The sequence below is a fragment of the Pseudomonas tensinigenes genome (assembly GCF_014268445.2).
Classification (GTDB): domain Bacteria; phylum Pseudomonadota; class Gammaproteobacteria; order Pseudomonadales; family Pseudomonadaceae; genus Aquipseudomonas; species Aquipseudomonas tensinigenes.
Map to the genome: position 1 here is coordinate 362501 of NZ_CP077089.1, position 115343 is coordinate 477843.

Annotated in this window: 80 protein-coding genes, 1 tRNA gene and 3 rRNA genes (2 of these 84 running past the window's edge); 56 read left to right on the forward strand and 28 right to left on the reverse strand. The window is 59.9% G+C overall.

Annotated elements, in window-relative coordinates:
- From HU718_RS01670 to rrf (HU718_RS01680), 3 genes are all read left to right on the forward strand, one after another.
- Positions 1–2232: ribosomal RNA gene (locus HU718_RS01670) — 23S ribosomal RNA — on the forward strand (it extends 662 nt beyond the left edge of the window).
- Between the two features lie 171 nt (positions 2233–2403).
- Positions 2404–2519: ribosomal RNA gene (rrf, locus tag HU718_RS01675) — 5S ribosomal RNA — on the forward strand.
- 105 nt (positions 2520–2624) lie between these two features.
- Positions 2625–2740 (forward strand): 5S ribosomal RNA (rrf, locus tag HU718_RS01680).
- A gap of 71 nt (positions 2741–2811) precedes the next feature.
- On the opposite strand, the gene HU718_RS01685 is transcribed toward rrf (HU718_RS01680), so the two are convergent.
- The 4 genes from HU718_RS01685 to HU718_RS01700 form a co-directional block, all read right to left on the reverse strand.
- Entirely contained in the window at positions 2812–3990 is a 1179-nt protein-coding gene (locus HU718_RS01685) for a PepSY-associated TM helix domain-containing protein (RefSeq protein ID WP_150811804.1), read from the reverse strand.
- Positions 3991–4068: 78 nt separating this feature from the next.
- On the reverse strand, positions 4069–6573 hold the full coding sequence (locus HU718_RS01690) for a TonB-dependent siderophore receptor (protein ID WP_186616246.1): 2505 nt from the start codon (positions 6571–6573) through the stop codon (positions 4069–4071).
- Between the two features lie 86 nt (positions 6574–6659).
- On the reverse strand, positions 6660–7661 hold the full coding sequence (locus HU718_RS01695) for a FecR domain-containing protein (RefSeq protein ID WP_150708996.1): 1002 nt from the start codon (positions 7659–7661) through the stop codon (positions 6660–6662).
- Positions 7661–8161: a sigma-70 family RNA polymerase sigma factor gene (locus HU718_RS01700; protein WP_150731122.1), complete on the reverse strand. Its 501-nt coding sequence runs from the start codon at positions 8159–8161 to the stop codon at positions 7661–7663. The genes HU718_RS01695 and HU718_RS01700 overlap by 1 nt, the downstream gene beginning before the upstream one ends.
- Positions 8162–8465: 304 nt before the next feature.
- On the opposite strand from HU718_RS01700, the gene HU718_RS01705 reads away from it, so the two are divergent.
- A complete protein-coding gene (locus HU718_RS01705; protein ID WP_077570036.1) occupies positions 8466–10346 on the forward strand; it encodes a methyl-accepting chemotaxis protein in 1881 nt (626 codons plus the stop codon).
- 152 nt (positions 10347–10498) lie between these two features.
- Here HU718_RS01705 and HU718_RS01710 read toward each other — a convergent pair whose 3' ends face one another.
- The 5 genes from HU718_RS01710 to HU718_RS01730 all read right to left on the reverse strand — a co-directional run bounded on the left by HU718_RS01710 (position 10499) and on the right by HU718_RS01730 (position 17553).
- Positions 10499–10966, reverse strand: a complete 468-nt coding sequence (locus HU718_RS01710) for an SRPBCC family protein (RefSeq protein ID WP_186616247.1) — start codon at positions 10964–10966, stop codon at positions 10499–10501.
- A gap of 22 nt (positions 10967–10988) precedes the next feature.
- On the reverse strand, positions 10989–14381 hold the full coding sequence (locus HU718_RS01715) for a non-ribosomal peptide synthetase (protein WP_186616248.1): 3393 nt from the start codon (positions 14379–14381) through the stop codon (positions 10989–10991).
- Between the two features lie 13 nt (positions 14382–14394).
- Positions 14395–15324: a diiron oxygenase gene (locus HU718_RS01720; RefSeq protein ID WP_186616249.1), complete on the reverse strand. Its 930-nt coding sequence runs from the start codon at positions 15322–15324 to the stop codon at positions 14395–14397.
- Positions 15321–16097 (reverse strand): DUF3050 domain-containing protein, encoded by a 777-nt coding sequence (locus HU718_RS01725; RefSeq protein WP_095122346.1) that lies wholly within the window; start codon positions 16095–16097, stop codon positions 15321–15323. The genes HU718_RS01720 and HU718_RS01725 overlap by 4 nt, the downstream gene beginning before the upstream one ends.
- 745 nt (positions 16098–16842) lie before the next feature.
- Positions 16843–17553, reverse strand: a complete 711-nt coding sequence (locus HU718_RS01730) for a GntR family transcriptional regulator (RefSeq protein WP_102899668.1) — start codon at positions 17551–17553, stop codon at positions 16843–16845.
- 197 nt (positions 17554–17750) lie between these two features.
- Here HU718_RS01730 and lapG point away from each other — a divergent pair, with 197 nt between their 5' ends.
- Both lapG and lapD read left to right on the forward strand, forming a co-directional pair.
- On the forward strand, positions 17751–18443 hold the full coding sequence (gene lapG / locus HU718_RS01735; RefSeq protein ID WP_095122342.1) for a cysteine protease LapG: 693 nt from the start codon (positions 17751–17753) through the stop codon (positions 18441–18443).
- A 14-nt stretch (positions 18444–18457) separates the two neighbouring features.
- Positions 18458–20404 (forward strand): cyclic di-GMP receptor LapD, encoded by a 1947-nt coding sequence (lapD, locus tag HU718_RS01740; RefSeq protein ID WP_186616250.1) that lies wholly within the window; start codon positions 18458–18460, stop codon positions 20402–20404.
- Between the two features lie 127 nt (positions 20405–20531).
- Here lapD and HU718_RS01745 read toward each other — a convergent pair whose 3' ends face one another.
- Both HU718_RS01745 and HU718_RS01750 read right to left on the reverse strand, forming a co-directional pair.
- Entirely contained in the window at positions 20532–20870 is a 339-nt protein-coding gene (locus tag HU718_RS01745; protein WP_007918987.1) for a hypothetical protein, read from the reverse strand.
- A gap of 149 nt (positions 20871–21019) precedes the next feature.
- Entirely contained in the window at positions 21020–38158 is a 17139-nt protein-coding gene (locus HU718_RS01750; RefSeq protein ID WP_186616251.1) for an immunoglobulin-like domain-containing protein, read from the reverse strand.
- Between the two features lie 359 nt (positions 38159–38517).
- On the opposite strand from HU718_RS01750, the gene HU718_RS01755 reads away from it, so the two are divergent.
- The 11 genes from HU718_RS01755 (at position 38518) to HU718_RS01805 (ending at position 53629) form a co-directional block, all read left to right on the forward strand.
- Positions 38518–39867 (forward strand): TolC family outer membrane protein, encoded by a 1350-nt coding sequence (locus HU718_RS01755; protein ID WP_095122337.1) that lies wholly within the window; start codon positions 38518–38520, stop codon positions 39865–39867.
- Between the two features lie 34 nt (positions 39868–39901).
- Entirely contained in the window at positions 39902–42058 is a 2157-nt protein-coding gene (locus tag HU718_RS01760; RefSeq protein ID WP_186616252.1) for a type I secretion system permease/ATPase, read from the forward strand.
- A complete protein-coding gene (locus tag HU718_RS01765) occupies positions 42048–43415 on the forward strand; it encodes an HlyD family type I secretion periplasmic adaptor subunit (RefSeq protein WP_007918311.1) in 1368 nt (455 codons plus the stop codon). Before HU718_RS01760 ends, HU718_RS01765 begins: the two co-directional genes overlap by 11 nt.
- A 361-nt stretch (positions 43416–43776) precedes the next feature.
- Positions 43777–44673 (forward strand): TauD/TfdA dioxygenase family protein, encoded by an 897-nt coding sequence (locus HU718_RS01770; protein ID WP_186616253.1) that lies wholly within the window; start codon positions 43777–43779, stop codon positions 44671–44673.
- Positions 44674–44695: 22 nt separating this feature from the next.
- A complete protein-coding gene (locus tag HU718_RS01775; RefSeq protein ID WP_007918315.1) occupies positions 44696–45556 on the forward strand; it encodes an ABC transporter ATP-binding protein in 861 nt (286 codons plus the stop codon).
- Between the two features lie 19 nt (positions 45557–45575).
- Positions 45576–46442: an ABC transporter permease gene (locus tag HU718_RS01780; protein ID WP_186616254.1), complete on the forward strand. Its 867-nt coding sequence runs from the start codon at positions 45576–45578 to the stop codon at positions 46440–46442.
- 202 nt (positions 46443–46644) lie between these two features.
- The gene (locus tag HU718_RS01785; protein WP_025113444.1) at positions 46645–47562 is read left to right on the forward strand and encodes a LysR family transcriptional regulator; all 918 of its coding nucleotides are present in this window, start codon (positions 46645–46647) and stop codon (positions 47560–47562) included.
- A gap of 190 nt (positions 47563–47752) precedes the next feature.
- Positions 47753–49291, forward strand: a complete 1539-nt coding sequence (locus tag HU718_RS01790; protein WP_186616255.1) for an MFS transporter — start codon at positions 47753–47755, stop codon at positions 49289–49291.
- Between the two features lie 27 nt (positions 49292–49318).
- Entirely contained in the window at positions 49319–50389 is a 1071-nt protein-coding gene (locus tag HU718_RS01795; RefSeq protein ID WP_186616256.1) for an HlyD family secretion protein, read from the forward strand.
- The gene (locus HU718_RS01800; RefSeq protein WP_225936833.1) at positions 50386–51993 is read left to right on the forward strand and encodes an efflux transporter outer membrane subunit; all 1608 of its coding nucleotides are present in this window, start codon (positions 50386–50388) and stop codon (positions 51991–51993) included. Before HU718_RS01795 ends, HU718_RS01800 begins: the two co-directional genes overlap by 4 nt.
- 55 nt (positions 51994–52048) lie before the next feature.
- Positions 52049–53629 (forward strand): glycosyltransferase family 39 protein, encoded by a 1581-nt coding sequence (locus HU718_RS01805; protein WP_186616257.1) that lies wholly within the window; start codon positions 52049–52051, stop codon positions 53627–53629.
- 45 nt (positions 53630–53674) lie between these two features.
- Here the strand turns inward: HU718_RS01805 and HU718_RS01810 are convergent, their stop codons facing one another.
- Together HU718_RS01810 and HU718_RS01815 are read right to left on the reverse strand one after the other, a co-directional pair.
- Positions 53675–54433 (reverse strand): slipin family protein, encoded by a 759-nt coding sequence (locus HU718_RS01810; RefSeq protein WP_077570069.1) that lies wholly within the window; start codon positions 54431–54433, stop codon positions 53675–53677.
- Positions 54434–54435: 2 nt separating this feature from the next.
- Complete coding sequence (locus HU718_RS01815; protein ID WP_186616258.1) at positions 54436–54966, reverse strand: NfeD family protein; 531 nt, start codon at positions 54964–54966, stop codon at positions 54436–54438.
- A 174-nt stretch (positions 54967–55140) separates the two neighbouring features.
- Here HU718_RS01815 and HU718_RS01820 point away from each other — a divergent pair, with 174 nt between their 5' ends.
- From HU718_RS01820 to pgaD, 14 genes are all read left to right on the forward strand, one after another.
- On the forward strand, positions 55141–55602 hold the full coding sequence (locus tag HU718_RS01820) for an aminoacyl-tRNA deacylase (protein ID WP_038367331.1): 462 nt from the start codon (positions 55141–55143) through the stop codon (positions 55600–55602).
- 128 nt (positions 55603–55730) lie between these two features.
- A complete protein-coding gene (locus tag HU718_RS01825; RefSeq protein WP_186616259.1) occupies positions 55731–55976 on the forward strand; it encodes a DUF2789 domain-containing protein in 246 nt (81 codons plus the stop codon).
- 86 nt (positions 55977–56062) lie between these two features.
- Entirely contained in the window at positions 56063–57553 is a 1491-nt protein-coding gene (locus HU718_RS01830; protein ID WP_127925374.1) for a Fic family protein, read from the forward strand.
- A 117-nt stretch (positions 57554–57670) separates the two neighbouring features.
- Positions 57671–58099: a MarR family winged helix-turn-helix transcriptional regulator gene (locus HU718_RS01835; protein ID WP_127925375.1), complete on the forward strand. Its 429-nt coding sequence runs from the start codon at positions 57671–57673 to the stop codon at positions 58097–58099.
- Positions 58096–60159 (forward strand): FUSC family protein, encoded by a 2064-nt coding sequence (locus HU718_RS01840; protein ID WP_186616260.1) that lies wholly within the window; start codon positions 58096–58098, stop codon positions 60157–60159. Before HU718_RS01835 ends, HU718_RS01840 begins: the two co-directional genes overlap by 4 nt.
- Positions 60156–60365 (forward strand): DUF1656 domain-containing protein, encoded by a 210-nt coding sequence (locus HU718_RS01845; RefSeq protein ID WP_007917703.1) that lies wholly within the window; start codon positions 60156–60158, stop codon positions 60363–60365. The genes HU718_RS01840 and HU718_RS01845 overlap by 4 nt, the downstream gene beginning before the upstream one ends.
- Complete coding sequence (locus tag HU718_RS01850) at positions 60362–61264, forward strand: efflux RND transporter periplasmic adaptor subunit (protein WP_186616261.1); 903 nt, start codon at positions 60362–60364, stop codon at positions 61262–61264. Before HU718_RS01845 ends, HU718_RS01850 begins: the two co-directional genes overlap by 4 nt.
- Complete coding sequence (locus tag HU718_RS01855; RefSeq protein WP_186616262.1) at positions 61261–62703, forward strand: efflux transporter outer membrane subunit; 1443 nt, start codon at positions 61261–61263, stop codon at positions 62701–62703. Before HU718_RS01850 ends, HU718_RS01855 begins: the two co-directional genes overlap by 4 nt.
- Positions 62704–62796: 93 nt before the next feature.
- Positions 62797–63432, forward strand: a complete 636-nt coding sequence (locus HU718_RS01860; RefSeq protein ID WP_016987623.1) for a hypothetical protein — start codon at positions 62797–62799, stop codon at positions 63430–63432.
- A gap of 292 nt (positions 63433–63724) precedes the next feature.
- On the forward strand, positions 63725–65230 hold the full coding sequence (locus HU718_RS01865) for a YdgA family protein (protein ID WP_186616263.1): 1506 nt from the start codon (positions 63725–63727) through the stop codon (positions 65228–65230).
- A 250-nt stretch (positions 65231–65480) separates the two neighbouring features.
- Positions 65481–67961, forward strand: a complete 2481-nt coding sequence (gene pgaA, locus HU718_RS01870) for a poly-beta-1,6 N-acetyl-D-glucosamine export porin PgaA (RefSeq protein ID WP_186616264.1) — start codon at positions 65481–65483, stop codon at positions 67959–67961.
- Positions 67962–67973: 12 nt separating this feature from the next.
- The gene (gene pgaB, locus HU718_RS01875) at positions 67974–69971 is read left to right on the forward strand and encodes a poly-beta-1,6-N-acetyl-D-glucosamine N-deacetylase PgaB (protein ID WP_186616265.1); all 1998 of its coding nucleotides are present in this window, start codon (positions 67974–67976) and stop codon (positions 69969–69971) included.
- 1 nt (position 69972) lies between these two features.
- Complete coding sequence (gene pgaC / locus HU718_RS01880; protein ID WP_150708645.1) at positions 69973–71328, forward strand: poly-beta-1,6-N-acetyl-D-glucosamine synthase; 1356 nt, start codon at positions 69973–69975, stop codon at positions 71326–71328.
- Positions 71325–71855, forward strand: a complete 531-nt coding sequence (gene pgaD, locus HU718_RS01885; RefSeq protein WP_186616266.1) for a poly-beta-1,6-N-acetyl-D-glucosamine biosynthesis protein PgaD — start codon at positions 71325–71327, stop codon at positions 71853–71855. The genes pgaC and pgaD overlap by 4 nt, the downstream gene beginning before the upstream one ends.
- Before the next feature lie 110 nt (positions 71856–71965).
- Here pgaD and HU718_RS01890 read toward each other — a convergent pair whose 3' ends face one another.
- Positions 71966–73489 carry an FAD-dependent oxidoreductase gene (locus HU718_RS01890; RefSeq protein ID WP_186616267.1) on the reverse strand — a complete coding sequence of 508 codons (1524 nt, stop codon included), beginning with the start codon at positions 73487–73489 and terminating at the stop codon, positions 71966–71968.
- Between the two features lie 139 nt (positions 73490–73628).
- Here HU718_RS01890 and HU718_RS01895 point away from each other — a divergent pair, with 139 nt between their 5' ends.
- From HU718_RS01895 to HU718_RS01915, 5 genes are all read left to right on the forward strand, one after another.
- Positions 73629–74189: a YbhB/YbcL family Raf kinase inhibitor-like protein gene (locus tag HU718_RS01895; RefSeq protein WP_095047045.1), complete on the forward strand. Its 561-nt coding sequence runs from the start codon at positions 73629–73631 to the stop codon at positions 74187–74189.
- A gap of 87 nt (positions 74190–74276) precedes the next feature.
- Positions 74277–75956, forward strand: coding sequence for a vWA domain-containing protein (locus HU718_RS01900; RefSeq protein ID WP_186616268.1), 1680 nt, complete (start codon positions 74277–74279; stop codon positions 75954–75956).
- 30 nt (positions 75957–75986) lie between these two features.
- The gene (locus HU718_RS01905) at positions 75987–76568 is read left to right on the forward strand and encodes an RNA polymerase sigma factor (protein ID WP_186616288.1); all 582 of its coding nucleotides are present in this window, start codon (positions 75987–75989) and stop codon (positions 76566–76568) included.
- The gene (locus HU718_RS01910; protein ID WP_186616269.1) at positions 76565–77161 is read left to right on the forward strand and encodes a hypothetical protein; all 597 of its coding nucleotides are present in this window, start codon (positions 76565–76567) and stop codon (positions 77159–77161) included. The genes HU718_RS01905 and HU718_RS01910 overlap by 4 nt, the downstream gene beginning before the upstream one ends.
- A 20-nt stretch (positions 77162–77181) precedes the next feature.
- Positions 77182–77448 (forward strand): hypothetical protein, encoded by a 267-nt coding sequence (locus tag HU718_RS01915; protein ID WP_189684066.1) that lies wholly within the window; start codon positions 77182–77184, stop codon positions 77446–77448.
- Between the two features lie 77 nt (positions 77449–77525).
- Here HU718_RS01915 and HU718_RS01920 read toward each other — a convergent pair.
- Positions 77526–77602, reverse strand: a tRNA-Arg gene (locus HU718_RS01920).
- A 442-nt stretch (positions 77603–78044) separates the two neighbouring features.
- On the opposite strand from HU718_RS01920, the gene gabD reads away from it, so the two are divergent.
- The 3 genes from gabD to HU718_RS01935 all read left to right on the forward strand — a co-directional run bounded on the left by gabD (position 78045) and on the right by HU718_RS01935 (position 82299).
- The gene (gene gabD, locus HU718_RS01925) at positions 78045–79487 is read left to right on the forward strand and encodes an NADP-dependent succinate-semialdehyde dehydrogenase (RefSeq protein ID WP_122661186.1); all 1443 of its coding nucleotides are present in this window, start codon (positions 78045–78047) and stop codon (positions 79485–79487) included.
- A 185-nt stretch (positions 79488–79672) separates the two neighbouring features.
- Complete coding sequence (gabT, locus tag HU718_RS01930) at positions 79673–80950, forward strand: 4-aminobutyrate--2-oxoglutarate transaminase (protein ID WP_007917687.1); 1278 nt, start codon at positions 79673–79675, stop codon at positions 80948–80950.
- A gap of 137 nt (positions 80951–81087) precedes the next feature.
- Positions 81088–82299 (forward strand): response regulator, encoded by a 1212-nt coding sequence (locus tag HU718_RS01935; protein WP_150708639.1) that lies wholly within the window; start codon positions 81088–81090, stop codon positions 82297–82299.
- Between the two features lie 142 nt (positions 82300–82441).
- Here HU718_RS01935 and HU718_RS01940 read toward each other — a convergent pair whose 3' ends face one another.
- Positions 82442–83431: a GGDEF domain-containing protein gene (locus HU718_RS01940; protein ID WP_186616270.1), complete on the reverse strand. Its 990-nt coding sequence runs from the start codon at positions 83429–83431 to the stop codon at positions 82442–82444.
- A 143-nt stretch (positions 83432–83574) separates the two neighbouring features.
- Positions 83575–84759, reverse strand: a complete 1185-nt coding sequence (desA, locus tag HU718_RS01945) for a delta-9 fatty acid desaturase DesA (RefSeq protein ID WP_186616271.1) — start codon at positions 84757–84759, stop codon at positions 83575–83577.
- A gap of 146 nt (positions 84760–84905) precedes the next feature.
- Here desA and dibA point away from each other — a divergent pair, with 146 nt between their 5' ends.
- From dibA to HU718_RS01975, 6 genes are all read left to right on the forward strand, one after another.
- Positions 84906–86825, forward strand: a complete 1920-nt coding sequence (gene dibA, locus HU718_RS01950) for a phosphodiesterase DibA (RefSeq protein WP_186616272.1) — start codon at positions 84906–84908, stop codon at positions 86823–86825.
- Positions 86826–87062: 237 nt separating this feature from the next.
- Positions 87063–87245 (forward strand): sulfur starvation response protein OscA, encoded by a 183-nt coding sequence (gene oscA, locus HU718_RS01955; RefSeq protein ID WP_007917682.1) that lies wholly within the window; start codon positions 87063–87065, stop codon positions 87243–87245.
- Between the two features lie 146 nt (positions 87246–87391).
- Positions 87392–88405 carry a sulfate ABC transporter substrate-binding protein gene (locus tag HU718_RS01960; RefSeq protein WP_038367242.1) on the forward strand — a complete coding sequence of 338 codons (1014 nt, stop codon included), beginning with the start codon at positions 87392–87394 and terminating at the stop codon, positions 88403–88405.
- Between the two features lie 173 nt (positions 88406–88578).
- Positions 88579–89397 (forward strand): sulfate ABC transporter permease subunit CysT, encoded by an 819-nt coding sequence (gene cysT / locus HU718_RS01965; protein WP_038367238.1) that lies wholly within the window; start codon positions 88579–88581, stop codon positions 89395–89397.
- Between the two features lie 13 nt (positions 89398–89410).
- Positions 89411–90283 carry a sulfate ABC transporter permease subunit CysW gene (gene cysW, locus HU718_RS01970; protein WP_038367233.1) on the forward strand — a complete coding sequence of 291 codons (873 nt, stop codon included), beginning with the start codon at positions 89411–89413 and terminating at the stop codon, positions 90281–90283.
- 3 nt (positions 90284–90286) lie between these two features.
- Positions 90287–91276 (forward strand): sulfate/molybdate ABC transporter ATP-binding protein, encoded by a 990-nt coding sequence (locus tag HU718_RS01975; RefSeq protein WP_007963490.1) that lies wholly within the window; start codon positions 90287–90289, stop codon positions 91274–91276.
- Positions 91277–91398: 122 nt separating this feature from the next.
- On the opposite strand, the gene HU718_RS01980 is transcribed toward HU718_RS01975, so the two are convergent.
- The gene (locus HU718_RS01980; protein WP_186616273.1) at positions 91399–91923 is read right to left on the reverse strand and encodes an Mpo1 family 2-hydroxy fatty acid dioxygenase; all 525 of its coding nucleotides are present in this window, start codon (positions 91921–91923) and stop codon (positions 91399–91401) included.
- Positions 91924–92007: 84 nt separating this feature from the next.
- Between HU718_RS01980 and HU718_RS01985 the strand changes: the two genes are divergently transcribed.
- Positions 92008–92685 carry a Crp/Fnr family transcriptional regulator gene (locus HU718_RS01985; RefSeq protein WP_186616274.1) on the forward strand — a complete coding sequence of 226 codons (678 nt, stop codon included), beginning with the start codon at positions 92008–92010 and terminating at the stop codon, positions 92683–92685.
- A gap of 125 nt (positions 92686–92810) precedes the next feature.
- Here HU718_RS01985 and uraH read toward each other — a convergent pair whose 3' ends face one another.
- Both uraH and HU718_RS01995 read right to left on the reverse strand, forming a co-directional pair.
- Complete coding sequence (gene uraH / locus HU718_RS01990) at positions 92811–93221, reverse strand: hydroxyisourate hydrolase (RefSeq protein ID WP_186616275.1); 411 nt, start codon at positions 93219–93221, stop codon at positions 92811–92813.
- 12 nt (positions 93222–93233) lie between these two features.
- Positions 93234–93719: a GlcG/HbpS family heme-binding protein gene (locus tag HU718_RS01995; RefSeq protein ID WP_186616276.1), complete on the reverse strand. Its 486-nt coding sequence runs from the start codon at positions 93717–93719 to the stop codon at positions 93234–93236.
- Positions 93720–93854: 135 nt separating this feature from the next.
- Between HU718_RS01995 and HU718_RS02000 the strand changes: the two genes are divergently transcribed.
- Both HU718_RS02000 and HU718_RS02005 read left to right on the forward strand, forming a co-directional pair.
- Positions 93855–94535 (forward strand): heavy metal response regulator transcription factor, encoded by a 681-nt coding sequence (locus HU718_RS02000; RefSeq protein ID WP_038367211.1) that lies wholly within the window; start codon positions 93855–93857, stop codon positions 94533–94535.
- Positions 94525–95910, forward strand: a complete 1386-nt coding sequence (locus tag HU718_RS02005; protein ID WP_186616277.1) for a heavy metal sensor histidine kinase — start codon at positions 94525–94527, stop codon at positions 95908–95910. Before HU718_RS02000 ends, HU718_RS02005 begins: the two co-directional genes overlap by 11 nt.
- A 108-nt stretch (positions 95911–96018) precedes the next feature.
- Here HU718_RS02005 and HU718_RS02010 read toward each other — a convergent pair whose 3' ends face one another.
- Positions 96019–97023 (reverse strand): AraC family transcriptional regulator, encoded by a 1005-nt coding sequence (locus HU718_RS02010; RefSeq protein ID WP_095122279.1) that lies wholly within the window; start codon positions 97021–97023, stop codon positions 96019–96021.
- Between the two features lie 100 nt (positions 97024–97123).
- On the opposite strand from HU718_RS02010, the gene HU718_RS02015 reads away from it, so the two are divergent.
- Positions 97124–98194: a fatty acid desaturase gene (locus HU718_RS02015; RefSeq protein WP_186616278.1), complete on the forward strand. Its 1071-nt coding sequence runs from the start codon at positions 97124–97126 to the stop codon at positions 98192–98194.
- Positions 98195–98393: 199 nt separating this feature from the next.
- On the opposite strand, the gene HU718_RS02020 is transcribed toward HU718_RS02015, so the two are convergent.
- From HU718_RS02020 to HU718_RS02030, 3 genes are read right to left on the reverse strand one after another with little or no spacing between them, the layout of a single operon-like run.
- Positions 98394–100004, reverse strand: a complete 1611-nt coding sequence (locus tag HU718_RS02020) for an arylsulfatase (protein WP_186616279.1) — start codon at positions 100002–100004, stop codon at positions 98394–98396.
- Positions 100005–100018: 14 nt separating this feature from the next.
- Positions 100019–100834, reverse strand: a complete 816-nt coding sequence (locus tag HU718_RS02025) for an ABC transporter ATP-binding protein (protein ID WP_095122272.1) — start codon at positions 100832–100834, stop codon at positions 100019–100021.
- Complete coding sequence (locus HU718_RS02030; protein ID WP_186616280.1) at positions 100831–102429, reverse strand: ABC transporter permease; 1599 nt, start codon at positions 102427–102429, stop codon at positions 100831–100833. The genes HU718_RS02025 and HU718_RS02030 overlap by 4 nt, the downstream gene beginning before the upstream one ends.
- A gap of 395 nt (positions 102430–102824) precedes the next feature.
- Here HU718_RS02030 and HU718_RS02035 point away from each other — a divergent pair, with 395 nt between their 5' ends.
- A complete protein-coding gene (locus HU718_RS02035; RefSeq protein ID WP_102899633.1) occupies positions 102825–103838 on the forward strand; it encodes an ABC transporter substrate-binding protein in 1014 nt (337 codons plus the stop codon).
- Positions 103839–103960: 122 nt separating this feature from the next.
- Here the strand turns inward: HU718_RS02035 and HU718_RS02040 are convergent, their stop codons facing one another.
- On the reverse strand, positions 103961–104881 hold the full coding sequence (locus tag HU718_RS02040; RefSeq protein ID WP_186616281.1) for a LysR family transcriptional regulator: 921 nt from the start codon (positions 104879–104881) through the stop codon (positions 103961–103963).
- Between the two features lie 181 nt (positions 104882–105062).
- Between HU718_RS02040 and HU718_RS02045 the strand changes: the two genes are divergently transcribed.
- Entirely contained in the window at positions 105063–105971 is a 909-nt protein-coding gene (locus tag HU718_RS02045) for a TauD/TfdA dioxygenase family protein (RefSeq protein WP_186616282.1), read from the forward strand.
- A gap of 198 nt (positions 105972–106169) precedes the next feature.
- On the opposite strand, the gene HU718_RS02050 is transcribed toward HU718_RS02045, so the two are convergent.
- Both HU718_RS02050 and HU718_RS02055 read right to left on the reverse strand, forming a co-directional pair.
- The gene (locus tag HU718_RS02050) at positions 106170–107786 is read right to left on the reverse strand and encodes an alkaline phosphatase family protein (RefSeq protein WP_186616283.1); all 1617 of its coding nucleotides are present in this window, start codon (positions 107784–107786) and stop codon (positions 106170–106172) included.
- A gap of 215 nt (positions 107787–108001) precedes the next feature.
- Positions 108002–108946, reverse strand: coding sequence for a LysR family transcriptional regulator (locus tag HU718_RS02055; RefSeq protein WP_186616284.1), 945 nt, complete (start codon positions 108944–108946; stop codon positions 108002–108004).
- A gap of 165 nt (positions 108947–109111) precedes the next feature.
- Between HU718_RS02055 and HU718_RS02060 the strand changes: the two genes are divergently transcribed.
- The 3 genes from HU718_RS02060 to HU718_RS02070 all read left to right on the forward strand — a co-directional run bounded on the left by HU718_RS02060 (position 109112) and on the right by HU718_RS02070 (position 113355).
- Positions 109112–111472: a TonB-dependent receptor gene (locus tag HU718_RS02060; protein ID WP_186616285.1), complete on the forward strand. Its 2361-nt coding sequence runs from the start codon at positions 109112–109114 to the stop codon at positions 111470–111472.
- A gap of 23 nt (positions 111473–111495) precedes the next feature.
- Positions 111496–112839: an aryl-sulfate sulfotransferase gene (locus HU718_RS02065; protein WP_186616286.1), complete on the forward strand. Its 1344-nt coding sequence runs from the start codon at positions 111496–111498 to the stop codon at positions 112837–112839.
- A 189-nt stretch (positions 112840–113028) separates the two neighbouring features.
- Complete coding sequence (locus tag HU718_RS02070; RefSeq protein ID WP_034151843.1) at positions 113029–113355, forward strand: hypothetical protein; 327 nt, start codon at positions 113029–113031, stop codon at positions 113353–113355.
- 91 nt (positions 113356–113446) lie between these two features.
- On the opposite strand, the gene HU718_RS02075 is transcribed toward HU718_RS02070, so the two are convergent.
- Positions 113447–113758, reverse strand: coding sequence for a hypothetical protein (locus tag HU718_RS02075; protein WP_146232755.1), 312 nt, complete (start codon positions 113756–113758; stop codon positions 113447–113449).
- Positions 113759–114115: 357 nt separating this feature from the next.
- On the opposite strand from HU718_RS02075, the gene HU718_RS02080 reads away from it, so the two are divergent.
- Both HU718_RS02080 and HU718_RS02085 read left to right on the forward strand, forming a co-directional pair.
- Entirely contained in the window at positions 114116–114925 is an 810-nt protein-coding gene (locus HU718_RS02080) for an energy transducer TonB (RefSeq protein WP_186616287.1), read from the forward strand.
- Positions 114926–114970: 45 nt separating this feature from the next.
- Positions 114971–115343 carry the 5' portion of a MotA/TolQ/ExbB proton channel family protein gene (locus tag HU718_RS02085; protein WP_134176178.1) on the forward strand. The gene runs 353 nt beyond the window's last position, so only the first 373 of its 726 coding nucleotides appear in the window; its start codon is at positions 114971–114973; the stop codon falls past the right edge of the window.

A 115343-nucleotide genomic window follows, 5' to 3' on the forward strand; every position in this document is an offset into this window, starting at 1 on the left:
CCGAAACCGGGCGATCTATCCATGGGCAGGTTGAAGGTTGGGTAACACTAACTGGAGGACCGAACCGACTACCGTTGAAAAGTTAGCGGATGACCTGTGGATCGGAGTGAAAGGCTAATCAAGCTCGGAGATAGCTGGTTCTCCTCGAAAGCTATTTAGGTAGCGCCTCATGTATCACTGTAGGGGGTAGAGCACTGTTTCGGCTAGGGGGTCATCCCGACTTACCAAACCGATGCAAACTCCGAATACCTACAAGTGCCGAGCATGGGAGACACACGGCGGGTGCTAACGTCCGTCGTGAAAAGGGAAACAACCCAGACCGTCAGCTAAGGTCCCAAAGTTATGGTTAAGTGGGAAACGATGTGGGAAGGCTTAGACAGCTAGGAGGTTGGCTTAGAAGCAGCCACCCTTTAAAGAAAGCGTAATAGCTCACTAGTCGAGTCGGCCTGCGCGGAAGATGTAACGGGGCTCAAACCATACACCGAAGCTACGGGTATCACCTTCGGGTGATGCGGTAGAGGAGCGTTCTGTAAGCCTGTGAAGGTGAGTTGAGAAGCTTGCTGGAGGTATCAGAAGTGCGAATGCTGACATGAGTAACGACAATGGGTGTGAAAAACACCCACGCCGAAAGACCAAGGTTTCCTGCGCAACGTTAATCGACGCAGGGTTAGTCGGTCCCTAAGGCGAGGCTGAAAAGCGTAGTCGATGGAAAACAGGTTAATATTCCTGTACTTCTGGTTATTGCGATGGAGGGACGGAGAAGGCTAGGCCAGCTTGGCGTTGGTTGTCCAAGTTTAAGGTGGTAGGCTGAGATCTTAGGTAAATCCGGGATCTTAAGGCCGAGAGCTGATGACGAGTTACCCTTTGGGTGACGAAGTGGTTGATGCCATGCTTCCAAGAAAAGCTTCTAAGCTTCAGGTAACCAGGAACCGTACCCCAAACCGACACAGGTGGTTGGGTAGAGAATACCAAGGCGCTTGAGAGAACTCGGGTGAAGGAACTAGGCAAAATGGCACCGTAACTTCGGGAGAAGGTGCGCCGGTGAGGGTGAAGGACTTGCTCCGTAAGCTCATGCCGGTCGAAGATACCAGGCCGCTGCGACTGTTTATTAAAAACACAGCACTCTGCAAACACGAAAGTGGACGTATAGGGTGTGACGCCTGCCCGGTGCCGGAAGGTTAATTGATGGGGTTAGCTAACGCGAAGCTCTTGATCGAAGCCCCGGTAAACGGCGGCCGTAACTATAACGGTCCTAAGGTAGCGAAATTCCTTGTCGGGTAAGTTCCGACCTGCACGAATGGCGTAACGATGGCGGCGCTGTCTCCACCCGAGACTCAGTGAAATTGAAATCGCTGTGAAGATGCAGTGTATCCGCGGCTAGACGGAAAGACCCCGTGAACCTTTACTATAGCTTTGCACTGGACTTTGAATTTGCTTGTGTAGGATAGGTGGGAGGCTTTGAAGCGTGGACGCCAGTTCGCGTGGAGCCATCCTTGAAATACCACCCTGGCAACTTTGAGGTTCTAACTCAGGTCCGTTATCCGGATCGAGGACAGTGTATGGTGGGTAGTTTGACTGGGGCGGTCTCCTCCTAAAGAGTAACGGAGGAGTACGAAGGTGCGCTCAGACCGGTCGGAAATCGGTCGTAGAGTATAAAGGCAAAAGCGCGCTTGACTGCGAGACAGACACGTCGAGCAGGTACGAAAGTAGGTCTTAGTGATCCGGTGGTTCTGTATGGAAGGGCCATCGCTCAACGGATAAAAGGTACTCCGGGGATAACAGGCTGATACCGCCCAAGAGTTCATATCGACGGCGGTGTTTGGCACCTCGATGTCGGCTCATCACATCCTGGGGCTGAAGCCGGTCCCAAGGGTATGGCTGTTCGCCATTTAAAGTGGTACGCGAGCTGGGTTTAGAACGTCGTGAGACAGTTCGGTCCCTATCTGCCGTGGACGTTTGAGATTTGAGAGGGGCTGCTCCTAGTACGAGAGGACCGGAGTGGACGAACCTCTGGTGTTCCGGTTGTCACGCCAGTGGCATTGCCGGGTAGCTATGTTCGGGAAAGATAACCGCTGAAAGCATCTAAGCGGGAAACTTGCCTCAAGATGAGATCTCACTGGAACCTTGAGTTCCCTGAAGGGCCGTCGAAGACTACGACGTTGATAGGTTGGGTGTGTAAGCGCTGTGAGGCGTTGAGCTAACCAATACTAATTGCCCGTGAGGCTTGACCATATAACACCCAAGCAATTTGCTGACCTGAAAAGGCACCAGATTGCGGTGTGTGAAGACGAAACGAACCGAAAGTTCGACTGCACTTAAAAAAGCAGCACAAAACACCGAAAGCCATCACTTACCCAATTTGCTGAAGCGAGGCCACTTGGCCACGACTCAGTACCCGAATTTCTTGACGACCATAGAGCGTTGGAACCACCTGATCCCATCCCGAACTCAGCAGTGAAACGATGCATCGCCGATGGTAGTGTGGGGTTTCCCCATGTGAGAGTAGGTCATCGTCAAGATTAAATTCCGAAACCCCAATTGCGAAAGCAGTTGGGGTTTTGTTTTAGTAGAAACATCCGTTTTTGCTGGCTTGTTACCGTGTTGACGGGCCAGATACAGAATTTCTTGACGACCATAGAGCGTTGGAACCACCTGATCCCATCCCGAACTCAGAAGTGAAACGATGCATCGCCGATGGTAGTGTGGGGTTTCCCCATGTGAGAGTAGGTCATCGTCAAGATTGAATTCCGAAACCCCTGTCTGCTAACGCAGACAGGGGTTTTGTCATTTCAGGGCCTGCAAAACCAATGATCAAACAGCTTTACGTACTTTGCTGATACGTCGAGCCTGCCATTTGCGCCACCAGATGTAGACGCCAGTCCCCGATAAGCCTGCAATCAAAATACCTAGCAACGCGATCATTACCTGACCTGTAACTCCAATGATCCGTCCTCCATGTATCGGTAGCTGCAACCGATAAAACTGCTCTCCCAGCGTCCCCTGTCCTGCAATCTCCTGCCCTAACAAGCGCCCGTCCGTACCATGAAAGAACAACCAGGATTTGCCATGGGCTTCGGTGTCGTGCTGTCCAAATCCTGCGCCGTAGAAGTTGTACTCAAAGCTGTAATACAACTCCCCGATTGCCGCCGTCAGTCCTAACCTTTTCCCCTCCTGCAACGCCCTCTCATATGCCTTTTGATAGCTCAATTTCGTCACCCCCAACTCTGAGGTGGGCATTCGCCCTCTGGCTTCGTAGACGCTCGGCTCAATTGGCGAAAACAACGACACCGCAGGCTTGAACACCTGACTCGGCAAGTTCATGGCCACGCTGCTGACGGCGATTGGCAGCAGCAACAACCACAACCACAATCCTCCTGCGCGATGCAGGTCGAAATTCAGCCGATAGGCATGCCCACCCTTCACTTTCCAGGCTTTCGACCACTTCTTCCAGAACGGCTTTCCTCGCGGCAATGTCAGCCATAGCGCAACGAAGCAATCGATCACCCAGGCAATCGCAACCAACCCCATCAGCAATAATCCCCAGTTACCCGGCAATGTCAGGTTGTAATGAAACTCGAGAATGAAAGGGACAAAGTTCTCCCGCTGAAAACAGCACTCACCCCAGTACCGCTGACCCTTTTGTTCAGCACTCACCGGGTCCAGATAAAACACCTGATTACGTTCATCGAACGGCTTGCCGGTTGACGGATCATTACGCGGTACCATTGCAAGCAACGCAGTGTGTCCAGCTTCACTCGGGTACTCCATGTACCAGACTTGCAACTTCGGATGTGCAGATTGCACCGCATCAACCAACTCGCCCGGTGGCAGGCGCGAACCCTGTGCAGACGCCGCGTAAAACTGCGGATTCAACCATTCATCCAACTCATGATTGAACGCGAGAATGCTCCCGGTCACGCCGGCGAGTAGCAAGAAAATTGCGGTGGCCAAGCCGATATAGCGGTGCAACAACACCAGAAACGCGCGCATGAGAATTTCCCCATAGAAACGACAAAGCCAGCCCCTGAACATTCAGGGGCTGGCTTTTTTATGCACAGGACAAAAGGCTTAGAACTGGTAGCTGACCGTCGCCGCGACGTTGCGCTCTTCGCCCATGTAGCAGAAGTTCAGACTGGCGCAGGAGGCGACGTAGGACTCGTTGGTCAGATTGTTCGCATTCAGACGCACATCAACGCCCTTCAAGCCAACTTTGCCCAAGTCATAACCAATCGAGGCATCGAATAATGTGTAGGAGGGCACCTTCAGGGTGTTTTCCGCATCCGCCCAACTGTAGCCGACATAACGCATGCCGCCGCCGAGTCGCAGACCATCGAGTGCCGCGCTGTCGAACTTGTAGTCCGCCCACAACGACGCCATATGACGTGGCGCCTGCGTTGGTGAGTTGCCCTTGTTCTCGATCACGTCGGTCGGGGTGCTCAACGTACTGACCATCGACTTCGAGTATTCGATATCAGTGAAGGTGTAGCTGCCGAGGACTTTGAGGTTATCGGTCAACTGCATGTGCGCTTCCAGCTCAAGACCTTGGGAGCGCACAGCACCGACCGCGCGATAGAAGTTTTCCTGCGGCAGTTTGGTTGCCAGGTTTTCCTGATCGATGCGGAACAGCGACGCGGTGAACAGGTTGTCAGTACCCGGTGGCTGATACTTCAAGCCGACTTCCCATTGTGTTCCGTCGGTAGGAGCCAGCGGGTTACCGGCGCTGTCGGCGTAGGAGTTAGGGTTAAACGATTCGGAGTAGCTGATGTAGGGCGCCAAACCGTTATCGAACAGGTACAGCGCGCCGGCACGGCCGGTGAGTTTGGTGCGGCGATCATTGATCTCTGTGCCAACCGGACGTCCGGCCTCAGCGATACGGTTTTCGTCCGACGTCTCGACCCAGTCCTGACGCAAGCCCAGCGAGAAACGCCATTTGTCCATCTCGATCAGGTCTTGCAGATAAACCCCGGTCTGTTCCAGACGGCGCAGGTAACTGGTCTCGCCATACATGTCGATCGCCGAATTGCCGTACACCGGATCGAACGCATTGATCGCTGCAAGACCGCCGCTGGTCCAGTCGACCACGGTTTTACGCCGCTGATAATCCGCGCCCATCAGCACAGTGTGTTTGGTCGCGCCGGTGAAAAATTCAGCCTGGAGCATGTTATCGACGATAAACGCATGCAGACGCTCATCTCCGCCGGTGTAGTAGCGGTTCAGCTCGTTGCTGGTCGGCGAGGTCCAGCCATAGGCGTAGACCTGATCCATGTTCACTTTGGAGTCGAGGTAGCGGAAGTTCTGCCGTGCGGTGAAGATATCGTTGAAGCGATGTTCGAATTGATAACCGAACGATTGCTGATCACGCGAGTAACCATCGATGCCCGGCTCACCTTCGAAGAAGTGTGGCGAGATGCGGTTGCCATTGCGCTGATGGATCGTGCCTTCGGCCGGCACTCCGCCGTGGTAGCCACCGTCCGGATCGTGTTGCAGATAAGCCTGCAGGGTCAGCGAAGTGTCTTCACTGAAATCGATACTCAGCGTTGGTGCCAGGGCGAAGCGCTTTTCCTTGTTGTGGTCGAACTGTGTGTCGGACTGATCCGTTAAGCCGGTCAGACGATAGGCAATACGCTTGTCGTCATCGACTGGACCGCTGAAGTCAAAACCGACCCCGCGCTGACCTTGTGTGCCGACCGTCGCTTGAACCTGGTGGTAAGCCTCGTACAGCGGTTTCTTGCTGGTCAGCGCCACCAGACCACCTGGCGAACTGCGACCGTACAGCACCGACGAGGGTCCCTTGAGAATGTCCACGCGCTCAAGGAAATATGGGTCGACTTGCATGGTGCTGTAAGTGCCGCTGTCGCCCATCGACTTGAGGCCGTCAAGGTAGATGTTGTCCACCGAGCCGTCGTTGAAGCCGCGCATTGCCACGTAGTCATAGCGATGAGTCGCGCCGTACGGATTGGTCAGCACGCCCGGGGTGTAGCGCATCGCTTGCGAGACAGTCTGCGAACCCTGATCGTCCATTTGCTCGCGAGTGACTACAGACAGGCTTTGCGAAGTTTCCAGCAACGCGGTACTGGTCTTGGTGGCGATCTGGCTGTGAGTGGCGTTGTAGCCATCCATGCTGCCCAATGCGTTGCCGAGGGCGAAGCCTTTAATGTCGGTGGTCGGCAGGGCCAGTGCTTCGGTTTCAGCGAGCGGACGCAGGACGTAGCTGCTGCCGTCCTGGCTGACCGCATCCAGACCCGAACCGCCGAGCAAATGGCTCAGCGCCTGATCGGTCGAGTACTCACCCTGTACACCTGGCGATTGCAGTCCCTGAGTTTGCTGCGGCGTCATCGACAACGTGATGCCAGCCTGACGGGCAAACTGATTCAGCGCCTCACCGAGAGGGCCCGCAGCAACGCTGTAGCGGTGGTTGACTTCACTGCCAGCGGGAGTCGCCGCCATGCTTATAGCAGGCATCACAACAACGCCCAGTGCCGTCGAAAACAGCGCAGCCCTGATGGCGTGGTGCAGCAGTCCCGATTCGGCAGTGAAATTCGGAGAGTTCTTACAGGTGGCGCGGACAGTCATTGTAGGTTTCCGTAGGCAGTCGCGAAGGCTGAGTTGAAGTGCTTACTGACCAAGCCGGACTTGCTGCAAAAACCCGCCAAAAAATTTCAGACCGCACGTTCCAGGGTCACCCACCAACGCGTGCGATAGCGCAATTGCACCGGCAACGTCTGCGGCAGAATCGCCAGCAGTTTGTCGGTGTCTTCCAGACGGAATACGCCGGACAGACGCAGCTCCGCCACTTGCGGCGCACAGTTCAGGAAGCCCTGCCGATAACGCGCGACTTCCGCGAGAAAGTCGCCCAGACGCATATTGCGTGTGACGATCAAGCCATCGATCCAGGCGCCAGCATCCATGTCCAGCGTCGGGGCCGGGCGTACCTGATGGCGGTCGATCAGATAACTCTGCCCGGCGAGTGCTTCTACCGAAGTGCCGCCGGAGTGGATGGCCACCTGGCCCTGGGTGACGCTGAGCCGTGTGCAATCATTGTCCTGACGCAGGATGAATCGGGCATGGACCGGCTCATAAGTGCCGTGACGGTTTTGTACCCGCAGCGGCCGATCAGTCGGCGCGCCCTCGTCGGCGCCACCACACGTGACGATGACTTCACCGCGAGTCAGCTTGATCAGGCGCTGTTGCGCCGTGTAATCCAGATCCACCGCGCTGGCAGTGTTCAACTCGATCCGGGTACCGTCCGGCAACTGGAAGCCGCGCCGCTCGCCCGTCGCGGTGGCGTAATCGGCACTCCATTGCTGCCACGCGGCATTGTCCTTGGCCAGCCAGGCGGCGGAACCCATCAGCAATGCGCCAGACAATAGCTTCAACGCCTGTCGCCGGCCCAAACCCTGCGCACTGTTTTCAAGGGTGTTGAACGCCACTTGCGCACCGGGTACTGCGCGCAGGTTGTTGCTCAGTTCGGCTTGCAGCGACTGCACCCGCTGCCAGGCCAATTCATGTTCATGGTGTTCGGCGCGCCACTGTTCACACTGGCGGTTCAGACGCGGATTACCGTGATTGTTGCGCAGTCGCAACAGCCAGTGAATGGCCTGCTTGACCACCTGTTGCTGCGGCTCGGTGCGGCGGCTCAGAGAAAGATTATCCACAGGCATCAGCTTTCGTACCGCAACACATAGCAGTGATACAGCGCATCGGCGACATAACGTTCAACCGAACGTAACGACAGGCCCATCTGTTCGGCGATCTGCTTGTGGGTCAACCCTTCGCACTGCGCCAACAGAAACGCCTGACGCACTTTCGGCTTCAGTCCTTCAAGCATCCGCGCAATGCTCTCCAGCAGTTCGATCACCAGCGCCCGGGCTTCGGCACTCGGTGTGTCGGCTTCGGGTAAATGGGCGATGGTTTCCAGATAGGCGCGTTCGATTTCTTCGCGGCGCCAATGATCGATCACCAGCCCACGCGCAATCGTGCGCAGGAAGGCGCGAGGCGCTTTGAGTTCGAGACGTTCGGTGCGTTGCAGCAGGCGGACGAAGGTGTCCTGAGCCAGATCGGCTGCATCCGCCGCATTGCCCAGCCGTGCACGCAGCCAAGCGTTAAGCCAGCCGTGATGACTACTGTAAAGCGCCTGTACTGCAAACTCAGGTGAGGACATGAACGCGAACGTCACAAATGATAATTACTCGCATTGTCATCAAGGGTTATGAAATTTGCAACTGTCACTCGAGCATTGCCCCTAAAAAACATACCGGCGAACGCTCTGGCACGCCGTTCGGCGGGAATCCTTCAGAAATGCCATCCATTTCCCGCTCAGCCCTAAGATTTCTCCGACACGTGCCGACAGACTGGTGAGACATGCGTGCACCAAAGTAGAGCAGCCTGAAGAACGCTGCCTGCGCTGTACATGGAATGTTGCATCCGGAACGCATCCCCACTTTTCGCATAAGAAGTCCCATGAAATGAATCTCAAGTTCAGCCATAAAATCCTGTTGGCCGCCTCGGGCGTCGTGGTCCTGGCGTTCGCGCTGTTCACCCTCTACAACGATTATCTGCAGCGAAACACCATTCGCCAGAACCTCCAGTCCTCTGTGCAGCAGGCCGGTGATCTGACCGCCAGCAGCGTGCAGAACTGGATGAGCGGGCGGATTCTGGTGCTGGAAAACCTCGCGCAGAACGTTGCCCATCAGGGTAAGGACGCGGACTTCCCGGGTCTGGTCGATCAACCAGCGTTCACTTCGAACTTCCAGTTCACCTACGTCGGTCAGGCCAACGGTGTGTTCACCCAGCGCCCTGACGCGAAGATGCCGGACGGCTATGACCCGCGTCAGCGTCCTTGGTACAAGCAAGCGGTTGTCGCCGACAAAACCATGCTGACGCCGCCGTACATGGCCGCTGTCGGTGGCCTGGTAGTGACCATCGCCATGCCGGTGAAAAAGAACGGCGAGCTGCTCGGTGTGGTCGGTGGTGACCTGAGCCTGGAAACCCTGGTGAAGATCATCAACTCGGTGGACTTCGGTGGCCTCGGCCATGCGTTTCTGGTCAGCGCCGACGGTCAGGTGATCGTCAGCCCGGACAAAGACCAGGTCATGAAAAACCTGAAAGACATCTATCCGAACACCAGCGTACGCATCGAGAAGGGCAACCAGAACGTCGTGCTCAATGGCCAGGAACGCATTCTGTCGTTCACCCCGGTCAGCGACCTGCCGAATGCGCAGTGGTACATCGGTCTGTCGATCGATCGCGACAAGGCCTACGCTGCACTCAGCCAATTCCGCACCTCGGCACTGATCGCCATGTTTGTCGCCGTGGCCGCGATTGCCTTGCTGCTGAGCCTGTTGATCAATGTGTTGATGCGTCCGCTGACCACCATGGGCCGTGCGATGCAGGACATCGCTCAGGGCGAGGGCGACCTGACCCGTCGTCTGGTGGTCGAGAGCAAAGACGAGTTCGGTGAATTGGGCAGCGCGTTCAACCAGTTCGTTGAACGAATTCATGCGTCGATTTCCGAAGTGTCGTCGGCAACCCGTCATGTGCATGACTTGTCGCAACGGGTGATGGCGTCGTCCAACGCCTCGATCGTCGGCTCCGATGAACAAAGCGCGCGCACCAACAGCGTGGCTGCCGCGATCAACGAGTTGGGCGCCGCCACTCAGGAAATCGCCCGCAACGCCGCCGATGCTTCGCAACACGCCAGCGGCGCCAGCGAGCAGGCCGATGACGGGCGTCAGGTGGTCGAGCAGACGATCCTGGCGATGACCGAGTTGTCGCAGAAGATCAGCTTGTCGTGCACGCAGATCGAAACCCTGAACGCCAGCACCGACAACATCGGCCACATCCTCGATGTGATCAAAGGCATCTCGCAGCAGACCAACCTGTTGGCGCTCAACGCCGCGATTGAAGCGGCGCGTGCCGGTGAAGCCGGACGTGGTTTTGCGGTGGTGGCGGATGAGGTGCGTAACCTCGCCCATCGCACCCAGGAGTCGGCGGAAGAGATCCACAAGATGATTACCTCGCTGCAGATCGGTTCGCGTGAAGCGGTGACTACGATGAACGCCAGTCAGGCGTCCAGCGAGCAGAGCGTGGAAGTGGCCAACCAGGCCGGTTTGCGTCTGGTCAGCGTGACTCAGCGCATCGGTGAAATCGACGGGATGAACCAGTCGGTGGCAGCGGCGACCGAAGAGCAGACCGCCGTGGTGGAAACCCTCAACGTCGATGTTAACCAGATCAACCTGCTGAACCAGCAGAGCGTGGCCAACCTCAATGAAACGTTGAAGGATTGTGATGCGTTGTCGCAGCAGGCCAATCGCCTGAAGCAATTGGTCGACAGCTTCAAAATCTGATTTTTCAGATTGCAGACCGCGTTATCGTTCTTCGCGAGCAGGCTCGCTCCCACAGGATTTTTGGTTGAACACAACATGTGTGAACACCCGATACCCTGTGGGAGCGAGCCTGCTCGCGAAAGCGGTGGTGCAATCACCGCAAAGCCGAAGCCTTAAACAAACAGCCTCAGCACATTCCCCATCGCATCATCCGCAAACCCCTGCACAAACTCCTTGAACCCCGGCAACGCCTCTTCACCCCCCGAAGCAGGCTCGGCAATGATCGTCCACGTCGCCCGAGACTTACCCGCGCCCAGCGATTCGACATTCATCGCCGCCCACAGATTCGCCACCCCCAACGTGTTGTAAATCGTCGTCCAGGTCATGCTCCGCGTGTGCTCATCGCGGGAGTTGAGTTGTTCAACCACCACGTTGCCATCCTTGAAGCATTTCTTGCGCAGCGAGGACACGCCTTCGCCGATTGTTTCGATGTGCGACAGCGCCGGAATGAAACGGTCGAATCCGCCGAAATCGCCGACCACCGCCCAGACCTGCGTCGCGTCTGCCGGCACTTCTACCGAAGACACAACGTGGCAGCCATGCGGGTTTTTGATCAGGGTGTCCGGTTGCAAATTGCTCATGGTGTTGCTCCTTTTTGATGGATCAGATGAAGTTGATTTCTTTCAGGTAGTCGCAGCCACGACGCAGCAGCGCCGGGGATTTCTGTGGGTAATGCGCGCCCATCTGCTGGACGCCGGCTTCAGCGTTGGCGTGGCCGATCAGGGAGATGTCGCCGATGTCTTCCTCAAAGCCGTTGAGGTAGAAGCCGAGCACGCCGAACAGCGCGTTGTCGGCGTCAACCCGGCCCAGTTGCTGTTGCCAGTCAGCGACGCTGACCAACGCGAACTCGCTGCCGGTTTCGCGGAACGAAGCAACGTAGGCGTCCCAGCTCAATGGTTCGGGGTTATGCAGGTTGAACACCGCACGTTCCGGCGAATAACGGCTGGCGTGGAAGGCAATGAAACGGGCGAGAAAGTCCACTGGCATCAGGTCGAAATTCAGCGCGAAGGCTGGTACCTGGCCGAGCTGGATCGAGCCTTTGAGCATCAGCATCAAGCGGTTTTTGTGCGGCTGACAAACGCCGCTCAAGCTGTTGAAACTGATGTTGCCGGGGCGATACAGATTGACCCGTACGCCGCGTTCCCGCGCTCGTTCGAGGATGCGCTCGCCGACCCATTTCGACAGGTTGTAGCCGTTGCGAATGTAGATCGGTGGCGTCAGCGCGGCGGGCAGTTCCAGCACCCGTCCCGCATCATCGACCGTGCTTGAAGCCGACAGCGTCGAGACGAAGTTGAAGACCTTTTTGCTCCGCCCTTCGCACAGCCGCAGCAGCGCGAAAATCGGCTCGACGTTGTCCGCCGCCAGCGACTCGTAATCGAGGACGTGATTGACGTTGGCGGCGTTGTGCACCAGCGCGCCGAACTCGCGATCCAGGCGTTGATAGTCCTCGTCGTTCAAGCCCAGTTGCGGACGGGTAATGTCTGCCGCGTAAACGCGCACCCGGCTCAGATCCAGATGCTCCAGACGGTTTTCCCGCAGTGACTCGGCAAAGCGTTGCGCCGCCGTTTGCCCGCCGCCATCGCGCACCAGACACGCGACTTCGCTGGCGCCCCAGCCGAGCAGCGCTTCGACGATGTGCACGCCAACAAAGCTGTTGGCGCCGGTGACGATGACCTTGTGCACATCGCCCATGCGGCTGATCGGCAGCGGTTCGATTTCCAGCGCACGCTCGGCGTCGGCCATGGCTTGGACGCTGAGCACCGCGCTGTCATCGGTGCCGCGCACCAGCGTGGCGAGTTTGATGATGGTCGGCAGTTCGATGAAGCGATTGATCGAAATGCTGCGACCGAATTCCTCACGCAAACGCAGCAACATGCGCGACAGCAGGATCGAGTGGCCACCGAGATTGAAGAAGCTTTCGTCGGTGGATATATCGCTGTTAGGCAGCTCCAGCAACTCTGCCCAAATTTCCAGCAGCAGTGCTTCATCAGCATTCGCCGGCAGGCATTTCGGCTCGCTGTCTTGCACGCTCACCGGCAGTTGCAGCAGCGCTTTGCGGTCGACCTTGCCGTTGCTGGCGAAAGGCATGTTCGGCAGTTCGGTCCACGCCACGGGTTGCATGTAGTCGGGCAGAAACTGCCGGGCGTGGGCCTTCAGCGCTTCGCGCGCGGTGTCCGATTGCGGCTGGGCGAGGAACGCCAGAATCCGTCGCTGACTGTCGATCACCACTGCGATTTGCCGGTACAACTGGCTCTCGCGCAGGCAGCGTTCGATCTCTTCCGGTTCGACCCGGAAACCGCGGATCTTCACCTGATTGTCGCGCCGTCCACACAGCTCGATACCGTGCTCGCCCCACCTGGCCATGTCGCCGCTGCGGTAGGCGCGCAACGTTTGGCCGTCCGGTAATTGCAGGGTCAGATAACGTTCGGCAGTCTGCTGAGGGTTGTTGAGATAACCGAGGCAGACACCGGGACCAACGATGAACAATTCGCCGACGGTGTTCTGCAGCACCGGTTGCAAATCGTCATCGAGAATCAGCACCTGACTGTTGGCGATTGGCGCACCGAGGCTGCGGTTGCTGTCACCCGGTGTGAGCTGGCGTGCGGTAATCAGCACCGTGGCTTCGGTCGGTCCGTAAAGGTTGTGCAGCGTGCCCTGACGGGTCAGTTGCTCGATGACGAATGGCTCGCAGACATCGCCGCCGGTCATCACTTGCACACCCTCCAACTGCTCCAGCGGCAGGATGCTCAACAGCGCTGGCGGCAGGAATGCGTGGGTCAGTTGCCGGCGGCGGATCAGCGCGACCAGTTGCAGCGGATCGCGCCGTTGCGTGTCGTCGGGCACCACCAATTCGGCGCCTTCGAGCAGGGTCGGGAAGATGTCGATCAGTGATGAGTCGAAGCTCAGCGATGAGAACTGCAAGACCCGACTTTCTGTCTGCAACTGCACGTAATCGGCGTACCACGCGGTGAAGTGCGCGAGGTTGGCCTGACTGAGCAGCACACCTTTTGGATGGCCAGTGGTGCCTGAGGTGTAAAGCGCCATGCACGGCGCATCGAGCTCTGGGCGTTGGCACATCAGCGGTTGGCTCAGATCCGCGTCTGCGCTGGTGATGTGACTGACATCCAGCCCCGCCATGGTTTCGCCAAGCGGATGCTCGCCATCATGCAGCAACAACAACGCGCCCGAGTTTTGCAGTATGTATTGCTGGCGCTGCAACGGATGACTCGGCTCCAGCGGCAAATACACCGCGCCGCTGCCGAGGATCGCCAGAATCGAGGCGAACAGCGCCGGGCTTTTCGGCAGGCAGATGCCCACCACCCACGGTTGCGGATGTTGCTCGAGCAAGGGCTGCAAACGCTGCTGGATCGCGCGACCGTGGGCGTGCAATTGCCGATAGCTGATCGACTGTTCGGCGAGGTGCAGTGCAGGTCGTTCGGCGTGGAGGATCAGGCTTTGTTGCAGACGCTCGATCACCGGGAGCTGCGCCTGCTTCAACAGCGCCGGATTGGCCGTGTCATTGAGGCGATGGACGTAAGCCAGGCTGTCGAGAAACAGCAGGTTTTCCATCCGCTCGAAATCCGGTGCCGGCACAGATCCGGCCTGCAGAAGATAATCCGCATCGCGGGAGAAGCGGCTGACCAGCAACGCCACTTCGTCCACCACCTGGGTCAGCACCCTTTGCCGCAGAGCTTGACCGTTGCCGGACGGCTCATCGCCGATCGGTACACGAATGATCAGTGACGAGCCGAGGAAGCACAGCAGATCGAGTGTCGGTAAACCCGCCGCGCTTTGCGCACCGACCCCCAAACGCAGATGCAGGTGCGGGATGGCGCAGAAGTCGCCAGCGCCAATGAAGCCATCGTCGATGATCAAATCCACCGTCGATGCCGCAACGCCGCTGCGCTGCAATGAGTGACCATGTTGTTCGAGTTCCTGCGCCAGGTCGGTCATGGCCTGGCTGGCGCCAATCAGCAAAATGTCGAGACGTTTCATGTCGGCCTCCTCATCAAACCAGGTAATCGCGCAAGGCGTGCTGCACGCACGGCGTGTCGAGCAGCGAGCTGTTGTGGAAGAACTTGACGATGTTGCCCACCAGCGGATGGTGGCGATTGATCGGGAACGCGAGCCCGGTCATTTCATCCCTGAGCGAACGGCGCGTGGTCTCGCTGACCGGCAGTGTGTCGATCAGGCGCAGGTCGAAGGCTTTCTGAATATCGTTGGTCAGGTAATGGCCGATGAACACCGGCAGAATCTGCGCGATGGTTTCGCGATCCGCCGCGCTGGCGGTGTGCCAATAGATGCGCACCATTCGCGCCCAGAAACTCGAATGGCGACCCTCATCGAGCAAGTGATCGGCCATCAGGCCTTTGATCGATGGCTTGACCGAGTCGTCGCGGGCGAACGCGGCGACATCGCCGGTCACGGTGTTTTCGGCGATGGCCACGCAGATCAGTTCCACCGCGCTGCGCAGGTGCTCCGGTGCCAGCGCTACAGCCGCAGGAATCGCCCGGCTCAGTTCGATTTCATCGGGCAACTGAATGGGTTCGATGCCAGTCATCGCTACCGTTTGCTGCATGAAATCCATCGCCACCAAGGCGTGGTAATCCTCGTCGACCACCACGGTCATCGCGTCGTAACGACAGGCAAACGGGAAGGCCACGGCGAAGCGATTCTTGGCGATGCTGCGCGCAGTCTTGTCGACGATCTCGGTCTCGAAAATCACCACGTCGTTGATGAATTTGTACAGCGTCTGCACCAAGGCGAAATCTCGCTGCTGCGGGCACTCGCGCAGGAAGGTTTCGCTGAGCACCAGTGGCTGGCGGCTGAGCGGATAGATCAGCCGCTCGTCGTCTTCGAGCACGCGCCGCGGGCGGGTGCGGATGGTCGCGCGGTTCTCCCAGGCGTCGGCAAAGGATTGATAGTCGGTGGCGTTCATTGGGCCACCTCCGCCAACGGTTCGCGCATGCTCAGGCGCAGGCCGTCCCACAGGGCGATACGGCTCTCCACGGCGGCGATGGCGCTGGCGTAGACCTCGGCCTCGCGCTGCGGATCGCCGTCGACCAGACGCTCGAGCAGGTGTTCTGCCGCCGGGCCGTGATCTTCGGAGTCGACCTCGATGTGCCGTTCCAGGTAGTAGCGAAAGGTCGGCGCCTGTTCGATGCCGATGCCCCAGTCGTCAAGAATGCGCTGGAACATGGTCGGGATTACGCTCTCGCGACCATGTAGAAATGCTGCCGCCACGCTGTGTCCCGGTGCATGCAGGGCGGTGCGCAAGGTGTCACGGACAAACTGCGCGGCGGCCGGATCAACCTCGACGCTTTGCAGCGCGATGTCATAGCTCACGCCTTCCTGTTGCAGGGCGACAAAGCGCTCTACGGCGGTGGTACTCGCGCCGATTTCGCGCATCGCATCCAGGTACAGCTCGAAATGGCTGTAATGCCCTTCGGTCAGGCGATCATCCGACTCTTCACCCAAAACGATCTCGTTGATCAACCGGGCGGCGTGAGGATCACGCGGCGGCAGCCACGGCAAACGCGTGCAGGTCAGTTCCTGCTGCAGGCGTTTGGTCAGCGACATGAAATCCCAAACGGCAAACACGTGGGTTTCCATAAAGCGACGCAAGACCGATAACGAAGTGATCTCGGAAAAGATCGGGTGAATACTAAGTTCGGCTTTCTTCAGGGCGAGTTGGTTCTTGGTGGGCATCATGATGTCCTTTATCGTTGATATGTAATGGAACTGCTCGGGTAACTGCGCAATCTGTAAAACTACGGCTTACTTGTTTTCTGTCGGCGGACGACAGCCTTCCTTCCTGATGGGTAAGTGCGGACCGGTATATCTGTGACATGGCTTCATGTCTGCCCATAAGGCGCTGCTGTTGTACCGCAGGCATTGGGTGGGTGCCGAGGTGAAGGGTGAAGTTCAAACTTGGCGAGGAAAAACTAATACGCCGACAAAGTATTTAACAAGTACATTTTTAATTATTTTAAGTTTGTTGTTTTTTGAAGTTGAGTAGTTCCGATAAAACTTTTTGCTGAAGTTTTATTTGGGCGTAGTTGCTCCTTTCGGCGAATAACGGCCAAAATTGATCGACAAGAGTGAATGCCTCACTCGAAGCAACTTTCCAGTAATAAGAGTTGAATGATTTAAAAGGGCGGAAGTTGGCCGTGACCCCGCGCCATGACTTCCTTTTTCCCGTGGCAAGGCTCCTTCCGTAGGTTCCTGGTGCGGGGACTGCGCCGTCAGGGCGGCGCGTCGCCCGTTCTTTATGGGGTTGGCCGTTCAAGAGTGCGGGTAAATGAGCGCCACGGCTATTACCGATTCGTCATCGGCACGGTGCAAATTTTGAGCTGAGCGGCGCAGGGAGGTTAGAGCGGGCAGGCGGATCCGCCCACCCGAGGGCTGGCAGATCGCTTGGGGATTTGTAAGAGAGTGATTCGCGGAGGGTGCGCGCTCAGCGCGCGGCTTTGCGGCTTTGTGCGGCGGGGGTCGCGAGATAGCGGGTAATCACCTCGACGCCCCGATTAAGGTGCTGCTCGAGGAGTTTGATTGACAGTTCAACGTCACGATCCTGCACGGCTTGCAGCATTGCCCGGTGATCGTCCTGGGACAATTTGCCCAGGCCCATGGCCTCAAGGTTGAAGCGCAGAAAACGTTCTTCTTCGTTGAGTCCGTCTTCGACCAGTCGCAGCAAGCGTTGGTTGGGCGCCTTGCTGTACAGGGCCATGTGGAACAAACGGTTGAGCCGGCCGATTTCCGTGTAGTCGTGTTGCGCCTCCAGTTCTTCGATGTAACCGGCGGCGCGAGTGTGATCGGCAGCGGTCAGCAACGGAATCGACTGGCGCATGGCTTCGGACTCGAGGAGGATGCGCAGCTCGTAGGTTTCGGTCGCATCGCCCTGAATCAACGGCGCAACCACCGCACCTTTGTGCGCGGTAACGCTGAGCAGTTCCTGGGCTTCGAGCTGGCGCAACGCTTCGCGCACCGGCATGCGGCTGACGCCGAACAGATCGGCCAGATCCTGCTGGCGCAGCGCCGTGCCGCAGGGCAGACGACCATCGAGGATTGCCGAACGCAGGGTTTCTTCGATCACCGACCGGGCCAGATGCGCAGGAATCGGTCCATCGACTTTAATGCTGTGCAGCGGTTTGGGCTTCTGTGTCACGACTACGCACCCTGTATGTCGGCCTGATTTGGATCCAAATGACACTAGTGATTGCTCTACAGGTTGTCAAACCTTGTAAAACATCGTGGTGCCCAATGAAGTTTAGCGCGCCGAGGATGATCTCATGGTGCCATTGTTTTTTGCCGGGCTAAGCTTCACCATCAAACGCTTTCCTCCCTGCCCTCTGGAAACCTGTTGTGGCGGTATGTTTCGCGATCCCCCGGACACTGCGCTGGCTAGGCTGCGCACTGCTGCTGGCCGGCGTCATGCTGGGCGGTCTGCATGCCGATTGGGATTTTTCCACGATCAGCCGCAAAGCCACGGCTCTCTATGGGCCACTGGGTGCCGGGCAGCAGCGCATCGATGCCTGGCAGAATCTGTTGGCTACACAGAAACAAGTCAACGAGATGGAAAAGCTCAAAGTAGTGAACCTGTTTTTCAACAAACAGGTGCGCTACGTCGAGGACATCGATCTGTGGCACGAAGTCGATTACTGGGAAACGCCCATCGAGGCGCTGTGGAAAGGCGCCGGCGACTGCGAAGACTATGCGATCGCCAAGTATTTCAGCCTGCGCCACCTCGGGGTTTCCAGTGACAAGCTGCGCATCACCTATGTCAAAGCGTTGCGCCAGAACCGCGCGCACATGGTCCTGACTTACTATGCCACCCCCGATGCCATGCCGCTGGTGCTCGACAGCCTGATCGACCCGATCCAGCCGGCGTCGCAGCGAACCGATTTGCTGCCGGTCTACTCTTTCAATGCGGAAGGGTTGTACCTGCCGGGCGCCAAGGGCAACAAGAAGGTCGGTGATACCAAACGCCTGTCACGCTGGCAGGATGTGTTGAAGAAAATGCAGGCCGAAGGTTTCCCGGTCGAGACGACTAACTAGGAGCACGCGCTCAGATGTCTTTGTTCAAACAGCTGTTGATCGCTATCTGTCTGTTCCTGGTGGTCGCCTTCACCGGCAGCTTCATGGTCAGCCTGGAAAGCTCGCGTACCCAGTACGTCAACCAGTTGCGTTCCCACGCCCAGGACGCCGCGACCGCGTTGGCCTTGTCGCTGACGCCGAATATCGACGACCCGGCGATGGTCGAGTTGCTGGTCAGCTCGATTTTCGACAGCGGTTACTACGCGAGCATCCGCGTGGTCGATCTGAAGACCGACCAGACGATTGTTGAGCGCAACGGCATTCCGGCCGTCACTAATGTGCCGGACTGGTTCGTCAAGCTGATCGGCCTGGAACCGGCCGGTGGCGATGCGCTGGTCAGCCGTGGCTGGGAACAGGCAGCGCGGGTCGAAGTGGTCAGCCATCCGATGTTTGCCGTGGCCAAGCTGTGGCAGAGCGCGTTGGGCAGCCTTGGCTGGCTGCTGATCTGCGGTGCGATCAGTGCCGTCCTCGGTGCGCTGCTGCTGCGCCGGCAGTTGAAGCCACTGGATTACATGGTCAAGCAATCCCACGCCATCGCCCGCCGCGAATTCCTCAGCCTGCCGGATCTGCCGCGCACGCCTGAGTTGCGCCGTGTGGTGCAGGCGATGAACCAGATGGTCGAGAAGCTCAAAGCGCTGTTTCAGGAGCAGGCCGAGCGCAGTGAAAAACTGCGGGCCGAGTCTTATCAGGACAACCTGACGGGGTTGGCCAACCGGCGTTATTTCGAGATGCAGTTGAACAATCGCGTGAGCAACCCGGAGCAGGCCAGCTCCGGTTATCTGCTGCTGTTGCGGGTCAAGGATCTGGCCGGGCTCAACCAGCGTCTCGGTGGCCAGCGCACCGATGAACTGCTGAAAGCAGTTGGCGAACAATTGTCCCGCGAATGCGCCAAGTACCCGGAAACCCAGAATCTCGTCACCCGTATTCGTGGCGGCGAATTTGCAGTGCTGGCGCCGGGGCTGGTTCGTGAAGAAGCGCTGCAACTGGCGCAGAACCTCGACAATGCCTTGAGCAGTCTGCATGCCACCGGCGCGACCGACGTCGCGGCTGTGGCGTCGATCGGCCTGGCGCCGTTCACCCACGGCGATTCGCCGCAACAGGTGCTGACACTTGGCGATCAGGCGCTGGCGCAAGCCGAAGGGCAGGGCGAGCAGAACTGGGCCTGCATCGATCAGAGCCTGACGGCGGATGTCGGCGACGATCACCATGCCTGGCATCGCTTGCTCGATCAGGCCTTGAGTCAGCAGCGTTTCGAGCTGTATTTCCAGCCGGTGGTGGCTGCCGACGACACGCAACTGGTGCTGCATTACAAAGTGCTCTCGCGCTTGCTCGATGATCAGGGCCAGACTATTCCGGCCGGGCGCTTCCTGCCGTGGCTGGAGCGCTTTGGCTGGACCGCGCGGCTGGATCGCCTGATGCTTGAGCGCGTGCTGGAGCAGATGAAAGAGCATGAAGATTCGCTGGCGCTGAACCTGTCTTCGGCGACCTTGGCGGATCCGCAGGCGTTGAACAAAGTCTTCGAGATTTTGCGCGCGCATTCCAACCTCGGCGAGCGCCTGACCCTGGAAATCGGTGAGGAGCAATTACCGGAGCAGGCGGTGCTGGAACAGTTGACCCGGCGCCTGCGCGAACTCGGCTTCTCGCTGAGCCTGCAACGCTTTGGTGGGCGCTTCAGCATGATCGGCAACCTGGCGCGGCTGGGGCTGGCGTACCTGAAGATCGATGGCAGTTACATTCGCGCGATTGACCAGGAGAGTGACAAGCGGCTGTTCATCGAGGCGATCCAGCGTGCGGCGCACAGCATCGATCTGCCGCTGATTGCCGAGCGGGTCGAGACAGAGGGGGAGTTGTCGGTGATTCGTGAGATGGGTTTGTATGGGGTTCAGGGGCAGTTGTTGGGTGAACCGAAGCCTTGGCGCTAACTCTTTAAAGTCGAGTCGTCAGTGGCGCTGCTTTCGCGAGCAGGCTCGCTCCCACATTTGGAATGCATTCCCCTGTGGGAGCGAGCCTGCTCGCGAAGAGGCCTGAACAGCCGATGAAAATCCTGGATCAGATCAACCCGCCCTCATCCTCATCAATCAACTGACTCAACCCGCCCAATGCTTCCCGCGCCTGTGTCCGGTCCATCAACTTGGCCTGAGCCGCCGGTGGCAGGTCGGTGACGCGGATCACGCCTTTCTGGGTCAGCACCTGAATCAGGTCGTCGAGTACCCGAATCATTTCGAAGTCGCTCTGCTTGAGCTGTTTCAGGCTGGTTTCCACCACTTCGTTGGCGAACCAGGCCTGGATTTCATGGCTGTCGGCCGGCAGGGTTTCCGTGGCCTCGGCGTAGGCCGCGGCTTCCACGCGAATCAACAGACCTTGCGCATCGCGTTGCACGTAAAACATTGAGCATCCCTCAGAAATGAACCAGCGTCATGCTGTCAGCAGCATAGCCAACTGCGCGCGAGTATGCGGGGCGGCGGCGCAATCGTCACCGGTCCGGTCAGCACAAACGTGACGGCCACACCAGAAGGGCGGCCGTTTTTGTTCACGTATCAGCTGTTGTTGTGGTCGACCTTGATGGTCGGATCGCTGCCGGCAATCAGGTTGTGAATGTTGGCACTCGACCAGTTGTTGCCTTCCAGTTTGATCGTCACATCCGGGGTTGCCGCAGCGGCGTCGCCCGAATTGAACTTGCCTGCCGAGCTGACTTGCAGTGACGACGTGCCGTCGACCGTGGTGATCTTCAGGAAGTTATCGATGGTGCTACCGGTCTCGCCCTGCAACAAATCACGCAGGTCGATGCGGTCGCCTTCGCTGGCCTTGAAGTCCTTGATCACGTCGTTGCCGGTGTCGCCCGCCTTCCAGACGAAGGTGTCGGCACCCGAACCACCGATCAGGATGTCGTTGCCCTGACCGCCGATCAGCGTGTCGTTGCCGGTGCCGCCGAGGAGGATGTCATTGCCTTTGCCGCCATCGAGCCAGTCGTTGCCGCCCGAGCCGAAGAGGATGTCATTGCCCGCGCCACCCAACAGCGTGTCGTTACCGTCGTGCGCGCCGGAGACATCGAACGCCTGATAGTGCTCGGTGATGTATTGGTGCACGTTGCTGGTGGTGACCTTGCTGACGTCAACCCCGGTTTCCTTGGCCACGAACGCCTGCATCGCCTGATAACCCTCACCGGCAATGCCGTTGAAGCTCACCAGGTCGCCGAACAGGATGTCATTGCCGTCGCCACCGCTGACGGTGTCGTTGCCCGGCATCGTCGCTTCGGTGTGGCCGATGATCGAGTTGGCCAGATCCTTCGGATCGATGTTGGTCTGCGGCGTTTTATCCGAATCGTAAGGCTTCAGATCGTTGAGGCTGACATCGTTGTTCAGTCCGATAGCCTCGACGTTCGACAGACCGCTGAGCAAGGCAAAGCCACTGGTCGAGTTACTGGTCGTTGACGAGTTGGTGCTGTTACCGGTACCCGCCAGACTCGACAACTCATAAGTGCCGTCGCCCTGAGCGTGGATGGTGCCCAGATTAGAGCTGCTCCAGCCCCACCACGAATTGTAGGTTTGCAGGGTTACGGTGCCGGCGCTGTTGATCGTCAACGCATGGGTATTGTCGATATAAGTGCTGAAGGTATCGCCCGGCTTGTAGTTGCTGGTTTTCACCACATCGTCGAGCTTCACGTTGCCGTACAGCGTCGGGTTGGTCTGCTCGCCGCTCTGGTAGTAGGTCGGCTGGCCGTCGGTGATGAAGTACGTGAGGTTCTTCGCCCCGGTGTTGGCCACCGCGTCAGCGCTCTGGAACCAGTTGGCCGTGGTCTTGAACACGTCCTCGTAGTTGGTGCCGCCGCCGGAGGCCATCGAGTCCAGTACCGCTTTGAGTTGCGTCAGTGCGTTCGGGTCGTTGAGGTTCACCGACACCGACTTGTTGACCTGGGTATCGAAGTCGACGAGGAAGATGTTCACCGTGCCCGAATTGCTGCCGCCCAGGCTCTGCTTGAGGCTGTTGAACACCGAGGTCAGCGAGTCTTTGGCCGCGTTGAGCGACGACGCGCTCATGCTGCCGGAGCTGTCGACCATGAACGCGATGTTGTAGTTGGTGCCCGGCACCACGGTCAGGCCACCGATGTCGGCGACGATGATGTCGTTGCCATCGGTGCCGGTGACAGTATCGTCGCCCGAGGTTGCCACAACAGCGTTGTAGACCGCCGGCACCACGGTGACCGGAATGGTCGCGGTGCTGCTCGCCGAACCGCCGACCATTTCGGTGGAGGTCGAGGTCACGGTCAGGTTGAACTGGCCGTTGTAGTACGGCGGAGGGGTCACGGTCAGGCTGCCGAGGTTCCAGCCGGTGACGTTGGCGTCGCCGCTGCTGGCGGTGACGGTGAAGGTATGCCCCGCGCCATCGCTGAGCACCGAGCCGACCGGCGCGCCGCTGATCTTCACGCTCAGGGTTTCCGAGCCGTCGGTGTCAGTCAGCGCGGTGGTGATTGCCGACAGTTTCACCGTGGTGCCTTCGGCGCCGGTGTTGAGTTTGTAGCCGTCGTAATAGCCTTCGCCGTTAGTGCCGTGCAGATCGGAGACGGTCACGCCCGAGTTCACCAGATCCTTCACGCCGGTGTAGATCGGTACGCCGGCGCTGCTCAGGTCGATCGGCGTACTGCCGTTGACCGACAGATTGACGTCGTAGCTGCCCGGGCCGCTCTGGTTGTGGTGGTAGATGTCCAGGGTGTAGTAGCCGCTGGTGGTCGGGGTGAACGAACCGTTGAGGTTGCCGCCCACGCCCCACGTGGTCGATGCCACATTCTTGCCACCAATGGTGACCAACAGGCTGTCATCGCCGATGCCGCTGAAGGTGTAGGTCTTGCCGGCTTCCAGATAGATCAGGCCCGAGGTCTTCGACGCTGTGCCGGCGGTCACGCTGCCGTCGGACTGCACGTTGTTCACATTGGTGCTGGTGTTCGGAGTGCCAGCGCCGTCGATGACGTTTTTCAACGTGGTCGAATCCGCGCCATTGCCGTTGGTGCCCAGACCCGCCAGGCCGGTCCAGACTTCCTTGATCAGGCCGGTGGACTTCACGCTGTTGTCGGCGACGCTCACGGTCGGTGCATCCGCCACCGGAGTAATGTCGATCTTCACGGTGCCGGTATTGCCCAGCAACTGGCCGTCGGTTGGCTGGAACTTGATTTGCGCGTAGTCAGCCTGGTTGTTGCCCAGACCTGTGCCACCGTAACCGTTGACGCCCGACTCGTTGGCATCCGGCAGGAAGCGCAGCTTGCCGGCGTCGATGTCAGCCTTGCTGAAGGTCTGGTTGTTGGCGACGTCTTTCCAGGTCGAACCGTCCAGATACTGCAGTTTGCCTTCGCCCGGCAGTTGGGTGATTTTGATGCCGAGGCTGCTGGCCGGGCTGTCGACGTCGGTCACGCCGAAGGTTGACCAGCCGAGCACCAGCGGGGTGTCTTCGGTACCGGTGACATTGCTCGGTGCAGCCACCGGAGCGTCGTTGACCGCTACCACGTTGACCGTGGTGGTCGCGGTGTTGGAGTAGTTGCCGCCATCGGTCACGGTCACGGTGATGATCCGTGGCACGGTGCTCGGGTTTTCACTGCCGTTGGTGAAGCTGATGTTCTTGATGGCCTGCATGTAGTCGGCCAGTGTCGCGTTGCCCGACAGCGTCAGGGTCACGGTGCCGTTGGTGCTGTTGGCATTGATGGTGATGCCGTTGACGCTGTTGCCCAGATTCAGCGCATCGCCGTCCTGACGGTTGGTCAGAACCACAGTGGCACCGGTGAGCATGGTGCTGTCCGGGTCGGTGATGCTGATGTCGGTGTCGGCAATCGACACGCCCGCGCCCGGGGTGTTTTCGGTGAAGGTCACCTTGTAGTCGGCACCGGTGGCGCCGCTGGAGTTGTTGGCATCCAGGTCGAGCACCGGCGGCGCATCGTTGTCGATGATCGACGTGCTGACGCTGCCGTTGGTGCTGCTGACCGCAAGGTTCTCGAAGTTGCCGCCAGTGGCGGAATCGATCTTGACCACGAAGTTCTCGGTGCCTTCGGTGATCTTGTCATCGATGGTGGCGACATTGAACTGCGCGCTGCTCGCACCTGCCGGGATCTTCACGGTGTAAACGCCAGTGAAGTCCGAGCCGTCGGCGGCGGTACCGCTGTAGACGATTTTCAGGGTCACTTCGGTTTGTGCCGGGTGGTTCAGGCTGACCGTGTAGCTGGCGGTCTGGCCTTCGGTCACCGAGCTGCTGCCGGTGATGCTGACGGTGGTGGTGTCGACGGTGTCAGTGACGCTGGTCACAGCTGGCGTGGTGTTGGTCACGAGGTTTTCGAAGCCGCCGCCATTGGTGCCGGTGATGGTCGCCTGCACGGTGCCGGCGTCTTTGTAGACGTCGTCAGCCGGTGCAGGAACAGTCACGGTGCCAGTGGTTTTGCCAGCGTCGATGGTGATTACCGAACCGTTGCTGAGGGTCACGGTCACTGGCGAGCCAGCGGCGTTGGTCAGGGTCGCGGTGTAGGTGATCTGGCCACCTTCAGCCACGGTGCCGGTCGCGGACAGCGTCAGGTTGGTGGTGTCGACGGTGTCGGTCACGGTGGTGCTGACCGGGGTCTTGTCGGCCACCAGATTTTCGTAGTTGCCGCCCGTTACGTTGGTAATCGAGTTGGTCAGCGGTGCGTGACCAGTCAACGCATCGTTTGGTGCGGCGGTGGTCACGGTGCCAGTGGTTTTGCCGATGTCGATGGTGATGGTCTGACCGTTGGCCAGGGTCACGACAACCGGCGAGCCGGTCACGGCTGCACCGACAGTGGCGGTGTAGACAACGTTGCCGCCTTCAGCCGCAGAGCCGGTCGCGGTCAGCTTCACGGTGGTGGTGTCGATGGTGTCAGTCACACTGGTCACGGCCGGAGCCGTGCTGGTGACCAGGTTTTCGAAGCTGCCACCGGTGGCGGTTTTGATCGTTGCCTGGACGTTGCCGGCGTCTTTGTAGACGTCATCGGCTGGGGCTGGAACGGTCACGGTGCCGGTGGTTTTGCCGGCGTCGATGGTGATCACGGCGCCGTTGGACAGGGTGACGGTCACTGGCGAGCCAGCGGCGTTGGTCAATGTCGCGGTGTAAACAATCGAGCCGCCTTCGGCCACGGTGCCGGTCGCGGACAGCGACAGGTTGGTGGTGTCGACGGTGTCAGTGACGTTGGTCGAAACCGGCGTCTTGTCGGCAACGAGGTTTTCGTAATTGCCGCCCGTGACGTTGGTGATCGAGTTGGTCAGCGGCGCGTGGCCAGTCAACGCATCGTTCGGAGCGGTGGTGGTGACGGTGCCAGTGGTCTGGCCGACGCCGATGGTGATGGTCTGACCGTTCGACAGGGTCACGACAACCGGCGAGCCGGTAACCGGTGCGCCTACGGTAGCGGTATAGACGACGTTGCCGCCTTCAGCCGCCGACTCAGTGGCGGTCAGCTTCACAGTGGTGGTGTCGATCGTGTCGGTGACGCTGGTCACGGCCGGAGTCGTACTCGGCACCAGGTTTTCGAAGTTGCCACCGGTAGCGTTGCTGATCGTCGCCTGCACGTTGCCGGCGTCTTTGTAGACGTCGTCGGCTGGCGCTGGAACGGTCACGGTGCCAGTGGTTTTACCGGCGTCGATGGTGATCACGGCGCCGTTCGACAGGGTTACGGTCACTGGCGAACCAGCGGCGTTGGTCAGCGTAGCGGTGTAAACAATCGAACCGCCTTCAGCCACAGAACCGGTCGCACTGAGCGACAGGTTGGTGGTGTCGACGGTGTCAGTCACGTTGGTGCTGACCGGGGTTTTGTCGGCCACGAGGTTCTCGTAGTTGCCGCCCGTCACGTTGGTGATCGAGTTGGTCAGTGGCGCCTGACCGGTCAGCGCATCGTTCGGTGCGGTAGTGGTCGCAGTCCCCGTAGTCTGGCCAACACCAATGGTGATGGTCTGGCCGTTGGCCAGGGTCACGACAACCGGCGAACCGGTGACTGGCGCGCCGACAGTCGCGGTGTAGACAACGTTGCCGCCCTCGGCTGCAGTTGTGGTTGCAGTGAGTTTTACGGTGCTGGTGTCGATCGTGTCGGTAACGCTGGTCACGGCTGGAGTCGTGCTCGGCACGAGGTTTTCGAAGTTGCCACCGGTGGCGGTGCTGATCGTCGCCTGCACGGTACCGGCGTCTTTGTAGACGTCATCGGCTGGCGCTGGAACGGTTACGGTGCCGGTGGTCTTGCCAGCGTCGATGGTGATCACGGCGCCGTTGCTCAGCGTCACGGTGACTGGCGAGCCAGCGGCGTTGGTCAAGGTCGCGGTGTAAACAATCGAACCGCCTTCAGCCACCGAGCCAGTCGCGCTCAGCGACAGATTGGTGGTGTCGACAGTGTCGGTCACGTTGGTGCTGACCGGGGTTTTGTCGGCCACGAGGTTTTCGAAGTTACCGCCGGTCACGTCGGTGATCGCGTTGGTCAGCGGTGCGTGACCGGTCAATACGTCGTTTGGCGCGGTAGTGGTCGCGGTACCGGTGGTCTGGCCAACACCAATGGTGATGGTCTGACCGTTCGACAGGGTTACCACGACTGGCGAACCGGTTACTGGCGCGCCGACGGTTGCGGTGTAGACGACATTGCCGCCCTCAGCGGCAGTGGCAGTCGCGGTCAGTTTCACCGTGGTGGTGTCGATGGTATCGGTAACGCTGGTGATAGCCGGCGTCGTGCTTGGTACCAGATTTTCGAAGTTGCCACCGGTGGCGGTACTGATCGTCGCTTGCACGGTGCCGGCGTCTTTGTAGACGTCGTCGGCCGGTGCCGGAACGGTCACGGTGCCAGTGGTTTTGCCGGCGTCGATGGTGATCACGGCGCCGTTGGACAGGGTTACGGTCACTGGCGAGCCAGCGGCGTTGGTCAAGGTTGCGGTGTAGACGATCGAGCCACCTTCAGCCACCGAGCCAGTCGCGCTCAGCGACAGATTGGTGGTGTCGACAGTGTCGGTCACGTTGGTGCTGACCGGGGTTTTGTCGGCCACGAGGTTTTCGTAGTTACCGCCCGTGACGTTGGTGATCGCGTTGGTCAGCGGCGCGTGACCGGTCAATGCATCGTTTGGCGCTGCGGTGGTTGCGGTGCCCGTGGTCTGGCCTACACCGATGGTGATGGTTTGACCGTTGGCCAACGTCACGACAACTGGCGAGCCGGTTACCGGTGCGCCGACGGTTGCGGTGTAGACGACGTTGCCGCCTTCAGCCGCCGACTCGGTGGCCGACAGTTTCACGGTGGTGGTGTCGATGGTGTCGGTGACGCTGGTCACGGCCGGCGTTGTGCTCGGCACCAGATTTTCGAAGTTGCCACCGGTGGCGGTGCTGATCGTGGCCTGCACGGTGCCGGCGTCTTTGTAGACGTCGTCGGCTGGTGCTGGAACGGTCACGGTGCCGGTGGTTTTGCCGGCTTCGATGGTGATCACCGCACCGTTGCTCAGCGTCACGGTCACTGGTGAACCGGCGGCATTGGTCAGGGTCGCGGTGTAGACGATCGAGCCACCTTCAGCAACCGAACCCGTCGCGCTCAGCGACAGGTTGGTGGTGTCGACGGTGTCGGTCACGTTGGTGCTGACCGGGGTCTTGTCGGCCACCAGGTTCTCGAAGTTGCCACCTGTCACGTTGGTGATCGCGTTGGTCAGCGGAGCGTGGCCGGTCAATGCGTCATTCGGCGCAGTGGCGGTCGCCGTGCCGGTGGTCTGGCCGACGCCGATGGTGATCGTCTGACCGTTGGCCAGGGTTACGACGACAGGCGAGCCAGTGACGGCTGCGCCAACAGTGGCGGTGTAGGTGACGGTGCCACCTTCAGCTGCTGACTCGGTGGCGGTCAGTTTGACGGTGGTGGTGTCGATGGTGTCGGTGACGTTGGTGACGGCTGGAACAGTGCTCGGAACCAGGTTCTCGAAGTTGCCGCCGGTCGCGGTCGAAATGGTTGCTTCGACTTTACCTGCATCTTTGTAAACGTCATCCGCCGGCGCTGCGACGGTCACGGTGCCGGTGGTTTTGCCCGCTTCGATGGTGATTACAGCGCCGTTCGACAGGGTCACGGTGACCGGCGAGCCAGCCGCGTTGGTCAGCGTCGCGGTGTAGACGATCGAGCCCCCTTCAGCAACCGAACCCGTCGCGCTCAGCGACAGGTTGGTGGTGTCGACGGTATCGGTGACCGTGGTCGAAACCGGGGTCTTGTCGGCCACGAGGTTTTCGTAATTGCCGCCAGTAACGCCGGTGATCGAGTTGGTCAGTGGCGCCTGACCGGTCAGTGCATCGTTCGGTGCAGTGATGGTCACGGTACCGGTGGTTTTGCCGACTTCGATGGTGATGTTCTGGCCGTTGGCCAGGGTCACCACGACTGGCGAGCCGGTCACTGGAGCGCCCACAGTGGCGGTGTAAGTGACGGTGCCGCCTTCAGCGACCGACGTATCAGCCGTCAGTTTGACGGTCGAGGTGTCGATGGTGTCGGTGACTTCGGTCACGGCCGGAACGGTGCTCGGCACCAGGTTTTCGAAGTTGCCACCGGTAGCGGTGGAGATCGTTGCTTCGACTTTGCCGGCGTCTTTGTAGACGTCATCTGCCGGAGCTGGAACGGTCACGGTGCCGGTGGTTTTGCCGGCTTCGATGGTGATCACCGCACCGTTGCTCAGCGTCACGGTCACTGGTGAACCGGCGGCATTGGTCAGGGTCGCGGTGTAGACGATCGAGCCACCTTCAGCAACCGAACCCGTCGCGCTCAGCGACAGGTTGGTGGTGTCGACGGTATCGGTGACGTTAGTCGAAACCGGAGACTTGTCAGCCACCAGATTCTCGTAGTTACCGCCGCTCACGTTAGTGATCGCGTTGGTCAGCGGAGCGTGACCGGTCAGCGCATCGTTCGGTGCGGTGAAGGTGACGGTGCCGGTGGTTTTGCCAACTTCGATGGTGATGTTCTGGCCGTTGGCCAAAGTCACGGTGACCGGCGAACCGGTGACTGGAGCGCCGACAGTGGCGGTGTAAGTGACGGTGCCGCCTTCAGCGACCGACGTATCAGCCGTCAGTTTGACGGTCGAGGTGTCGATGGTGTCAGTCACTTCGGTCACGGCCGGAACAGTGCTCGGCACCAGGTTTTCGAAGTTGCCACCGGTAGCGGTGGAGATCGTCGCTTCAACCTTGCCCGCGTCTTTGTAGACGTCATCGGCCGGGGCTGGAACGGTCACGGTGCCAGTGGTTTTGCCGGCTTCGATGGTAATCACCGCGCCGTTCGACAGGGTCACGGTCACTGGCGAGCCAGCCGCGTTGGTCAATGTGGCGGTGTAGGTGATCGAGCCGCCCTCAGCCACAGAACCGGTCGCGCTTAGCGACAGGTTAGTGGTGTCGACGGTGTCGGTCACGGTGGTGCTGACCGGGGTCTTGTCGGCCACGAGATTTTCGTAGTTGCCACCAGTGACACCGGTGATCGCGTTGGTGATCGGCGCGTGGCCGGTCAGCGCATCGTTCGGTGCGATGAAGGTTACGGTGCCGGTGGTTTTACCGACTTCGATGGTGATGTTCTGACCATTGGCCAGGGTTACGGTGACCGGCGAACCGGTTACCGGAGCGCCAACAGTGGCGGTGTAAGTAACCATGCCGCCTTCAGCCACGGAAGTGTCGGCTGTCAATTTGACGGTCGAGGTGTCGATGGTATCGGTGACTTCGGTTACGGCCGGCACAGTGCTCGGCACCAGGTTTTCGAAGTTGCCGCCAGTTGCGGTGGAGATCGTCGCTTCGACTTTGCCCGCGTCTTTGTAGACGTCGTCTGCTGGTGCAGGAACAGTCACGGTCCCGGTGGTTTTACCAGCTTCGATGGTGATTACCGCACCATTCGACAGGGTCACGGTGACCGGGCTGCCAGCTGCATTGGTCAGCGTCGCGGTGTAGATGATCGAACCACCTTCCGCAACGGTGCCGGTCGCCGTCAGCGACAGGTCAGTGGTGTCGACAGTGTCGGTGACATTGGTCGAAACCGGGGTCTTGTCCGCCACCAGGTTTTCGAAGTTGCCGCCGCTCACCTCGGTGATCGCATTGGTGATCGGCGCGTGACCGCTCAATGCATCGTTCGGCGCGATGGTGGTCGCGGTGCCGGTGGTCTGGCCGACGCCGATGGTGATGGTCTGACCGTTAGCGAGGGTCACGACCACAGGCGAACCGGTCACTGGCGCGCCGACGGTTGCGGTGTAAGTCACGCTGCCGCCCTCAGCCGCCGACTCGGTCGCGGTGAGTTTGACGCTGGTGGTGTCGATGGTGTCGGTAACGTTGGTCACCGCTGGCACGGTGCTAGGCACCAGGTTCTCGAAGTTACCGCCGGTTGCATCCTTGATCGTCACTTCGACTTTGCCAGCGTCTTTGTAGACGTCATCGGCAGGCGCTGGAACGGTCACGGTGCCGGTGGTTTTGCCCGCTTCGATGGTGATCACCGAACCGTTCGACAGGGCCACGGTTACAGGGGTGCCGGCCGGGTTGGTCAGGGTCGCGGTGTAAACGATCGAGCCGCCTTCAGCCACCGAATCGGTCGCGGTCAGGTTCAGGTTAGTGGTGTCGGTGGTGTCCGATACCGCGGTGTCGGCGGACTTGCCGTCGACCGCGAGTTTTTCGTAATTGCCGCCAGTGGCGCCATCGATGGTCACGCTCAGCGAGCTGCCGCCGGCCAATGGGCTGTTCGGTGCAACGAAGTTCACCGAGCCGGTGGTTTCACCGACAGCGATGGTAATGGTCTGGCCGTTGGACAGGGTCACGACAACCGGCGAGCCAGTCACTGGCGCGGTCACGGTCGCGGTGTAGACCACGGTTTCGCCTTCGGCGACGTTCGCCGTGGCAGTCAGTGACACGGTGGAGGTGTCGATGGTGTCGTTGACGGTGGTGACGGCCGGGGCAGTGCTGGTGACGAGGTTTTCGAAGTCGCCACCGGTCGCGCCTTTGATGGTCGCTTCAACGGTGCCGGCGTCTTTGTAGACGTCGTCTTTCGGTGCGTCGACGGTCACGGTGCCGGAAGTTTTGCCGGCCTCGATGGTGATCACCGAACCGTTGCTCAGGGTTACGGTGACCGGACTGCCAGCGGCGTTGGTCAGCGTCGCGGTGTAGGTAATCTGGCCGCCTTCGTTCACCGAGCCGGTGGCGCTCAGCGACAGGTTGGTGGTGTCGACAGTGTCAGTGACGGTGGTGCTGACCGGGGTTTTGTCGGCCACGAGGTTTTCGTAATTGCCGCCGGAAACATTCGTGATCGCGTTGGTCAGCGGTGCATGGCCAGTCAGCGCATCATTCGGTGCGGTCGTGGTCACGGTGCCGGTGGTTTTACCCACTTCGATGGTGATGTTCTGACCGTTGGCCAGGGTCACCACAACTGGCGAGCCAGTGACTGGCGCACCGACCGTGGCGGTGTAGGTGACGGTGCCACCTTCAGCTGCCGACTCGGTGGCGGTCAGTTTGACCGTCGAAGTGTCGATGGTGTCGGTAACGTCAGTAACTGCTGGCGTGGTGCTCGGAACGAGGTTCTCGAAGTTGCCGCCGGTGGCGTCCTTGATGGTCACTTCGACTTTGCCAGCGTCTTTGTAAACGTCATCGGCTGGCGCAGGAACCGTCACGGTGCCGGTGGTTTTGCCCGCTTCGATGGTGATCACCGAACCGTTCGACAGGGCCACGGTGACCGGGGTACCGGCCGGGTTGGTCAGGGTCGCGGTGTAAACAATCGAACCGCCTTCAGCCACGGTGCCAGTCGCGGTCAGCGACAGGTTGGTGGTGTCGACAGTGTCAGTAACGTTGGTTGAAACCGGTGTCTTGTCGGCTACCAGATTCTCGTAGTTACCGCCGCTCACATCAGTGATCGCATTGGTCAGCGGGGTGTGGCCGTTCAACGCATCGTTCGGCGCAGTGGTGGTCACGGTGCCAGTGGTTTTACCCACTTCGATGGTGATGTTCTGACCGTTGGCCAGGGTCACCACAACTGGCGAGCCAGTGACTGGCGCACCGACCGTGGCGGTGTAGGTGACGGTGCCACCTTCAGCCGCTGACTCGGTGGCGGTCAGTTTGACGGTGGTAGTGTCGACGGTATCAGTGACTTCGGTCACGGCCGGGACAGTGCTCGGTACCAGATTCTCGAAGTCGCCGCCGGTGGCGTCCTTGATGGTGACTTCGACTTTGCCGGCGTCTTTGTAGACGTCATCGGCTGGCGCAGCGACAGTCACGGTGCCGGTGGTTTTACCGGCCTCGATGGTAATGACCGAGCCGTTCGACAGGGTCACAGTCACCGGCGAGCCAGCCGGGTTGGTCAGCGTCGCGGTGTAGATGATCGAACCGCCCTCGGCGACCGAGTTGGTGGCGCTGAGCGACAGGTCAGTGGTGTCGACGGTGTCAGTGACCGTAGTCGAAACCGGGGTCTTGTCAGCCACCAGGTTTTCGTAGTTGCCGCCGCTCACACCCGTGATCGAATTACCCAGCGACGCCTGACCGGTCAACGCATCGTTCGGCGCGGTGAAGGTCACGGTGCCAGTGGTCTTGCCGACTTCGATGGTGATGCTCTGACCATTGGCCAGGGTCACCACGACCGGCGAACCGGTGACCGGCGCGCCGACAGTGGCGGTATAGGTGACAGTGCCACCTTCAGCCACAGTGGTGTCGGCCGTCAGCTTCACGGTCGAGGTGTCGATGGTGTCAGTCACTTCGGTCACGGCCGGGACAGTGCTCGGCACCAGATTTTCGAAGTTGCCGCCAGTCGCATCCTTGATGGTGACTTCGACTTTGCCTGAGTCTTTATAGACATCATCGGCAGGCGCCGGAACGGTCACGGTGCCGGTGGTCTTGCCCGCCTCGATGGTGATCACCGAGCCGTTGCTCAGGGTCACGGTCACCGGCGTGCCAGCGGCATTGGTCAGGGTCGCGGTGTAGGTGATCTGGCCGCCTTCAGCCACAGTTCCCGTCGCGCTCAGCGACAGGTTGGTGGTATCAGTGGTGTCGGTGACGGTGGTGCTGACCGGGGTTTTGTCAGCCACGAGGTTTTCGTAATTGCCGCCGGAAACGTCGGTGATCGCATTGATCAACGGTGCATGGCCAGTCAGCGCATCGTTCGGTGCGGTGGTGGTCACGGTGCCGGTGGTTTTGCCGACTTCGATGGTGATGTTCTGGCCGTTGGCCAAGGTCACGACGACAGGCGAACCGGTGACTGGCGCGCCCACGGTTGCGGTGTAGGTAACGGTGCCACCTTCAGCCGTCGACTCGGTAGCGGTCAGTTTGACCGTCGAGGTGTCGATGGTGTCAGTGACGTCGGTTACGGCTGGGGTGGTGCTCGGAACGAGGTTCTCGAAGTTGCCGCCAGTGGCATCCTTGATGGTCACTTCGACCTTGCCGGCGTCTTTGTAGACGTCATCGGCCGGAGCTGGAACGGAGACAGTGCCGGTGGTTTTGCCGGCTTCAATGGTGATCACCGAACCGTTGCTCAACGTCACGGTCACTGGCGTGCCAGCCGGATTGGTCAGCGTCGCGGTGTAAACGATCGACCCGCCTTCCGCCACGGTGCCGGTCGCAGTCAGCGACAGGTTGGTGGTGTCGACGGTGTCAGTAACAGTGGTCGAAACCGGGGTTTTGTCGGCGACCAGATTTTCGTAGTTACCACCGCTCACCTCAGTGATCGCATTGGTGATCGGCGCGTGGCCGGTCAATGCATCGTTCGGTGCGGTGGTGGTCGCGGTGCCGGTGGTCTGGCCTACGCCAATGGTGATGGTCTGACCGTTAGCCAGGGTCACGACCACAGGCGAACCGGTCACTGGCGCGCCGACGGTTGCGGTGTAAATCACGCTGCCACCCTCAGCTGCCGACTCGGTCGCGGTGAGTTTGACGCTGGTGGTGTCGACGGTGTCAGTGACGTCGGTTACGGCTGGGGTGGTACTCGGAACGAGGTTCTCGAAGTTGCCGCCAGTGGCGTCCTTGATCGTGACTTCGACCTTGCCGGCGTCTTTGTAGACGTCATCTGCTGGCGCAGGAACCGTCACGGTGCCAGTGGTTTTACCGGCTTCGATGGTGATCACCGAGCCGTTGCTCAAGGTCACGGTCACCGGCGTGCCGGCCGGGTTGGTCAGCGTCGCGGTGTAAACGATCGAACCGCCTTCCGCAACGGTGCCGGTCGCCGTCAGCGACAGGTTGGTGGTGTCGACGGTGTCAGTGACAGTGGTCGAAACCGGCGTCTTGTCCGCCACCAGATTCTCGTAGTTACCGCCGCTCACATCAGTGATTGCGTTGCTCAGCGGGGTGTGGCCGTTCAACGCATCGTTTGGCGCTACGGTGGTTGCGGTGCCCTCGGTCTGGCCAACACCGATAGTGATGGTTTGGCCGTTGGCCAACGTCACGATCACTGGCGAACCGGTCACTGGCGCGCCGACAGTCGCGGTGTAGGTAACGGTGCCACCTTCAGCGGCAGTCTCGGTGGCGGTCAGTTTGACGGTGGTGGTGTCGACGGTATCGGTCACGTCGGTGACGGCCGGAACGGTGCTCGGCACCAGATTCTCGAAATTGCCGCCGGTGGCGTCCTTGATCGTGACTTCGACTTTGCCGGCGTCTTTATAGACGTCATCAGCGGGCGCCGGAACGGTCACGGTGCCAGTGGTTTTGCCGGCTTCGATGGTGATCACCGAACCGTTCGACAGGGTTACGGTGACAGGCGAACCCGCTGCGTTGGTCAGGGTTGCGGTGTAAGTGATCTGACCGCCTTCAGCCACCGTGCCTGTAGCGCTCAGCGTCAGGTCGGTGGTGTCAGTGGTGTCAATCACCGTGGTGCTGACCGGGGTTTTGTCGGCAACGAGGTCTTCGTAATTGCCGCCGCTCACGCCCGTGATCGCGTTGGTGATCGGTGCGTGGCCGGTCAACGCATCGTTTGGTGCAGTGGTGGTCACGGTGCCGGTGGTTTTGCCGACTTCGATGGTGATGTTCTGACCATTGGCCAGGGTCACGACCACAGGCGAACCGGTCACCGGAGCGCCAACAGTGGCGGTGTAAGTGACGGTGCCACCTTCAGCCGCCGACTCGGTGGCGGTCAGTTTGACCGTGGTGGTGTCGACGGTATCGGTTACGTCGGTGACGGCTGGAACGGTGCTCGGAACGAGGTTCTCGAAGTTGCCGCCGCTGGCGTCCTTGATGGTCACTTCGACTTTGCCGGCGTCTTTGTAGACGTCATCGGCGGGCGCCGGAACGGTCACGGTGCCAGTGGTTTTACCCGCCTCAATGGTGATCACCGAGCCGTTGCTCAGGGTCACAGTGACAGGCGAACCTGCGGCGTTGGTCAGCGTGGCGGTATAAACAATCGAACCACCCTCAGCCACGGAACCGGTCGCGCTCAGCGACAGGTTGGTGGTGTCGGCAACATCGGTAACGCTGGTCGAAACCGGAGTCTTGTCGGCCACCAGATCTTCGTAATTGCCACCCGAAACGCCAGTGATCGAGTTGGTCAGCGGCGCATTGCCGGTCAACGCATCGTTCGGCGCGGTGGTTGTCACGGTACCGGTGGTTTTGCCGACTTCGATGGTGATGCTCTGGCCGTTGGCCAATGTCACCACAACAGGCGAACCGGTCACCGGCGCGCCGACGGTGGCGGTGTAAGTGATGGTGCCACCTTCAGCAACCGAGGTGTCGGCCGTCAGCTTCACGGTCGAGGTGTCGATGGTGTCAGTCACTTCGGTAACCGCAGGAACGGTGCTCGGCACCAGGTTCTCGAAGTTGCCGCCGGAAGCTTCCTTGATGGTCACTTCAACTTTGCCGGCGTCTTTATAGACGTCATCGGCTGGCGCCGGAACGGTCACGGTGCCGGTGGTCTTGCCCGCCTCGATGGTGATCACCGAGCCGTTGCTCAGGGTCACGGTTACCGGTGTGCCGGCAGGATTGGTCAGGGTCGCGGTGTAAACAATCGAACCACCTTCGGCCACAGTCCCGGTCGCTGTCAGCGACAGGTTGGTGTCGTCGATCGAGTCGGTAATGGTGGTGGTCGCTGGCGTCGTGTTCGGCACCAGGTTTTCGAAGTTGCCACCGCTAGCACCGGTGATGGTGGTGCTGACGGTGCTGCCATTGTTGTAAACGTCGTTGGCCGCAGTCGGCACGTTGACGCTGCCGGTAGTCTGGCCGGCGTCAATGGTGATGGTCGAGCCGTTCGACAGGGTGATCGTCACCGGAGTCTGCGCAGCACTGGTCAGCGTCGCGGTGTAAGTGATCTGGCCGCCTTCGACGACCGTACCGGTAGCGGTGAGGCTCACACTGGTGGTGTCGACCGAGTCGGTAACCGTGGTGGTGGCTGGCGTGGTGTTTGGCACCAGACTTTCGAAGTTGCCGCCGGAAGCGCCGGTAATGGTGGTGCTGACGGTGCCGCCATTGTTGTAGACGTCGTTGGCCGCGGTCGGCACGTTGACGGTGCCCGTGGTCTGGCCGGCTTCAATGGTGATGGTCGAACCGTTCGACAGGGTGACGGTCACCGGGGTTTGCGCCGGGTTGGTCAGGGTCGCGGTGTAGGTGATCTGGTCACCCTCGACCACTGTGCCGGTGGCAGTCAGGGTCAGGTTGGTGGTGTCGATCGAGTCGGTGATGGTGGTCACCGCTGGTGTCGGGTTCGGCACCAGGTTTTCGAAGTTGCCGCCGCTGGCACCGGTGATGGTGGTGGTGACGGTGCTGCCGTTGTTATAGACATCGTTGGCCGGGGTCGGCACGTTGACGGTGCCGGTGGTCTGGCCGGCGCCGATGGTGATGGTCGAGCCGTTCGACAGGGTGACAGTCACCGGGGTTTGTGCCGGATTGGTCAGGGTCGCGGTGTAAGTGATCTGCCCGCCTTCGGTGACACTTGGCCCCGCCGTCAGGGTGACGGTGGTGGTGTCGATGGTGTCAGTGACCTGGGTCGTGGCCGGAGTGGTTGGCGGCGTCACGGTGATGCCATTACCGCCGGTGGTGCCGGTGACGGTTACGTCGATCTGGGTCGGGTCGTTATAAACGGTGTCGTTCGGCGCCAGCGGCACGTTGACGGTGCCGGTGGTGGAACCGGCTGGAATCACAATCACCGCGCCGTTGGACAGGGTGATGGTCAGGTCGGTCAGCGGCGCCTGGGTCAGGGTCGCGGTGTACACCAGCACGCCGCCGGCTTCGGTGATGGACGGCGTGGCGCTGAGGCTCAGGGTCGACTCACGCAGGGCGTTGGTGGTGGTGTCGGTGGTCTGGCCGCCGGTGATGTTTTGTGCGGCCTGACCGCCAGCATTGATGCCTGCGGTCGGGAAGCCAATGGTCGGGTCAACGCGGCCAGCGGTGGCGTCGAGCATGACGAAACTGTGGCCACCACCGGCGGCACCACCCGTGCCTGCGGCGCTCGGGCCGGCAGCGGTGGCATCGAGGGCGGTGGTCGGGTCGACACCGGCGGCGATGGCTTGCTGCAGTTCTGCTACCGACGGCGCAGCCTGCGCGGTGGCCTCGGCCAGGTCAGTGCTGGAGTCGGGCGCGTTGGCGCTCCACTGGGTTTCACGGCCCAGATCAAGGGTGCGGCCATCGGCCAATTCAAGTGACACGGCGCCGGAGAGGCCGGTGTCGATCTGGTCGCCAACGAACAGGCGATCGCCTTCAACGAGTACGCGACGCACGCCCTCTGGGGACACCACGAATACCTGACCGACAATGCTTTTGACGATGGCAACAACACTGCTCATTGAAGACTCTCCGGGGTGTCACGTTCAGTTGACTTCCATGGACCTGATGGCATGGATGCCGATTCAGTCTGGACGTACTTTAAAATTTTGCGAAACAAGTTTGACGCTTACTTTCGTCAATAATTTGGCTATATTCTTTCGCTATTAACTTTATGCCAAACTATTGACCTTCTGGGTGCCATCCTAAACAATCGCCCCACTAATGTCACATTGATATTTCCGCGGCGACCTGTCCTTCAGCGTGTGATCCAGTTCCTGTTTTGAACTTTCCGACATACGGTCAACCCGGTTGCCAATCATCCGACGCAGCACGACATTCTGCTGTGATTCAAGACAAGAAGTTCTGGAAAATTATTACCATGCGTTTGCCCCTTTTCATGGCTGTACCCTTCGCTCTCGCCGCCTCTTTTGTACAAGCACAATCCTTACCAGAAGCCATGCAGCAGGCACTGGATGTCCATCCGGAAATCCAGGCTGGGGTCAACAGTCGTTTGGCCGCGGATTATCAATTAAGAGCGGCAAAAGGTGGATACCTGCCGAAGGTCGATCTGCTCGGCGGTTATGGTCGTGAAGGCACCGACAGCGTTACTACCCGCGCCAATTCCGGTAACCACTACGAAACCCTGAACCGCAGCGAGTCAAGTTTACGTCTCTCGCAAATGGTTTTTGACGGTTTTGCGACGTCCAGCGAAGTCGGGCGTCAACAAGCCACCGTTAACTCCCGCGCTTACTCCTTGCTGGGCACTTCCGAGCGCACCGCGCTGACTGTCGCCCAGGTCTATCTGGACGTGCTGACCCGCCGCGAATTCGTGCGTCTGGCCGAAGAAAACCTCAAGAGCCACCAGCGCATCTACGACCAGATCCAGTTGCGCACCCAACGCGGCGTTGGCAGCGGTGCCGACCTCGATCAGGCTGAAGCGCGGATGGCCCAGGCCCGCAACAACCTGATCACCGAGCAGACCAATCTGGCCGACTCGGAAACCAACTTCCTCAGCGCCGTTGGCCAGATGCCCGATCAACTCGAGCGTCCGGCGCCGTTCATGGCGATGATGCCGGCCAACCTCAATGAAGCGCGCCAGCAGATGCTGGAAAACAGTCCGATCCTGCGTTCGGCCGAGTCCGACATCGCCGCCGCCGAGAAGCAATATGAAACCGCCAAATCGACCTTCTACCCACGTTTCGACGCCGAGCTGGGCCGCACAGCCGACAACGACCTCGACGGCCAGAACGGTCACAACAACGAATGGCAAGCCATGCTGCGCATGCGCTTCAACCTCTATTCCGGTGGCAGCAACAAGGCCGATCTGGAATCCAAGTCGTACCTGTCGAACCAGGCGCTGGACATCCGCAACAACGCCCTGCGTCAGTTGAACGAAGAACTCGGTCTGGCTTGGAACGCCTTGAACAACGCTAACGCGCAGGTGCCGATTGCGCAGCAATACGTCGATCACAGCACCTCGGTGCGCACCGCTTACCAGCGTCAGTTCAGCCTTGGCGAACGGACCCTGCTCGATTTGCTCGACAGCGAAAACGAGTTGTTCACCGCTTCGCGGCGTCTGGCGGAAATCAAAAACATTCAGTTATTTACTCAGTACCGAATCAAGGCGACCATGGGCGAGTTGCTCAGAAGCCAGGGAGTGGTCGCACCGTTGGCATCCGTTGTGCAGAACGACGTCAAGCCCAAGGTCCAGCTGCCTGGGATGAATTGAGTTATCCCTTTTCAACTGTCAAAGAGTGTCGAGCGTGGAATCAGAAGTCAGTCGAGTTCAACTCAGTCATGATCCACGCGCGTTGCACGACGATCCTTTACTGGACGGACTGCTCGCCCTTTGCATGCTTCATCAGAAACCCGCCAGCGCGGCGATGCTGACCACCGGCCTGCCGCTGCCCAAACAACGCCTCAGTGTCGAGTTGCTGCCCCGCGCCGCGGCTCGCGCCGGCCTGCAAGGTCGGGTGCTGCAACGCAAACTGGAAGAAATTCCGGCGATCGCCATGCCGGCCTTGCTGCTGCTCAAGGATGGTCGCAGCGCCGTCCTGCTCGGCTGGCAGGGTGACAACGAAGCGCGGGTGCTGCTCAGCGAAACCGACGGCGGCGAGTCCATCGTCAGTCGCGAACTGCTCGCCGACGATTACACCGGCAAAGTCTTTTTCGCTCAGCCGCAACACAAATTCGACGTCAACCACGGCACGCTGATTCCGCGTGCACGCTCGTGGTTCCGCGACACCCTCAAGCGTTCGCGCTGGCTGTACGCCGATGCGATCGCCGCGAGTTTCCTGATCAACATCATCGCCATGGCCGCGCCGCTGTTCGTGATGAACGTCTACGACCGCGTGGTGCCGAACCAGGCCGAAGCGACCCTGTGGGTGCTGGCGCTGGGTATCACTGGCGCCTATATCTTCGACCTGATTCTCAAGAGCCTGCGCAGCCTGTGCCTGGATCTGGCCGGGAAGAAAACCGACCTGATCATCTCGGCGACGCTGTTCGAACGCATCGTCGGCATGTCGATGAAATACCGCCCGGCGCGGGTCGGCAGCTTTGCGCAGAACATCCACGAGTTTCAGAGCCTGCGCGACTTCCTTGCCTCGCTGACCCTGACCAGCCTGATCGACCTGCCGTTCACCATCCTGATCTTTATTGTCATCGCCATTCTCGGCGGGCATCTGGTGTGGATTCCAGTGTTGGCGTTCCCGATTGCTCTGCTGATCGGCTACGCCTTGCAGAAGCCGCTGGTGGCCACCATGGAACGCACCATGGCCCTCGGTGCCGAGCGCCAGTCGAGCCTGATCGAAACCCTCGCCGGCCTTGACGCGGTCAAGGTCAACAACGCCGAAAGCGAACGTCAGTATCAGTGGGAACAGACCATCGGCACCCTCAGCCGCCTCGAGCTGCGGGTGAAAATGCTCTCCGGTCTGGCGATGAATATCACCTTGCTGATCCAGCAACTGGCCGGGGTGATCATGATTGTCTTCGGCGTCTACCAGATCATTGCCGGCAACTTGAGCATGGGCGGTCTGATTGCCTGCTACATGCTTAGTGGCCGCGCCCTCAGCCCGCTGGCCTCGTTGTCCGGTCTGCTGACCCGTTATCAGCAGGCACGGGTGACCATGACTTCGGTCGACCAGATGATGGAGCTGCCGCAAGAGCGCAATTTCGAAGAACGCCCGCTGAGCCGCAAGGTTCTGCAAGGCGCGATCGAGTGCCGCCAGCTCAGCTTCACCTACCCGGAACAACAGAACCCGGCGTTGAAGAACATCAATCTGGTGATCCGTCCCGGCGAGAAGATCGGCATCATCGGCCGCAGCGGCTCGGGCAAGAGCTCCCTCGCCAAACTGTTGGTCGGCCTGTATCAGCCGGACGACGGTGCCTTGCTGGTCGACGGTGTGGATATCCGCCAGATCGACGTCAGCGAACTGCGCTACAACATCGGCTACGTGCCGCAAGACATTCAACTGCTGGCCGGCACCCTGCGTGACAACCTCGTCTCCGGCGCACGCTATGTAGAAGACGAGCTGGTCCTGCAGGCGGCCGAACTGGCCGGCGTCCACGAATTCGCCCGTCTGCATCCGCAAGGCTATGAGCTGCAAGTCGGCGAACGTGGGCAGAACCTCTCCGGTGGCCAACGGCAGAACGTCGCGCTGGCCCGGGCGCTGTTGCTCAATCCGCCGATCCTGTTGATGGACGAGCCGACCAGTGCGATGGACAACACCGGTGAAGAACGCCTCAAGCAACGCCTCGCGGCGGTGATTGAAAACAAGACCGTGGTGCTGGTCACGCACCGGGCTTCACTGTTGTCGCTGGTCGATCGTCTGCTGGTGATCGACCGCGGACAGATTCTCGCCGATGGCCCGAAAGCCGCCGTGATGGAAGCGTTGAAGAAGGGGCAGATCAGTGTTGCTTAAGTCGGGTTTCAAGGATTCGATCCGTCGCTACTTCAAAGGCTCGGCATCGCTGCAGGGCCAGCCGCTGCCGGAGGTCAACAAGGCGCTGATCGAAGACGCCCCGCGGGTCGTGCGTCTGACCATCTGGGCGATCATCGGCTTCTTCATCTTCCTGCTGCTGTGGGCCAACTTCGCCGTGATCGACGAAGTGACCAAGGGCGACGGCAAGGCGATTCCGTCGTCGAAGATCCAGAAAATCCAGAACCTTGAGGGCGGGATCATCTCCGAACTGTTCGTCAAGGAAGGCCAGATTGTCGAAGCCGGCGCACCGCTGATTCGCCTCGACGACACGCGATTTGCCTCCAACGTCGGCGAAACCGAAGCCGATCGCCTGTCGATGCTGCTGCGCGTAGAACGCCTCAGCGCCGAAGTCGATGACCGTCCGCTGAATTTCCCCGAAGACGTGCTCAAAGCCGTGCCGGGTCAGGCGAAAAGCGAAGAGTCGCTGTACATCAGCCGTCGTCAGCAACTGCACGACGAGATCGGTGGGTTGCAGGAGCAGTTGATTCAGCGTCAGCAAGAGCTGCGCGAATTCGCCTCCAAGCAAGCGCAGTATCGTCAGCAGCTTGGCTTGCAGCGCCAGGAAATCAACATGTCCGAGCCGCTGGTGGCGCAGGGCGCGGTGTCGCCGGTGGAAGTGCTACGTCTGAAGCGTGCCGAGGTGGAAACCCGTGGTCAGCTGGATGCAACGACGCTGGCCATCCCGCGTGCCGAATCGGCGATCAAGGAAGTGCAGCGCAAGATCGACGAGACGCGCGGCAAATTCCGCAGCGAAGCGCTGACCCAACTCAATGAGGCGCGCACCGACCTGAACAAGGCCAGCGCGACCGGCAAGGCCCTGGAAGACCGCGTCAGCCGTACGCTGGTGACATCGCCGGTACGCGGCATCGTCAACAAGTTGCTGGTCAACACCATTGGTGGCGTGATCCAGCCGGGCAGCGACATGGTCGAAATCGTACCGCTGGATGACACCTTGCTGGTCGAAGCGAAGATCCGTCCGCAGGACATTGCCTTCCTGCACCCGGGGCAGGAAGCGATCGTCAAATTCACTGCCTACGACTACACCATCTACGGCGGGCTCAAAGCCAAGCTTGAGCAGATCGGTGCCGACACCATTACCGACGAAGACAAGAAAACCACCTATTACATCATCAAGGTGCGTACTGAGCGCAGCCACTTGGGTACCGATGAAAAGCCGTTGCTGATCATCCCGGGGATGGTTGCGTCGGTGGACATCATTACCGGCAAGAAGTCGGTGTTGAGTTATCTGCTCAAGCCGATCATTCGTGCGCGAGCCGAGGCGTTGCACGAGCGCTGATTCTCTAGCGGCCTTACCGGCCTCATCGCGAGCAGGCTCACTCCTACAGTAATCGCATTTCTCCAGATGGAATGCGATCCCTGTAGGAGTGAGCCTGCTCGCGATGGCGGCAGCCCAAACACCACATCTCTGTCAGGAAGTGACAAAAACCGTCACTCACCATCCAGTCCATTCCTCACCAATCGCCATATCGTTATTCATTAACGGTATTTAATTTCCGATTCTTATAGCTATAAAGTCATCCCCCTGCGTACCTGCCGACCAATCGGCGCGCCGCACGACCTGAACCAACACGCAATCCAGCGTGAGTGTCTGATCGACGAGCGCGCCCGTGAGCGTGCCGTGCGTGGGAGATGGAAAGATGTCCGCAGCTACTGCTTCCCCAAGCGCCGCGACCGCCGCGCCGCAAACTTTCGAAATTCGTCCGTTCAGCGGTGCCGTCGGCGCCGAAATCATCGGCCTCGACCTCACCCGGTCGATCAATGATCAGGACTTCGCGCGCATCCATCGCGCGCACCTGGATCACCACGTCGTGGTGTTCCGCGACCAGCAAATCACCCCGCAGCAACAGATCGACTTCAGCCGCCGCTTCGGCGTGTTGCAGATCCATGTGCTCAAGCAGTTCCTGCTGGCCAATCACCCGGAAATCCTCATCGTTTCCAACATCATCGAAAACGGCCAGAACATCGGCCTCGGTGATGCCGGCAAATTCTGGCACTCCGACCTCTCCTATAAAGAGCTGCCAAGCCTCGGCTCGATGCTCCACGCACAGGAGTTGCCGTCCGAGGGTGGCGATACCCTGTTCGCCGATATGCACAAAGCCTGGGACAACTTGCCCGAAGCGTTGCGCAAAGCGGTCGAAGGCCGCAGTGCCGCGCACTCCTACACGGCGCGTTACAGCGAAACCAAATTCGAAGGCAACTGGCGCCCGACCCTGACCCCGGAGCAACTGGCTCAGGTCGCGGAAGTGGTGCACCCGGTGGTGCGTACGCACCCGGAGAACGGACGCAAGGCGCTGTTCGTCAGCGAAGGTTTCACCACGCGCATTGTCGGCCTGCCCGAAGACGAGAGCCAGCAACTGCTGACCGAGCTCTACGCCCACAGCGTGCTGCCGCAAAACATCTACCGCCATCAGTGGCAGCCCCACGATCTGGTGTTCTGGGACAACCGTTCGCTGATCCATCTCGCCGCCGGCTGCCCGGCGCACCTGCGCCGCAAGCTGTATCGCACGACCATTCAGGGCGACGCGCCTTTCTGATTCGCTGGAGATTGATCAAAAAATGAACGCTCCCTTGCCAGGCCACGCGGCCAGCAACCCGATCGCTCGCAGCGACGCGCTGCTGGCGGTCGATCATGTCAGCCTCGAATACCGCACGCCGCAACGTGTGGTGCGCGCCACTCACCAAGTCAGTTTTGAAATCGACCCGGCCGATCGCTACGTGCTGCTCGGCCCCTCGGGTTGCGGCAAATCCACCTTGCTCAAAGCGGTCGCCGGGTTCATTCAACCGTGCGAAGGCGAGATCCGTCTGCAAGGCCAGCGCGTCGACGCGCCAGGGCCGGACCGCATCGTGGTGTTTCAGGAGTTCGATCAACTGCCACCGTGGAAAACCGTCAAACAGAACGTGATGTTTCCGCTGCTCGCGTCGCGAACGCTGAAGAAAAAAGAAGCCGAAGAACGCGCGCTGCACTATCTGGAAAAGGTCGGTCTGGCGGCGTTTGCCGACGCCTACCCGCATACCTTGTCCGGCGGCATGAAAGCGCGCGTGGCGATTGCCCGAGCGTTAGCGATGCAGCCGAAAATCCTCTTGATGGACGAACCGTTCGCCGCCCTCGATGCACTGACCCGGCGCAAAATGCAGGAAGAATTACTGCTGCTCTGGGAAGAGGTGCGCTTCACCCTGTTGTTCGTCACCCACTCGATTGAAGAGGCGTTGGTGGTCGGCAATCGCATCCTGCTGCTGTCGCCGCATCCCGGCCGAGTGCGCGCCGAAGTGCACAGCCATCAATACGACTTGCACAGCTTGGGTGGCGTGGCGTTTCAGGAGTCGGCGCGGCGCATTCATCGTCTGCTGTTCGACGAAGGCCAGTCGCCGGAAACCGAGCGTGACCACGACTTCAACGACATTCGCATCGCCTATTGAGCGCCAGGAGGACTACCCGATGAGCCATTCATCATCTGTGCGTGAAGAGTTCGAAATTGTGCTGGAGCCGCTGACTGAGGTGCCGGTCGAGCGTGAACTGTCGCTCGGCACGCGGCTGTGGCAACAGGGCTGGTTGCGTAAAGGCCTGATCCTGATTGTGCTGGCGGTGCTGTGGGAAGTGGTCGCGCGAATCCAGAACAATGACCTGATGCTGCCGAGTTTCCTGCAGACCAGCCATGCGCTGTTCGAGGGGCTGCTCAGTGGTGAGTTGTTGGTGAAGGTGTGGATATCGCTGGTGGTGCTGATCAAGGGTTATCTGATTGGCATTGTCTTGGCATTTGCCCTGACCACCCTTGCGGTGTCGACGCAATTGGGCCGTGATCTGCTGAGCACGATGACCTCGATGTTCAATCCGCTGCCGGCGATTGCCCTGTTGCCGTTGGCGCTGCTGTGGTTTGGCCTGGGGCAGAACAGTCTGATTTTCGTGCTGGTGCATTCGGTGTTGTGGGCGCTGGCGCTGAATACCTATGCCGGGTTTCTCGGCGTTTCGGAAACCCTGCGCATGGCTGGGCGCAATTATGGTTTGAAGGGCTTGCGGCTGGTGCTGTTCATCCTGATTCCGGCAGCGCTGCCGTCGATTCTCGCCGGGCTGAAGATTGGCTGGGCGTTTGCCTGGCGCACGTTGATTGCGGCGGAACTGGTGTTTGGCGCGACCAGTGGCAAGGGCGGGTTGGGCTGGTACATCTTTCAGAATCGCAATGAGCTGTATACCGACAAGGTGTTTGCCGGGTTGGCGGTGGTGATTCTGATTGGGTTGCTGGTGGAGAATCTGGTGTTCGATACGCTGGAACGAGTGACGGTCAAGCGCTGGGGTATGCAGCGGTAATTCTGTGGCGTTGCGGCTGGCCTCATCGCGAGCAGGCTCACTCCTACAAGGGATCTGCGTAGGACACAAAATCTGTAGACACTGGAGATCAAATGTAGGAGTGAGCCTGCTCGCGATGGCGTCAGTGATGCCACCGCAATACTTGAAGGATGTTTGCTAGCATTGCGCTCAGATCAATCCTGATCAGCCATGAGTGCTCAGCATGCAACTCCCGGACATGAACCTTCTGGTCGCCCTCGACGCCTTGCTCGACGAGGGCAGTGTGGTCGGCGCTGCACGGCGGATGAACCTCAGCCCGGCGGCGATGAGCCGCACGCTGACGCGAATCCGCGAAGCTATCGGCGATCCGATTCTGGTGCGAGCCGGTCGGGGTCTGGTGCCAACGCCCAAAGCCTTGGAATTACGCGAGCAGGTGCGCGACGTGGTCGAGCAGGCCGCGCTGTTGTTCCGCTCCGCCGACACCGTGGAGCTGGGCACGCTGCGCCGGCGCTTCAGCATCCGCGCCAATGATTTCTTCATCGGTGTCTACGGCGGCAAGCTATTCGACACCCTCGATCAACTGGCGCCGCACTGCGAGTTGCGTTTCGTTCCGGAAGGCGATGGCGATGATGAAGCCCTGCGAGAAGGGCGCATCGATCTGAGCGTCAGCAACACCCGCCCCGTCACCCCTGAAGTCAAAGTGCAGAACCTCTTCTCGACGCACTTCGTGGGACTGGTGCGCGAAGATCATCCATTGCTCGACGGTGAAATCACTGCCGAGCGCTACGCCGGGTTTTCCCACATCAGCATGTCGCGCCGCGGCATCGCGCGCGGTCCTATTGATACCGCGCTGAATGCGCTGGGTCTGGAGCGGCGCGTCGCGGTGATCGCGCCGAGTTTCCATGCGGCAATGTTTGCCTTGCCGGATTCCGACCTGATCCTGCCAGTGCCCAAAGAGGCGTTGCTCAGCGTGCGTCGCCTGGGTTTGAAACTGCGCTCATTCGACCTGCCGATCCCGTTGCCGACGCTGATGCTGACCCAGGCCTGGCACCCGCGCTTCGACAAGGATCCGGCGCATCGCTGGCTGCGCGAAACCCTCAAGGCTTGCTGCGACGAAACGTGGCTGGCTGCACAACCCTAAGATCAAAAGATCGCAGCCTTCGGCAGCTCCTACATTGAAATGCATATCCCTGTAGGAGCTGCCGAAGGCTGCGATCTTTTGCTTTTAACAATTGCGTCTGACGCACTTATAACCTGCCAATAAGTCAATTTTCGTCATTGCCAAGCCCGACTAAGATGCTCCGGTATTTTTCCCTCCGGAGTGTGTATTCATGACATCCCTGTCGGCGGCAGCGCCCATCGCTGCGGCCAGCCCGGCGAAGGCGGCGACGCCACCGGTGTTCGGGGCGCGGATCATCATCGGCCTGGTCGGCGTGCTGCTGGCGGTGCTGGTGTCGGGCCTCAACGAGATGGTCACCAAGGTGGCCCTGGCCGACATCCGTGGCGCGCTGAGCATCGGTTACGACGAAGGCACCTGGCTGGTCGCCAGCTACACCGCCACTTCGGTCGCGGCCATGGCCTTCGCGCCGTGGTGTTCGGTGACCTTCTCGCTGCGCCGCTTCACCCTCTGCGCGATCGGTCTGTTCACGCTACTCGGCGTGCTGTGTCCATTCGCGCCGAATTACGAAAGTCTACTGCTGATGCGCATCCTGCAAGGTCTGGCCGGCGGTGCGTTACCGCCGATGTTGATGACCGTCGCCCTGCGCTTTTTGCCGGCCAACATCAAACTCTATGGCCTGGCCGGCTACGCGCTGACGGCGACATTCGGCCCCGGTCTCGGCACACCGCTGGCTGGTTTGTGGACGGAGTACGTCGGTTGGCAATGGACGTTCTGGCAAATCATCGTGCCTTGCCTGATCGCCATGGCGATGGTCGCGTGGGGCATTCCGCAGGACCCGCTGCGTTTGGAACGCCTCAGATCGTTCAACTGGAAAGGTCTGCTGCTGGGCTTTCCAGCGATCTGCATGTTGGTGATCGGTTTGTTGCAGGGCAATCGGCTGGACTGGTTCGAGTCGAGCCTGATCTGTGGATTGCTCGGCGCCGGATCGTTGTTGCTGGTGGCGTTCCTGATCAACGAATGGTCGCAGCCGATTCCGTTTTTCAAATTGCAGATGCTCGGTATCCGTAATCTGTCGTTCGCCTTGATGACCCTGGCCGGTGTGCTCGTGGTGTTGTTGGCGGTGGTGCTGATTCCGTCGAGCTATCTGGCGCAGGTGCAGGGCTATCGTCCGGTGCAGACCGCACCGATCATGCTCATCGCCGCATTGCCGCAACTGATTGCGCTGCCGTTGGTGGCCGCGCTGTGCAACCTGCGCTGGGTCGATTGCCGCTGGGTGCTTGGCATCGGTTTGAGCATGTTGACGCTGTCCTGCCTGGGCGGATCGCTGCTGACTTCAGAATGGATTCGCGACAATTTCTACGTCCTGCAATGGCTGCAGATCTTCGGTCAGCCGATGTCGGTGTTGCCGCTGTTGATGTTGTCCACCGGCAGCATCCAGCCGCAGGACGGGCCGTTCGCCTCCGCGTGGTTCAACACGGTGAAAGGCTTGGCGGCCGTGGTCGCTACCGGGGTGATCGAAGCGCTGACCACCGCGCGTTTGCATTTCCACTCGACCATGCTGGTCGACAGCCTCGGCAATTCGCCGCTGGCCGATCGCAGCGATCCGGGCCTCGCCCATCGCCTGCACGAACAGGCCGTGGTGCTGACCTCTTCCGATCTCTATGTGTGCATGGCCGGCGTCGCGGTGGCGTTGATCCTGCTGATTTTCTGGCTGCCGACGCGGATTTATCCGCCGCGCGCGCCGACCTGATTGCTGCACTGAACAATGAAGGTTTTTATGACGACTCAAGCAAAGCAAAAACTCGCGGTGGCCATCGCCGCCGCACTGGCGGTCGGCGTGCTGGTTTACCTGGCGCTGCCCGGCGTGTTTGGCAAACGTACCCAGCAAAACACCAATGACGCCTTTGTCTCCGCCGACTACACGCTCGTTGTGCCGCGCGTGGCCGGGTTTATCAAGGAAGTCTTGGTGGAGGACAACCAGCAAGTGAAGGCCGGGCAGTTGCTGGCGCTGATCGATGATCGCGACTTGCGTGCCTCAGCCGAAGCGGCAGACGCGCAAACCCTGGTCGCGCGGGCACAGTTGCAGAACGCCAAAGCGACGCTGGAACGCCAGACGTCGGTGATCGCCCAGGCGCAAGCTTCGGTGGTGTCGGCCAAAGCGGAAATGGCTTTCGCCCAGCAGGAGTTGAATCGCTACAACCATTTGGCCGGCGTTGGTGCCGGCACTGTGCAAAACGCGCAACAGGCGCGCACGCGCATTGATCAGGCCACGGCTCATCTCGACACCGCCACGGCGAAACTGGCGGCAGAGCGCAAGCAAGTCGACATTCTTACCGCTCAACGAGATGCGGCCGAAGGCAGTCTGAAAAACGCACAAGCGGCACTGGCAATCGCCAGTTTCGAACTCTCTTACACGCGCATCACCGCGCCGCAGGACGGCATGATCGGCGAACGGGCCGTGCGCGTCGGCGCCTATGTGACGCCGGGCAGCAAGCTGCTGGCGGTGGTGCCGTTGCAGCAGGCGTATGTGGTGGCGAATTTTCAGGAGACGCAATTGACTGACGTGCAACCAGGGCAAGAGGTGCTGGTGCATGTCGACAGTCTCGGCGGCGAAGCGCTGACCGGTCGTGTCGAGAGTATTGCCCCGGCGACGGGCGTGACCTTTGCGGCGGTGAAACCGGACAACGCCACTGGCAACTTCACCAAGGTGGTGCAACGGATTCCGGTGAAAATCATGCTGGAGCCGGGTCAGCCGTTGGCCGAACGGTTGCGGGTGGGCATGTCGGTGGAGGCGAGCATTGATACCAAAAGCTCGGCGACATCGGTGCGTGAGGTGACTCAGCGATGAGCCGTGTTGATCGAACCGACGCCTTCGCGAGCAGGCTGGCTCCCACAGGGAGAACGCATTCCAACAGGTGGGAGCAAGCCTGCTCGCGAAGAGGCCAGTGGCAGCTAATCACTCTGAGTGCCTTGCTCGCAGTGAGCCTCACCGCCTGCACCGTGGGCCCAGACTTCCAGAAGCCCGAAGCCCCACAAATCGCCGACTGGACCAAACCCGCCAAGTCCGCCCCCAGCCAAGCCGTCAGCGAACCCCTCAACGAACGATGGTGGGAGGTCTTCCACGACCCGCAACTCTCCGCACTCACTCAGCGTGCGGTGCAGAGCAACCTCGACCTGCAAATGGCCAGCAGCCGTCTGCAGCAAAGCCGCGCCGCCCGCCAGGTGATCACCGCTGATCGTTATCCGAGCACCGCCGCCACGGGCAGTTACGCGCGCAAACGCAACAGCAGCGAGGGCCTGAACGACCCGTCCGGACACAACGGCGATTCCGCCTTCAACCTGTGGGACGCCGGTTTCTCCGCCTCATGGGAACTGGATTTCTGGGGCCGCGTACGTCGCGAAACCGAAGCCGCCGATGCAAACCTCGAAGTCGCTGAAAACGACCGTCGCGGGGTGTTATTGGCCGTGCTCGCTGACACGGCGCAAAACTACATTCAGCTGCGCGGTGTACAAAACACCCGCGCCGTTACCGAGCAGAACCTCGATGTCGCCCGCCATAGCCTGAAGCTCTCGCAACTGCGTCTGGCTGACGGTGTGGCGACCGATCTCGACGTCGCCGAAGCCGCTGCGCAAGTCGCGGCCATCGAATCGCGATTGCCGGCGCTGGAGCAACGTCAATCGCAGTTGATCAACGCGATCAGCCTGCTGATGGGCGAACCGCCACAGGCATTGGCCAAAGAGTTATCCACAGACGCCGCCGTGCCGCAGTCGCCGCTGCAAGTTGCCATCGGCTTGCCGTCGCAACTGGCCGAACGCCGCCCGGACATCCGCCAGGCCGAAGCGCGCCTGCACGCTGCCACTGCCAATATCGGCGTGGCCAAGGGCGATTTCTATCCGCGCATCACCCTGTCCGGCAACCTCGGCTCGCAAGCCATGCAACTCAGCGACTTTGGCTCGTGGGGCTCACGCGCGTTCGGCATCGGCCCGCAATTCAGCCTGCCGCTGTTCGACGGCGGACGCCTGCGCGGCATGCTGCAATTGCGTGAAGCCCAGCAGCAGGAAGCAGCCGTCGCCTACCAGCAAACCGTACTGCGCGCATGGCACGAAATCGACGATCAACTGACTGCCTACAACGCCAGCCAGCGCCGCCGCGACAGCCTCGCCGAAGCCGTACGGCAGAACCAGATCGCCCTGCGCACCGCGCAACAGCAATACGTCGAAGGCGTGGTCGATTTCGTCAACGTCCTCACCGTGCAAGGCGCGCTGCTGGCGACGCAGGAGCAGTGGGTGGAAAGCTCCACTGGCGTGTCGCTGGCGATGGTCGGGCTGTACAAGGCCTTGGGCGGCGGTTGGGAGTCGGTGTATCCAGAGGCGAAAGTCGCCGTCGGGTTGCCGGGTGTCGTGAAAGCGCCAACCGGCATCGACGGTTCCGCCGTGGCTGACCTAAAGTGATGGGCAGGTTGGCGCGTCATACTCTCGTGGCGCTGCGGCGCGGCAAGAGGAAGCGATGGCGGTCAACAGAGTCACGCCAATGGGCGACACGCAAGATCCGTTTGCCGCGCCCGGTTCCTGGTTCGGCAGCCTGCGTTGGGTGCGCTGGGTAAAAAATCACTGGCTGTGGCCAATTCTCGCGCTGGCCGCGTTCGTGCGTTTTTATGACCTGACGGCGGCAGCGATCTGGGGTGATGAAGGTTCCAGTCTGCTGCTGGCGCGCTATTCGCTGAGTGAAATCTGGCAGCACGCGGCATTTGATGTGCATCCGCCGCTGTACTTCATGCTGCTGCATGGCTGGGTCGAATTGTTCGGGGACGGCATTCTCGCGGTCCGCGCTCTCAGTGCGCTTGCCGGTATTGCGGCGGTCGGGCTGGGCGTGTGGCTGGTGGATCGCCTGGCCACTCGCCGCGCCGCGTTTATCGCCGGATTGTTGCTCGCACTACTACCGACGGCGGTGCGCTACAGCCAGGAAGTGCGCATGTACGCGCTGCTCGGTGCGCTGCTGATTGCCGCGAGCCTGGCGCTGGTTTACTGGATCCGGCGCCCGCAACGCCAGCGCTACCTGGTGTATTACCTGCTGCTGATGAGCGCCGCGCTCTACACCCACTATTTCGCCGTGCTCGCGGCGCTCTGTCACTGGCTTTATCTGATCGCGATCCGCGTACAGCGCGGTTACCGGTTCCGGCATATCCAGCGCTGGAACTGGTGGCTGGCGAACCTGGCCATTGTCGTGCTGTACCTGCCGTGGCTGCCCAACCTGCTTGATTTGATGCAGCACATGCAGCAGCTCGAGGCCGGTGGCGATGTCGGTTGGGAGCCTGCCGTTACGTTGAGTTCGCTGCCGTCGATGATCTGGTCATGGTTGATTCAGGATGACGGTGAAAGTTTGCCGTGGCTGATTTTCGCGGCGTTGCCGCTGGCGATGTTGGGGCTGGCAGTCATCGCGGTGATGCGCGATCGCAGTGTGTCGCGCGGCAGTGTTCTGCTGGCGCTGTACACCGGGCTGCCGCTATTGCTGGTGTATCTGGTGTCGTTCATTACGCCGGTATTCATCGAACGTTATCTGACGGCTTATGCCCTTGGCTTGCCGATGCTGACGGCGTTGGCCATCGACCGTTTGTACAGCCGCGTGCGGATTTTTGCCTTGGCGGTACTGGTGTCGCTGATCGCGGTGGAACTGGTCGGCGTAAACAACAACGTCACGGTCGACACTCATGATCAACTCGACACGGTCGTGAAGTACGTCAACCAGCATTTCCTTCCCGGTGACCGCATCGTCACCAGCGACATGCTCTGGTATCTGAGCTACGTCTACTACGATCGCACCGGGGCGCAGGTGCGCCTCTTCACGCCACCGAATGCCGATGGCCGATCGACGCGGCCAAATGAGTACGGGTTCGGCACACTGGTGACGAGTGATGTCTATTTGAACAGCCTCGCTGAGTTGCCGGGAAATGGTCGAGTGTGGCTGGTCGGCAGCTTCGACGGCCCGGAAGAGTTCTCACCCTTGCCCGCGACCTGGCAGGTCAGCGCCGAAGTCCACGCCGGCGGACTCAAAGCGCGCTTGTTCACCCCAACCCCTCCCGCAGGCTAACTCCAACCCCTGTAGGAGTTGCCGCAGGCTGCGATCTTTTGACCTTCAGGATTTCCCCGACAAATCCGCCATGCCCTTGAGCAATTCGATCGGTAGCGGAAAGACAATCGTCGAACTCTTGTCCCCGGCAATCGAACTCAAGGTCTGCATATAGCGCAACTGCATCGCCCCGGGCTGGCGGCCGAGCATTTCCGCCGCTTGCATGAGTTTTTCCGAGGCCTGCAACTCGCCCTCGGCGTGGATCACCTTGGCCCGTCGCTCGCGCTCGGCTTCAGCCTGTTTTGCAATGGCCCGCACCATCGATTCATTGAGATCAACATGCTTGATCTCGACGTTGGCGACCTTGATCCCCCAGGCATCGGTCTGCGCGTCGAGCACCTGCTGGATGTCGATATTCAACTGTTCGCGCTCGGCCAGCAGTTCATCCAGTTCGTGCTTGCCGAGCACCGCCCGCAGGGTGGTTTGCGCCAGTTGGCTGGTGGCAGAAAGATAATCCTCAACCTGAATAATCGCCTTCTGCGGATCGAGCACGCGGAAATACAGCACGGCGTTGACCTTGACCGAGACGTTATCGCGGGTGATCACGTCCTGCGGCGGCACGTCGAGAACCACGGTGCGCAAGTCGACCCGGACCATTTGCTGGACCACCGGGATCAGCAGGATCAGCCCCGGGCCTTTGACTTGCCAGAAGCGGCCAAGCTGGAACACCACGCCGCGCTCGTATTCACGCAGGATGCGGAACGTCGAGCCGGCGAGAACAATCACCAACAGCAGCAGCGCAACAAAACCGATTTGCAGACCCATGATCACTCTCCGAGCGGTGCCGCGTCAGTCGCGGCCACTTGCAGCAACAATCCCTTGCGACCCACCACGCGCACCGATTGCCCCGTGTGCAGCGGCGTGGCGCTGAGCACTTGCCAGCGTTCACCTTGCAGTTGCACCCAACCATTGCGGGCATCGCCCGGTTGCACCGTGGTGATCGCGGTGACACTGCCGAGCAGGCCGGCGTCGCCACTGACGGCGTGGCGCGGGCGGGTTTTCAGGGCGCGGATCAGCAGTCCGATCAACAGCAGGGCGCTGATCAGACCGAGGCCGATCATCATTGGCACTGGCAACTCGGCGTTGCTCAGAATCAGCGAACCGATGACGAACATGATGATGCCGCCCAGGCCAACGACGCCGTAATTGGGCAGTGCAGCTTCAGCGATCAGGAAGACGATGCCCAAGGTAATCAGCCACAAACCGGCCGGACTCATCGGCGGCAACGGGGTGTCGGCAGCCAGGGCTGAACCGCTGATCAGCAGGAGCAAGGCAAACGCACAACATCGGCTGTTCACGTGACCCTCCGCGAGCGTCATGTCTGGTTCTTTCAGTCTAGTTGAGGGTTGCGCTGGTTGAATTTTGATCAATATGCGGATGTGTCCGATGGGCGGAATTCTCTGCACCCACCCCTCGCCGAACTAGACTCAAAGGCACGGCAACCACCGTTCAGCGCAACACCGAGGTGCATCATGCGTATGGCAAGAAAGGTGCAGAGCAGCCTGAACCGGGCGCACTGCGAATACGACATCGTCGCTCATCGTCACTCGTCCAGCAGCCTGGAAACCGCACGGGTCGCCGGAGTGCCCGCCGAGCGCGTGGCCAAATCGATCATCCTCGACGACCACCACGGGCATTACCTGATGGCCGTGCTGCCGGCCAGCCGTCACCTGGATTTGAGCAAAGTGCGCAACAGCGGCGAATGGCAACTGACCCGCGAAAGCAATCTGGCGCACATCTTCGACGACTGCGAACGCGGCGCGGTACCGCCGCTGGGTGGCTCCTATGGCCTGGACATGGTCATCGACCCATTGTTGACGCGGCAGAAGGATATTTACCTGGAGGCGGGCAACCACAACTATCTGCTGCACATGAGCATGCCCGAGTTTCTGAAAATGGTGCCGCATGCCGAGGTGCGGGAGTTGAGTGATTAGGTTTTGTGGCGCCGGCACTGACGCCTTCGCGAGCAGGCTCGCTCCCACAGGTTGATCGCATTCCCCTGTGGGAGCGAGTCTGCTCGCGAATAATCTTCCACACAGCCCATTTTTGAAGGAGTTGATCAATGGAAAGCCCAACACACAACCTCCCATCACTATTCAAACAACTCGGCCTTTCCGACGAACCGGTCGACATCGACAAATTCATCGCCACCCATTCCCCGCTCAAACCCGACCTGCATTTGGCTGATGCGTTTTTCTGGACGAAGAGCCAAGCGGAGTTTTTGCGTGACGAGATTCTGGATGACGCCGATTGGGCGGAGGTGGTGGATCAGTTGGATGTGTTGTTGCGTAAGGGCAGAAGTGTGTAAAAAAAATTGTAGGAAAAGGCTGTAATGTAAAAAAAACATGCGCGATGTAAAAAAAACTGGGCTTTAATCGTCGCAGTGAATTTTTTATGTGGACGATGACGATGCCAACTGTTGGATATGCCCACCTGCGTGATGCGCTGAAGCTTAATGCATTTGCCCCCAAGCGCATTGCGATGATCAAACCGGTTACCCGGATTACCTTGATCGGTGAGTGTCTAGCGGTTCCAAACGGCGTCGCGCCGGCACAGGGTTCGACACTTGAGCACATCTTGTTTGCTCTGAAGCATGAGGGAATAAACCTGTGCATTCTTGCTCAAGCGCTTGAAACCGTTGAAGCGGACGAGTTGCTAGGTGAGTTGAGCCGATCACCTAACGGGGTATTTATCCGCAAAGCCTGTTTTCTTTGGGAAAGTTTCACGGGCAAACAGCTGGAATATTCCGTACCGGTTCGGGGCAACGTTGTCGCTTTGTTTGATCCCAAGCGTTATGTCACCGGGCCTGCAATTCGAAATAGTCGTTGGCGGGTAGATTTTAACGGGTTGGGGTCAATGCGTTACTGCGCCACAGTCGAGCGTACGACGGAGCTGCAGGCGCTGCTTGATCTGGACATCCTTGGTCGAGCCCAGGCTTTTATGGCGACGTTGCCGCCGGAAATGATGGATCGGGCAATCAATTGGGCCTATCTGCATGAGACCCGCGATTCTTTCGCCATTGAGAAAGAAGAGCCCAACGAAGAAAAGTCGCGCCGTTTTGTTCGGCTTCTCCGCCAAGCCCATGAGCGAACAGAGTTGAGCGAAGACTATTTGGTCGAGTTGCAGAACAGTACGGTTTCCAATCCTTTCGATAAAGCTGTGCTTTTCCGTCATGAACAGAACCATTTACACAACGGCTTGAGAGGCGCAGCTGGCGTCAGCTATGTCCCGCCTCCACCGCAATTGTGCAGGGAGTTGATGGACGAGTTGATGAGTTTTGCCAATCACTCAGCCAAGCAGGTTGATCCGTTGATAGCTGCAGCGGTTGTGGCTTTCGGGTTTGTCTTTCTTCACCCGTTCATGGATGGCAATGGTCGACTTTCACGTTTCCTGATTCACCAGACGCTTTGCCACTCTGGCGCTCTAAAAAATGGTTTGTTGTTACCGGTTTCCGTAGCGATGAAACACGAAGAGTCTGGCTATCTCGAAGCGTTAAAGGAGTTCTCGAAACCAGCAAGAGAGTTCTGGAATGTCACTTGGCTGGACGCTGATCAGATGGCTTTCGATTTTATTGGGCACGACTCAATCTATCGATTCTGGGACGGGACTCAATGTGCAGAATTTACCTTGCAGATGGCCTTGCGAGCATTGGAAGTGGAGCTGCGCGAGGAGACCGAGTTTCTTGAAAAATACGACTACGTCATCAAAGAGGTGAATGGGCGTTTTGACGTACGGGGGAGCGACCTCTCGAAACTGGTAATGATGTGTCTGGACAACGGTGACAAAGTTTCAAAGCATCGACGTAAGCAGTTCCAGTTCAGCGTGCCGGAGGAGGTTTTCGATTTCATTGAGCAGATAGCGGGTGATTTCGATTCGGTAGGCTAACCCTGAACAGGCAATTTGTTTCAAAACTTGACTGAAATTCCCCTCCAATGCGATATTGATAGTTAGCAAACTAACAGTGTGCATTTCCCCTTACCGAACGATCTCGACGCTCTCCAGATGAACATCAGCAGTGCCATGGTGGTGGCCGCCAGGCATTGGCGGAAGATCTGCCAGACCACGCTGGTCAACTATGGAATCTCCGAAGCCTGCGCCGTCCCGCTGCTAATGATCGGGCGTCTGGGCGAGGGCGTGCGCCAGGTGCAAGTGGCGCAGGCGGCCGGGATGGAGAGTCCGTCGCTGGTGCGTCTGCTCGATCAGTTGTGCCATTCCGGTTATGTCTGCCGCACCGAAGATGCTCAGGATCGCCGGGCCAAATGCCTGAGCCTGACCGATACCGGGCGTGAACTGGTGCAAGCGGTCGAGATCGAACTGGTGCGCTTGCGTCACGAGGTGCTCGAAGGCATCGAGCAAAGCGATCTGGAAGCTACGCTTCGGGTACTCAGAGCTTTTGAGGCGGCCAGTCCGCCTTTGGTGGTCAATTCTTGAACGGTTTTTTCTCCGGCATTCCGCCGGCCCGTGACTGGTTCTACGGGGTGCGGACTTTTGCAGCGTCGATGATCGCGCTGTACATCGCCTTGCTCATGCAAATGCCGCGTCCATATTGGGCAATGGCCACGGTGTATATCGTCTCCAGCCCGTTTCTCGGGCCGACCAGTTCCAAGGCGCTGTACCGTGCCATCGGTACCTTTCTCGGTGCGGCAGCGGCGGTTTTTTTCGTGCCGATGTTCGTGCAGAGCCCGTATGTGCTGGTGGTGGTTATCGCGCTGTGGACGGGGATTTTGCTGTTCCTGTCCCTGCAACTGCGCACGGCCAACAACTACGCATTGATGCTCGCCGGTTACACCTTGCCGCTGATTGCCTTGCCGGTGGTGGATAACCCGCTGGCGGTGTGGGACGTGGCGGAAGCGCGGACCGAAGAGATTTTCCTCGGCATCGCCGTGGCTGCGGTGGTCGGCGCGATGTTCTGGCCACGCCGTCTGGCGCCGGTGTTCAACGACGCGGTGAGCAAGTGGTTCGCCGACGCAACGACCTATAGCCTGAAATTCCTCAGCCGCGATGTGCAGCCCGAAGAAGTCACCGCACTGCGCATGGCCATGGTCGCCAACTTCAACAGCCTTGAATTGATGATCGGCCAGTTGCCCCACGAAGGCGCGCGACCGCAAACCGTGCGTAACACCAAAGAATTGCGCGGGCGGATGATTCATCTGTTGCCGGTGATCGATGCGCTGGAAGATTCGCTCTACGCCCTAGAGCGGCGCACACCAGAGCTGGTGGAAAAATTCGCACCGCTGCTCGCCGCGACCCGTGAATGGCTCGGTCACCAAGATGCTGATCTCGACCGCTGGCAAGCGCTGAAAGATCAGCTCGAAGCCCTGCAACCGAGCGTCGAGGCGCTTGAGGATCGCAGGCAATTGCTGTTCTCCAACTCGATTTATCGCCTCGGCGAATTTATCGATTTATGGCAGGACTGCCGCAGTCTGCAGGACGCGATTCTCTGCGAGCGCCAGGACAGCTGGCGCGCGGTCTACCGTCACTGGCGCCTCGGTCGTCTGACGCCGTTCATTGATCGTGGGCTGATGCTCTACTCGGCGGCCTCGACCGTTCTGGCGATCATCACCGCCTCGGTGCTGTGGATTCTGCTCGGCTGGCCGGATGGCGGCAGTGCGGTGATTCTGGCGGCGGTGGCGTGCAGTTTCTTTGCCTCGATGGACGATCCGGCACCGCAGATTTACCGGTTCTTTTTCTGGACCGGCATGTCGGTGCTGTTCGCCAGCCTTTATCTGTTTTTGATTTTGCCCAACCTGCATGACTTCCCGATGCTGGTGCTGGCGTTTTCCATCCCGTTCATCTGCGTCGGCACCCTGACGGTGCAGCCGCGTTTTTTCCTCGGCATGCTGCTGACGCTGGTCAACACCTCGTCGTTCATCAGTATTCAGGGGGCTTACGACGCGGACTTTTTTGCCTTCGTGAACTCCAACCTCGCGGGTCCGTTAGGGCTGTTGTTCGCGTTTATCTGGACGCTGGTCGCACGCCCGTTCGGCGCCGAACTGGCGGCGAAACGCCTGACCCGCTTCAGTTGGAAAGACATCGTCCACATGACCGAACCGGCCAACCTTGCCGAACACCGCAAATTGGGCGTGCAGTTGCTCGATCGACTGATGCAGCACCTGCCGCGTCTTGCCCTGACCGGCCAGGACACCGGCATTGCCATGCGGGAGGTGCGGGTGGGCCTGAACCTGCTCGATTTGCTCGCCTACACCCCACGGGTGACCGGCGCGCCGAACGCGCTGTTGCAGCAAGTGGTCAGTGAAGTCGGCGAGTATTTCCGCGCTTGCCTCAAGGCTGGCGAACGCTTGCCGGCGCCAGCGCCGTTGCTGATGACCCTCGATCGCACTCGTCGCGCACTCAATGGCCACGGCGACGATGAAACCCGTCTGAACCTGTTGCATGCCTTGAGCGGTTTGCGTCTGGCGTTGTTGCCCGGCGTCGAATTCGTCTCCAGTGCCGACTCCGAAGAACCGCTGCCCGATGGAGCGCCCCTATGATCGGTGATCTGGACATCAGCGGCATTTTCCTGCCGACCCTGCTGGTGTTGATGGGCATCACTTATGTGCTGTTTTTGCTGGTGCATGCCGTGCTTACGCGCGTGCACTTTTACCGTCTGGTCTGGCACCGGGCATTGTTCAACGTGGCCCTCTACGCGGTACTGCTGTACGGCGTGGACTCACTCAGTCGATACCTGATGACATGAAAAAACCGTTTTTGACCATCGGTCGCGTGGTACTGACCCTGCTGATCGTGACTTTTGCCGTTGTCCTCGTCTGGCGCATGGTGATGTATTACATGTTCGCGCCATGGACCCGTGACGGCCATATTCGCGCCGACATTATCCAGATCGCCCCGGACGTGTCCGGTTTGATTCAGCAGGTTGAAGTGAAAGACAACCAGTTGATCAAGCGCGGCCAGGTGCTGTTCAGCATCGACCAGGACCGTTTCAAACTGGCCCTGCGTCAGGCCAAGGCGGCTGTCGCCGATCGCGAAGAAACCCTCGCCCAGGCCCAGCGTGAAGCCAAGCGTAACCGTGGCCTCGGCAACCTCGTACCGGCCGAGCAACTGGAAGAAAGCCAGTCGAAGGTCGCTCGCGCGCAATCGGCACTGGCCGAAGCCATGGTCACCGTGGACAGCGCTCAGCTCAACCTCGATCGCTCGGTGATCCGCAGCCCGGTCGACGGTTACGTCAACGACCGCGCGCCGCGTCCGCAGGAATTCGTCACCGCCGGGCGTCCGGTGTTGTCGGTGGTCGACAGCAATTCGTTTCACATTGACGGTTATTTCGAAGAGACCAAACTCGCCGGCATTCATGTCGGTCAGTCGGTGGACATCCGTGTGATCGGCGACCGCGCCAAACTGCGCGGGCATGTTGAAAGCATCGTCGCCGGTATCGAAGACCGCGACCGCAGCAGCGGCAGCAACTTGCTGCCGAACGTTAACCCGGCATTCAGCTGGGTGCGGCTGGCGCAGCGGATTCCGGTGCGGATTGCCTTTGATGACGTGCCGGCAGATTTCCGCATGATCGCCGGACGCACTGCCACCGTTTCGATCATCGAAGACTCAAAGGTCGACGATAAAAAGCAGGAGCCCGCGCAATGAGCAGGGCGCTGATGATCGCCGGGTTGGGCGTGATGCTCTCGGCCTGTCAGATGGTCGGGCCGGACTATCAGGTGCCTGAGGATGCGGCGGTTCAGCGCAAGGATCTTCAGGGTGAGCTGGCGGTTGCCGGAAAACCGGTGGTCTCGGCGCCGGTGCCGGCGGATTGGTGGCGTCTTTATAAGGATGCGCGGCTGGATCAACTGGTGCAGCAGGCCATGGCCTCCAACACCGATCTGCGCGTGGCGGCGGCGAACCTGCAACGGGCGCGGGCTCAGGTCGATGAGGCCGAAGCAGCGGGTGGCTGGAGCGCAGGTGTGAAGATGGGCGCGCAGCGTTTGCAAGAGTCTGGTCAGGCATTCTTGCTGCCGGAAAAAGTCCCGGTCGATAACGTCGGCGACATCGGCATCAGCGCTTCTTATCAGTTCGATCTGTGGGGCACCTTGCAGCGTGGCATCGAGGGCGCGAAGGCCAATGCCGACGCGACCCAGGCCGCGGCAGACACGGCGCGGATCACCTTGGTGGCAGACGTCGTGCGTGCTTACACCCAAGTCTGCGCGGCCAATGAAGAACGGGAAATCGCCGAGCATTCCCTGGACCTGCAATCGCAAAGCACCACGCTGATCCAGCGACTGCGTGACGCCGGTCGTGGTGACGAAACCCAGGTCACCCGATCGCAAACCCAGTTCAAATCCCTGCGCGCCGACTTGCCGCGTTATGAAGCCGCGCGTCAGGCCGGGCTGTTCCGTTTGTCGATGTTGCTGGCGAAACCGGTTGATCAGTTGCCCGCCGGCACCGCGACCTGCGCCGAGTTGCCGAAAATCGCCCAATTGGTGCCGGTCGGCGATGGCGCTGCGCTGCTCAAACGTCGCCCGGACATTCGCCAGGCCGAACGTCGTCTGGCCGCTTCGACCGCCGGGATCGGCGTCGCCACGGGCGAGTTGTATCCGGACATCAGTATCGGCGCGACCATCGGCACTGTTGGTCTCATCGATGACTTGGGTGATCCGTCGACCAACCGCTGGGGCTTTGGCCCGTCGCTGAGCTGGAAGGTGCCGACCAACGGCGCCCGTGCGCGAATCCGCGAGGCAGAGGCGGCGACCCAAGGCGCATTGGCGCATTTCGACGGCGTGGTGCTCAACGCCATTCGCGAAACCCAGACCGGCTTGGCCCAGTACAGTGCGCTGCTGCAACGCCGCGATGCGCTGGCCGATGCCGAGCAATCTGCAAAACTGGCCGCCGACCAGACCCACCGCTTCTTCCAGGCCGGCCGCGAGTCGTTCCTCGCCGACCTGCAAGCGACCCGCACCTACACCGATGTCACCGCGCAACTGGCCGCCGCCAACACCCAGGTTGCGATGAGCCAGATCGATTTGTTCCTCGCCTTGGGCGGCGGCTGGGAAAGCGGACGAACGCACGCTCCAAGCCCCAGCAAACCCTGAGGCCGTTGCTATGCTTTGAAGTGTTGAAGGGGCGCCCCGTGCAAAGCGCCCCTTCAGCGCACATTGCTAGCGCTGGTCTAGGGGAAACCAATAATGAAAAACCCTTACGCTCTCGGCTTCTGGTGCGCCCTCGCAGCGCTGGTGCTGCTTTCGGCCACCTATTTCTACGGCATCATGCTGGCCCACCAGATCGACAAGGCCATGGTTTTCCTCGACAGCGCCGTCGCGCTGATTGCGGTCATGGCAATCGTCGTGGTCGCCTGGGCGTCGCTCCAGGTGCAGCGGGTGAAGAAACGGCAGCTTGAACAGGGCAAGACCCTGGTGCTGATCTGGGACACCAAAGTCGCCCTGCGTCGGGTCGAAACCGTGTTCGACCGGTATTTCTGGGGCAGTTACTGGCAGCCGGGGCGCACCTTCGCCGAAGTCATGGGCGAACTCACCGGCACGCCGCTGGAAAAAAGCCTCGAAGCGCTGAAAAAGCAGTGTCTGGAACTCGACAAGCAGATTGATGGCGAGGGCTGGCACTGGCTCAACAATGCCCGGGAATTGTCCGATGTCGCTACAGCCATGGCCCGCGAGCGCTATCAACTGGATTTCTGCGATCCGCGCGCCGACGGGCCGGGCGGGGCGGTGATCGATCGGGACTTTGAAGTGCTGGTGTACACCTGGACCGCGCGGCTGAAAAGCTTTGATCATCAACTGGATGAGATTGAGGTTCAGTATTCCTGATTCTCGCTGAATCGACCTGCCTCATCGCGAGCAGGCTCACTCCTACATTTGGAATGCGTTTCCCTGTAGGAGTGAGCCTGCTCGCGATAGCGCCCTAAAAAACAGCGAAACTCTTCCAGCCTGGCGACTGTCCACTCTCCCCATAGACACTCTTTAACCTTTAAACATTGGGCCGTCTTGCGCGCCCGGTGCTAATCTCCACCGTTGAATTCAGCGCAGTCGAGCCGCGACCCGGTCACGGGTTCAGGGAAGACGACCACACTCACAGCCACGGAAATCGATCAGGTCATTCATGAATAAATCAGCAGGCGTGCTTCTCGGAATTGTTGTTGCCATCGGCGCGATCAGCGCAGGCGGGGCCTGGTACACCGGGACCAAGATCGAAGGCGTGCTCAACAACGCCGTTAGCAATGCCAACCAAGAGCTGCAAACGGCCATGGCCGGTTCCAATGGCACTGCGTCGCTGGAACTGGTGTCGCTGGAGCGCCACACCTTCACCAGCACCGCGCACTACCGCCTCAAAGGTGAAGGCGAGATGTTCGGCGATGCACCGGTCGAACTGCTGTTCGTTGACCACATCGAACATGGCCCGCTGCCGTTCTCGCGTCTGGTTTCGCTGAAATGGCTGCCGGTCATGGCCACCAGCAACTACGAGCTGGAAAAGAATCCGGCCACCGAGAAATGGTTCGCCGCGACCAAGGGCGCCGCGCCGCTCAAAGGCGTGACCAGCATCGGCTACGACGAATCCACCACCAGCACCCTCGATCTGCTGCCGTTCGAAACCGCACTGGATGAGCAGTCGAGCCTGAAATTCTCCGGCCTGACCATGAACATCTCCGCTAACGCCAAAGCGCAGAAGGTCAAGGCAGACGGCTACATGGACAACCTGAAACTGGTCACCGTCGCTGAAGATCAGGCGCCGGTGCAGGTCGAACTCAACGGTCTGACCCTGGCCAGCAACCTCGCCAAGAGCAGCTATGGCTACTACACCGGGGAAAACACTCTGGTGCTGACCAACATCAAAACCACTTTCGGCACCAAGCAGTCGGTCCTCGGTGTGAAGAACTTCGAAATGAAGAACCTCACCGAAGAGAACGGCAGCAATGCCTCGGGTCGTGCGGACTACAAGATTGGCGAAGTCAGCCTCAACGACAAGAAAATCGGCTCGGCGAACATGGCCATGAGCCTGAAAAACCTCGATATCCCGTCGACTATGTCGCTGATGCAGATTTACCAGACCAAACTGCAGCCTTATGAAAAAGCCGCCGCCGAAGCTGCGGCCCAGGGCTTGCCAGCGCCGGAGCTGAACCTGACCGAAGCGGAAAATGCACAAGTCAAAGCCGATCTGCAAAAACTGCTGGCCGCCGGCCCACAGTTTGCGCTGGAAAACCTCTCGTTCAATACCGCCAACGGTGAGAGCAAGGCCAATCTGGTCATTGACCTGACCAAACCGCAATCGATGGATCTGCCGCCGGATCAGTTGGGCAAACAACTGATCGCGTTGCTCGACCTGAATATCCAGGTATCGAAGCCGATGCTGGTCGATCTGCTCAGCGTGCAGGCACAGCTGGATGGTCAGACCGATGCCAAAGCCATCGTCGATCAGTCCAAGGAAGCGGCCGATATGTTCGCGGGCATGGCGGTCGGTTCGCAGTTGGCAGTCGTCGACGGCAGCAACGTCGTGACCAAGCTGCATTACGCCGCCAATCAGGTCGAATTCAACGGCCAGAAGATGACCGTCGAGCAGTTCATCGGCTTCCTGATGAGCAAGTTCGCAGGCGTCACGCAAGTGCAGTGATTCTGCGTTCTTGATAGCAACGCCCGGCCTCCGTATCGCACGGACGCCGGGCGTTTTGCTGTCTGGCGTTCGGGTTTTCGGCTGAACCGCCAGCACGATTCTGAACAATTATTGTGTTCTGGATATTGCTCTGCGCTTGCGTGCAAGACTGCCTGACTAAGCTTGGCCGTTGCATGTGCATTGGCGGCCACCGTTACGAAAGGGCAAGGAGGGCATTGCGACCCGGCTGGCCATGTAAGGATGCTGACGAATGCCGCGGATTGATGTTCCCGTATTACATCGTGGTTTACGCCCTTTGTTTCGAGTCGCGCTGTGCAGCCAATTGCTCTGGCCGGCACTGGCGTTTGCCGACACACCCTACGATCAGATGGTGCGCGACGCCCGTGCCGGGCAAACCACGCCCGCACTGACGGTCTTGCGTCAGGTGCCGCCCGGCCAGTCGACCACCGGGCAGATCAGCGATCACCTGCAGATCGCCAGTTGGGCCGGACTCGACGCCGAAGTGGTGCAGGTCTATGAAACCCAGGGACGCGACCGCGTCCTGCCGGTTCAGGCGCTGACCGCCACTGCGCGCGCCTACCGCAACCTCAAACGCTGGGATCAAGCCACTCAGGTCTACAACAAGGCCCTGGCGCTGGAGCCGGATAACGCCGACCTGCAACTGGGCCTGGCCCTGACTCAGGCTGACGCCGGCAAACCCGACGAAGCGGTGACCCGCGCCAAAGTACTGGTGGCGGCCAAGCCTGATGATCCTTCCCGTCGTCTGGCGCTGGGCTACGCGTTGACCCGCGCCGGCAAACAGTACGACGCCCTGTTCGAATACGATCAAGCCTTCAAACGCGCCGGCAGCAAACCGGAAGTTGCCCGCGAATATGTGGTCGCTCTGCAAAAGGCGCGTCTGCCGGAACCGGCGTTGCGTCTGGCCAATCAGCGTCCGGGTCTGATTGATCCGGTCACCCTGCGTCGCCTCGAAGGCGATCTGGCTGCCGAGCGCGTGCGTCTCGCCGAACTCGCCACCCGCAGTGAAAAAGAACGCTACGTCATCGCCGATCGCGCGCTGGCCGATTACGACAAACTGCTCGCCACTTGGACGCCGGACGCGACCGCTCACGACGACGTGATTCGCTGGCGCATCGACTGTATGGGGGCGCTCAAGGCCCGGGCGCGCACTGCCGACGTCATTACTGAATATCAGAAGCTGCAAGCCGAGGGCGTGAAGATTCCGACCTACGCCCTGCGCTGGGTAGCGGCGTCGTATCTGGATCAACGTCAGCCGGAAATCGCCACCGACCTGTATCGCCAAGTGCTGGCGGCGCCGGACGCCGATGTCGGTGATCGACTCGTAGACACCACTGCGCTGTACTACTCGCTGCTGGAAAGCGACCGCGCTGATGAGGCGCGCCAAGTCGCTGAGGACGCCGCCAAGTCCCAGCGTCCGCGTGTCGAACTCAAAGGGCTGCCTATCGGCAACCCCAACGATGAATGGATGGACGCCCAGCAATTGGCCGCTCAGGCCGGCACTTACGGTTCCGACTTGCCTCACGGTGAGGAGCGTTTGCAGACCTTGGTCGATCAAGCGCCGGGTAACGTCGGTTTACGTCTGGCTCAGGCCGATCTGTACCTGGCCCGCCAATGGCCGCGTCGCGCGGAAAACCAGCTCAAGGAAACCGAGAGCATGGTGCCGCGCGACATGGGCCTGGAAGTCGCGCAGGCGCGCACCGCCATGACGCTGCAGGAATGGCGGCAGATGGATGCGCTGACCGACGACGTCGTCGCGCGTTACCCGGACAACCGCCAAGTGCAGCGTCTGGCCCGCGAACGCGAAGTGCATGACATGTCTGAACTGCGCGTCGAAGCCTACGGCGGCAAGGCCAACGGTGGCGGCAGTGGCGATGCCGGAGCCGTCAGCGGCAGCCGCGATTTCGGCATCCAGACCACCCTGTACAGCCCGCCGATCGATGAAGACTGGCGCGTGTTCGCCGGGGCCGGGTATGCCACCGGCGACTTCGCCGAAGGCACCGGGCACCACCGCTTCCAGCGCGTTGGCCTGGAGCGGCGCACCCGCGATATGACCCTCGAAGCTGAAGTGTCCAACCACGATTACGGTTTCGGCGACAAACAAGGCGCGCGTCTGGCGATCGCTCGCGACATCAATGACCACTGGCAGTACGGCGGCAGCCTCGAATACCTCTCGGCCGAGACACCATTGCGCGCGCTCAACAGTGACATCAAGGCCAACGGCGGCAGCGGTTTCATCCGCTGGCGCGCCAACGAAAGCCGTGAGTGGCGCCTGTCGGTAAGCCCGTCGCACTTCAGCGACGGTAACAACCGCGTCGAGGCTTTGCTCACCGGCCGCGAGGGCGTCTACAGTGCGCCGAACGTGCAGGTCGACGCCGGTCTGGAGGTCGGCACCAGCCACAACTCCAAGTCCGATGACGTGCCGTACTTCAACCCGAAATCCGACTTCAGCGTGATGCCGCTGGTCAACGTCAATCACGTGCTCTACCACCGCTACGAAACTTCGTGGAGCCAGCAGTTCCAGGCCGGCGCGGGTACGTACAGCCAGCGTGATCACGGCACCGGTGGCATGGCCCTGCTCGGTTACGGCCAGCGTTATGCCTGGAACGACGTGTTCGAGGTGGGCGCTCTGTTCAGTGTGATCAACCGGCCTTACGACGGTGATCGGGAGACCGATCTGCGTCTGCTCGTCGACCTCACTTTCCGCTTCTAGAAGAGTTTGAAGATGCCTTTGATTTCGCGTTTCATCCTTCTGCTGGGAGCGCTGCTGGTCAGCGCCTGCGCCCAGCAAGCTCCGGCCTTCGCGCCGCCGTCCGAGCGTCCGCTGGCGGCCAGCGAAAAACCGTGGCCGAAAAACCACGTGCTCGGCATCGCCTATCACGATGTTGAAGACCGTGACCCCGATCAGGCGGTGGTGGCGGTGCGCACCGAGCGTATGATCGAACAGCTCGCGTGGCTGCGTGAGAACGGCTACAAACCGGTCACGGTCGACCAGATCATGGCCGCGCGCAAGGGCGGCCCGGAACTGCCGGCGAAAGCGATTCTGCTCAGCTTCGACGATGGTTATTCGAGCTTCTATACCCGCGTCCTGCCGGTGCTGCGCGCCTATAACTGGCACGCGCTGCTGGCGCCGGTCGGCAGCTGGATCGACACGCCGCTCAATCAACCGGTGGACTTCGCCGGTGCCCCGCGCGCACGTTCCGACTTCCTGACCTGGGATCAGATTCGCGAAATCTCGCAATCGGGTCTGGTGGAAATCGCCGCGCACACCGACGCCAATCACAAAGGTATTTTGGCCAACCCGCAGGGCAACTTGCAGCCTGCCGCCGCGACGCGGCGCTACGATCCGCTGACCAAACGCTATGAATCCGAGGTCGATTTTCAGGCGCGGATCCGCACTGACGTGAACAACATCTCGGAAAAAATCCGCAAGGTCACCGGCAAGAAACCACGCGTCTGGGTCTGGCCGTATGGCGCGGCGGACGGCACATCGCTGACGGTGGTCGGGGAGGAGGGCTACGAAATGGCCCTGACCCTCGAAGACGGTCTCGACGCCCTCGACAACCTGATGAGCAGCCCGCGCTTTCTTGTCGCTTCGGATCCTGACGGCGAGCGTTTCGCCAACAGTATCGTCGACGTGCAGTCGGATTTCGTCATGCGCGTTGTGCATGTTGATCTGGACAACGTTTACGACCCGGATCCGGCGCAGCAGGACATCAACCTCGGAAAACTGGTGCAGCGCATCGCTGACTTGGGTGCCAACACGGTGTTCCTGCAAGCCTTCGCCGATCCCAAGGGCGATGGCCTGGTGCATTCGCTGTATTTCCCCAACCGTCACTTGCCGGTGCGTGCGGATATTTTTAACCGCGTCGCCTGGCAACTGCGTACCCGCGCTAACGTGAAGGTCTTCGCGTGGATGCCGGTGCTGAGTTTTGGTCTCGACTCGAAACTGCCGCGCGTGACCCGTTGGGACCCGAAAACCGGCATCACCTCGGTGGATCCGGATCAGTACCAACGCTTGTCGCCGTTCGATCCTGAAGTGCGACGGATCATCGGTGAAATCTACGAAGACGTGGCGCGCCTGACCTCGGTCAACGGCATTCTTTACCACGACGACGCGGTACTGTCGGATTTCGAAGATGCCGGCCCTGAAGCCTTGAAAGCCTACGCTGCCCACGGCTTGCCGGGTTCGATTGCCGCATTGCGCGACGATCCGGCAGCGATGCAGCGCTGGACGCGCTTCAAGAGCCAATACCTCATCGACTTCACCAACGAGCTGACCGCCAAAGTCCGTGCGATTCGCGGCCCGCAGGTGCTGACAGCACGCAACATCTTCGCCGAACCGATGCTCAACCCCGAGAGCGAAGCGTGGTACGCACAGAACCTCGATGACTTCCTCGCGACCTACGACTGGACGGCGCCGATGGCCATGCCGCTGATGGAAAAACAGACCCAGGCAGAGTCCGGCCCGTGGCTGGAAGTGCTGGTGGCCACGGTCAAGAAACGCCCCGGCGCGCTGGATCGCACGGTGTTCGAGTTGCAGGCGCGGGACTGGACGAAAAAGGATCAGGCCGACATCGACGGTGCGCATCTGGCGGACTGGATGGGCCGTCTCAAGCGTCAGGGCGCGACCAGTTTCGGCTACTACCCGGACAACTTCCTCGACAACCTGCCGGACCTGAAAACCGTAAGGCCTGCGCTCTCCAACAAATGGAATCCATAACATGCTGGATAGACTGTTAGCCCTGCTTGTTCTGGCGCTCGTCCTCGGCGTGCCGCTGGGCCTGATCTTCCTGGTCACCGGGCAGTTCCTGATGGACTTCGTGTTCTTCTACCCACTGTTCATGTCCGGGTTGTGGATCGCCGGTGGCCTGTATTTCTGGCTGCACTGGGAGCGTCACTGGCCATGGAAAGACGACACGCTACCGCCGCCACTGGAAGGCGAGCCGCTGATCTCGATCCTGATCCCTTGCTACAACGAAGGTGACAACGCCGCCGACACCATCCATGCGGCGCTGGCCCAGCATTATCCGAACATCGAAGTTATCGCGATCAACGACGGCTCAAAGGACAACACTGCTGAAGTGCTCGATGCGCTGGCCAAGGAAGATCCACGTCTGCGCGTGCTGCATCTGGCGGAAAACCAGGGCAAGGCTGTCGCGCTGCGTATGGGGGCGATCGCTGCGCGCAGTGAGTATCTGGTGTGCATCGACGGTGACGCACTGCTGGCGCCGAACACCGCGGCGTATCTGGTTGCGCCGATGCTGGATAACGCGCGTCTCGGCGCGGTGACCGGTAACCCACGGATACGCACACGCTCGACGCTGGTCGGACGGGTGCAGGTGGGTGAGTTCTCGTCGATCATCGGGCTCATTAAGCGTACGCAACGGGTGTTCGGGCGGATCTTTACTGTGTCCGGCGTGATCGTCGCGTTCCGCCGTACCGCGCTGAACCGCGTCGGTTATTGGAGCCCGGACATGATCACCGAGGACATCGACATCAGCTGGAAGCTGCAACTCGATCACTGGAGCATCTTCTACGAGCCACGCGCGCTGTGCTGGATTCTGATGCCGGAAACCCTCGGCGGGCTATGGAAGCAACGACTGCGCTGGGCTCAGGGCGGCGCCGAAGTGTTGTTCAAGAACATCCGTGGCATCTGGCAGTACCGCCATCGTTACCTGTGGCCGCTGCTGTTCGAATACTGCCTGTCGACCGGTTGGGCGTTCACCTTCCTCTTGTCGGTGATTTTCTGGGGCGTCGGCAAATTCGTGGTCATGCCGGAAGCCATCGCGGTGGATCACCTGATGCCGCCGGCATTTACCGGGTTGCTGCTGGCCTTCGTCTGCCTCGTGCAGTTCGCGGTCAGCATCGTCATCGACCGGCGCTATGAGCCGGGATTGGGCCGCACGATGTTCTGGGTGGTCTGGTATCCGTTGGTGTTCTGGCTTATCAGCCTGCTGACCACGCTGGTCAGCTTCCCCAAAGTGCTGTTCGGCCAACATCAGAAACGTGCGCGTTGGGTCAGTCCTGATCGGGGCATCAAACCGATCGGCGACGACGAAGAGGAGGTCATCAAATGAAAATCATCCGGACTCGCCAGCGGCCCTTTCTGGTAGTGATCGATGTGATCCTCACCGTGGTGGCCTGGGTTGGCCTGCTGTTTCTGCTGATCCGTGGCTTGTGGCCGCTGGTCGAAACTCACGCGGGCGGGCAGCTGATCGATAAATCGGCGTTCGACGCGCTGGGCACCCTGCAGATTTATCTGTGGATTGCCTTGGTCAACGCGGTGATTCTGATTGGTTGGGCGCGTTATCAACAGCGCAAGAGTCGCAGTTTCGCTCAGCGGCGGTTGCCTTCACCGGTGATTGACGATGAAGGCCTGAGCAGGAGTTTCAAACTCTGCGATGACCGCTTGCAGAAACTGCGCACACCTGGGGTGATGACCATTCATAACGATCAGGAAGGTGATATCAGCCACGTGGTGACGCATTTCTGGCCGGTGCAAAAGGAAGAGTTGCCTCCACCATTGGCACCGCTCGAGCATCCACGGGTGATCTTTCTGCATGCCGAGGATGACGATAATCGCGAACCCCTTACCCGGCTTTGATCGTTCCCACGCTCCGCGTGGGAATGCCTCTTGGGACGCTCCGCGTCCAGTGACGCGGAGCGTCACGGGCTGCATTCCCACGCAGGAGCGTGGGAACGATCAATCGGCCGCTAATCGCGGATCAGTTCCCAAGCCTCTTCCATCGGCAGCGGTTGCTTCATGCGCTCGGTGAGTAACGCCATCGCTCTTTCTTTCTCGCAAGCCACGGCGGCGACTACCATACCGTTTCTACCGAACAGACCAATAAATGGCGGATGTTCAGGCTCGCCGAGAAACTCCACCTCATCCCAGTGCTCAGCGTGGCCGAGATAGTCGTAATTCTTGCCGAAATGCCAAGTCCAGAAGAACGGCACGTCGAGGTAATGCTCCTCGCCACCCAACATGTTGGCCGCGGCGATACGCGCGTGTTGCTGAGCCAGGCGCCAGTGCTCGATGCGTTGCAACTGGCCGTGGAGCGGAAACGTAGCGATATCGCCGATGGCCCACAGATTTTCGCTCACACGCAGGCCGTCATCGACGCGCAATGACTGATCCTTTTCCCTCGGCAGTGACGCGAACGCCTCGGTGGCCGGGTGCACGCCGACCCCTGCCAGCACCAGATCCGCCGAAAGACGCAGGCCATTGTCCAGCAATACGGCCTCGACTTTGCCATCGCCAATGATTTCGGTGGCTGCGTGCTCGGTGATGAATTTCACCCCGTTCTGTTCGTGCAGCGCGCGAATCGTTTTGCCCACGGCTTCGCCGAACTGGGCAGCGAAAGGAATCGCGTGGCGAGCCAGTACCGTGACGTCGAGGCCATACTGGCGCAGGGCCGAGGCGCACTCGAGGGCGATGAAACTGTCGCCGATGATCACCGCGCGGTGCTCGGGTTTGGCGGCATTCATTATTTGCTCTGCCTGGGATTTTGAGCGCAGGACGAAGACCTGCGGCAGGTCGGCGCCGGGCAATTCCAACGGATTGGGTTCACCGCCGGTGGCGAGCACGGCCGCGTCATAGCGCAGGGACTGACCGTCGCTCAGATGCAACGTCTGGTTTGCAGCATCCAGCGAGGTGATTTGGTTTTCCAGCCGCTCGATGCGCTGCTCTTTATAGAAGGTTTCATCTCGCAGCGGCGGCGCTTCCTCGGGTGGCATTTCCCCAGCGAGGACAAATTTGCTCAGCACCGTGCGGTCGTAACCGGCATCGGCCTCGCGGTCAATCATCACGATCCGGCCACCGAAACCCTTTTCCCGCAGCGCCGCTGCACACGCGGTGCCTGCCGCCCCGGCACCGACGATTACAAAAGTCCGCGAATCATCCGCCGGCGGCGTATGCGGATCCGGCAACGGCTGATCATCGACCCAAACCTCATCGCCACGCAGTTCCAGCGGATAACGCTTGAGGCTGTCGAGCGCCGGTGGCTCGCACAACGCGCCGTCCTCCGCGCGAAACGCAGCCTTGTGCCACGGGCAGATCAGCCGTCCGTGACACAACGCACCGTCAGCCAACGGCGCGCCGGCATGTGGGCATTCGCCCTGAAAGGCACGTAACTCACCGTTCGTGCGCAACAGCACAATCTTGCACTCGCCGATTTCAACTTGCAGGCCACGGTCTTCAGGGACATCGGCGATACGGGCGACACGGTGCAGGGACATGATCGGCTTCCTCGCGGGCATTTCTCTTGTGAGTTTGCGCCGCAGGGCGAGGTTCAGCCATTTGCCACTGCCACGGCACGAACGGTACAGCTATAGTTTGCAGGCCGACGACGGCCCCACTGCACAAGGTGCTCCCGGAATGACCCGATTGACCTCTCTCAACCCCTGGCTTGCGGCCCTCGCCGTCACCCTTTGCGTGCAGTTTCCAGCGCAGGCCCAGGAGCGTTTCACCCTGAGCATCCCGGGTGTTTCCGATAACCGCCTGTTCACCTCGGCAGCGGCCAGCGATGCGCCCGGTTGCGGTGGCAAGAACCAGTCGCCGGCCCTGAGCTGGAACGCAGGTCCTGCTGGTACCCAGAGTTATGCGATCGTCATGCACGACCCGGACGGCCAGAAAGGCCTGGGCGTCGATCACTGGATTCACTACGGCATCAAATCCACTACACGGCAGATTGCAGCGGGCGTCGGCGCTAAATCCGCATTCGAAGGTGTCGGCGGCACCAACAGCAAGGGCAACACCCACTACATGGGGCCGTGCCCGCCAGTGGGCGACAGTGCGCACCACTACATCATCCAGATCTACGCGCTGGATCTGGCGCCGGATGCCTTGCCGGCCGGCTTGACCCGCGCCGAGCTGATGGAAAAAATCAAAGGTCACGTGCTGCGTAACAGCAGTGCGGTGCGGCGTTATCACCGCTGAAAATATTTTTAGCGGCGTTTAACCCGAACTGAAAGGGCTGCCCGTCTCAGTGGATGAATGATCAATTTCATCCCGAGGTCAGCCCCCATGTCACTTCCTCTCTTGCGTCCTGTTGCGGTTGCTGTGCTACTGGCGCTCGCCGGTTGCGGTGCTTCGTCCACACCCGATTCCGTCGCTGTGCCAGCGCCGGCGCAGCCTGAGGTGCTGGTTCAGCAGGAAGCGGTCATGGCTGACACCTCAATGGCCAAGCGCGCGCTGTACAGGATGCCCAATGCGGGCAGTGCGCCGATGCCGTTGAGTGAAAGTTATCCACAGGGCTATCGCGATACCCAGCGCGAGCAGTATCAGGCGCTGGCCGACAACCCGATCCATAGCGTCGTCGAAACCCCGGTTTCAACGTTCAGTGCTGACGTCGATACGGGCGCTTATGCCAATGTCCGTCGCCTGCTCAATCAAGGCCGATTGCCGCCGGAAGGCGCGGTGCGGCTGGAGGAAATGGTCAATTACTTCCCCTACGAGTACGCGCTGCCCAGCGACGGCTCGCCGTTTGGCGTGACCACAGAATTGGCTGCGTCACCGTGGAACCCGCACACTCGCTTGTTGCGCATCGGCATCAAGGCGTCCGACCGTGCCGTGACGGAACTGGCCCCGGCCAATCTGGTGTTTCTGGTCGACGTGTCCGGCTCGATGGATCGCCGCGAAGGCCTGCCGATGGTCAAAAGCACGCTGAAATTGCTGGTCGATCAGTTACGCGATCAGGATCGCGTTTCGTTGGTGGTGTATGCCGGCGAATCGAGAGTGGTGCTGGAGCCGACTTCTGGACGTGAAAAAGCGAAAATTCGTACAGCCATTGAGCAATTGACTGCGGGCGGTTCGACCGCTGGTGCCTCCGGTATCGAACTGGCCTACCAAATGGCGCAGCAGGCCTTCATTCCCAAAGGCATCAACCGCATCCTCCTGGCCACCGATGGCGATTTCAATGTCGGCGTCAGCGACTTCGATAGCCTCAAACAAATGGCTGTGGATAAATGCAAAACCGGGATTTCGCTGACAACCCTGGGTTTTGGTGTGGATAACTACAATGAACACTTGATGGAACAACTGGCCGACGCCGGCGACGGTAACTACGCCTATATCGATAATCTGCGCGAGGCGCGCAAAGTGTTGGTGGATCAGTTGAGTTCGACCCTCGCCGTGGTGGCAAAAAACGTCAAACTGCAGGTGGAATTCAACCCGGCGCAGGTCAGCGAATATCGCCTGCTCGGCTACGAAAACCGTGCGTTGAAGCGTGAGGATTTCAGCAATGACAAGGTCGATGCCGGCGAAATCGGCGCAGGACACACGGTCACCGCGCTGTACGAAATTGTTCCGGCGGGTGAGAAGGGCTGGTTGGAGCCGCTGCGTTACGGCAAGTCGGAGCCGGTTGTTTCCGGGAAAAGCGGAGAATTGGCGATGCTGCGTGTGCGTTATCAACAGCCTGAAGGTGGGAAAAGTCTGCTGATCGAGCGGCCGATAGCCAATCAGACCGCGCCGGCTAGCGAGGATCTGCGTTTTGCTGCTGCCGTTGCCGCGTTTTCCCAGCAGCTCAAGGATGGCCGTTACACCGGCGACTTCAGCCTGAAAGACACGGAGACACTGGCCCGTGGTGCTCGTGGCGATGATCGCTTCGGTTTGCGTAACGAGTTCGTGCAATTGGTCGAATTGGCGCAAAGTCTGCGCACCTCGATCGCTTCGAACGCGCTGGCCACTGAACGACGGATTGAATAAGTGAGTCGTCTGAAAGGCTTCATCAGTCAGCTGTTTGCCTCGGCAGACAGCTCAACCGCCAGCAGCGATGAGTCGCTGCTGGCGCGTTATCGCGAGGGCGACGGCGCGGCGTTCGAGATCTTGTACGCGCGGCATCGTCAGGGTTTGTATTGTTTTCTGCTTGGATTAAGCGGCAAACCGGAATTGGCCGACGAGGTGTTTCAGGAGACCTGGCTGAGCCTGATCCGCAGCAGCAGTCAGCCACAAGGCCGGGCGACATTTCGTACATGGCTATTCCAGATCGCCCGCAATCGCTTGATCGATCACTGGCGTAAACACGGCGCCCGACAACCGCTGCACGACAGCTACGACGAGCAGGCACATGCCGTCAGCGATGAAGCGAATGATCCCGAACAACTGCTCAGCCTCAGCCGTGACAGCCAGCGCCTGGAAAATGCCTTGCAAACCCTGCCCGCCGACCAGCGCGAAGTGTTCCTGCTGCGCGCCCACGGCGACCTCGATCTGGCGCAAATCGCCAGCCTCACCGAAACACCGCTGGAAACCGTCAAAAGCCGCTTGCGCTATGCCCAGCAAAAACTGCGTCGGCTGCTGGCCGAGGAGGTACTGACATGACTGACGCCCGCCAGACACCGGAAGATCCGCTGATCAAGCATGTGCGTGAACAGCACAATGCCGAACCGCCAGCGCACCTTGATGCGTTGATCCTCAACGCTGCGCAGCGTCAAACCCCGGCGCCGAAACCAAGCCTGTTGCAACGCTGGCTGGAGATCTGCCGCAAACCACGCTGGCAAGTCGCGTTCGCCAGCCTCGTCGGCGTGGCACTGATGTTGTCGCTGGTACAGCGCGCCCCTGAACCGCTGCGCCAGTACGACTACGCCCCAGCCCCCGAACTTGCCGTACCCATGACCGAAACGGACTCAGCGCAACTGCACCGATTGTCCGCCCCGGCCGGCGCCATGCCGGCACCTGTGCCGATGATGGAAATGGCCGCGCCGATGCAAGATCAAGCCATCAGCGCCGATGAAGCCAAATTCAGCAAGCGCGCCGCCGCCCCGGCCAACGGCCTCGACGCACAACTGCGCGAAGTCCTGCGCCTGCGCGAATCCGGCCAATCGCAAGCCGCCGACAGCCTGTTCAACAACCTGCACAAACGCTACCCGAACGCTGATCTCGACGCCCGACTTGAGCAGTTGCGGAAAAAATGACCACTTGATCCACCAGCCATTTGGCATTGCCCCGCAAAAACGCGCACTATCGGGCTATTGCCAATGCGCTGGAGGACAACGTGGCAGCAAAAATTGACCGCATCGCCCAACTGCTCAACTGCCCGGAGAAGGGCGAAGAGATGCGGCGCGCGATTACCGAGACGCGTAAGGAGTTTCTGCTTAACCAGTCGGAAGAGGAAGTCGTCGATGAAGGCGACGTTTTTGAGGAGGTTGAGGAGGAAGAAGACGACGATGATTACGACGAGTTCGACTGGACGACGGAGTGACGTCGTTCGAGAACCATCGCATCGCCCACAAAAAAGCCCCGGACCATCACAGTCCGGGGCTTTCTCGTTTAAATCAATGGCGCACCAGGCGGGATTCGAACCCACGACCCCTGCCTTCGGAGGGCAGTACTCTATCCAGCTGAGCTACTGGTGCAGCGGGCGACATCATACCTAGGTCGGCTCGGGGCGTCCATGCTGGGTTTCGGCGTGGATTGTCAGTGCGCGTGTCGGCGCAAATCGCTGCATTCCATAAAGCTGTAACGTCCTGCAAAACCCTCGCTTGGCGCTTTCTCGGGACTGTTCTATGGTTTTGTTGCGGCTGAGGCTTTTGGCTCGTTGATCTGAAAAATTCCACAAACACGCCGTTTTTGTTCTTTTTTTCGAACGACCTATTGTCCTTTAACCCCTTTGATCCTACGATCCGTTTGAGATTTCAAACGCTCGTTGAGCGGATGTTGAAGCGCCAGTGGTTCGAATCGTCCACGGTTGATGCGCCACACCCGGTCACTGATTTCCCTGACGGCAGCCTTGCGAGGCGCCTTTCTACAATCATAATTTGCTCCGCGCAGGCCGCGGTGCTGTTAAGGAAAGCCGACATGCAGCTTAAAGACACCCTGTTGTTCCGCCAGCAAGCCTTCATTGATGGCGCTTGGGTCGATGCGGACAGCGGTCAGACGATCAAGGTCAACAACCCGGCCACCGGCGAAATCCTCGGTACCGTGCCGAAAATGGGCGCTGCCGAAACCCGCCGCGCCATCGAAGCCGCTGACAAAGCGCTGCCGGCCTGGCGTGCCCTGACCGCCAAAGAGCGCGCTGGCAAGCTGCGTCGCTGGTTCGAATTGATGATCGAGAACCAGGACGACCTCGCGCGCCTGATGACTCTCGAGCAGGGCAAGCCGCTGGCCGAAGCCAAGGGCGAAATCGTTTACGCCGCTTCGTTTATCGAGTGGTTCGCCGAAGAAGCCAAGCGCATCTACGGTGACGTGATTCCGGGCCATCAGCCAGACAAGCGTCTGATCGTGATCAAGCAGCCAATCGGCGTGACCGCTGCGATCACCCCGTGGAACTTCCCGGCGGCGATGATCACCCGTAAAGCCGGCCCGGCGCTGGCTGCCGGTTGCACCATGGTGCTCAAGCCTGCTTCGCAAACTCCGTTCTCCGCTTTCGCCTTGGCCGAACTGGCTCAGCGCGCGGGCATTCCTGCGGGCGTGTTCAGCGTGGTGTCGGGCAGTGCCGGCGACATCGGCAGCGAGCTGACCAGCAACCCGATCGTACGCAAACTGTCCTTCACCGGTTCGACCGAAATCGGTCGTCAACTGATGTCGGAATGCGCCAAGGACATCAAGAAAGTCTCGCTGGAACTGGGCGGCAACGCGCCGTTCATCGTGTTCGACGATGCGGACCTGGATAAGGCCGTCGAAGGCGCGATCATTTCCAAGTACCGCAACAACGGCCAGACCTGCGTCTGCGCCAACCGTCTGTACATTCAGGATTCGGTCTACGACGCGTTCGCCGAGAAGCTGAAAGTGGCTGTGGCCAAACTGAAGATCGGCAACGGTCTGGAAGACGGCACCACCACTGGCCCGCTGATCGACGAAAAAGCCGTGGCCAAGGTGCAAGAGCACATCGCTGACGCTGTAGCCAAAGGCGCAACCGTGCTGGCTGGCGGCAAGGCGATGGAAGGCAACTTCTTCGAGCCGACCATCCTCACCAACGTGCCGAAAAACGCCGCCGTGGCCAAGGAAGAAACCTTCGGTCCACTGGCGCCGCTGTTCCGCTTCAAAGATGAAGCCGAAGTGATCGCGATGTCCAACGACACTGAGTTCGGTCTGGCCTCCTACTTCTACGCTCGTGACCTCGGTCGTGTGTTCCGTGTCGCGGAAGCGCTGGAATACGGCATGGTCGGCGTCAACACCGGGCTGATCTCCAACGAAGTCGCGCCGTTCGGCGGCATCAAGGCCTCGGGCCTGGGCCGTGAAGGCTCCAAGTACGGCATCGAAGATTACCTGGAAATCAAATACCTCTGCCTGGGCATCTAAGCCCTGCAAGAGATCGCTGTAAACGCAAAGGGCACGAGAGCGCTGTCCCTTTGCGTGGTTTCAAACCGGAATTTTCTCTGCGGCCAGGAACGCCGTGGCAGTCGATCATCGCATGCTGCCACCGTCGATTTCTCCCGCTTAATCCTTGAACCACGCCGCCCGATGAGCGGCGAATGAGGACTGTAATGAGCAAGACTAACGCTGAACTGATGGCCCGTCGTACCGCAGCTGTTCCACGTGGTGTTGGCCAGATTCACCCGATCTTCGCTGAGTCGGCAAAAAACGCTACCGTGACTGACGTTGAAGGTCGTGAGTTCATCGACTTCGCTGGCGGCATCGCTGTACTGAACACCGGCCACGTGCACCCGAAAATCATCGCCGCCGTGACCGAACAGCTGAACAAGCTGACCCACACCTGCTTCCAGGTGCTGGCTTACGAGCCGTACGTTGAGCTGTGCGAAAAAATCAACGCCAAGGTGCCAGGTGATTTCGCCAAGAAAACCCTGCTGGTGACCACCGGTTCCGAAGCCGTGGAAAACGCCGTAAAAATCGCCCGTGCCGCCACTGGCCGTGCCGGCGTGATCGCCTTCACCGGCGCTTACCACGGTCGCACCATGATGACCCTGGGCCTGACCGGTAAAGTCGTGCCGTACTCGGCCGGCATGGGCCTGATGCCAGGCGGCATCTTCCGCGCGCTGTACCCGAACGAACTGCACGGCGTGAGCATCGACGACTCGATCGCTTCCATCGAACGCATCTTCAAGAACGACGCCGAGCCGAAAGACATCGCCGCGATCATCATCGAGCCGGTTCAGGGTGAAGGTGGTTTCTACGTTGCGCCGAAAGAATTCATGAAGCGTCTGCGAGCGCTGTGTGACCAGCACGGCATCCTGCTGATCGCTGACGAAGTACAGACCGGCGCTGGCCGTACCGGTACGTTCTTCGCCATGGAACAGATGGGCGTTGCTGCCGACCTGACCACCTTCGCCAAATCCATCGCTGGCGGCTTCCCGCTGGCCGGTGTTTGCGGCAAGGCCGAATACATGGACGCCATCGCTCCAGGCGGTCTGGGCGGCACCTACGCCGGTAGCCCGATTGCTTGCGCCGCTGCACTGGCGGTGATGGAAGTGTTCGAAGAAGAGCAACTGCTGGACCGCTGCAAGGCTGTCGGCGAGCGTCTGGTCACTGGCCTGAAAGCTATCCAAGCCAAGTACCCGGTGATCGGTGAAGTCCGCGCCCTGGGCGCGATGATCGCAGTCGAGCTGTTCGAAAACGGCGACAGCCACAAGCCGAACGCTGCTGCTGTAGCGTCGGTGGTGGCCAAGGCGCGCGACAAGGGTCTGATCCTGCTGTCCTGCGGCACCTACGGCAACGTTCTGCGCGTCCTCGTACCGCTGACTTCGCCGGACGAGCAACTGGACAAAGGTCTGGCGATCATCGAAGAGTGCTTCTCCGAGCTCTGATCTGCCCGTGTGACCTGATCGACAAAAAACCCGCTTCGGCGGGTTTTTTTATGCCCTTTGAAACACATCGGGCGCTTTAGCGCTGTATCGAATGGCCAGCATTGGCTAAGGTTCAGGCATTGCAAGGGAGAGCGCGCATGACTGCCGTTGATTTACCCGCTGTACCACGAGTGTTGATTGCCGAAGCTGACCCGTGGTCGCGCGACCTGCTCAAACAAGTGTTGCTGAACGTGCGTTGCGATGCCCGGCTGGACCTGTGTGCCGATGGCCAGCAAGCCCTGTCGATGCTCAGCGAAATTCCTTATGACCTGGCCATCGTCGATTGGGAGCTACCCGGCGTCGATGGCTTGAGCGTGTTGCGCAGCGTGCGTCAGCGCAAACGCAACCCACCGCTGCCGTTCATTCTGATGAGCAGCCGTAACGACAGTGCCAGCGTGCGCGAAGCGATTCCGCTGGCGCCCACGGCCTATCTGACCAAACCGCTGAACATGGAAAACCTGACCGAGCGTTTGCAGGGTTTACTGCTCAATGCCGGTGAAGAAGTGTTCTGTGAGGTGCCGGCATTGGCGCCGGGCATGACCTTGTCAGTGTTTCTTGAGCGTCGACGTGAGCAGGCCGACGGCGCGCCGTTGATGACCGATGTGCAGGTGGCGGTGAAGCGCAGTCTCAATCCCAATGGCCTCGATCTGAAGCTGCTGGAAGACGAGATCAAAACCGATCCACAAATCACTGCCGTGTTGATCGCTGCGGCCAACAGCGCGGCGCAGCACCATGGCGCGCCGGTGCAAACACTGGCGCAGGCCCTGCATCGTCTGGGCACCGGACAGAGCATGAACCTGATTCTGGGGCTGGCACTCAAGCGCAGCGCCAGGCTCAGTGATCCGTGTCTGGCGGACTATGCCGAACGTTATTGGGGGCTATCGCTGCACACCGCTGAATACGCGCGGACGTTGGCACGTCTGCTCGATCTCGATCAGGAGCGCTGCTATTGCGCGGGCATGCTCCATCGCTTGGGCGATCTGGCGCTGTTGCGCTGTTTGCAGGAATGGCAGCAGGCCGGCGGTGCGCTGGATGAGCTGGAGGAGGTCGGCGAGGCGCTGGCGGAGTTTGGTGCAGCTTACGGTTCGGCCTTGCGCACACGCTGGCGCTTGCCGCTGGAGCTGCGTGAGCTGATTGCGTCGGTGTATCAGCTCGGTGGTGGGGTGTATTCCCGTGAGGCGCTGGTGATGAACATGGCGGCGCAGATGGCGCGTCTGACGGAGCATGAGGGCGTTGAGGAGCTGGCGAAGAGTCGCACGGCGCGGTTGTTGAAGATCGGCTTGCCGGAATTGATGCGGATGCGCAAATAACCCTGACTCACCCACATTCCAAATGTGGGAGCGAGCCTGCTCGCGAAGGCGCAGTGTCATTTAGTACATCATTGTCTGATACGACGCTTTCGCGAGCAGGCTCGCTCCCACAGTGGGTTTGTGTTGAGGCGGGAGGACGGGGTCAGGCAGAAATAATCCGGTTCTTGCCCTGTCGCTTGGCCTCATACATGGCCGCATCCGCGCGGGCGAACAGGCTGTCGAGACTGTCGTCTTCCCCGGTAAGGCTGGTCAGCCCCTGGCTCACGGTGATGCCAAACGTCTGCCCGTCATGGCTGAAACTCAACCGCTGAATCTCCTGCTGCAGCCGCTCGGCCACCTGCATGGCCATGTCCGGTGCGCACCCTGGAAACACCGCTGCAAATTCTTCCCCGCCAATGCGTCCGAACAGATCCCCTCGACGTAACGACCCACGTCCACATTCGGCAATCCGCTGCAGCACGTTGTCGCCCTCCGGATGGCCGTAGGTGTCGTTGATCACTTTGAAGTCATCGATATCCAGCAGCAAAAACGCCATCTGCGAACCATGCACACGTGCCTCTTCGAACTCGCGGTTGGCGCATTCGAAGAAGTGGCGGCGATTGCTGCTTTGCGTCAGTACGTCGGTGGTCGCCAAACGATGCAGTTCGGTTTCCATCTGCTTCTTGTCAGTGATGTCTTCGGCAATGCCGACGATGATTACCGGTTGCCCCGGTTCGTCCTGACGGTTGATGAAACACTTGTCGCTGACCCAGCGCACCTGACCGTCGGCGGCGATGATGCGGTATTCGCGATCTTCCACCGCACCTTTGTGCAGCACTTCGGCAAGGCTGCGTTCGGCGTATTCCAGGTCGTCGGGGTAGATGCTGTCGCGCCATTGGTTGTAGTCGGCGAGCAGGAGGCCGGCGGAGCGACCGAAAATCCGTTCATAGGCGGGACTGACGTACAGCACCTGACGGGTTTCCCAGTTGAAAGCCCAAAGCACGGCGTTGACGCTGACCAGCAGCGAGCTGAACAGCTGCTCGCGTTCGCTCAGGCGGGCGACCTCGCCTTGGGCGTGCATCAACGCCATGAGGGTTTGCGCGGCCTCGGGCCACTGCGGGAAGGATGAGTCTTTTTGATTGTTGTTGACCATCGGCACAGATCTCAAAGGACGTGCCGCAATTCGACAACGGCCACAGTACAGCCCGCCGGGATGGCGAAGTGTCTTTGAGATAGGCGATTTTTGGCGAAGTTCCGAAGGGTGCACCCGGGAGCCGGGTGCACCGATCAACGGTCTCAGACCGCCGCAGGACGCAGCGAGTAGGTTTTCAGCTGGTCAGCGAATTCACGCAGGGACTGGATGCCACTGGCTTCTGCCTCGTGAATCCACTCTTTGATGGCGGCGAGCATGTCGTGGCCATTTGCGCTGGTCTTGACCCAGATCTGCTGCAGGGCCAGGCGTTTTTCGTAAATTACCTTCAACGCCTGACTGTGCTCGAGCATGGTCTGGATGCGCAAGTGATGACGGTCTTCCAGCAGGCTGGTTTCCCGTGACAGCAGGCGTTTGGCGCGGTGGAACTGGTGGCGCACCGAATGATCGACCTTGGCCAGCTCTTGCTTGACCAGCGGACCGATCACCAACTTGCGGTACTGGGCCATGATCTGGAAGCGGTTGTTGAGGATCGCCATGGCGGTGTCCATGTCCAGACTGCCCTTGCCTTCAACGCGGTGGGCAATCGGCGCTACACGCTGAACCTTGGCCAGACGCAGGAAGCAGAAGACTTTGATCCACGCCCAACCGAGGTCGAACTCCCACTTCTTCACCGACAGCTTGGCCGAGTTAGGGTAGGTGTGATGGTTGTTGTGCAGTTCTTCGCCGCCGATCAGGATGCCCCAAGGCACCAGATTGGTCGCCGCGTCGCGGCATTCGAAGTTGCGGTAGCCAACGGCATGGCCCAGACCGTTGATCACGCCGGCAGCCCAAACCGGGATCCACATCATCTGGATCGCCCAGATGGTGATGCCGATGGTGCCGAACAGCAGCAGGTCGATGATGCCCATGATTGCCACGCCCAGCAGCGGGTAGCGGCTGTAGACGTTGCGTTCGATCCAGTCTTCGGGGCAGTTTTTGCCGTAGATGCGCAGGGTCTCCGGGTTCTGCGCTTCGGCGCGGTACAGCTCGGCACCGGTACGCAGCACAGTGGAAAGACCTTTGATGACCGGGCTGTGCGGGTCGTCTTCGGTTTCGCATTTGGCGTGGTGTTTACGGTGGATGGCAGTCCACTCGCGGGTGTTCTGCGCCGTGGTCAGCCACAGCCAGAAACGGAAAAAGTGCTTCAGGCCGGCATTCAGCTCCAGCGAGCGATGGGCCGAGTAGCGGTGCAGATAGACCGTGACGGCAACAATCGTCACGTGGGTCATCAGCAGGGTGACTGCGACCAGAGACCAGGCCGACAAGCCAAGAAAACCTTCGTACCACATAGGCTATAGGGCCCTCGATAAAGATAAAAACAGCCGTTGCATTATCACCAAGCACACAGATAAAACCAGTCGCCCTTTCAGATAAGAGTCGCTGGATGTTTCTTGACCTATAATTCCAACCTTTTTGTAAGGACATGGACAGCCGAATGCCTGCCACTTACCGCGATGCATTGCGTGCAGCGCTGCTCTATCTCGTGCTTGCCGCTATATGGCTGCAGGGCACTGATCATTTATTAAACAATTTCTTCGATAACTCCGTCGATCTTGCCCGATGGCAACTGATCAACGGTTACTTCTTTGCGGCACTCAGCGCTGGGCTGATTTTTCTTGCGCGAGCGCGTTTGTGCACGTTCCTCGGAATCGGTGCACGGTTGCGCGAGCGCCACGTCGATCGCGAACGCTTGCGTCAGGCCGCGGCGGTATTCGATTGCACCCGCGAAGGCGTGTTGGTGACCAACCATCATGGGCTGATCGTGCACGTCAATCGCGCGTTCATGGAGATCACCGGTTATCAGCGTGAAGAAGTCATTGGGCAGCAGCCGAGTCTGTTCAAATCCGGCCATCATCCGCCAGGTTTCTATCAGGCAATGTTTGCCACCCTTGAGTCGCAGGGCGAATGGAGCGGTGAAATCTGGAATCGCCGAAAAAGCGGCGAGATTTATCCACAGTGGCAGACCATTCGGATTATTCACGATGATCAGGGCCGGCTCAGCCACTATGTCGCGGTGTTCTCCGATATCAGTGCGATCAAGGATTCCGAGCATGAGCTCAAACATCTCGCGCACCACGACCCGCTGACCGATCTGCCCAATCGTCTGCTGTTCAGCGATCGCGCCGAACAGGCGCTGGCCTCGGCGCAAAATCATAAGCGCGGCTGTGCATTGCTGATGCTGGATCTCGATCACTTCAAAATGATCAACGACAGCCTCGGACATAACATCGGCGATCACTTGCTCAAGGCAGTAGCGGCGCGCCTGCAAGAACTGTTTGGCCCCGGCATTACCCTGGCGCGGCTGGGCGGCGACGAGTTCGCGGTGTTGGCAGAGAGTTGTCCTCAGCCGGTGCAGGCAGCAGCGCTGGCGCAACGGATTCTCGATGCACTGAAGGAGCCGTTCAGCATTGATGGCAATCAGTTGTTCATCAACGCCAGCCTCGGCATCAGCCTGTTCCCCAGCGACGCGTTGAGTGCTGATCAACTCCTGCGCAATGCCGATGCGGCGCTGTTCAAGGCCAAGAGCAGCGGGCGCAACGGGTACGCCTTGTACACCGAAGAACTCACCGCCCACGCCCAACAACGGGTGGAAATCGCTTTCGAACTGCGCCGGGCGCTGGAGCAGCAGGAGCTGCGGGTTTACTACCAGCCCGTGCATGACTTGAAAGCCAGCCGCCTGATTGGCGTCGAAGCGTTGGTGCGCTGGCAGCATCCGGTGCGTGGTCTGGTCTCGCCGGCGGAGTTCATCCCGATAGCCGAGCGCACCGGTCTGATTGCCGAAATCGATGCCTTGGTGATGCGGCAGGCATGTCGGCAGATGTGTGAGTGGCAGCAGGCCGGGGTCGTGCTGTCGTTTGTCGCGGTGAATGTTTCGTCACGATTGTTCGCCCGGCGTGAGTTGTATCAACAAGTCGCGCAGGTGCTGCATGACACCGGTCTGGATCCGGCGTATCTGGAGCTGGAGGTGACGGAAAGCGCGGTGATGGATGATCCGGAGGTGGCGCTGGAGCAGATGCATCGTTTGCGTGAATTGGGCATTCGTCTGGCGATTGATGATTTCGGTACCGGTTATTCGTCGCTGTTGCGGCTCAAGCGCTTGCCGGTGCAGAAACTGAAAATCGATCAGGGCTTCGTCGCCGGACTGCCGTGGGATGAGGACGACGCGGCGATTGTCCGGGTGATCATCGCGCTGGCCCGGAGCATGGGCATGCAGGTGCATGCCGAGGGTATCGAGCAGGTTGAGCAGGCGGCGTTTTTGCTGGGACAGGAATGTGATTTGGGGCAGGGGTACTGGTTTGGGCGGCCGAGTCCGGCAAAGGCGATTGATTGGGCAAGGGCGCCGTTGATTAGCTAAGACAGGGGCAAACTTGTTCCTGCGCTCAGCAAAGGGGCGCTCTGCGTCGGCCCAAAATCGCGGCGCAGAGCGCCGCCGGCTGCATTCCCACGCGGAGCGTGGGAACGATCAGTTTTTCAGTTATATAAACATTCTTAAATAGTCTTTTTAAGAATATCCGTGCCTCTCTTATATTGCTCCCACGCCGAACGCAGTGCCGCCCACTGCCAGGCATATCCCATTCAAAGGAGCAGCACCATGAGCGCATCCCTTCGCAGCGTTGACGGTCAGGACGAAAGCACCATCTTGCGTGAAATCCAGAGCGCTCTGCGCGATCTGCGTTTCGGCGCGGTGGAGATCACTGTGCACAACGCACAAGTCGTGCAGATCGAACGCAAAGAGAAATTCCGTTTGCAGCAACCGGGTAAACAACCGGGCTGAGTTGAAGATCAAAAGATCGCAGCCTGCGGCAGCTCCTACAGGGGGCTGTGTGTAGGAGCTGCCGAAGGCTGCGATCTTTAGCCGGCACACCGATTCCAGATATTCATAAGAAAAAGCCACCACCCAGAATTCCAGGAGCTTTCACCATGTCGTCGATTCGCCGTTACGCTTTGGCCGCCCTGGCCAGCGCTGTGTTTGCCGGTTCCGCGGTTGCCAAGGATTACGAACTGCTCAACGTGTCGTATGACCCGACGCGCGAGCTGTATCAGGACTACAACGCTGAATTCATCAAGTTCTGGCAGAAAGACCACGCTGGCGACACTGTGAAAATCCAGCAATCCCATGGCGGTTCGGGCAAGCAGGGCCGTGCGGTGATCGACGGTCTGCGCGCTGACGTGGTGACCCTGGCCCTGGCCGGTGACATCGACGAAATTGCCAAACTCGGCAAGACCCTGCCTGCCGACTGGCAGAAGCGTCTGCCGGAAGCGAGCACGCCGTACACCTCGACCATCGTCTTCCTGGTGCGCAAGGGCAACCCGAAAGGTATCAAGGACTGGGGCGATCTGGTCAAGAACGACGTCTCGGTGATCACCCCGAACCCGAAAACCTCCGGCGGTGCGCGCTGGAACTTCCTCGCCGCGTGGGCCTACGGCCTGAAAGCCAACGGCGGTGACGAAGCCAAAGCCAAAGAATATGTGCAGACCCTGTTCAAGCACGTGCCGATCCTCGACACCGGTGCACGCGGTTCGACCATTACCTTCGTCAACAACGGTCAGGGTGACGTGTTGCTGGCCTGGGAAAACGAAGCGTTCCTGGCCCTGAAAGAAGATGGTGGCGCCGACAAGTTCGACATCGTCGTGCCTTCGCTGTCGATCCTCGCCGAGCCGCCAGTGGCCGTGGTCGACAAGAACGCCGAGAAGAAGGGTAACGAGCAGATCGCCGAAGCCTATCTGAAGCACCTGTACAGCCCGGCCGGTCAGGAAATCGCCGCGAAGAACTTCTACCGTCCGCGTGACAAGGATGTAGCTGCCAAGTACGCCCAGCAGTTCCCGAAACTGGACCTGGTGACCATCGACAAGGACTTCGGCGGCTGGAAAACCGCGCAGCCGAAATTCTTCAACGACGGTGGCGTGTTCGACCAGATTTATCAGGCGCAGTAATCTGACTTCAGCCTCACATCAAGCCTGAAGCCAGGCGCGGAAAATGTGGGAGCGAGCTTGCTCGCGAAAGCGGAGTGTCAGACGACGTAGAGTTGGCTGATACTCCCTCTTCGCGAGCAAGCTCGCTCCCACATTGGTGCGTTCAGCGGAATGCTTTTTAACCAAGGACTTTTATGTCGCGTCGTATCTCCCCCGTCATACCCGGCTTCGGGCTGACGCTGGGCTACACCTTGGTGTACCTCAGCCTGATTGTGCTTATCCCGCTGGCGGCGATGTTCGTCCACGCCGCCCAACTCACCTGGGATCAGTTCTGGACGATCATTTCCGCACCACGGGTGCTGGCCGCGTTGAAGCTGAGCTTTGGCACCGCGCTGTGTGCGGCGATCATCAACGGCATCATCGGCACGCTGCTGGCCTGGGTGCTGGTGCGCTACACCTTCCCGGGGCGCAAGGTGATCGACGCGATGATCGATCTGCCGTTCGCCCTGCCGACCGCCGTGGCCGGTATCGCGTTGACTGCGTTGTACGCGCCGGCTGGACTGGTCGGCCAATTCGCCGCTGACCTCGGTTTCAAGATTGCCTATACCCCGCTGGGTATCACCCTCGCGCTGACCTTCGTCACTCTGCCGTTCGTGGTGCGCACGGTGCAGCCGGTGCTGGCCGACATTCCCCGTGAAGTCGAAGAAGCTGCCGCGTGCCTCGGCGCGAAACCGTTGCAGGTGTTCCGCCACATCCTCGTCCCGGCGCTGTTGCCCGCCTGGCTCACCGGTTTTGCCTTGGCCTTTGCCCGTGGCGTCGGCGAGTACGGCTCGGTGATTTTCATCGCCGGCAACATGCCGATGAAAACCGAGATCCTGCCGCTGCTGATCATGGTCAAACTCGACCAATACGATTACACCGGCGCTACCGCCATCGGCGTGCTGATGCTGGTGGTTTCCTTCGTCCTGTTGCTGCTGATCAACTTGCTGCAGCGGCGCATCGAAACCCCATAAGGAGGCGCGAACCATGTCCCAATCGTCTATTGCGGCCGCCTCTTCGGCCAACGCTGCACGCCGTGGCAGCGCCACTTCGCGCAGAATCCTGATCGGCCTTGGCTGGCTGGTCTTTTTCCTGTTTCTGCTGCTGCCGTTGTTCATCGTCGTATCGCAGGGTTTGAAGAATGGCCTCGGCGCTTTCTTCACCGCGATCTTTGAACCGGATGCACTGTCGGCACTGAAACTCACCGTGTTCGCCGTGCTGATTTCGGTGCCGTTGAACCTGGTGTTCGGCGTCAGCGCCGCGTGGTGCGTGAGCAAATACTCGTTCCGTGGCAAGAGCATGCTGGTGACGCTGATCGACCTGCCGTTCTCGGTATCGCCGGTGATCGCTGGCCTGGTCTACGTGTTGATGTTCGGTGCGCAGGGCCTGTTCGGGCCGTGGCTGCAGGATCACGACATCCAGATCGTCTTCGCCCTGCCGGGCATCGTGCTGGCGACGATTTTCGTCACCGTGCCGTTTGTGGCCCGTGAGCTGATCCCGCTGATGCAGGAACAAGGCACGCAGGAAGAGGAAGCCGCGCGCCTGCTCGGCGCCAATGGCTGGCAGATGTTCTGGCATGTCACTGTGCCGAACATCAAGTGGGGCCTGATCTATGGCGTGGTGCTGTGTACCGCCCGGGCCATGGGTGAATTCGGTGCGGTGTCGGTGGTCTCCGGGCACATTCGCGGGGTGACCAACACCTTGCCGCTGCACGTCGAGATCCTCTACAACGAATACAACCACGTGGCCGCGTTCGCCGTGGCGAGCCTGTTGCTGATCCTGGCGCTCTTCATCCTGCTGCTCAAGCAGTGGAGCGAAAACCGTATCAACCGCCTGCGCGCCAGCGCCGCGGAGGAATAATTCATGTCGATCGAAGTGCGTAACGTCAGCAAGAATTTCAATGCCTTCAAGGCGCTGGACAACATCAGCCTGGACATCCACAGCGGTGAGCTGGTCGCGCTGCTCGGCCCGTCGGGCTGCGGCAAGACCACGCTGCTGCGGATTATCGCCGGCCTGGAAACCCCGGATAACGGCAACATTGTCTTCCACGGCGAAGACGTCTCCGGCCACGATGTGCGTGATCGCAACGTCGGTTTCGTGTTTCAGCACTACGCGTTGTTCCGCCACATGACCGTATTCGACAACGTCGCCTTCGGCCTGCGCATGAAACCGAAGAACCAGCGCCCGAGCGAAAGCCAGATCGCCACCAAGGTGCATGAACTGCTGAACATGGTGCAGCTGGATTGGTTGTCAGATCGTTATCCGGAGCAGTTGTCCGGCGGTCAGCGTCAGCGTATTGCTTTGGCCCGCGCACTGGCGGTGGAGCCTAAAGTGCTGCTGCTCGATGAGCCCTTCGGCGCCCTCGATGCCAAGGTGCGTAAGGAGCTGCGTCGCTGGCTCGCCCGCCTGCACGAAGATATCAACCTGACCTCGGTGTTCGTGACCCACGACCAGGAAGAGGCGATGGAGGTCGCTGACCGTATCGTGGTGATGAACAAGGGTGTGATCGAGCAGATCGGCTCACCGGGCGACGTCTACGAAAACCCGGCCAGCGATTTCGTTTATCACTTCCTCGGCGACTCGAACCGCTTGCTGTTGAGCGACGACAACCACGTGCTGTTCCGCCCGCATGAGGTGTCTTTGTCCAAGCATGAGCTGGAAGATCACCATGCGGCTGAGGTGCGTGATATCCGGCCGTTGGGTGCGACCACGCGGGTGACGTTGAAGGTTGAGGGGCAGACGGATTTGATCGAGGCCGAAGTGGTGAAAGATCACGACAGCCTGATCGGGTTGGCCAAGGGCGAAACGCTGTTCTTCAAACCCAAGGTCTGGCAGAAAGTCGCCAGCCTCTAAAGTCAAAAGCTTCGTCGGATCGCCGCCCGGAGCAGGCTCGCTCCCACAGTGGATGAGTGTTGAGCACAAAATGTGTGAACAACCAAAATCCCTGTGGGAGCGAGCCTGCTCGCGAATGCGGTCTAGACAGCCGCACGATTCGGATTGACTCGCACCACTCCCGCCCGCGCCTCGATCTGCTCTTTCAATTCATGCCGCATCCCAAGCATGAACGCCAACTCGGCCACGACAAACAACGGCCCGACAATCAGCCCCGACACGTCATCGACAAACGCCGGTTTGCGCCCTTCATAGTGATGCCCGACAAACTGGATCACCCAGCCGACAACAAACATCGTCAGGCCGCTGCTCAGCCAGACCATGGTGCTCTGCTGCGCCAAAACATGCCCGGCCCAGACCGACAGGCCTATCAGTACCGTCATCAACATCCCGAGCTTCATTTCCAGGCGCAGATAAAACCACGCCGAGGCCAAAGCCACGATAACCGCTGGAGATATCCACAACCCGCCCAGCGACCATTCCGGACGCGACAACAACACCGCCACGGCCACCACAATCAGCGGAATGCCGATAAAGTGGCTGGCGATATTGCGCGGATCACGGTGGTAGGCGGCGTATTGACTGAGATGGTCGACGAGGCTTTTCATTGTTGTTCCTCCGGTAGGGTTGATCGCATCATCCCTCGGGATCAGGGTTCGCTCTGTCAGGCAGGCGACAATCCAGGAGTGTTTATGCAAATTCGTTCGCGATTGATGAGCGGCCAGTGGTTTAGTCATCTGCCGGTGTCCTTTCAGGATAGTCTGCTGGCGGCGGCCCGGGAGCGGCGGCTGACGACAGGGCAGCGCTTGTTTCAGCGTGGTGATGCGCCGTGCGGCTTGTACGCGGTGCTCGATGGCGCCGTGCGCATCGGGGCGGTGAGTGAGCAGGGTAAGGAGGCGCTGTTGAGTCTGGTCGAGGCGCCGCACTGGTTCGGCGAAATCTGCCTGTTCGATGGCCAGCCGCGAACCCATGACGCTTATGCGGTCGGGCCGTGCACGCTGCTCAATATCCCGCAGGCACCGTTACTGAAGCTACTTGATGAAAATCCAGTGTACTGGCGACATCTGGCGTTGCTGATGAGCCACAAACTGCGCCTGGCCTTTATCAATCTGGAACAACTGAGCCTGCTGCCAGCGCCGGCGCGTCTGGCTCATCGCTTGCTGATGATTGCCGAAGGCTACGGCGAACTCGACGCGCCACGTCGCGTGCTGCAATTGCCTCAGGAGCAGTTGGCGTCGATGCTGTCGCTGTCGCGGCAGACCACTAACCAGATTCTCAAGGATTTGCAGGGGCAGGGGATTATCGGGCTTGGGTATGGCGAGATCGAGATCTTTGATGCCGTGCGATTGCGCGCCCTGGCCACGATCTAGGATCCAACGCCGAACCATTGTAGGAGTGAGCCTGCTCGCGATAGCAATCTATCAGTTGATCAATCTGTGACTGACAGATTGCTATCGCGAGCAGGCTCACTCCTACAGGGGGATTTGTGTAGGGCTCAGGAACCGCGATAGGTCGAGAAACCATACGGGCTGAGCAGCAGCGGGATGTGGTAATGCTGATCGGTCTGCTTCACTTCAAAAATCACCGGAATCTCCGGGAAGAACGTGTCGTGCTTGACCTTCTTGAAGTACTCGCCAGTCTTGAACACCACGCGGTATTCGCCCGCCTCAAAAGGTTGCTTGGCCGGGAACAGCTCGGCAATCCGCCCTTGCTCATTGGTCGTGCCCTGCGCCAACGGCTGCCAGTTCTGGCCGACGTGTTTTTCCAGGGTCACGTTAATGCCCGGCGACGGCAGGCCATTTTCCAGATTGAGCACGTGCACGCTCAATGGGTTGCCGGCGGCCAGGGCCAGGCTCGTAAAAGCGCTCAGGCCGAGCGCGGCAAGGGTCATGCGCATAGTCGTCATGAGTGAAACTCCTTATTGGGAACGGGTTATGGCCAGACCGGTTTTCCCGGCAGCCTTGATCGCACAGTTTTCGTCTTGCTCGCCGCCGCCGGAACCGGCCACGCCCATCGCGCCGACCAGCTCATCAGCGGCGAACAACGGAATCCCGCCGCCAAGCAACAGCAACTCATCGAGGGTGTTGAGGTTGGCGGTTTCCGGATTGCTGCGAGCACGTTCGGCGAACAACCGGGTGGCGGTTTTGGTCGACAGCGCGGTGTACGCCTTGCGCTGGCTGGCGGCGGTGTTGTGCGGGCCGACGCCATCGCCGCGCAGGGTCACTAGCAGATTGCCGCCCCGATCAAGCACCGACACCGTGCCGGTGCAGTTGGCCATTGCCGTGTCGGCGAGCAGCCGTGCAGTTTTCAGGTCGAGATCAGCGTGACGCGGCAGCTCAGGACTGGCGACAGCGACGCCACTGAGGCCGATCATCAGGCTTGCAACGAAGTATTTGACGGTCATGGGCAGGCTCCAAAAGCTGAGGTCGCCACCTTAATCGCCGGTCTTCGTCAGAACCTCGTCAGTCTGATTACAAGTTTGTAATGGGCAACGCCGCCGAAGGCGCCTAGCCTGTGTGTCTATCAATCGAGGTGTGCCATGCGTTTGCTGGTCGTAGAAGATGAAGCCAAAACCGCGAATTTCCTCGCCAAGGGCCTGGGCGAGTCGGGTTTTGCCGTGGACGTGGCGCTCAATGGCCTCGATGGGCGCTACTTTATCGAGCAACAGGAATATGACCTGATCATCCTCGACGTGATGCTCCCCGGCCTCAATGGCTGGCAATTGCTGCAGCTGATCCGCCAGCGCGGCGCCACGCCGGTGTTGTTCCTGACCGCCAAGGACGCCATTGAAGACCGCGTGCGCGGGCTCGAACTGGGCGCCGACGATTACTTGCTCAAACCCTTCGCCTTCGCCGAATTGCTCGCGCGGGTACGCACGTTGCTGCGGCGCGGGCCGATGCGCGAAGCCGAGTCGTACACCATCGCCGATCTGGAAATCGACGTACTGCGCCGTCGTGTCAGCCGTGGTGGCCAGCGCATCGCCCTGACCAACAAGGAGTTCGCGTTGCTGCAATTGCTCGCCAGTCGCCAGGGCGAAGTGCTGTCGCGCACGCTGATCGCCTCGCAGGTGTGGAACCTGAATTTCGACAGCGACACCAACATGGTCGAGGTTGCAGTGCGCCGTTTGCGCTCCAAGGTCGATGATCCCTACATGCCGAAGCTGATCCACACCGTGCGCGGTGTCGGTTATCAACTGGAAGCCCCTGACGATGCGCTCTAGGTCGATCGCCTGGCGTCTGGCGCTGGCGTTCGCATTGGTCTGCGCCTTGGTGTTGAGTGCTATCGGCGTATTTCTCTACCGCTCGCTGGCCTCGGAAATCGCCTGGCGCGATGACCTCGCGTTGCTCGGTCGACTGGAGCAGGTGCGCGCCTTGCTCGCCGACAGCGATAGCTTGGGCGCCTTGCAGGCACGGCCGCGGCTCTATCAGAACATGCTCGGCAATCTCGACAGCCTGCTACTGGTGCGCCGTGCCGATGGCTCCAGTGTGATCGCTATCAACCCGCGTCAGCGCGATCTGCCAACCCTCAACGCGATCCCCCGCGAGCAAACGCCGCAGCGCCGCGACGTGCTGACGTGGCAAGCGTCGGACGGTGCTGCGCTAGCGCTGTTGTCCGGCGAAGCGCAAGGTCCTAACGGTGAGCCGCTGACCGTCATCGCCGGCAAGGTACTGAGTGAACGCGAACAGATGCTCGCCAGTTACCGGTTACGCCTTTATCTGGCAGTTGGCCTCGGTGCATTGCTCGCCTTTGCCCTGGGCTTGCTGTTGCTGCGCCGTGGCCTACGACCGTTAAGGCAGTTGAGCGAAGCGGTGCGCGGCATCGATCTGCGCAGCCTCGATCAACGGTTGCCCGCCCATGGCACGCCCGCTGAACTGCTTGAACCGGTACAGGCGCTCAACGGCATGCTCGCGCGGCTGGACGACAGCGTGCAGCGTCTCTCGCAGTTTTCCGCCGACCTCGCCCATGAAATCCGCACGCCATTGCATACCTTGCTGGCGAGCAATGGGCAGGCGCTGAATCATCCGCGCAGCACCGAGGAGTATCAGGAAGTGCTGGCCTCGAACATGGAAGAGTTCGAACGGCTCAAACGCATGGCGGAGAACTTGATGTTTCTTGCCCGCGCGGAGCAGGCCGAGAGGGCGCTTAATCTGCAAACGCTGGATTTGCACAGCGTTGGCAGTGAACTGTGCGATTACTTTGAAGCCTTGGCGGATGACCGCGATCTGCGGCTGGACAATCAACTGCACGGCGAGTTGCTCGCCGATCAGCAGTTGCTGCAACGGGCGCTTGGCAACTTGCTGGCGAATGCCGTGCGCCACGCTGACTCCGGAACCGTGATCAGCCTGCGTCGCCGCGATGAGGCGGGTTGGTGCTGGTTGCAGGTGCACAACCATGGCCCGGCCATTGCGCCGGAGCATCTGGGCAAACTGTTCGACCGTTTCTACCGTGTCGATCCTTCACGGGCGGAGCCGGGGGATTCGGGAGGACTGGGGTTGGCGATTGTGCAGTCGATCATGCTGTTGCATGGCGGGCGGGTGCGGGTGGACAGTGATGCGGCGGGTACGGTGTTTGAGCTGGGTTTTGCGTTGAATTAAAGGGCCCCTTCGCGAGCAGGCTCGCTCCCACATTTGGAATGCGTTTCCCCTGTGGGAGCGAGCCTGCTCGCGAAGGCGCCGGATCTGACGACCCAGCGTTGGGATCAATCAGCGCAACCCATCACGAAACTGCCCCGGCGTCAGCCCCGTCCAGCGCTTGAACGCGCGGCTGAAGCTGCTGGTATCGGCAAACCCGAGCAAATAACTCACCTCACTCAATGAGCACTGCGGATCGCGCAGGTGCAGCAGCGCCAGATTTTCGCGGCTCTCATTGAGCAATGTGTCGAAGCGACAACCCTCATCCGCCAGATGCCTTTGCAGGCTGCGCAAACTCAGGTGCAACGCCTGAGCAATGCGTTCTGCACTCGGCTCACCTTCCGGCAATTGTTCTTCAATCGCATCGCGCACCTTGCGCTCCCAAGTCAGCGGCTGGAGCTGGGCCATGGTGCGTTTGAGCACCGCTTCATTGTGTTCGGCGAGTTCCGGGTTGGCGTCGTCGAGGTGGCTGTCGAAGTCGGCGAGGGCGAACTCCAGGCGATCCTCCGTACAACCGAAATGCACTGGCGCGCGAAAGACTTTGTGCCATTGGTGCGCATCGCTCGGCTCCGGGCGGCGCAGGTAAACCGCCAGCGGTGCGTAGTCGCGGCCGAGGCGATTGCGGCAGGTGCGCACGTAGATCGCGGTAAACGCATCGATGGCTTCGAAGGCTGGTGCCGGATTGCCTGACGGAATTTTCAGACGGAATTGGTAGCGGTCGTCGCCACGATTCAGCTCCAGTTCCAGCGCATCGCTGACCACCGGGTGATAGCGCACGATGCGCTCGAACACCTCGCGCAGACTGCCACTGGCGACCAGCGCATAACCGAGGGCATGAAAGGTGGTCGGGCTGACGAAGCGCGACACGCGCAGACCAAGCGCCGGGTCGCCGCTGACCTGCACGGCGATTTCCCACAGGCGCGTAGTGCCGGACAGCGGATAGCGCGCGTTGGGGTCGTCCATCAAATTCGGGTCGAGCCCGGCCTGTTGGCACAAGGCAATGCTGTCCAGCCCCAGCGCATCGAGTTGTTTGCGCAAGGCACGGGTCCAGCTGGCGAGGGAGGTCGGTTCCTTCATGCTGATTGGCGCTTCCGGTCAACAGGTTGGCGTTCTCGGCTACCGCAATTGAAGCCTTGGCGAGGCACGATGCGAACATCATAAACCCGAGGATGGAAGCATGGACGGTACTTCTGCAAGTCCCCAGCGACACAATGCGGCCCAGCGATCAGCGCATATTCGCGAAGTGGTGCTGGCCAAAGGCGTCGAACTGCGCGAGCGCTACCCGATTCTCAAGCATCAGGATGCGCTGGGGGCGGGGATTCTGGCCTTTGCCCTGATCGGGATGATTGGCTCGGCAGCGCTGTACATCAGCGGCTACATGGCGTGGTGGGTGTGCCTGTTGCTCAACGCGTTTTTTGCTTCGCTGACCCATGAGCTGGAACACGATCTGATCCACAGCATGTACTTCCGCAAGCAGCGTGTGCCGCACAATTTGATGATGGGCCTGGTCTGGCTGGCGCGGCCGAGCACGATCAACCCGTGGATTCGCCGGCATCTGCACCTCAATCACCACAAGGTCTCCGGCACTGAAACCGACATGGAAGAACGTGCGATCACCAACGGCGAGCCGTGGGGCTTCGCGCGCTTGCTGATGGTTGGCGACAACGTCATGTCAGCGTTCATCCGCATGCTGCGGGCCAAGACCTGGGCGCACAAGTTCAGCATCATCAAGCGCACGTTGAAGGTCTACGCGCCGCTGGCGCTGGTGCATTGGGGCGCGTGGTATGTGTTTCTCGGTTTTCACGCGGCCAATGGCATCGCCTATCTGCTGGGCGCGCCGATCGAATGGTCAGCGACCACATTGTCGGTGATGCAGGTGATCGATATCGCTGCTGTGGTGATTATCGGCCCGAACGTGTTGCGCACGTTTTGCCTGCACTTCATCAGCTCGAACATGCATTACTACGGCGACGTCGAACTGGGCAATGTGCTGCAGCAGTGTCAGGTGCTCAACCCTTGGTGGCTGTGGCCGCTGCAGGCGTTTTGCTTCAACTTTGGCAGCAGTCACGGGATCCATCATTTTGTGGTGAAGGAGCCGTTTTACATCCGCCAGATGACCGTGCCGGTGGCGCATAAGGTGATGCGTGAGATGGGGGTGCGGTTTAATGATTTTGGGACGTTCGGGCGGGCGAACCGGTTTGTTCGTCGGGATGAAGTTGCGGTGTCTGGGGAGGCGGTGGAGGCCTGACAAGCGGCCCTCACCCTAACCCTCTCCCGGAGGGAGAGGGGACTGATTGGGGGATATTGGGGAAGTACGCCGACCTGAATGTTTTTCATCGAACCCATAATCGACCCAATTTTTCAGGTCGATGTATAGCGAAAGACACCTCGGTCAGCTCCCTCTCCCTCTGGGAGAGGGCTGGGGTGAGGGGCTTTTGATCTTCCCCTCAATCCGGCTGAAACGGCGATTCGCTGAGGATCACCCCAGTCTCCTCGACATACTGCTGCCAATGCCCGATCAACGCGCTGAGCTTCTGCGGCTGACTCACCGCCAGATCATGAATCTCCCCCGGATCACTGCTCAAATCATACAGCTGCCAGGTCGCCGGCCCCACAGGACCGGGAATCCAAACCGCTTTCCACGACCCCTGCCGAATCGCCCGACGCCCGAACAATTCCCACCCCGTGACCGTGTGCTCGTCATGCACCTGCGCAGTCTCACCCGACAAGAATCCCAACCACGATTTGCCACGCAACGGTGCCACCGGTTTGCCGTGCCAAAGCTTGCCCGGATGACGCACACCCGCCAGATCAAGAATCGTCGGCGTGATGTCCATCACCGTGCCGAAACCATGGCTGATCTGTCCTTTGATCGCCAATTGTGGATAGTGCAACAGCGCCGGCACGCGAATCCCGCCCTCGGTGGTGAACGCCTTGAACAAGCGTGACGGCGCAGTCGCCACCTGCGCCCAGTTCGGCCCGTACCAGACATAGGAATTAGCCCGGCCAATGTTGTCGAGGCTGTTGTCGTAGTGCTGGCTGAGGTACGTCACCAGTTCCGGGCCGAACTTGGGGAACGCTTCAAGCAGCGCGCCTTCGGCCCCGTTGTCGGACATGAACAGGATGAACGTATTGTCGAGCTGCCCTTGCTGGCGCAGATAATCGACAACCCGGCCAATGTTCCAGTCCATGCGCTCGACCATTGCCGCGTAGACCTCCATGGCCCGCGCGGAAATCTGTTTTTGTTCCTCGCTTAATGCGTCCCACTGCTGGGTCAACTGAATCAAAGGATGCGGCTCGACGTCTGGCTCAATCAGGCCGAGGGCTTTGAGTTTTTCCAGTCGCTCCAGGCGCAGTACTTCGGGGCCGGCGTCGTAGCGGCCACGGTACTTTTCGACAATCTCGGCCGGCGCCTGCAACGGCCAGTGCGGTGCGGAGAATGGCAAATAGGCGAAGAACGGCCGGGTCTGGTCACGCTCCTTGAGGTACTGCAGCAGCTTGTCGCCAAAGGCATCGGAGGAATAGAAATCCTTCGGCAATTCGTCGAGAAACGTATCGTCCTCGATGTACAGCGCCGGAGTGGATTTCAACAGACCGGGCGTTTTTTCATCGTAGGTCGGCTCGAAACCGTAATGGTTGGCCGCGCCCGGCAGCAGCGAAAACGAACGCTCGAAACCCCGCGCATGCGGCGCCAGTTCAGCCTTCAAACCCAAGTGCCATTTGCCGCTCATCAACGTTTGATAACCGGCCTCGCGCAGCAACTCCGGCAGCGCCACCACGCGATCGTTGAGATAGCCCTCATAACCCGGTTTACCGATGAGTTCCGGGGTCAGCGTTTCGGCCATGGTGCCGATGCCGGCGATGTGGTGGTCGGTGCCGGTCAGCAGCATCGAGCGGGTCGGCGAGCAGGTTGGTGCGGTATGAAAATCGGTGAGGCGCAGGCCATTGTTGGCCAGGACATCGAGGTGCGGCGTGGCGATTTCGCCGCCGAACGCGCCGATGTCAGAGAAGCCTAGATCGTCAGCCAGAATCACCAGAAAATTGGGACGTTGCGGCATCGCAAAACTCCTGTTCAGCAGGCAATGAACGTCAGCGGCAGATCGCGAATCTGCACCGGTACGCTCGGTTGGTAATGGTCGTCACTGGTCAGCTCGTGCAGCAGCTCTTCACGCAACTGATGGAAGTCGAAACTGCTGCGCTGGCGCGGGTGCGGCAGGGCGATGTCGACCACTTGTTTGATCCGCCCCGGACGCGGCTCCATCACCACCACGCGGTCGGCGAGGAAGATCGCTTCCTCGACGTCATGGGTGACGAGGATCGTGGTGATTTTTGCGCGCTCGCGGATCGCCAGCAGCTCGTCCTGCATCTGCTGGCGGGTCAGCGCATCGAGCGCGCCGAAGGGCTCGTCGAGCAGCAGAATTCTGGGGCTGGCAACCAGGCCGCGAGCAATCGCCACGCGCTGGGCCATGCCGCCGGAAAGCTGGTGCGGATAGGCGCGGGTGAAGTCGCGCAGGCCGACCAGCTCGATGAAATCGTTGATCCGCTGTTGCTTCTGCGCCGCGCTCAGCGGCTCGTTGACCAGACCCAGACCGATGTTGTCGGCGACGGTCAGCCAAGGGAACAAACGGTGTTCTTGAAAGACGATGCCGCGTTCGCCACCGATGCCGCTGACGGCTTTGCCGTCAACTGTGATCTGCCCGCGAAACTGCGTATCAAGACCCACCAGCAAACGCAGCAAGGTAGATTTGCCGCAACCGCTGGAGCCGACAATGGCGACAAACTCGCCCTCGGCAATGTCCAGGTTGAATTCGCGAATCGCCTCCAGTTCGAAACCGTCGACGTCGAAGGATTTGCCTACGTGGTTGAAGCTGACAATCGGTGCGTTCATGCGTGTCTCCAGCGGGTCGCGCGAATTTCCAGGCGTTGGCCAATGAGGTTGAGCAGGGCGCCGGTGAGACCGACGAAAAGCATGCCGGCCATGATCAGATCCATGCGCAACAACTGTTGTGCGCCGATCATCTGGCTGCCGATGCCGCCATTGGACGGCATGAAATATTCCGCACCGATGGTGCCGAGCCAGGCGTAGATCAGGCTCAGTCTGAGGCCTGCGAAAATCCCCGGCGCGGCGCCCGGCAATACCAATCGGCGCAGACGTTGGCCAAGGCTCAGGCGCAACACTTGTGCGGCTTCATTGAGTTGTGGCGAGAGGTTGGCGACGCTGCGTTGCGTGGCGATAAACAGCGGAAAGAATGCAGCAAGGGCGACGAACACCCACTTGGCCAGTTCGCCGAGACCGAACCAGGCAGTGAGCAGCGGCACCCAGGCGAAAATTGCAATTTGGCGGATAGCCGCGAGGGTCGGACCGAGCAGGCGTTCGCTGGTGCGGGACAGCCCGAGCAACAGGCCGAGGGCGAAACCGAGTCCGCCGCCCAACAGCAAACCGCCGAGGGTGCGACCGAGGCTGAGCGCCATGCCGCTGATCAACGTGCCATCAAGCAGACCGTCCCATGCCGTGTTCAAAACGGCCAGCGGGCTGACCAGAATGTTGGCATCGACCCACTGCAGTTCGTTCGCCAGTTGCCATAACGCCAGGAAGCCCAGCGGCAGCAGCCACGGCTGCAGACGTTGCCAGCCTGCATAACGCGGGCCGCGGCGAATTTCAGCAGTGGCCGGGTGCGGCCAGTGCACCAGTTTCTTGTCCAGCAGGCCGATACCGCGATCCATCGCCACACCGATCAAACCGATCACCACGATGCAGACGAACACGATGTCGAGCATGAACAACTGCCGCGCCCAGACCATCAGGTAACCGATGCCTTCGCTGGAGGCCAGCAGCTCGACTGCCAGCAATGAGGTCCACCCTGCGGCCAGTGCCAGACGCACGCCAGCCATGAACGCGGGGAGGGCGGCGGGCAACACCAGGCGACGGATCAGCAGGGGTGGCGGCAAACGTAAAACAGCGGCGGCTTCGCGCAGTTTTGGTTGTGCATCTCTCACGCCGACCAGTGTGTGCAAGGTCACCGGCACCACGATCGCTTTGATCAGCACCACCAGTTTCAGCACCTCGCCGATGCCGAAAAACACCATGAACAGTGGAATCCACGCCAGCGTCGGCACCTGCGACAGACCGGCGAAGGTCGGGAAGACCAAACGCTCCAGACGGCGACTGAAACCCAGTGCTGCACCGAGCACCGCTCCCGCTGTAATCCCCGCGAGCAAGCCCCAGAACAAGCGTTGCAGGCTGATCCACAGGTGGCTCCACAACTCGCCTTGCGCCAGCTCGACGGCGCTGTTCCACACCAATGAGGGCGCGGGCAAGATCTGTTCGCTCATCCACTCATTACGCGCGGCCAGCCACCACAGCGCGAACAGGCTGAGCGGCAGGAGCCATGGCAACAGGCGTTGGTTCAGGCTTGGCCAGATGCGGCGGCTTTTCAGCGGCGGCGCGGGAAGTGGGAGACTGAGCAAGGATTGGCGGGCCATGGATGACCTCCGTTGTCGGGTTGGCTCAAGATCAAGATCAAAAGATCGCAGCCTTCGGCAGCTCCTACGGGGGAATGCGTCCTTGAATTACCCTTGTAGGAGCTGCCGAAGACTGCGATCTCTAGCGGTATTAACTAAGAGCTAATGGTTATAAATAATCTTTAATAAGTTAGTTTTAGAGATAAGCAGCGCCATTTAAGGCTTCCAGCCCACACGCATCCAATGCATTCGAAGAATATTTTCGATGCTGTTAATGCATACGCCGCTGCAAGCCCCGTTAATGCTTGCTTAGCGTTAAAAGCTATAAAAATGTGCATTTATAGTATTTAAGCGAAGGTATCCATTCGGCCTACTTTCGGTTCCTCAACGCCCGTCGTGATCAAGGAGCTGCACTCATGAACCTTCCCTTTAAACGCGTTTTCAGCCTGTTTGCCGTGCCTGCTCTGGCGGGCCTGCTGGCGTTCACCGCGCATGCCGACGAACTCAAGGAAATCAGAATCGCCGTGCCCGACCTGAGCGCCGGAACCCAGCACAGCGGCGGCGGTGTGGTGGATGTGCTGCGCGATCAGCAGATTTTTGAAAAAGCTTTCGCCGATCAGGGCATCAAGATTCAGTGGAGTTTCTTCAAAGGTGCCGGGCCGGTGATCAACGAGGCATTTGCCAACGGTCAGGTTGATCTGGCGTATCTGGGCGATCTGGCGGCGATCATCGGCAAGTCCAATGGCCTGGATACGCGTTTGCTCAGCGCCAGTGCGCGTGGGGTAAAACAGTATTTGGGCGTGGTACCGGGCTCCGGAATCAAGACTCTGCAGGACCTGAAAGGTAAACGCGTGGCGATCTTCCGCGGCACAGCAACCCAGTTGTCGTTTGACGCGGCGCTGGCCAGTCAGGGCTTGAGCGAGAAGGATCTGAAAGTCATCAATCTGGATTTCAACGCAGCGGTCGCAGCGCTGGCGGCGAAGCAGATCGATGCGTCATGGGGCAGCTCCGGGTTGACCGCATTGCAGGCCAAAGGTCTGGCCGAGCTACCGCTCAATACCAAGGATCTCGGCGGCGCGGGTAGTGTGCAGTCGGTGCTGGTCGGCACCGGCAAGTTTGTCGATGCGCATCCGGAGGCGGTGGCGAAATTGCTCAAGGCGCAACAGCAGGCGGTTGAGTGGCTGACCGAGGACAGCAACAAGGCGGCTTACGTGCAACTGGTCTCGGGTTTGGCCAGTTATCCACCGGTGATCCTGACCCAGGATCTGCAGGATCAGAAATTGAGCGAAGTGTTCCCGTCGACACTGGATCCGGTGTTCCTCGGCAGCTTGCAGGACAAGGTGGATCTGGCGGCGCAGCAGAAGCTGATTCGCAAGCCGTTCAAGGTCAACGATTGGGTGGCGCCTGAGTTGGCGGCGGCCAAACTCTGAATCTTTAGCGCCTGCTCTGGCCTCTTCGCGAGCAGGCTCGCTCCCACAGAGTTCTTCGGTGAACACAGATTCTGCATTCACCACCGAACCACTGTGGGAGCGAGCCTGCTCGCGAAAGGGCCCTAAACAGCAACGCTGATCTCCTGCCGGTCCACCGCCACCAACGTCTCGATCAGCGCCCGCGCCGCCGGCGACAGGCGAAACCCGGTGCGACTGACGATCCCGCAGCGCGCATTCATGCTCTCCAGGTTCTGCGGCAGATTGCGCCAGTGCAGCAACACCAGCGAACCCTTGGCAATGTCCTCGACAAACGCCTCTTCCGTGCCCACGCCAATTGCATTCGATTGCAGCACCACTTTGACCAGCGCCGGAAAATGCTCGGTCTCGATGGTCGGGGAAAAATCGATGCGCCCACTGAGGTTCGCCAGCAATTTGCGAATCCCCGGCGGGATCAGCGTCGTCGCCAACGGGTAGTCGAACATGTCGTTGGTCGACAGGCTTTCCTTGGCCAGCAACGGATGCCCCGGCCGGCAGAAAAACACCCCGCGCTTGGGCGTCAGCGCCTGCGTCTGGAAGTTCGGATCCGACTCGAAATGACGGATGTCGGCGATGAAGAATTCGATCTCTTCACGGCTCAGCGCGCGGCTGAGTTTTTCCCAGTTATCCACCTGAAAACAGGTGCGCACTTTCGGGTGCTCGTTGATGAATTGCGCCACCGCATCCGGCACCAGTTTCACCGCTGGCGCCGGGCCGCAACCGAAGTGCACCTCGCCGGCGTCGAGCTTGGTCATCTGCGTCACTTCAGCACTGAGCAGCGCCGCGCCTTGCACCAGGCTCAAGGCGTGTTGCAGCACCACCTGACCCTCGGGCGTGGGGCGCAGGTCCTTGTTGCCGCGATCTACCAGCACGCAGCCGAACTCCTGCTCCAGCCCTTGAATACTGCGGCTGAACGCCGGTTGAGTGATGCCCATCGCATCCGCCGCGCGGACAAAACTGCGGTGTTCGTTGAGGGCGATGAAGTAGCGCAACTGGCGAAGATCCATATGCTTTTCCGGCATCCTAAAAATAGCTCGAAGGCATTTGCGACGAGGGTTGCTAGAGGTTTTAAATGCAAGCTCTTATTCCGTCAACGAAGCATGTGAATATCTATTAGATGTAAATGGAATATAGATAGAGCGTTGTTTCGCTGCCGTCCAACCGTAAGCAGTCGATGAGGGTCTACCCATGAGCAATGCCGCACTCGCAGTAAAACCCGCTGTCCACGCGCTGGAGATTCATCCGGTCGCCGGTCGTATCGGCGCCGAGATCCGTGGCGTGCATTTGTCCGGTGAGCTGGACGCCGCCACCGTCGAAGCTATCCAGCAGGCGCTGGTTCAGTACAAAGTCGTGTTCTTCCGTGAGCAGACCCAGCTTGATGATCAGCGTCAGGAAGCCTTCGCCCATCTGCTCGGCGAGCCAGTGGCGCACCCGACCGTCCCGTCCCGTGAGGGCACCCGTTATCTGCTGGAACTGGACGGCGCTGAAGGCCAGCGTGCCAACTCCTGGCACACCGACGTGACCTTCGTCGACGCCTACCCGAAAGCCTCGATCCTGCGCTCGGTGGTGGCCCCGGCCTTCGGCGGCGACACCCTGTGGGCGAACACCGCGACGGCGTACAACGGCTTGCCAGCCGAGCTGCGTGAGCTGGCCGACAAACTGGTCGCCGTGCACAGCAACGAATACGACTATGCCAGCGCCAAGCCGGACGTCTCGGCGGAGAAGCTTGAGCGCTATCGCAAGGTCTTCACCTCTACCGTTTACGAGACTGAGCACCCGGTGGTCCGCGTGCATCCGATCAGTGGCGAAAAGAGCTTGCTGCTGGGGCATTTCGTCAAACGTATCAAGGGTTATTCGCAGGCGGATTCGGCGCATCTGTTCGGGCTGTTGCAGAGCCATGTGATCCGCCAGGAAAACACCGTGCGCTGGCGCTGGAAGACGGGTGATGTGGCGATCTGGGATAACCGTTCGACGCAGCACTATGCGATTGATGATTACGGCACTCAGGATCGGGTGGTGCGTCGGGTGACGCTCAAGGGGGAAGTGCCGGTGGGCGCGAATGGGCAGCGTAGTCAGACCATCAAAGGTCGTGACTGAAGATCAACATCCCCTCACCCCAGCCCTCTCCCAGAGGGAGAGGGAGCCGACCGAGTTGTCTCCCGTTATGCATCGACCTGAAAGATCTTTATCGATTATGGATTCGGTGAGGCACGATCAGGTCGGTGTACCTCTGAAATATCCCCCATTCAGTCCCCTCTCCCTCTGGGAGAGGGTTAGGGTGAGGGGCTCTTCCCGCTACCAAACACCAATCTGAACAACCTTCTCGGTCTCCGGCTCACCGTAGCGAAACCGCTGCCCGCGCAAATCTATCTCCCGATGACTGATCGTGGTGCGCCGCTTCAACCCGCGCACCCACTCAAACAAATACGCCGCATGTTCCTCGCGCACCGCCGCGAATTCCGGGTCATCGCCCAAGTCGCGCAACTCCTGCGGGTCATTCAACAGGTCAAACAACTGCGGTCGGAAACCGTCGTACGCCAGGTATTTCCAGCGCTCGCTACGCACCATGGTCATGCGGCAACGGTCGATCGGCTGGCCCAAACGCTCACGCGCCGGCGCCTGGAAGGCGTAGTCGTATTCACTGATTGCATAGCGGCGCCAGTCCGGATGTTCACCGTGCAGAAGCGGGATCAACGAACGCCCTTCAAGCCGATGCTCCGCCCCCGGCAATCCCAATGCCTGAAGAAACGTCGGCAACGCATCGATGGTTTCCGCCAGTCGATCATCCACCGTTCCGCGCGTGACATCCGCCGCCGCCCGAGGGTCGCGCACGATCAACGGCACGCCCACCGCCTGCTCCAGCAAAAATTCCTTCTCGCCCAGCCAGTGATCACCGAGAAAGTCGCCGTGATCGCTGGTAAACACGATCAGCGTGTCATCCCAGCGTCCGTTGCTTTGCAGAAAATCGAACAGCCGTCCGAGTTGATCATCCACTTGCTTGATCAGGCCCATGTACGTAGGGATTACAGTCAATCGTACTGAATCGCGGGAAAAGTTGAGGCTTTCCTCATGCTGGCGAAAAGCAGTGTATACGGGGTGTTTGCTGGCTTCGGAGGGCGTCGCCCGGACCGCTTCGAGAATCGATTTCGTACTGTACAAGGCGTGGTACGGAGCTGGTACGATGTAGGGCCAGTGCGGTTTGATATAGGAAAGGTGTAAACACCACGATTTCTCGCCTTGCTCGGTGATGAAGTCGATGGCTCGATTTGTAGTGTAGACAGTCTCTGAGTGTTGCTCGGGAATTCGTGCTGGCAAATTCGCATGACGCATTTTCCAGCCGCTGAGGATTTCGCCGTTTTCGCCTTCGGCGGCATTGACCCAGTCGTGCCAGGGGTTTTTGCCGTCGAAGCCGTGTTCACGCAGGTAATGGGTGTAGGGCGCGGATTCGCGTTTGTCGTCGAACAGCGGGTCGTCGGGGTAGATGCCGTCGTGGCGCATGTAGGGTTCGAAACCGACTTCGTTGAGGATTTCGGCCTGTTCGCTCTCGGGGTTGATCGCCAGACGCTGCAAGGCATCGACATTCGCCGTGGCGTGGGTCTTGCCTACCAGCGCGGTACGAATGCCGTGCGGGCGCAGGTAATCGCCAATCGTCAGTTCTTCCAGCGGCAGCGGCACGGCGTTCCACGCCACTTGATGGCTGCTGACATAACGTCCGGTGTAGGCCGACATCCGCGATGGGCCGCAGATCGTGCCTTGGGTGTAGGCGCGGCTGAAACGAACGCCGGCAGCGGCGAGGCGATCGATATTTGGTGTGTGCAGATGCGGATGGCCGTAGCAGGACAGGTAATCGCGGCGCAGTTGATCGCACATGATGTACAGCACGTTGCGCACGGGGTTTGGCGGGGTGGGCATGGGGTTCACCGGTCAATGGGACAGGCGAGGGTTTTCGCTTTCGGTGGGGGTTTTCGGCAAGTGCATTTGGGGAATGGGTTTTATGCAGGAAATGCATCGTTGCCTGTGCTGGCCTCTTCGCGAGCAGGCTCGCTCCCACAATGGATTGTGGTGAATGCCGCATGTGTGATCGCCACTAACCCTGTGGGAGCGAGCCTGCTCGCGAAAGCGTCATCTCAGACAGCAAAATTCTCCAGTGAACAGACTTCCTCATCCACCGCATCAATCGCCTTGATCTGCTCAATCATCGCCTCGGCCAACGGCGACAACCGATACCCCGCCCGGCTGACAATCCCATAGCGGGTGTACAGCTCCTCAAGATCATCGGCCAACCCTTCAATGCGCAAACACACCAGCTCACCCTTGGCTTGATGCAGCGCATCGGAATACGCCCCGACAATTCCGATCGCATCCGAACGCAGCACCACGCTGAGCAGGCTCGAGCTGTTTTCACACTCCACATTGGGTGTGAAATCCGGCCGCCCACTGAGGTCGACTATGACTTTGCGCAGGTTCGGCGGACGAATACTTACCGCCAAGGGATAGCTCATCAATTGCTCGGCGGTGACCCGCTCAAACCCGGCCAAAGGGTGGCCGGCACGGCAACAGAAATGCCATTTACGCGGCCGCAACCGGTGGGTCTGGTAATCCGGATCCGCCTCGAAGTGCCGAGTGTCCGCGACGAAAAATTCAAACTCTTCGCTGAGTAACCGCTTGCTCAGACTCTGCCAGTCATCGACCTGAAACTGCACCCGCGCTTTCGGATAGCGGCCGATGAAGCTGCCAATCGCCCGAGGGATCAAACCCGCCGCCGGCGCCGGCCCACAACCGAAGCGTAATTCCCCCGCTTCCAGCCCATTGAACTGGCTGATCTCGTTGGCCATCTGCTGCGCGCCACTGACCAGTCGCCGTGCGTGCTCCAGCAGCACCTGGCCCTGTTTGGTCGGCGGTAATTCCTTGCGCCCGCGATCAACCAACTGACAGCCGACGCTGTGCTCCAGCGCCTGAATGCTGCGGCTGAACGCCGACTGCGACAGGTTCACCGCCTGCGCGCCGGCGACGAAGCTGCGTTGTTCAGCCAAGGCGATGAAGTGACGAAGTTGGCGCAAGTCGATATGCATTTTTCACATAAAAAATATCCGGGAAATGCATTGGATATGCATTACGTCGACTCCTTATAAAGGCAATCTCTTATGCAGTAAATATTTGTAAAACCATAAATAAATAACTTAAAAGAATATGCAGCGCTGATGATGTCTGTGTGTTTTTTGACCAGGAGCCGCGTCATGAGTCCGTTGAACCTTGCGTCACCCTTAACGCCACGACGGCTCAAACGCCTGCCTCTGGCCCTGTTGCTGGCAGGGAGCGCGAGCTGGACTCACGGTTACGCCGCCGAAGCAGAAACCCCGGCGCCAGTGCCGGCTGGCAAGCCTGCCGCCAACAGTTCACAACTGGAAACCGTGACCGTCACCACCCGCCGCCGCGAGGAAAGTTCGCAGGACGTACCGACGCCCATGAGCGTGGTCAGCGGGCAGAATCTGGAGACGCAGCGGGTCTACCGGATTCAGGATTTGCAACAACTGGTGCCCAGCGTCAACGTCGCCTACATGCACGCACGCCAGTCCAGCGTGTCGATCCGGGGCTTGGGTAATAACCCTGCAAGTGATGGACTGGAAGGCAGCGTCGGCCTGTACATCGACAACGTCTATCTGGGCCGCCCGGGGATGGCGGTGTTTGACTTGATGGACATCGAACAGCTTGAAGTCTTGCGGGGGCCGCAGGGCACGCTGTTCGGCAAAAACACCACCGCCGGGGTGATCAACATCAGCACCCGCGCGCCAACCTTCACGCCTGAGCGCAGCATCGAAACCTCGGTCGGCGAGGACGGGTATTTCCAGACCAAGGGCACGATTTCCGGCCCGCTCAACGATCAACTGGCCGGGCGTTTTTCGGCCTATCGCACCCGTAGCGACGGCGACATCAAAAACGAATACGACGGCCATGATCTCAACGGTGGCTCGCGCGAGGGCTTCCGCGCGCAAATGCTGTTCAAGCCCAACGAAGATTTCAACCTGCGCTGGATCGGTGACTACAACGAAGAGGATTCCAGCGCCGGCACCCGCGTGCTCTACAACACCGGGCCGACCATCAACGGCGTCAACCTGTACCAATCGCGCGCCAACGCGGCCGGGGCAACATTGGTCAACGGTTCGCACCGCAAGGTCAATCTGGACAACGACCAGCATGTCACCGTGCATCAGGGCGGCACGTCGGTGGAGGCCAACTGGACGCTGCCGAGCGACTTCACACTGACCTCGATCAGCTCCTATCGCTTCTGGAATTTCACCCCGCGCAACGACGACGGCCTCAACGTACCGGCGAGTTACAACGCCGGGGTGTCGGTGGAAGACAAACAGTATTCGCAGGAATTTCGCTTGGCCTCGCCCAAGGGTGAGTTCTTCGATTACGTCGTCGGCGCCTATTACTTCGGTTCGGACCTGGACAACAAATCCTTCGCCTATTACGGCCCGCAAGCCGATATCTGGAATGGCACGCCGGCCGGTGCGCTGGCCAACGTCACCAGTGTTGGCAACGGCCATATCAAGACCGACAGCTTTGCGCTGTTCGCCCAAGGCACATGGCACCTCACCGAGCGGCTGGATTTCACCGCCGGGGTGCGTGGCACCTATGAAGAAAAAAACGCCTGGGTCACGCGCAATGCGCCGGTCGGCGGCGCGTCAGTCACGGGCGCTGCGGCCACGGCGCGACGCGGTCGTGCCGGCGCTTACGATTCCGGCGACTTGAATCAGTACAGCTCCAGTCCTTCCGGGTTGCTCAACCTCAGCTATCGCATCACCGATGATGTGCTCGGTTACGCCACGCTGTCCCACGGCGAGAAATCCGGCGGGGTCAACCTCGCCGTCGGTTCCGCTCCGGTGGCCGGCGCCGACTCGCTGCTGATCGGCACCGAACGTGCGAACAACGCCGAACTCGGCTTCAAGAGCACGCTGTGGGACCACCGTCTGCAGCTCAACGCCAACGTCTTCTGGACCCAGGTCAACGCTTACCAGACCAATGCCTACGACGCAGAAAATCGCGTGCAGTACCTGACCAACGCCGGTTCCGTGCGTTCGCGCGGCGTCGAGTTCGAAAGCACGGTGATCCCGCTGCGCGGCCTGACCCTGAACATCAACGGCTCCTACAACGACGTCAGCTACCTCTCGTACAAAGATGCCCCGTGCCCGCCGGAAGTCAGCCAGGCGCCGGGCGCTCCAGCGTCTTGCGATCTCAGCGGCCATCAAGTGGTCGGCGCTTCGAAGTGGATCGGTAACGCCAACGGCGAATACAAATGGAATCTGGATAACGGCTTCGAACCTTACGTCACCGCGAGCTATGCATTCCGTTCGAAAGCCGTCGGCACGGTCGAGGATTCCGACTACGGCCAGATCCCGAGTTACGCCGTGGTCAACTTCTCCACCGGCCTGCGCGGCGACTTCAACCAAGGTCAGTGGGACGTGTCGCTGTGGCTGAAAAACGCCTTCGACAAAACCTACTACACAACCCTGTGGACGGGCGGCAACGGCGGCTATGAAGGCCTGCTCGGCACACCGCGCACGCTAGGCGTCACCGGTCGCTACGACTTCTGATTCGTCACTCAAGGAGCTGCATCATGTTGCGTATCAAAACCGCTTTGCCGGTGTTGCTGTCCGGCGCAGTGCTCAGTGCCGGCGCCTTCGCCGCACCGAGTGTTTACCCGACGGGTGTTACTCGTTACGACCCGACCAAGGCGTTCAACCAGTACGTGATTTTCAGCGGTGCGGACAAACAGACGCACCTGATCGACATGAACGGCAACGAGGTGAAAACCTGGCCACAGGCAGGTTTCCCGTCGGCGATCATCGATCCAAAACTGGTCGGCGGCGAGCGCGGGCATGTGTTGCTGCAACTGAGTGAAAAGGATCCCGGCAAACTCGGTTCGGCCGGCAATGGTCTGGGCAATCAGAGCATCGGTGAGCTGGACTGGAACGGTAAAGTTGTCTGGCAGTGGGGCGACAAGGCCCCCGGTGGCGCGGCGCAACAGCACCATGATCAGCGCCGGCTGAGCAACGGCAACACCGTGGTGCTGGCGAACAAGGTGCACAAGGTCAAAGGCTTCAAAGTGCCCGAGGTGATCGACGATGCGATCTATGAAGTCAGCCCCGACGGCGCGGTGAAATGGCAGTGGCTGGCCTCGGAGCATCTCAATGAATTCGGTTTCACCGCCGAGCAATTGAAACTGGTGCGCGCCAGTGAAAATCCGGATTACCTGCACATCAACAACCTCAGCCTGGTGGGGCCGAACAAGTGGTTTGATGCCGGTGACAAGCGCTTCAATCCGGACAACCTGTTGATCGATTCACGCAACGCCAACTTCATCGCGATCATCGATAAAAACAGCGGCAAAGTGGTCTGGCGCCTCGGGCCGAATTTGCCGCTGAGCAACCCGAAAACCGCGCAGAAATTGCCGCGTCCGGTGGATCAGTTTGTCGGTCAGCATGATGCCCACATCATTCCGGCAGGATTGCCTGGAGCCGGTAACGTGCTGGTGTTCGATAACCAGGGATCGGCGGGTTATCCGAACGTCACCCTCGGGCTGATTTCCGGTTCGCGGGTATTGGAAATCGACCCGGTGAAAAACGAAATCGTCTGGCAGTACAGCGCGGTGAATTCGAAGCAGCCGGGGTGGGCGTTCTACAGCTCGTTTATCAGCAGCGCGCGACGCTTGCCCAACGGCAACACGCTGATCGACGAAGGCATGAACGGACGGTTTTTCCAAGTGACAGCCAGCGGTGAAAACGTCTGGGAATACGTCAGTCCCTATCTCGGCAAGGCGCCGGGCAGCGACGCGATCAGCAACTGGGTGTATCGGGCGCTGCCTGTGAGTTATGACTGGGTGCCAACGGGTACGCCACGCTCCGAGACAGCGGTTAATGCCCCGGTTGTCAGTGTGCAGCAAACCAATGCCAGTCGTTAGTTGAAATGGAATTAGTGCTCGAACGAACGGCGATAAGTTATGACCGAGTTGAACAGTGCATATTGCAATTTCGTTAGTAACTCGCGTGGACAATAGTTGAATGTCCAACCATCCTGACTGTCGTGAGTTTCCAGGAGGAAACTTGCTCTCATCGGAAGACACTTATCCAACGATAAAGGAAATCTCGTTATGTCGAGCATTAATGGCAATTATGTAAACGCTAACGCTGGCGCCAAACTGACGATTACCGATGGCAACGATTCCAACGGCACCTTCAGCGGTAAATTCAGTCAGAACGGCGTGAATTACGACATTGCTTACGGGCACTACCATTTCCAGAATAGCACTGGGCAGCCTACGATCATCACGTTCACGGCTCTGAATGACGGCACTGGTTATCAGTCCTGGACATTGTTCTCGCCGGATCACAATTATTCAAAAGTTCGTGCGGTTGGTTCGCGCACAAACTTTGATGGTGATGTTGTTGGCGTGGCAGGGGAATTCGTCAAACAGTAACGGTGGCTAAAGAAGCCGCCACGCCTTTTTCGGGCGTGGCGGCTTTTTTATACCCCTCGAGAAAATCGCGGCTACGATCAACGGCGATTAATTAATTGCCTGTAATTAACACACAGGTTTGCGCTTTGCAGCCTTTTGCGTGACTAAGCGTCACAAATTTGATTGCCGCCTCGGGTGTCGATGTAGCGACTGTCACAGCTGACTCTTTGTAGTCCTTGGTCTGAATACGTTCGCCCGGCAACACAACTTTGCGCCACTCGTTTTGAAATACATAAAGGGGGAAGCTGGTTTTGTTGCTGATCTCCAGTTGCGCAGGCAGTGTGATCTTCGTCGCGGCCGAGGCCACCGATAAGGGCGCCAGTAACAGCACCATGTAAATCATTGTCCGTTTGGTTAATTGCATCATTACTCTTCCTGAGTCGATTTTAGAATGCGCTGACATCTAATGCGCCCACGGCATGTCAATCAACTCGATTGTTGTAAGCAGGAATGTAGTGCTGCCCCATACCTTCAGCGAATACTTTTAATGCTTGAAAAGCATGGCGTTTTGGACGCTGGGCTGCGGCCCTTGATTGGCGTGGCTTTGCGAGAAGTGATCAGTTTTAATATATCCAAATGATCTATCCATAACTTGAAAGATTACTTTCGGAGATAAGTCTCAGGCCCAATCATTCACCCATCGATTCGCCGTGGGGGATTCAACAAACGGTCGATCGGCAGTTTTTGTAGAGAACGCAAAAAGACCGCAGGGAGTGAATCAATGGGCAATGTCCAGACCGCCGCCAGCGCAGAGGAATTGCTGTGGCGTCAGACGCCGGGTGGCGAGTTGGTCGATCTCGGCCGGCCGCATCGTGTGCCGCTGGGGCAGTTGCGTTTGCAGCGTGCACCCAAAGGCATTTTGAGCCGACGCGAAACCCTTCTGCTCGGCGTGCTCGCGCTGGTGGTGCATGGCGCGGTGATCTATTGGATCAGCCAGAAGCCGACGCCGGTGCTGCCGATCGTGCCGCCGGAAATTCCGCCGATGACCATCGAGTTCTCGCGCCCGGCACCGCCGGCGCCACCGGTTGTCGAGCCGCCGCCACCTGCGCCAGTGGTTGAACCGCCACCGCCGGTGGAAGACGAGCTGGCGGTAAAACCACCGCCGCCAAAACCCGTTCCGAAACCCAAACCGGTGGTTAAACAGGCACCCAAACCAGCACCGAAAACGGTCGAGCAACCACCGGCGCCGCCACAACCGGCTGCCCCGGTTGCAGCGCCAGCGCCACCTGCGCCTCCCGCGCCGGCACCGGTAACCCCGGCCTCAGCGAATGCTGCGTACCTGAAAAACCCGGCGCCGGAATACCCGTCGCTGGCTCAGCGTCGCGGTTGGGAAGGCACGGTGTTGCTGCGCGTGCATGTGTTGGCCAGCGGCAAACCGGGTGAGATCCAGATAGCCAAAAGCAGCGGCCGGCAACAGCTCGACGACGCGGCGCTGAACGCCGTGAAGCGTTGGAGTTTCGTCCCGGCCAAGCAGGGTGATGTCGCCCAGGACGGCTGGGTCAGCGTGCCCATCGATTTCAAGATTCATTAAACCGAAACCAAATTCGCGCAAAACGTTTACACGAGGGAATACATCATGACGTTACTGGCATCTCCACTGGAATCCATCGAAAGCGCGGTGATCTGGCTGTTGGTGGTTTTTTCCGTCGCCACTTGGGGCCTGGCATTGCTCAAGGCTGTGCAGTTCGGGCGTCTGAAGGCACAGGACCGGCGTTTTCATAAACGCTTCTGGGCGGCGTCGAGTCTCGATTCCGCCGCTGAATTGAGCGAAACCCAACCCGGCGCTGCGGCGCGGGTGGCGCAGGCCGGTTACGCGGCGATTCAGGTGGGCGAGGCGCCACAGGCCAATGATTTGAGCCAGGCGATCAACCATCAGGATCGACTGGAGCGCGCTTTGCGTCAGCAAATTGTCCGCGAACGCCGTTCGCTGGAAACAGGCTTGGCAGTGG

Excerpts from the sequence above, each read along its gene's own strand:
- HU718_RS01685 (WP_150811804.1), bottom strand. The coding sequence starts at position 3,990 with ATGCGCGCGTTTCTGGTGTTGTTGCACCGCTATATCGGCTTGGCCACC.
- HU718_RS01690 (WP_186616246.1), bottom strand. The coding sequence starts at position 6,573 with ATGACTGTCCGCGCCACCTGTAAGAACTCTCCGAATTTCACTGCCGAA.
- HU718_RS01695 (WP_150708996.1), bottom strand. The coding sequence starts at position 7,661 with ATGCCTGTGGATAATCTTTCTCTGAGCCGCCGCACCGAGCCGCAGCAA.
- HU718_RS01700 (WP_150731122.1), bottom strand. The coding sequence starts at position 8,161 with ATGTCCTCACCTGAGTTTGCAGTACAGGCGCTTTACAGTAGTCATCAC.
- HU718_RS01705 (WP_077570036.1), top strand. The coding sequence starts at position 8,466 with ATGAATCTCAAGTTCAGCCATAAAATCCTGTTGGCCGCCTCGGGCGTC.
- HU718_RS01710 (WP_186616247.1), bottom strand. The coding sequence starts at position 10,966 with ATGAGCAATTTGCAACCGGACACCCTGATCAAAAACCCGCATGGCTGC.
- HU718_RS01715 (WP_186616248.1), bottom strand. The coding sequence starts at position 14,381 with ATGAAACGTCTCGACATTTTGCTGATTGGCGCCAGCCAGGCCATGACC.
- HU718_RS01720 (WP_186616249.1), bottom strand. The coding sequence starts at position 15,324 with ATGAACGCCACCGACTATCAATCCTTTGCCGACGCCTGGGAGAACCGC.
- HU718_RS01725 (WP_095122346.1), bottom strand. The coding sequence starts at position 16,097 with ATGATGCCCACCAAGAACCAACTCGCCCTGAAGAAAGCCGAACTTAGT.
- lapD (WP_186616250.1), top strand. The coding sequence starts at position 18,458 with ATGTCTTTGTTCAAACAGCTGTTGATCGCTATCTGTCTGTTCCTGGTG.
- HU718_RS01745 (WP_007918987.1), bottom strand. The coding sequence starts at position 20,870 with ATGTTTTACGTGCAACGCGATGCGCAAGGTCTGTTGATTCGCGTGGAA.
- HU718_RS01750 (WP_186616251.1), bottom strand. The coding sequence starts at position 38,158 with ATGAGCAGTGTTGTTGCCATCGTCAAAAGCATTGTCGGTCAGGTATTC.
- HU718_RS01755 (WP_095122337.1), top strand. The coding sequence starts at position 38,518 with ATGCGTTTGCCCCTTTTCATGGCTGTACCCTTCGCTCTCGCCGCCTCT.
- HU718_RS01770 (WP_186616253.1), top strand. The coding sequence starts at position 43,777 with ATGTCCGCAGCTACTGCTTCCCCAAGCGCCGCGACCGCCGCGCCGCAA.
- HU718_RS01775 (WP_007918315.1), top strand. The coding sequence starts at position 44,696 with ATGAACGCTCCCTTGCCAGGCCACGCGGCCAGCAACCCGATCGCTCGC.
- HU718_RS01780 (WP_186616254.1), top strand. The coding sequence starts at position 45,576 with ATGAGCCATTCATCATCTGTGCGTGAAGAGTTCGAAATTGTGCTGGAG.
- HU718_RS01785 (WP_025113444.1), top strand. The coding sequence starts at position 46,645 with ATGCAACTCCCGGACATGAACCTTCTGGTCGCCCTCGACGCCTTGCTC.
- HU718_RS01790 (WP_186616255.1), top strand. The coding sequence starts at position 47,753 with ATGACATCCCTGTCGGCGGCAGCGCCCATCGCTGCGGCCAGCCCGGCG.
- HU718_RS01795 (WP_186616256.1), top strand. The coding sequence starts at position 49,319 with ATGACGACTCAAGCAAAGCAAAAACTCGCGGTGGCCATCGCCGCCGCA.
- HU718_RS01800 (WP_225936833.1), top strand. The coding sequence starts at position 50,386 with ATGAGCCGTGTTGATCGAACCGACGCCTTCGCGAGCAGGCTGGCTCCC.
- HU718_RS01805 (WP_186616257.1), top strand. The coding sequence starts at position 52,049 with ATGGCGGTCAACAGAGTCACGCCAATGGGCGACACGCAAGATCCGTTT.
- HU718_RS01810 (WP_077570069.1), bottom strand. The coding sequence starts at position 54,433 with ATGGGTCTGCAAATCGGTTTTGTTGCGCTGCTGCTGTTGGTGATTGTT.
- HU718_RS01820 (WP_038367331.1), top strand. The coding sequence starts at position 55,141 with ATGCGTATGGCAAGAAAGGTGCAGAGCAGCCTGAACCGGGCGCACTGC.
- HU718_RS01825 (WP_186616259.1), top strand. The coding sequence starts at position 55,731 with ATGGAAAGCCCAACACACAACCTCCCATCACTATTCAAACAACTCGGC.
- HU718_RS01830 (WP_127925374.1), top strand. The coding sequence starts at position 56,063 with ATGTGGACGATGACGATGCCAACTGTTGGATATGCCCACCTGCGTGAT.
- HU718_RS01835 (WP_127925375.1), top strand. The coding sequence starts at position 57,671 with ATGAACATCAGCAGTGCCATGGTGGTGGCCGCCAGGCATTGGCGGAAG.
- HU718_RS01845 (WP_007917703.1), top strand. The coding sequence starts at position 60,156 with ATGATCGGTGATCTGGACATCAGCGGCATTTTCCTGCCGACCCTGCTG.
- HU718_RS01850 (WP_186616261.1), top strand. The coding sequence starts at position 60,362 with ATGAAAAAACCGTTTTTGACCATCGGTCGCGTGGTACTGACCCTGCTG.
- HU718_RS01855 (WP_186616262.1), top strand. The coding sequence starts at position 61,261 with ATGAGCAGGGCGCTGATGATCGCCGGGTTGGGCGTGATGCTCTCGGCC.
- HU718_RS01860 (WP_016987623.1), top strand. The coding sequence starts at position 62,797 with ATGAAAAACCCTTACGCTCTCGGCTTCTGGTGCGCCCTCGCAGCGCTG.
- HU718_RS01865 (WP_186616263.1), top strand. The coding sequence starts at position 63,725 with ATGAATAAATCAGCAGGCGTGCTTCTCGGAATTGTTGTTGCCATCGGC.
- pgaA (WP_186616264.1), top strand. The coding sequence starts at position 65,481 with ATGCCGCGGATTGATGTTCCCGTATTACATCGTGGTTTACGCCCTTTG.
- pgaB (WP_186616265.1), top strand. The coding sequence starts at position 67,974 with ATGCCTTTGATTTCGCGTTTCATCCTTCTGCTGGGAGCGCTGCTGGTC.
- pgaC (WP_150708645.1), top strand. The coding sequence starts at position 69,973 with ATGCTGGATAGACTGTTAGCCCTGCTTGTTCTGGCGCTCGTCCTCGGC.
- pgaD (WP_186616266.1), top strand. The coding sequence starts at position 71,325 with ATGAAAATCATCCGGACTCGCCAGCGGCCCTTTCTGGTAGTGATCGAT.
- HU718_RS01890 (WP_186616267.1), bottom strand. The coding sequence starts at position 73,489 with ATGTCCCTGCACCGTGTCGCCCGTATCGCCGATGTCCCTGAAGACCGT.
- HU718_RS01895 (WP_095047045.1), top strand. The coding sequence starts at position 73,629 with ATGACCCGATTGACCTCTCTCAACCCCTGGCTTGCGGCCCTCGCCGTC.
- HU718_RS01900 (WP_186616268.1), top strand. The coding sequence starts at position 74,277 with ATGTCACTTCCTCTCTTGCGTCCTGTTGCGGTTGCTGTGCTACTGGCG.
- HU718_RS01910 (WP_186616269.1), top strand. The coding sequence starts at position 76,565 with ATGACTGACGCCCGCCAGACACCGGAAGATCCGCTGATCAAGCATGTG.
- gabD (WP_122661186.1), top strand. The coding sequence starts at position 78,045 with ATGCAGCTTAAAGACACCCTGTTGTTCCGCCAGCAAGCCTTCATTGAT.
- gabT (WP_007917687.1), top strand. The coding sequence starts at position 79,673 with ATGAGCAAGACTAACGCTGAACTGATGGCCCGTCGTACCGCAGCTGTT.
- HU718_RS01935 (WP_150708639.1), top strand. The coding sequence starts at position 81,088 with ATGACTGCCGTTGATTTACCCGCTGTACCACGAGTGTTGATTGCCGAA.
- HU718_RS01940 (WP_186616270.1), bottom strand. The coding sequence starts at position 83,431 with ATGGTCAACAACAATCAAAAAGACTCATCCTTCCCGCAGTGGCCCGAG.
- desA (WP_186616271.1), bottom strand. The coding sequence starts at position 84,759 with ATGTGGTACGAAGGTTTTCTTGGCTTGTCGGCCTGGTCTCTGGTCGCA.
- dibA (WP_186616272.1), top strand. The coding sequence starts at position 84,906 with ATGCCTGCCACTTACCGCGATGCATTGCGTGCAGCGCTGCTCTATCTC.
- oscA (WP_007917682.1), top strand. The coding sequence starts at position 87,063 with ATGAGCGCATCCCTTCGCAGCGTTGACGGTCAGGACGAAAGCACCATC.
- HU718_RS01960 (WP_038367242.1), top strand. The coding sequence starts at position 87,392 with ATGTCGTCGATTCGCCGTTACGCTTTGGCCGCCCTGGCCAGCGCTGTG.
- cysT (WP_038367238.1), top strand. The coding sequence starts at position 88,579 with ATGTCGCGTCGTATCTCCCCCGTCATACCCGGCTTCGGGCTGACGCTG.
- cysW (WP_038367233.1), top strand. The coding sequence starts at position 89,411 with ATGTCCCAATCGTCTATTGCGGCCGCCTCTTCGGCCAACGCTGCACGC.
- HU718_RS01975 (WP_007963490.1), top strand. The coding sequence starts at position 90,287 with ATGTCGATCGAAGTGCGTAACGTCAGCAAGAATTTCAATGCCTTCAAG.
- HU718_RS01980 (WP_186616273.1), bottom strand. The coding sequence starts at position 91,923 with ATGAAAAGCCTCGTCGACCATCTCAGTCAATACGCCGCCTACCACCGT.
- HU718_RS01985 (WP_186616274.1), top strand. The coding sequence starts at position 92,008 with ATGCAAATTCGTTCGCGATTGATGAGCGGCCAGTGGTTTAGTCATCTG.
- uraH (WP_186616275.1), bottom strand. The coding sequence starts at position 93,221 with ATGACGACTATGCGCATGACCCTTGCCGCGCTCGGCCTGAGCGCTTTT.
- HU718_RS01995 (WP_186616276.1), bottom strand. The coding sequence starts at position 93,719 with ATGACCGTCAAATACTTCGTTGCAAGCCTGATGATCGGCCTCAGTGGC.
- HU718_RS02000 (WP_038367211.1), top strand. The coding sequence starts at position 93,855 with ATGCGTTTGCTGGTCGTAGAAGATGAAGCCAAAACCGCGAATTTCCTC.
- HU718_RS02005 (WP_186616277.1), top strand. The coding sequence starts at position 94,525 with ATGCGCTCTAGGTCGATCGCCTGGCGTCTGGCGCTGGCGTTCGCATTG.
- HU718_RS02010 (WP_095122279.1), bottom strand. The coding sequence starts at position 97,023 with ATGAAGGAACCGACCTCCCTCGCCAGCTGGACCCGTGCCTTGCGCAAA.
- HU718_RS02015 (WP_186616278.1), top strand. The coding sequence starts at position 97,124 with ATGGACGGTACTTCTGCAAGTCCCCAGCGACACAATGCGGCCCAGCGA.
- HU718_RS02020 (WP_186616279.1), bottom strand. The coding sequence starts at position 100,004 with ATGCCGCAACGTCCCAATTTTCTGGTGATTCTGGCTGACGATCTAGGC.
- HU718_RS02025 (WP_095122272.1), bottom strand. The coding sequence starts at position 100,834 with ATGAACGCACCGATTGTCAGCTTCAACCACGTAGGCAAATCCTTCGAC.
- HU718_RS02030 (WP_186616280.1), bottom strand. The coding sequence starts at position 102,429 with ATGGCCCGCCAATCCTTGCTCAGTCTCCCACTTCCCGCGCCGCCGCTG.
- HU718_RS02035 (WP_102899633.1), top strand. The coding sequence starts at position 102,825 with ATGAACCTTCCCTTTAAACGCGTTTTCAGCCTGTTTGCCGTGCCTGCT.
- HU718_RS02040 (WP_186616281.1), bottom strand. The coding sequence starts at position 104,881 with ATGGATCTTCGCCAGTTGCGCTACTTCATCGCCCTCAACGAACACCGC.
- HU718_RS02045 (WP_186616282.1), top strand. The coding sequence starts at position 105,063 with ATGAGCAATGCCGCACTCGCAGTAAAACCCGCTGTCCACGCGCTGGAG.
- HU718_RS02050 (WP_186616283.1), bottom strand. The coding sequence starts at position 107,786 with ATGCCCACCCCGCCAAACCCCGTGCGCAACGTGCTGTACATCATGTGC.
- HU718_RS02055 (WP_186616284.1), bottom strand. The coding sequence starts at position 108,946 with ATGCATATCGACTTGCGCCAACTTCGTCACTTCATCGCCTTGGCTGAA.
- HU718_RS02060 (WP_186616285.1), top strand. The coding sequence starts at position 109,112 with ATGAGTCCGTTGAACCTTGCGTCACCCTTAACGCCACGACGGCTCAAA.
- HU718_RS02065 (WP_186616286.1), top strand. The coding sequence starts at position 111,496 with ATGTTGCGTATCAAAACCGCTTTGCCGGTGTTGCTGTCCGGCGCAGTG.
- HU718_RS02070 (WP_034151843.1), top strand. The coding sequence starts at position 113,029 with ATGTCGAGCATTAATGGCAATTATGTAAACGCTAACGCTGGCGCCAAA.
- HU718_RS02075 (WP_146232755.1), bottom strand. The coding sequence starts at position 113,758 with ATGCAATTAACCAAACGGACAATGATTTACATGGTGCTGTTACTGGCG.
- HU718_RS02080 (WP_186616287.1), top strand. The coding sequence starts at position 114,116 with ATGGGCAATGTCCAGACCGCCGCCAGCGCAGAGGAATTGCTGTGGCGT.